Origin of the sequence: Alistipes provencensis (assembly GCF_900083545.1) — a bacterium.
Taxonomy (GTDB): Bacteria; Bacteroidota; Bacteroidia; order Bacteroidales; family Rikenellaceae; genus Alistipes; species Alistipes provencensis.
Map to the genome: position 1 here is coordinate 2191117 of NZ_LT559262.1, position 115343 is coordinate 2306459.

General features: G+C 58.2%; 81 protein-coding genes and 2 pseudogenes (2 of these 83 only partly in view). 35 read left to right on the forward strand and 48 right to left on the reverse strand.

All coding sequences use genetic code 11. From position 1 onward, the window contains the following. From BN5935_RS08605 to BN5935_RS08625, 5 genes and pseudogenes are all read right to left on the reverse strand, one after another. Positions 1 to 705, reverse strand: partial view of a PAS domain-containing sensor histidine kinase gene (locus tag BN5935_RS08605; RefSeq protein ID WP_064975746.1) — the start only. 1167 nt of this gene lie to the left of the window's left edge; 705 of the gene's 1872 nt are visible here — the first part of the coding sequence; its start codon is at positions 703 to 705; the stop codon falls past the left edge of the window. Positions 706 to 710: 5 nt separating this feature from the next. Next, positions 711 to 1258, reverse strand: a pseudogene (locus tag BN5935_RS08610) (sugar O-acetyltransferase). Between the two features lies 1 nt (position 1259). Then, positions 1260 to 3089, reverse strand: coding sequence for an ABC transporter ATP-binding protein (locus BN5935_RS08615; RefSeq protein WP_064975747.1), 1830 nt, complete (start codon positions 3087 to 3089; stop codon positions 1260 to 1262). A gap of 285 nt (positions 3090 to 3374) precedes the next feature. Further along, positions 3375 to 3839 (reverse strand): ribonuclease HI, encoded by a 465-nt coding sequence (gene rnhA, locus BN5935_RS08620; protein ID WP_064975748.1) that lies wholly within the window; start codon positions 3837 to 3839, stop codon positions 3375 to 3377. A gap of 36 nt (positions 3840 to 3875) precedes the next feature. Beyond that, positions 3876 to 6503 carry a valine--tRNA ligase gene (locus BN5935_RS08625; protein WP_064975749.1) on the reverse strand — a complete coding sequence of 876 codons (2628 nt, stop codon included), beginning with the start codon at positions 6501 to 6503 and terminating at the stop codon, positions 3876 to 3878. A 113-nt stretch (positions 6504 to 6616) separates the two neighbouring features. Between BN5935_RS08625 and lon the strand changes: the two genes are divergently transcribed. The 5 genes from lon (at position 6617) to BN5935_RS08650 (ending at position 11963) form a co-directional block, all read left to right on the forward strand. Beyond that, positions 6617 to 9046 carry an endopeptidase La gene (gene lon / locus BN5935_RS08630; protein ID WP_064976895.1) on the forward strand — a complete coding sequence of 810 codons (2430 nt, stop codon included), beginning with the start codon at positions 6617 to 6619 and terminating at the stop codon, positions 9044 to 9046. 158 nt (positions 9047 to 9204) lie between these two features. Then, complete coding sequence (gene kdsB / locus BN5935_RS08635) at positions 9205 to 9951, forward strand: 3-deoxy-manno-octulosonate cytidylyltransferase (RefSeq protein ID WP_064975750.1); 747 nt, start codon at positions 9205 to 9207, stop codon at positions 9949 to 9951. A 1-nt stretch (position 9952) separates the two neighbouring features. Next, a complete protein-coding gene (kdsA, locus tag BN5935_RS08640; protein ID WP_064975751.1) occupies positions 9953 to 10705 on the forward strand; it encodes a 3-deoxy-8-phosphooctulonate synthase in 753 nt (250 codons plus the stop codon). Beyond that, complete coding sequence (locus BN5935_RS08645; RefSeq protein WP_064975752.1) at positions 10706 to 11671, forward strand: KpsF/GutQ family sugar-phosphate isomerase; 966 nt, start codon at positions 10706 to 10708, stop codon at positions 11669 to 11671. Positions 11672 to 11678: 7 nt separating this feature from the next. Next, complete coding sequence (locus BN5935_RS08650) at positions 11679 to 11963, forward strand: YciI family protein (RefSeq protein ID WP_064975753.1); 285 nt, start codon at positions 11679 to 11681, stop codon at positions 11961 to 11963. 32 nt (positions 11964 to 11995) lie between these two features. Here the strand turns inward: BN5935_RS08650 and BN5935_RS08655 are convergent, their stop codons facing one another. Genes BN5935_RS08655 through trpS form a run of 3 tightly spaced genes read right to left on the reverse strand, consistent with a single transcriptional unit; the run spans position 11996 to position 15247 of the window. After that, the gene (locus tag BN5935_RS08655) at positions 11996 to 12334 is read right to left on the reverse strand and encodes a PAS domain-containing protein (protein ID WP_064975754.1); all 339 of its coding nucleotides are present in this window, start codon (positions 12332 to 12334) and stop codon (positions 11996 to 11998) included. 2 nt (positions 12335 to 12336) lie between these two features. Further along, positions 12337 to 14118, reverse strand: a complete 1782-nt coding sequence (locus tag BN5935_RS08660; RefSeq protein WP_064975755.1) for a chloride channel protein — start codon at positions 14116 to 14118, stop codon at positions 12337 to 12339. A 4-nt stretch (positions 14119 to 14122) separates the two neighbouring features. After that, entirely contained in the window at positions 14123 to 15247 is a 1125-nt protein-coding gene (gene trpS, locus BN5935_RS08665) for a tryptophan--tRNA ligase (protein WP_064975756.1), read from the reverse strand. A gap of 207 nt (positions 15248 to 15454) precedes the next feature. Between trpS and BN5935_RS08670 the strand changes: the two genes are divergently transcribed. Beyond that, positions 15455 to 16354 (forward strand): hydrogen peroxide-inducible genes activator, encoded by a 900-nt coding sequence (locus BN5935_RS08670; protein ID WP_064975757.1) that lies wholly within the window; start codon positions 15455 to 15457, stop codon positions 16352 to 16354. 59 nt (positions 16355 to 16413) lie between these two features. Here BN5935_RS08670 and BN5935_RS08675 read toward each other — a convergent pair whose 3' ends face one another. Continuing rightward, positions 16414 to 16779, reverse strand: coding sequence for a hypothetical protein (locus BN5935_RS08675; RefSeq protein ID WP_235821054.1), 366 nt, complete (start codon positions 16777 to 16779; stop codon positions 16414 to 16416). Between the two features lie 330 nt (positions 16780 to 17109). Then, entirely contained in the window at positions 17110 to 17562 is a 453-nt protein-coding gene (locus BN5935_RS08680; protein WP_235821055.1) for a hypothetical protein, read from the reverse strand. 267 nt (positions 17563 to 17829) lie between these two features. Here BN5935_RS08680 and rsfS point away from each other — a divergent pair, with 267 nt between their 5' ends. The 7 genes from rsfS to ahcY are packed head-to-tail and all read left to right on the forward strand — an operon-like array spanning position 17830 to position 24767. Then, positions 17830 to 18180 carry a ribosome silencing factor gene (gene rsfS, locus BN5935_RS08685; protein ID WP_064975758.1) on the forward strand — a complete coding sequence of 117 codons (351 nt, stop codon included), beginning with the start codon at positions 17830 to 17832 and terminating at the stop codon, positions 18178 to 18180. 9 nt (positions 18181 to 18189) lie between these two features. Continuing rightward, on the forward strand, positions 18190 to 20289 hold the full coding sequence (gene ftsH / locus BN5935_RS08690; RefSeq protein WP_064975759.1) for an ATP-dependent zinc metalloprotease FtsH: 2100 nt from the start codon (positions 18190 to 18192) through the stop codon (positions 20287 to 20289). A gap of 48 nt (positions 20290 to 20337) precedes the next feature. Beyond that, positions 20338 to 21174, forward strand: a complete 837-nt coding sequence (locus BN5935_RS08695; protein WP_082944073.1) for a phosphatidate cytidylyltransferase — start codon at positions 20338 to 20340, stop codon at positions 21172 to 21174. Positions 21175 to 21193: 19 nt separating this feature from the next. Beyond that, positions 21194 to 21877 carry a phosphatidylserine decarboxylase family protein gene (locus BN5935_RS08700; RefSeq protein WP_064975761.1) on the forward strand — a complete coding sequence of 228 codons (684 nt, stop codon included), beginning with the start codon at positions 21194 to 21196 and terminating at the stop codon, positions 21875 to 21877. Positions 21878 to 21881: 4 nt separating this feature from the next. Beyond that, positions 21882 to 22988 carry an AI-2E family transporter gene (locus BN5935_RS08705; protein ID WP_064975762.1) on the forward strand — a complete coding sequence of 369 codons (1107 nt, stop codon included), beginning with the start codon at positions 21882 to 21884 and terminating at the stop codon, positions 22986 to 22988. Continuing rightward, the gene (locus BN5935_RS08710; RefSeq protein WP_064975763.1) at positions 22988 to 23353 is read left to right on the forward strand and encodes a riboflavin kinase; all 366 of its coding nucleotides are present in this window, start codon (positions 22988 to 22990) and stop codon (positions 23351 to 23353) included. The genes BN5935_RS08705 and BN5935_RS08710 overlap by 1 nt, the downstream gene beginning before the upstream one ends. 4 nt (positions 23354 to 23357) lie before the next feature. Then, positions 23358 to 24767, forward strand: coding sequence for an adenosylhomocysteinase (ahcY, locus tag BN5935_RS08715; protein ID WP_064975764.1), 1410 nt, complete (start codon positions 23358 to 23360; stop codon positions 24765 to 24767). 56 nt (positions 24768 to 24823) lie between these two features. Here the strand turns inward: ahcY and BN5935_RS08720 are convergent, their stop codons facing one another. The 13 genes and pseudogenes from BN5935_RS08720 to BN5935_RS08780 all read right to left on the reverse strand — a co-directional run bounded on the left by BN5935_RS08720 (position 24824) and on the right by BN5935_RS08780 (position 48967). Next, the gene (locus tag BN5935_RS08720; RefSeq protein WP_064975765.1) at positions 24824 to 25336 is read right to left on the reverse strand and encodes a DUF456 domain-containing protein; all 513 of its coding nucleotides are present in this window, start codon (positions 25334 to 25336) and stop codon (positions 24824 to 24826) included. 95 nt (positions 25337 to 25431) lie between these two features. Beyond that, the gene (gene panD / locus BN5935_RS08725) at positions 25432 to 25791 is read right to left on the reverse strand and encodes an aspartate 1-decarboxylase (RefSeq protein ID WP_064975766.1); all 360 of its coding nucleotides are present in this window, start codon (positions 25789 to 25791) and stop codon (positions 25432 to 25434) included. A 1-nt stretch (position 25792) separates the two neighbouring features. Next, positions 25793 to 26629: a pantoate--beta-alanine ligase gene (gene panC, locus BN5935_RS08730; protein ID WP_064975767.1), complete on the reverse strand. Its 837-nt coding sequence runs from the start codon at positions 26627 to 26629 to the stop codon at positions 25793 to 25795. Positions 26630 to 26773: 144 nt separating this feature from the next. Next, a complete protein-coding gene (locus BN5935_RS08735) occupies positions 26774 to 28597 on the reverse strand; it encodes an exo-alpha-sialidase (RefSeq protein WP_064975768.1) in 1824 nt (607 codons plus the stop codon). A gap of 27 nt (positions 28598 to 28624) precedes the next feature. Then, positions 28625 to 29770, reverse strand: coding sequence for an aldose epimerase family protein (locus BN5935_RS08740; protein ID WP_082944074.1), 1146 nt, complete (start codon positions 29768 to 29770; stop codon positions 28625 to 28627). Next, positions 29767 to 31155, reverse strand: a complete 1389-nt coding sequence (locus BN5935_RS08745) for a sulfatase family protein (protein ID WP_235821056.1) — start codon at positions 31153 to 31155, stop codon at positions 29767 to 29769. The genes BN5935_RS08740 and BN5935_RS08745 overlap by 4 nt, the downstream gene beginning before the upstream one ends. A gap of 13 nt (positions 31156 to 31168) precedes the next feature. Continuing rightward, positions 31169 to 34471, reverse strand: coding sequence for a DUF5107 domain-containing protein (locus BN5935_RS08750; RefSeq protein ID WP_064975771.1), 3303 nt, complete (start codon positions 34469 to 34471; stop codon positions 31169 to 31171). Positions 34472 to 34495: 24 nt separating this feature from the next. Next, entirely contained in the window at positions 34496 to 36262 is a 1767-nt protein-coding gene (locus tag BN5935_RS08755) for a RagB/SusD family nutrient uptake outer membrane protein (protein ID WP_064975772.1), read from the reverse strand. Between the two features lie 15 nt (positions 36263 to 36277). Continuing rightward, positions 36278 to 39538, reverse strand: coding sequence for a SusC/RagA family TonB-linked outer membrane protein (locus BN5935_RS08760; RefSeq protein WP_235821057.1), 3261 nt, complete (start codon positions 39536 to 39538; stop codon positions 36278 to 36280). A 60-nt stretch (positions 39539 to 39598) separates the two neighbouring features. Next, positions 39599 to 41451 (reverse strand): annotated as a pseudogene (locus BN5935_RS08765) (glycoside hydrolase family 2 protein). Between the two features lie 104 nt (positions 41452 to 41555). Next, complete coding sequence (locus BN5935_RS08770) at positions 41556 to 45563, reverse strand: hybrid sensor histidine kinase/response regulator transcription factor (RefSeq protein WP_162272064.1); 4008 nt, start codon at positions 45561 to 45563, stop codon at positions 41556 to 41558. 5 nt (positions 45564 to 45568) lie between these two features. Continuing rightward, the gene (locus BN5935_RS08775; protein WP_064975773.1) at positions 45569 to 47362 is read right to left on the reverse strand and encodes an exo-alpha-sialidase; all 1794 of its coding nucleotides are present in this window, start codon (positions 47360 to 47362) and stop codon (positions 45569 to 45571) included. A 39-nt stretch (positions 47363 to 47401) separates the two neighbouring features. Further along, the gene (locus BN5935_RS08780) at positions 47402 to 48967 is read right to left on the reverse strand and encodes a fimbrillin family protein (protein ID WP_082944076.1); all 1566 of its coding nucleotides are present in this window, start codon (positions 48965 to 48967) and stop codon (positions 47402 to 47404) included. A 234-nt stretch (positions 48968 to 49201) separates the two neighbouring features. Here BN5935_RS08780 and BN5935_RS08785 point away from each other — a divergent pair, with 234 nt between their 5' ends. Continuing rightward, positions 49202 to 51220: a dipeptidyl-peptidase 3 family protein gene (locus BN5935_RS08785; RefSeq protein WP_449353802.1), complete on the forward strand. Its 2019-nt coding sequence runs from the start codon at positions 49202 to 49204 to the stop codon at positions 51218 to 51220. 381 nt (positions 51221 to 51601) lie between these two features. On the opposite strand, the gene BN5935_RS08790 is transcribed toward BN5935_RS08785, so the two are convergent. The 5 genes from BN5935_RS08790 to BN5935_RS08815 all read right to left on the reverse strand — a co-directional run bounded on the left by BN5935_RS08790 (position 51602) and on the right by BN5935_RS08815 (position 55145). Beyond that, entirely contained in the window at positions 51602 to 52141 is a 540-nt protein-coding gene (locus BN5935_RS08790; protein ID WP_235821058.1) for a hypothetical protein, read from the reverse strand. A gap of 198 nt (positions 52142 to 52339) precedes the next feature. Next, positions 52340 to 52504: a rubredoxin gene (gene rd / locus BN5935_RS08800; RefSeq protein ID WP_064975777.1), complete on the reverse strand. Its 165-nt coding sequence runs from the start codon at positions 52502 to 52504 to the stop codon at positions 52340 to 52342. A gap of 53 nt (positions 52505 to 52557) precedes the next feature. After that, positions 52558 to 53100 carry a PH domain-containing protein gene (locus tag BN5935_RS08805; protein WP_064975778.1) on the reverse strand — a complete coding sequence of 181 codons (543 nt, stop codon included), beginning with the start codon at positions 53098 to 53100 and terminating at the stop codon, positions 52558 to 52560. After that, on the reverse strand, positions 53084 to 53845 hold the full coding sequence (locus BN5935_RS08810; protein WP_064975779.1) for an IspD/TarI family cytidylyltransferase: 762 nt from the start codon (positions 53843 to 53845) through the stop codon (positions 53084 to 53086). Before BN5935_RS08810 ends, BN5935_RS08805 begins: the two co-directional genes overlap by 17 nt. A gap of 4 nt (positions 53846 to 53849) precedes the next feature. Beyond that, a complete protein-coding gene (locus BN5935_RS08815; protein WP_064975780.1) occupies positions 53850 to 55145 on the reverse strand; it encodes a M23 family metallopeptidase in 1296 nt (431 codons plus the stop codon). Between the two features lie 160 nt (positions 55146 to 55305). Between BN5935_RS08815 and lpxK the strand changes: the two genes are divergently transcribed. The 3 genes from lpxK to BN5935_RS08830 are packed head-to-tail and all read left to right on the forward strand — an operon-like array spanning position 55306 to position 57628. Beyond that, positions 55306 to 56349 (forward strand): tetraacyldisaccharide 4'-kinase, encoded by a 1044-nt coding sequence (gene lpxK, locus BN5935_RS08820; RefSeq protein WP_064975781.1) that lies wholly within the window; start codon positions 55306 to 55308, stop codon positions 56347 to 56349. After that, positions 56333 to 57142, forward strand: coding sequence for a purine-nucleoside phosphorylase (locus BN5935_RS08825; RefSeq protein WP_064976899.1), 810 nt, complete (start codon positions 56333 to 56335; stop codon positions 57140 to 57142). The genes lpxK and BN5935_RS08825 overlap by 17 nt, the downstream gene beginning before the upstream one ends. Further along, on the forward strand, positions 57143 to 57628 hold the full coding sequence (locus tag BN5935_RS08830) for a single-stranded DNA-binding protein (RefSeq protein WP_064975782.1): 486 nt from the start codon (positions 57143 to 57145) through the stop codon (positions 57626 to 57628). It abuts the gene before it with no gap. Between the two features lie 123 nt (positions 57629 to 57751). On the opposite strand, the gene BN5935_RS08835 is transcribed toward BN5935_RS08830, so the two are convergent. The 15 genes from BN5935_RS08835 to BN5935_RS08905 form a co-directional block, all read right to left on the reverse strand. Beyond that, positions 57752 to 58501 carry a LytR/AlgR family response regulator transcription factor gene (locus BN5935_RS08835; protein ID WP_064975783.1) on the reverse strand — a complete coding sequence of 250 codons (750 nt, stop codon included), beginning with the start codon at positions 58499 to 58501 and terminating at the stop codon, positions 57752 to 57754. An 87-nt stretch (positions 58502 to 58588) separates the two neighbouring features. After that, the gene (locus tag BN5935_RS08840; RefSeq protein ID WP_064975784.1) at positions 58589 to 60016 is read right to left on the reverse strand and encodes a RagB/SusD family nutrient uptake outer membrane protein; all 1428 of its coding nucleotides are present in this window, start codon (positions 60014 to 60016) and stop codon (positions 58589 to 58591) included. A gap of 12 nt (positions 60017 to 60028) precedes the next feature. After that, positions 60029 to 63409, reverse strand: coding sequence for a SusC/RagA family TonB-linked outer membrane protein (locus BN5935_RS08845; RefSeq protein ID WP_064975785.1), 3381 nt, complete (start codon positions 63407 to 63409; stop codon positions 60029 to 60031). A 156-nt stretch (positions 63410 to 63565) separates the two neighbouring features. After that, on the reverse strand, positions 63566 to 66193 hold the full coding sequence (locus BN5935_RS08850) for a zinc-dependent metalloprotease (protein ID WP_235821059.1): 2628 nt from the start codon (positions 66191 to 66193) through the stop codon (positions 63566 to 63568). A gap of 160 nt (positions 66194 to 66353) precedes the next feature. Next, positions 66354 to 67880, reverse strand: coding sequence for a histidine kinase (locus BN5935_RS08855; protein WP_064975787.1), 1527 nt, complete (start codon positions 67878 to 67880; stop codon positions 66354 to 66356). Between the two features lie 74 nt (positions 67881 to 67954). After that, positions 67955 to 68689, reverse strand: coding sequence for an SDR family NAD(P)-dependent oxidoreductase (locus BN5935_RS08860; protein WP_064975788.1), 735 nt, complete (start codon positions 68687 to 68689; stop codon positions 67955 to 67957). Then, positions 68686 to 69114 carry a deoxycytidylate deaminase gene (locus BN5935_RS08865; RefSeq protein ID WP_064975789.1) on the reverse strand — a complete coding sequence of 143 codons (429 nt, stop codon included), beginning with the start codon at positions 69112 to 69114 and terminating at the stop codon, positions 68686 to 68688. The genes BN5935_RS08860 and BN5935_RS08865 overlap by 4 nt, the downstream gene beginning before the upstream one ends. 41 nt (positions 69115 to 69155) lie before the next feature. Further along, entirely contained in the window at positions 69156 to 72449 is a 3294-nt protein-coding gene (gene secA, locus BN5935_RS08870) for a preprotein translocase subunit SecA (RefSeq protein ID WP_064975790.1), read from the reverse strand. A 104-nt stretch (positions 72450 to 72553) separates the two neighbouring features. Continuing rightward, positions 72554 to 73495 carry a hypothetical protein gene (locus tag BN5935_RS08875; RefSeq protein WP_064975791.1) on the reverse strand — a complete coding sequence of 314 codons (942 nt, stop codon included), beginning with the start codon at positions 73493 to 73495 and terminating at the stop codon, positions 72554 to 72556. Positions 73496 to 73502: 7 nt separating this feature from the next. After that, positions 73503 to 74957: an MBOAT family O-acyltransferase gene (locus tag BN5935_RS08880; protein ID WP_064975792.1), complete on the reverse strand. Its 1455-nt coding sequence runs from the start codon at positions 74955 to 74957 to the stop codon at positions 73503 to 73505. A 107-nt stretch (positions 74958 to 75064) separates the two neighbouring features. Then, the gene (locus BN5935_RS08885) at positions 75065 to 76021 is read right to left on the reverse strand and encodes a DUF2851 family protein (RefSeq protein ID WP_064975793.1); all 957 of its coding nucleotides are present in this window, start codon (positions 76019 to 76021) and stop codon (positions 75065 to 75067) included. 1 nt (position 76022) lies between these two features. Further along, positions 76023 to 76343, reverse strand: coding sequence for a metal-sulfur cluster assembly factor (locus BN5935_RS08890; protein ID WP_064975794.1), 321 nt, complete (start codon positions 76341 to 76343; stop codon positions 76023 to 76025). Between the two features lie 7 nt (positions 76344 to 76350). After that, a complete protein-coding gene (locus tag BN5935_RS08895; RefSeq protein WP_064975795.1) occupies positions 76351 to 76767 on the reverse strand; it encodes a SufE family protein in 417 nt (138 codons plus the stop codon). Positions 76768 to 76913: 146 nt separating this feature from the next. After that, the gene (locus tag BN5935_RS08900; RefSeq protein ID WP_064975796.1) at positions 76914 to 78476 is read right to left on the reverse strand and encodes an alkaline phosphatase family protein; all 1563 of its coding nucleotides are present in this window, start codon (positions 78474 to 78476) and stop codon (positions 76914 to 76916) included. A gap of 25 nt (positions 78477 to 78501) precedes the next feature. After that, a complete protein-coding gene (locus BN5935_RS08905) occupies positions 78502 to 79467 on the reverse strand; it encodes a GSCFA domain-containing protein (protein WP_064975797.1) in 966 nt (321 codons plus the stop codon). Positions 79468 to 79500: 33 nt separating this feature from the next. On the opposite strand from BN5935_RS08905, the gene ispE reads away from it, so the two are divergent. Then, entirely contained in the window at positions 79501 to 80313 is an 813-nt protein-coding gene (gene ispE / locus BN5935_RS08910; protein WP_064975798.1) for a 4-(cytidine 5'-diphospho)-2-C-methyl-D-erythritol kinase, read from the forward strand. A 7-nt stretch (positions 80314 to 80320) separates the two neighbouring features. On the opposite strand, the gene rpiB is transcribed toward ispE, so the two are convergent. Further along, entirely contained in the window at positions 80321 to 80764 is a 444-nt protein-coding gene (gene rpiB / locus BN5935_RS08915; RefSeq protein ID WP_064975799.1) for a ribose 5-phosphate isomerase B, read from the reverse strand. A gap of 94 nt (positions 80765 to 80858) precedes the next feature. On the opposite strand from rpiB, the gene BN5935_RS08920 reads away from it, so the two are divergent. After that, a complete protein-coding gene (locus tag BN5935_RS08920) occupies positions 80859 to 81224 on the forward strand; it encodes a YbaN family protein (RefSeq protein WP_064975800.1) in 366 nt (121 codons plus the stop codon). 1335 nt (positions 81225 to 82559) lie between these two features. Further along, entirely contained in the window at positions 82560 to 82712 is a 153-nt protein-coding gene (locus tag BN5935_RS15140; RefSeq protein WP_204244902.1) for a hypothetical protein, read from the forward strand. A gap of 117 nt (positions 82713 to 82829) precedes the next feature. Here BN5935_RS15140 and BN5935_RS08930 read toward each other — a convergent pair whose 3' ends face one another. Both BN5935_RS08930 and BN5935_RS08935 read right to left on the reverse strand, forming a co-directional pair. Beyond that, complete coding sequence (locus BN5935_RS08930; RefSeq protein ID WP_064975802.1) at positions 82830 to 83159, reverse strand: TIGR04076 family protein; 330 nt, start codon at positions 83157 to 83159, stop codon at positions 82830 to 82832. Positions 83160 to 83741: 582 nt separating this feature from the next. Then, a complete protein-coding gene (locus tag BN5935_RS08935; protein WP_064976900.1) occupies positions 83742 to 85010 on the reverse strand; it encodes a site-specific integrase in 1269 nt (422 codons plus the stop codon). 378 nt (positions 85011 to 85388) lie between these two features. Here BN5935_RS08935 and BN5935_RS08940 point away from each other — a divergent pair, with 378 nt between their 5' ends. The 11 genes from BN5935_RS08940 (at position 85389) to BN5935_RS08990 (ending at position 106099) form a co-directional block, all read left to right on the forward strand. Next, positions 85389 to 86684 carry an Omp28-related outer membrane protein gene (locus BN5935_RS08940; protein WP_082944077.1) on the forward strand — a complete coding sequence of 432 codons (1296 nt, stop codon included), beginning with the start codon at positions 85389 to 85391 and terminating at the stop codon, positions 86682 to 86684. Position 86685: 1 nt separating this feature from the next. After that, the gene (locus BN5935_RS08945) at positions 86686 to 88308 is read left to right on the forward strand and encodes a DUF6029 family protein (RefSeq protein ID WP_064975804.1); all 1623 of its coding nucleotides are present in this window, start codon (positions 86686 to 86688) and stop codon (positions 88306 to 88308) included. A 39-nt stretch (positions 88309 to 88347) separates the two neighbouring features. Next, positions 88348 to 90819, forward strand: a complete 2472-nt coding sequence (locus tag BN5935_RS08950) for a BACON domain-containing protein (RefSeq protein WP_064975805.1) — start codon at positions 88348 to 88350, stop codon at positions 90817 to 90819. Positions 90820 to 90912: 93 nt separating this feature from the next. Continuing rightward, a complete protein-coding gene (locus tag BN5935_RS08955) occupies positions 90913 to 94056 on the forward strand; it encodes a SusC/RagA family TonB-linked outer membrane protein (protein ID WP_064975806.1) in 3144 nt (1047 codons plus the stop codon). 10 nt (positions 94057 to 94066) lie between these two features. Beyond that, positions 94067 to 95545, forward strand: coding sequence for a RagB/SusD family nutrient uptake outer membrane protein (locus BN5935_RS08960; protein ID WP_064975807.1), 1479 nt, complete (start codon positions 94067 to 94069; stop codon positions 95543 to 95545). Between the two features lie 6 nt (positions 95546 to 95551). Beyond that, entirely contained in the window at positions 95552 to 96274 is a 723-nt protein-coding gene (locus BN5935_RS08965; RefSeq protein WP_064975808.1) for a hypothetical protein, read from the forward strand. 11 nt (positions 96275 to 96285) lie between these two features. Continuing rightward, a complete protein-coding gene (locus BN5935_RS08970) occupies positions 96286 to 98016 on the forward strand; it encodes a PKD-like family lipoprotein (protein ID WP_082944079.1) in 1731 nt (576 codons plus the stop codon). Then, positions 98003 to 100258, forward strand: coding sequence for a zinc-dependent metalloprotease (locus tag BN5935_RS08975; protein ID WP_162272065.1), 2256 nt, complete (start codon positions 98003 to 98005; stop codon positions 100256 to 100258). Before BN5935_RS08970 ends, BN5935_RS08975 begins: the two co-directional genes overlap by 14 nt. Positions 100259 to 100392: 134 nt before the next feature. Continuing rightward, complete coding sequence (locus BN5935_RS15295) at positions 100393 to 101856, forward strand: hypothetical protein (RefSeq protein WP_162272066.1); 1464 nt, start codon at positions 100393 to 100395, stop codon at positions 101854 to 101856. Positions 101857 to 101879: 23 nt separating this feature from the next. After that, positions 101880 to 102356 carry a TlpA family protein disulfide reductase gene (locus BN5935_RS15300; protein ID WP_064975812.1) on the forward strand — a complete coding sequence of 159 codons (477 nt, stop codon included), beginning with the start codon at positions 101880 to 101882 and terminating at the stop codon, positions 102354 to 102356. Positions 102357 to 102409: 53 nt separating this feature from the next. Further along, positions 102410 to 106099: an insulinase family protein gene (locus BN5935_RS08990; protein ID WP_147625797.1), complete on the forward strand. Its 3690-nt coding sequence runs from the start codon at positions 102410 to 102412 to the stop codon at positions 106097 to 106099. Positions 106100 to 106443: 344 nt separating this feature from the next. Here the strand turns inward: BN5935_RS08990 and BN5935_RS08995 are convergent, their stop codons facing one another. After that, complete coding sequence (locus tag BN5935_RS08995; protein ID WP_064975814.1) at positions 106444 to 111285, reverse strand: RecQ family ATP-dependent DNA helicase; 4842 nt, start codon at positions 111283 to 111285, stop codon at positions 106444 to 106446. Between the two features lie 151 nt (positions 111286 to 111436). On the opposite strand from BN5935_RS08995, the gene BN5935_RS09000 reads away from it, so the two are divergent. The 4 genes from BN5935_RS09000 to hxsC are packed head-to-tail and all read left to right on the forward strand — an operon-like array spanning position 111437 to position 114924. Next, a complete protein-coding gene (locus BN5935_RS09000; protein ID WP_064976901.1) occupies positions 111437 to 112279 on the forward strand; it encodes a peptidoglycan-binding domain-containing protein in 843 nt (280 codons plus the stop codon). Continuing rightward, a complete protein-coding gene (hxsD, locus tag BN5935_RS09005; RefSeq protein WP_064975815.1) occupies positions 112266 to 112610 on the forward strand; it encodes a His-Xaa-Ser system protein HxsD in 345 nt (114 codons plus the stop codon). The genes BN5935_RS09000 and hxsD overlap by 14 nt, the downstream gene beginning before the upstream one ends. A 2-nt stretch (positions 112611 to 112612) precedes the next feature. After that, positions 112613 to 114022: a His-Xaa-Ser system radical SAM maturase HxsB gene (gene hxsB / locus BN5935_RS09010; protein ID WP_064975816.1), complete on the forward strand. Its 1410-nt coding sequence runs from the start codon at positions 112613 to 112615 to the stop codon at positions 114020 to 114022. Beyond that, positions 114022 to 114924 carry a His-Xaa-Ser system radical SAM maturase HxsC gene (gene hxsC, locus BN5935_RS09015; RefSeq protein ID WP_064975817.1) on the forward strand — a complete coding sequence of 301 codons (903 nt, stop codon included), beginning with the start codon at positions 114022 to 114024 and terminating at the stop codon, positions 114922 to 114924. The genes hxsB and hxsC overlap by 1 nt, the downstream gene beginning before the upstream one ends. A 321-nt stretch (positions 114925 to 115245) precedes the next feature. Here hxsC and BN5935_RS14885 read toward each other — a convergent pair whose 3' ends face one another. Beyond that, positions 115246 to 115343, reverse strand: the final stretch of a protein-coding gene (locus BN5935_RS14885) for a hypothetical protein (RefSeq protein ID WP_082944084.1). It continues 121 nt past the right edge of the window; 98 of the gene's 219 nt are visible here — the last part of the coding sequence; its start codon lies beyond the right edge, outside the window; its stop codon occupies positions 115246 to 115248.

Genomic DNA, 115343 nt, shown 5'->3' on the forward strand with positions numbered 1-115343 from the left:
CAGGCTGCGGCAGACGTATCCGGTAGGGCTTTCCCAAGTGTATTCCCCGTAGGCGCGCGAGGGGATGCGCTGGAATACGGGGATATGGTTCCGGGGGTCCACTCCCACCTCGCCGGCTGTTTTGCCCACATAATCCCGCGTGCGGATGCCTAAGATCGTGCCGGCCTGCTGGTTGATGTACGAGAGCAGGAAATCGACGGCCTCGCCCGTCTTGTCGCGCAGGATGTTGACGCGTACATAGCCGATCGGCAGGTGCTCGATCAGTTGTGCGAGGTGGCTGTAATTGCGCTGCGTCGCCTGATAGCTCCGGTTGATGGCGGTGAGTTCCGCGTTTTCGGGATCGTCGTCCGTGATGCAGCGGATGGTCCCGAAAGCCGTCCGGGCGTTCGTCGTCGGATCGGTCCGGACATCCACGGCTTTGATTTGCAGACATTTGTTTCCTTTCGCCGTGACGAACGTTTCGTCAAGCGTGTCGGTGACCTTGAGCGCTGCGCAGCGGGTGTAGATGCGTGCCCTATGTTCCTCTCCGGGCAGCAGGTAGATGTCGTCGAACGGAATGCGGGTGTCGTCGGCGCCGATGAGTTCTGCCGCCAGCCGGGAACAGGTCATTTCGCGCTGTCCGAAGTCGAGCCGCCACCACCCGATGCCCGATGCGTCGAGAAATTGCTGAAGCAGCTCAGCGGAAACAGGATGTTCTGCGTTCATGGAAATTATTCCGTAAGTTTACGAATGAAGCGGGCGGGATTCCCTGCGGCGACCGAGTCGGCCGGGACGTCGCGCGTCACGACGGCTCCGGCGCCGACGACCGCACGGTCGCCGATCGTGACGCCCGGGCAGTCGCCCCGCCGCCGATCCAGCAGTCGTCGCCGACGGTGATCGGGCGCCCGGCCTCGAGCCCCGTCCGGCGTTCGGGGGCCTCCATCGGGTGAATGGCGGTGAGCAACTGCACTTTGGGACCTATGAGCGAGTGGCGGCCGATGCGGATCGGCGCAAGGTCGAGGAACACGCAGTCGAAATTGACGAACGAGCCTTCGCCGATCGAGATGTTGACGCCGTAGTCGCAGTAGAACGGTTCGCGGATGAATCCCTCGCAGTCGGGGCACAGTTCGCGCAGCGTGGCGCGGTAGGCCTCGTCATGGCCGCACAATTCGGCGTTGAGCCGGTGCATGAGACGGGTGGCCCGGTCGCGGAGGGCCGTGAGCTCGGGGTCCTGCGGCGTGAACCACTCCCCGCTGAGCATCTTTTCCCGTTCGGTCATATTAGTCGAAGGACTGCATTTCGATGAGTTTGGCGTAGATGCCGTTGCGCTCCATCAATTCGGCGTGCGTGCCCCGTTCGGCGATGCGGCCGTGGTCCACGACGATGATCTGGTCGGCATTGTGGATGGTCGAGAGGCGGTGGGCGATGACCACCGACGTACGGCCTTTGAGCAGGTTGTTGAGGGCCTCCTGCACGAGTTTCTCGCTCTCGGTGTCGAGCGCCGAGGTGGCCTCGTCGAGGATCAGGATGTCGGGGTTTTTCAGCACCGCGCGGGCGATCGAAAGCCGCTGGCGCTGTCCGCCGGAGAGCTTCACGCCCCGGTCGCCGATGTTCGTTTCGTAACCCTCGGGGCTCTCGCGGATGAAGCAGTCGGCGTTGGCGACCTTAGCCGCTTCGACCACCTCTTCGTGCGTGGCGCCGCGCTTGCCCATGGCGATATTGCCCTCGATGGTGTCGTTGAAAAGCACGGTGTCCTGCGCCACGACGCTCATGTGCCCGCGCACGCTCTCCTGCGTGTAGTCGCGCAGCGAAACGCCGTCGATCAGGATTTCGCCCGACGTGGGGTCGTAGAAGCGGGGCAGCAGTTCGCTCAGGGTCGACTTGCCGCCGCCCGAGGGGCCTACCAGCGCCACGGTCTGCCCGCGGAGTATCTCGAATGAAACGCCGTCGATCACCTCGCGCGAACCGTCGTAGGAGAAGTGCACGTCGCGGAACTCGATCTTCTCCTTCAGCCCCGTCAGTTCCTTGGCGTCGGGGCTGTCCTCGATTTCGGGTTTCGTGTCGATGATCGAGAAGATACGCTCGCCGGCCGCAATGCCTTGGTTGATGTTGGCGAACTGGTCGATAAAGGTGCGCACGGGGCGCGTGATCTGCGAAAAAATAGCCACGAAAGCGATGAATCCGCCGGGATCGAGCGTCCCCTTGGCGACGAGCGAACCGCCGAAGACGAGGATTACGCCCACGGCCGTGATGCCGAGGAATTCGCTCATCGGCGAGGCCAACTGCTGGCGGCGGGCCATCGAGAGGGTCAGCCGTGCGAGGTCGGCGCTGATGGCGTAGTATTTTTGTTTAATGTATTCGACGGCGTTGTAGCTCTTGATGACCTTGATGCCTGCGAGCGATTCGTCGAGCGTGGCGACCATCTCGCCCATGCGCTGCTGGTTGGTGCGGGCCGGGTGGCGGAGTTTCTTGACGATGCTGCCGATGAGCAGCGCCACCACCGGAAGGAACAGCACCGAGAAGACGGCGAGCTCCCACGAGATGGCCACCATCATCACGATGTAACCGACGATGAGGAACGGTTCGCGGAACGACACCTGTAGGGTGTTGGTGATGCAGAACTGCACCACGCCCACGTCGGAGGTGATCTTCGAAATGATGTCGCCCTTGCGCTGGTCCGAAAAGTAGCCCACGTTCATGTCCATCACGCGCGAGAACATCTCGTTGCGCATGCGTTGCAGGGTCCTTGTGCGCATGTTCTCCATGGTCCAAGCGCCCAGATAGCGGAACAGGTTGCTCAGCAGGCTGATGCAGACGGCCACCACGGCCAGCAGCATCAGGACGTTCTGCGTGGAGTATTCTTGGAAAATATGCGAATAGGTGAAGTTGAAAAGCGTGGCCAGATAGTCCTGATTGAACTCCACGGGCGGCAGTTTCTCGACATACTCGAACGAGTAGTTCGCGTCGAACATGGTGTTCAGGATCGGGATGATCAGCATGAACGTCAGCGAGTTGAACAGCGCGTAGAACAGGGAGTAGAAGAAGTAGGGAACCGCGTATTTCTTGATCGGCCGGGCGAAGCCCAACAGCCGCATGTATGTTTTGAACATTCGGGGCGTATGTTTGGTGGTTACGCAATAATCGAAACAAAGATACGAATAAGCCGAGAGAAAAAAGCAAACTCGCTTGCATTTTTTCCGAGGCGGAGTATCTAAGGCAGCGCCAAAGATACGAATAAGCCGAGTGCAATGCAAATTTATTTGCAATTGCCGGGGCGGAGTATCCAAGACGCAGTCAAAGGTAGAAATAATAACCCGAAAAGCGAAACCTGTGTGAAATTTCGGCGAAAGTTCGCGTCCTGCAGACCAAAAAAAACGGAGCGGCGACGTTTCCGTTTACCGCTCCGCAGGTTCATAGCCCGTATCTTCCAGCCAATGCGCCCGGTCGTTGGCCGCCGCGACGGCCAACACGTCGCATCGGTTGTTCTCCACCGTGTCGGCGTGTCCCTTGACCCAGACGAAACGGACGTTGTGACGGTTGTACACGCTGAGGAAGCGCATCCACAGGTCGGGGTTCTTCTTGCCGGCGAACCCCTTGCGCACCCAGCCGAAGACCCAGCCTTTGGTGACGGCGTCGACGACGTATTTCGAGTCGGAGTAGATCACCACGTCCGAACCCTCGAACTTGAGCGTTTCGAGCGCCACGCACACCCCCATCAGCTCCATGCGGTTGTTGGTCGTGAGGCGGAAGCCCTGTGACAGCTCCTTGCGGTGCTGTCCCGAGAGGAGTACCGCGCCGTAACCGCCCGGGCCGGGGTTTCCGAGGGCCGAGCCGTCGGTGTAAATCGTAATTGCCGCCAAATCCGTCGTGAGATAGGTTTGTTCGTGTTTCCCGATTTAACCGAGCGCCGCCAACTGCTCTTTGAGAGCCGCGATCTTGGCTTCGGTGTCGGCCTGCTTGGCACGCTCGTTGGCCACGACCTTCTCGGGCGCCGAGGAGACGAAGCGTTCGTTCGAAAGCTTCTTCATCACCGAGGCGAGGAATCCCTCGTAGTAGGTCAGGTCGTCCGCGAGTTTTTTGCGCTCGGCTTCGGCGTCGATCTTGCCCGCCATCGGCACGAAATACTGTGTCGTCTTGACGATGAACGCCGCGGCCGCCGGGTCCTTCTCCGTCACGGTCTCGATCGCCGCGAGGTTGGCCATCTTGACCAGTATGGGGGCGAACTCCGCAGGGTAGTTCTCGTCGGCGATGACCCGGAGCGTCAGCGCCTCTTTCTGCGGCAGATTCTTCTGGTTGCGGATGTTGCGCACCGAGGTGATAATCTCCTTCGCCAGTTCGAAACGCGCCAGCATCGCGGCGTCCTCGGCCACGGGCTCGGGTTTCTGCGCCACGCAGATCGAGTCGCCCTCGGCGCGGGGCGCGAGGTCCTGCCAGATCTCTTCCGTGACGAACGGCATGAAGGGATGCAGCAGGCGCATCAGGGCGTCGAACCAGCCTTTCGTCGCCTCCATCGTCGGGGCGTCGATCGGCTGCCCGTAGGCGGGTTTCACCATTTCGAGGTAAAGACCGCTGAAATCGTCCCAGAACAGGCGGTAAGCCTCCTTGAACGCCTCCGAAATGCGGTACGACTTGAAATCTTCGGTGATCTGGCGCAGCGAACGGCCCAAAGCCTGCCCGAACCACGCCACGGCCAGCCGGTTGTTCTCTCCCTGCACCGCCGCGGTGTCCACCTGCCAGCCGTTGACGAGGCGGTAGGCGTTCCATATCTTGTTGCCGAAGTTGCGGCCCTGCTCGCACAGCGCCTCGTCGAACATCACGTCGTTGCCGGCCGATGACGAAATGAGCATGGCCATGCGCACGCCGTCGGCGCCGTACTGGGCGATCAGGTCCAGCGGATCGGGCGAATTGCCCAACTGCTTCGACATCTTGCGGCCGATCTTGTCGCGCACGATGCCCGTGAAGTAGACGTTGCCGAAGGGCTTTTCGTGGCGGTATTCGTACCCGGTTATAATCATGCGGGCCACCCAGAAAAAGATGATGTCGGGAGCCGTCACCAAGTCGTTGGTGGGGTAGTAATAGTTGATCTCCTTGTTGTCCGGGAAGCGGATGCCGTCGAAGACCGAAATCGGCCACAGCCACGACGAGAACCATGTGTCCAGCACGTCCTCGTCCTGCCGCAGGTCGGCCATCTGCAACGTCGCGTCGCCCGTCTTCGCGCGGGCTTTCTCCAACGCCTCCTCGGCCGTCAGGGCCACCACGAAGCCGCCTTTGGGGAGGTAGTAGGCCGGGATGCGCTGGCCCCACCACAACTGGCGCGAGATGCACCAGTCCTTGATGTTCTCCATCCAATGGCGGTAGGTGTTCTTGTATTTCTCGGGCACGAAGCGGATCGCGTCCTCCATCACGGCTTTCGTCGCGGGCTCGGCCAGCTCCTGCATCGAGAGGAACCACTGCATCGAGAGCTTGGGCTCGATGGCTACGCCCGTGCGCTCCGAGTAACCCACGTTGTTGGTGTAGTCCTCGGTCTTTTCCAGCAGGCCTGCCGCCGCGAGGTCCTTCTCGATCTGCCGGCGCACGTCGAAACGCTCCTGACCCACATAGAGACCCACCTTGTCGTTCACCGTGCCGTCGTCGTTGAAGATGTCGATGGTCTCCAGTCCGTATTTCTCGCCCAGCATGTAGTCGTTCACGTCGTGCGCCGGAGTCACCTTCAGGGCGCCCGTTCCGAACTCGATGTCGACATACTCGTCGCGGATCACGGGGATCGAACGGCCCACCAGCGGCACGATCACGCGGGCGTCCGCGGCCAGCCACTCATAGCGCGGGTCGTTGGGGTTGACGCACAGCGCCGTGTCGCCCAGTATGGTTTCGGGGCGCGTCGTGGCGACGATGATCGCCTTGTCGGTGCCCTCGACCTTGTAGCGCAGGTAGTAGAGCTTGCCGTGTGACTCCTTGAAGACGACCTCCTCGTCCGACAGGGCCGTCTGCGCCGCGGGGTCCCAGTTGACCATCCGCACGCCGCGGTAGATCTTGCCTTTCTCGTAGAGGTCGCAGAAGACGCGCAGAACGCTCTCCGTGCGGGCCTCGTCCATCGTGAAGCAGGTGCGGTCCCAGTCGCACGAGGCGCCCAGCTTGCGCAACTGCTTGAGGATCACGCCGCCGTATTTCTCCTTCCATTCCCAAGCGTAGCGGAGGAATTCCTCGCGCGTGAGCGACGCCTTTTCGATGCCCTGCTCGTGGAGCATCGCCACCACCTTGGCCTCCGTGGCGATCGACGCGTGGTCCATGCCCGGCACCCAGCAGGCGTTCTTCCCGGACATCCGCGCACGGCGGACGAGTACGTCCTGCAGCGTGTTGTTGAGCATGTGCCCCATGTGGAGCATGCCCGTCACGTTGGGGGGCGGAATGACGATCGTGTAGGGTTCCCGCTGGTCGGGTTCCGAGTGGAAAATCCCCCGGTCGATCCAGTAGTCGTACCACTTGGATTCGATCTGCTGCGGTGCGTATTTGTCGGCGATTTGCATAGCGCGTAGGTTTTACTTTGTTTTCAGGGATGCAAAGTTATTAACATTCTGTCAAAGATAAAATAAAATCCATGAAAAAACGTTACCTTTGCAACATTATATATTTGTATACTATGAGCAAAAAAGATAAGATAGAAACCTTCGAAGTAGACGACGTGAACCTTCTCCCCGAACTGCTCGACGGCAAACACCATGTGATTCCCATCGTGACAGGCGGTGACGAACCCGTGGAGGAGGTCGAGGTTCCGGAGATCATACCCATTCTTACGCTGCGCTCCTCGGTGCTTTTCCCGGGGGCGATAACCCCCATCACGGTAGGCCGCGACAAGAGCATCAACCTCGTCCGCGCGGTGAATGCCGAGGGCGGCATTCTGGGTGCCGTGCTTCAGCGCGAAAGCGACGTCGAGGACCCCGCGCCGGACGACATGTACAAGGTCGGCACCGCGGCGCGCATCATCAAGATTCTGGAGATGCCCAACGGCAACCTGACGGTGATCCTGAACGGTCTGGAAAAGGTCGAGATCACGGAATACATTACCACCGAGCCCTATTTCAAGGCCCGGGTGACGGCCCTGCGCGACTCGACCCCCGACCTGAAGAGCATCGAGTTCGAGGCCCTCGTGGACTCGATCCGCGACGTGGCGCTGAACATCATCAACGTCTCGCCGTCGATGCCCAAGGAGGCGGCCTTCGCCATCAAGAACATCGACTCGAAGCGCGGCATCATCAACTTCATCTGCTCCAATATGGAGCTCACGGACGAAGATCGCCAGTCGCTGCTGGAGGCCCCCGGCCTGCTGGCCCGCGCCCGCAAGCTGCTCGAAATACTCATCCGCGAGCAGCAGTTGGCCGAGCTGAAAAGCCAGATTCAGGAGCGTGTCAAGCAGGAGATCGACAAACAGCAGAGGGACTACTACCTGCAGCAGCAGATGCGCACCATTCAGGACGAGCTGGGCGACGGTGCCGATGCCGACATCGAGAAGATGCGCGAGGCGGCCAAGAAGAAGAACTGGCCCAAGGAGGTCGGCGAAACGTTCGAGAAGGAGTTGCAGAAGGTCGAGCGGCTGAATCCCGCCGTGGCCGAGTACTCGGTGCAGATGACCTACCTGCAACTGTTGCTGGAACTGCCGTGGAACGACACGACGAAGGACAATCTCGACCTGACCTGCGCCCGCGAACAGCTCGACCGCGACCATTTCGGGCTGGACGAGGTGAAGGAGCGCATTCTGGAACATCTGGCCGTCATCAAACTCAAGGGCGACCTCAAGTCGCCGATCCTCTGCCTCTACGGCCCTCCGGGCGTGGGCAAGACCTCGCTGGGTAAGTCGGTCGCCGCGGCGCTCGGCCGCAAGTTCGGCCGCATCTCGCTGGGCGGACTGCACGACGAGTCGGAGATCCGCGGACACCGCCGCACCTACATCGGCGCCATGCCGGGCCGGATCATCCAGACCATCAAGCGGTGCGGATCGTCCAACCCCGTCATCATCCTCGACGAGGTGGACAAGGTGACGGTTTCGAACCACGGCGACCCGTCGAGCGCCCTGCTGGAGGTCCTCGACCCGGAGCAGAACACCACGTTCCACGACAACTACATCGACATGGAGTACGACCTGTCGAAAGTGCTGTTCATCGCCACGGCCAACAACATCGCCAACATCGCCCCGGCGCTGCGCGACCGCATGGAGATGATCAACATCCCCGGCTACCTCGTGGAGGAGAAGGTGCGCATCGCGCTGGACCATCTGCTGCCCAAGCAGCGCGAGGCCCACGGCATCAAGGAGCAGGAGATGACGCTCTCGGCGGAGGTCGTCGAGCAGATCATCTCGGGTTATACGCGCGAATCGGGCGTCCGCTCGCTGGACAAGCTGCTGGCGAAGATCGCCCGTGCCCGCGCCAAGCAGATCGCTTTCGACGAGGCTTTTGCACCCGAAGTTTCGGCCAAGGAGGTCGAGAAGATCCTCGGCATGCCCAAGTTCCTGCGCGAAGAGTACGAGGTGGGCGGCATGACGGGCGTCGTGACGGGTCTGGCATGGACCGAGGTCGGCGGCGACATCCTCTACATCGAGTCGGTGCTGACGCCCGGCAAGGGCAAGGTGAGCCTTACGGGTAATCTGGGCGATGTGATGAAGGAGTCGGCCACGATCGCCCACGAGTGGGTGATGGCCCACCACAAGGAGCTGGGCATCGACCCGGAGATGTTCGAGAAGAACGATATCAACATCCACGTTCCGGAGGGCGCCATTCCGAAGGACGGCCCGTCGGCCGGTATCACGATGGTCACCTCGATCGTCTCGACCTATACGGGCCGCAAGGTCAAGGAGCGCATCGCCATGACGGGCGAGACGACCCTCCGCGGACGGGTGATGCCCGTGGGCGGCGTGAAGGAGAAAATACTGGCCGCCAAGCGCGCCGGCATCACCGAGCTGATCCTCTCGGAGGAGAACCGCAAGGACATCGCCGAGATCAAGGAGGACTACATCGCCGGGCTGACGTTCCACTATGTTCGTACGAACAGTGATGTATTGGCGTTAGCTTTATTGTGATAAACCGCCCCTTGCGGCACATCCCTTATCCGTGGCGAACGGGAAATACGGCTTGTATGTCCCGTCCGCTCCGGATTTCACGATGCCCCACAATCGGCGGCTTCTGACAATAAAGGAGTTCCGTTTGTTTTTGTGCGAAAAAAAGGTATTTTTACACTATGAAATTTATCGCGATAATTCCGGCGCGTTATGCGTCCACCCGTTTCCCCGGGAAGCCGCTGGCCATGCTGGGCGGAAAACCCGTCATAGAGCGGGTTTACGAGCAGGTGGCCGGGGTGTTGGACGATGCCGTGGTGGCTACCGACGACGAGCGTATCTACGACGCCGTGCGGGCCTTCGGGGGGCGGGTCGAAATGACCTCCCCGGAGCACCGGAGCGGCACCGACCGCTGCTGGGAAGCCTATTGCAAGCAGGGTAAGGAGTACGACGTGGTGGTGAACGTGCAGGGCGACGAACCCTTTATCCAACCCTCGCAACTGGAGGCCGTGAAACGGTGCTTCGACGACCCGGCGACCGACATCGCCACGCTCGTGAAACCCTTTACGGAGGCCGACGGACTGGCCGCCCTCGAAAATCCCAACTCCCCCAAGGTGGTCCTCGACGCACAGTCGCGGGCCATCTATTTTTCCCGTTCGGTGATCCCTTACCTGCGGGGCGTGGAGCGTGCGGAGTGGCTTGCGCGGCATACGTTCTACAAGCATATCGGGCTTTACGCCTTCCGCGCCGACGTGCTGCGGGCGGTGACGGCCCTGCCGCAGTCGACGCTCGAAAAGGCCGAGTCGCTGGAACAATTGCGCTGGCTGGAGAACGGCTACAAAATAGGTGTGGGCATTTCGGAGGTCGAGACCATCGGTATCGACACCCCCGAGGATCTGGAGAAAGCGGAAGCCTTTTTAATTAAATAGTATGGCAATGAAATTTATCGCAGGTCCGTGTGTGATCGAATCGGCCGAACTGCTGGACACGGTGGCCGAACGGCTGGTGGCTATCAACCGGGCGCTCGGCACCGACATCATCTTCAAGGCGTCGTTCGACAAGGCCAACCGCACGTCGATTGCGTCGTTCCGCGGCCCGGGGCTCGAAAAAGGTTTGCAGATGCTTGCCGACGTGCGGACGAAATGGGGGCTGAAGCTCCTCACGGACATTCACGAACCGGCGCAGGCCGCGCCCGTGGGCGAGGTGGTCGACGTGATTCAGATTCCGGCTTTCCTCTGCCGCCAGACCGATCTGGTGGTCGCCGCGGCGAAGACCGGCAGGACGGTGAACATCAAGAAGGCCCAGTTCCTGTCGGGTCCCGATATGCAATATCCCTACGAAAAGGCCCGCGAGGCCGGAGCCTCCGACATCTGGCTCACCGAGCGCGGCAACTCGTTCGGCTACAACAATCTGGTCGTCGATTTCCGCAATATTCCCGACATGCTGAAAATCGCCCCTACGGTCGTCATGGACTGCACCCACTCGGTGCAGCGTCCCGGTGCGGCCGGCGGCAAGACGGGCGGCAACCGGGAGTTCGTGCCCGCCATGGCCCGTGCGGCCAAGGCGTTCGGAGCCAACGGCTTCTTCTTCGAGGTGCACCCCGATCCCGACAAGGGACTGAGCGATGCCGCGAACATGTTGGCTCTCAATGATCTGGAAGCGTTAATTAAATCCCTGCTGTAAATGACCGATACAACAAAGGCGCAGATTCTCGCGGTGGCCCGCAAGGCGATCCATACGGAGATGCTGACGCTCAAGCATTTGGAAGAGACTTTGGGCGACGAGTTCGCCACGGCCGTGGAGATGATCCTCGAAAGCCGCGGCAAGTGTATCATCACGGGCATGGGCAAGTCGGGCCTCGTGGGGCGCAAGATCGCCGCGACGCTCGCCTCGACCGGCACCCCGAGCTTTTTCCTCCACCCCGGGGAGGCTTTCCACGGCGATCTGGGCATGATCTCGAAGGAGGATATCGTGGTGGCGCTCTCCTATTCGGGCGAGACGGACGAGATTCTGAAAATCGTCCCCTTCATCCACTCCAACGGCAACAGGATCGTTTCGATGACCGGGAATCCCGAGTCGGCGCTGGCCAAGAATTCCGACGTGCATCTGGATGTCGGGGTCCGCGAAGAGGCCTGCATCCTGCATCTCGCACCCACCTCGTCGACCACGGCCCAGATCGCCATGGGCGATGCGCTGGCTGTGTCGCTGATGCAGATGCGGGGTTTCACGAGCGTCGATTTCGCGCGCCTGCACCCGGGCGGAAGCCTCGGGCGGCGCCTGCTGATGACCGTGGGCAACGTCATGCGCGACCACGACCTGCCGGTCGTGGCACCCGACTGCCCGGCGGCGGAGATGATCCACGCCATTTCGAAGGGCGGGCTGGGGCTGATCGTGATCTGCGACGGCGACCGCATCGAGGGCATCGTCACCGACGGCGACGTGCGCCGCGCGATGGAGCGTCTGCGCGGGGAGTTCTTCAACATCAAGGCCGCCGACATCGCCACGCGCAACCCCAAGACCATCTCACCGGATGAGAAGCTGATCGAAGCCGAGAAGATGATGACCCGCAACAAGGTCACTTCGCTGCTCGTGACGGACGCTGCCGGGAAGTTGTCCGGAGTGATTCAGATTTACGACATCAAACTGTAACATCTTTATGTTCATCGTCCGACTCACCTACAAGAAGCCGCTTGCCGAGGTGGAGCGGCACCTCGCGGCGCATCGTGAATACCTCGACCGGCACTATGCCGACGGGGCGTTCCTCTGCTCGGGGCCGCAGAATCCCCGCTCGGGAGGCATCATCCTCTGCCGTGCTGCGGACCGCGCGGCCGTCGAGGCCCTGACGTGCGACGATCCGTTCCGCATCCACGGCGTCGCCGACTACGAGATCGTCGAATTTTCGCCGACGAAATACCTGCCCGGATTCGAGGCGTTTCTGTAAGACGAAAGGAGGCTTTGAAAAACCTCCTTTTTTTATTTCCGGATGTAGTGCGGCATCTCGGGCGGTATCTCCATCGATATCTCCACCAGCCCGCGGACCTCGCCGTGCTCCTTCCACGCCGTCTGGTAGATCATCTTGCGCTTGCCCTGCTTTTCGATCGTATAGGCGTTCGTGCCGCCCGTCGCAAGCAGTTCGCGGATGATTCCGCACGAACGTTCGCTGTGGCAGCCGAACAGGTTCCGGCCGATCAGGTCGCCGTGTTTGGCGTAGGTGGCCCGCGCCTTTTCGTTCATGTAGAGGATCGTGCCCTCGGTGTCGCACACCGTGACGGCGCAGCCGGTCTCCTCGGCCCAAGGGAAGGTGTTTTCCATTATTATTGCTGGATTTTTACTAATTGTTCGCGGTAGGCGTTCAGTATGCGCGACTTGGAGATGAAGCCGATGTAACGCCCCTGCTTGTCCACGACGGGCAGCATCCATGTGTGCTTGTCGTCGAATTTCTCCATGACGCTCAGGATCGACTCGTGTTCGATGATCTTGTCCGGGGGCGGGATCATGTAGTCCGAGATCGGCCGGCCGTAGCGCTCGTGCTTGAACATGTCTTCGCGCAGGTCGTCGAGCTGCACCACGCCGATCAGGCGTCCGAAGTTGTCGATCACGGGGAAGATGTTGCGGCGCGCCGTCGAGATGATGTGCACGATGTCGCCCAGCGTCATGTTCTCCCGGATGCGCAGGAAATCGGTCTCCATCAGCTCCTCGAGTTTCAGGAAGACGAACACCGACTGGTCCTTGTCATGGGTCAGCAGTTCGCCGTTCAGACGCAGTTGCTTGGTGTAGATCGAATCGGGGTCGAGGTAGTAGCCCACGGCGAACGAGATGCAGGCCGTAATCATCAGCGGGATGAAGAGCCCGTAGCCGTTCGAGAGTTCGGCGATGAGGAAGATCGACGTCAGGGGGGCTTTCATCACCCCCGACATGACGCCCGCCATGCCCACGAGCGTGAACGAGACGATCGAGACCTCCCATCCGAACAGCGTGTTGCAGATGAGCGCCAGCGAAGCGCCCGTGAAGGCCCCGACGAACAGCGACGGGGCGAACGTTCCGCCCACGCCGCCCGCGGCATTGGTCGAGGCCATGGCGATGACCTTGAAGAACATCGTGGCGATGACGAAGAGGATGATGACCCAGTCGATGTCGCGGAAGCGGTAGAAGAGCGAGTTGTTGAACAGCTCCTGCGCGTTGCCGTGCATGAGCGAGGTGAAACCCTCGTAACCCTCGCCGTACAACGGCGGGAAGATGAAGATCAGCACGCCGAGGATCACGCCGCCCCACAGCCACTTTTTGTACTGCTTGTCGATGCCCTTGAAGAAATTCCCCACGCGGGAGTTCATCGAGGTGAAATACCACGACATCAGTCCGCTCAGCACGCCGAGCAGGATGAAGAGCGGTATCTGCCACAGTTCGAACGCATCGGCCGGAGCCAGCGTAATGGCCAGAATCGGGTCGAAGCCGCGCAGCATGAAGGCCATCGTCGTGGCGGTGATCGAGGCGATCAGCAGCGGGATGACCGACCCGGCGGTGATGTCGAGCATCAGGATCTCCAGCACGAAGACCACGCCCGTGATCGGGGCCTTGAAGATCGCCGCGAGGGCGGCTCCCGCGCCGCAGCACAGCAGCAGCGTCGTGTGTTTGTAGTTAAGACGCGCCAGCCGTCCGACGTTCGAGCCGATGGCGGCCCCCGTCAGCACGATCGGGGCCTCGGGGCCCACCGATCCGCCGAATCCGATGGTCGTGGCGCCGCCCACGACCGAGGTCCAGCAGTTGTGGCGGGCGATGCGCGAGTTGCGGCTCGACATGGCGTACAGCACGCGCGTCACGCCTTCGGAGATGTTGTCGCGGACGATGTATTTGACGAACAGCGTCGCCAGAATGATGCCGACGGCGGGGTAGATCAACAGCAGAAAATGGGCGCTGTCCACCGGGAACCAACTGATGAGCCCCTGTTTGATGAAGTGGAGCAGGATTTCGAAGAGGTAGGTCCCCAGACCGGCGAGCACACCGACCACCACGGCCAGCAGCATCATGATCTGCTGGTTCGACAGCCTCCGGGTCAGCCGGAGGAATTCGAGGTAGATGCGGTCGGTGCGGAAGGACATCGTTCTACTGGTTCTGAGCGAAATGCTCGGACTGTCCGGCGATCAGTTCCTTGTCGTCGAAATAGTTGATTTTCATGGCGGCGCGGACCTCTGCGAGGGTCTCGGCAGCCGCGGCGCGGGCCTTCTCCGAGCCTTCGCGCAGGATGTCGTACACCTCGCCGATGCGGGCCTCGTAGTAGTGGCGGCGTTCGCGGATCGGGTCGAGCATCTCGTTGAGGATGGCGATCAGCAGCCGTTTCACCTTCACGTCGCCCAGTCCGCCGCGGCGGTAGTGCGCTTTCAATTCATCGAGCGAAGCGTATTCGGGCAGGTATTTCGCAAAGTGTTCGGGGCGGCTGAAGGCGTCGAGGTAGGTGAAGACCGTGTTGCCCTCGACTTTGCCCGGGTCCTCCACGCGCAGGTGGTCGGGGTCGGTGTACATGCCCATCACCTTCTTTTTCACCTCGTCGGCCGTGTCCGAAAGGTAGATGCAGTTGTTGAGCGACTTGGACATCTTGGCTTTGCCGTCGGTTCCCGGCAGGCGCATGCAGGCGGCGTTGTCGGGCAGCAGGATTTCGGGTTCGACGAGCGTCTGGCCGTAGACCGAGTTGAACTTGTGGACGATCTCGCGCGTCTGCTCGATCATCGGCTCCTGATCCTCACCCACGGGTACGGTCGTGGCCTTGAAGGCCGTGATGTCCGACGCCTGCGAGATGGGGTAGGTGAAGAACCCGACGGGGATGCCCTGACGCTGCGTGGTGTCGCCCTCGGCAGCCCCCTCGGCGAATCCGCGCAGGGCGATCTCGGCCTTCACGGTCGGGTTGCGCTGGAGACGCTGCACGGTGACGAGGTTCATGTAGTAGAACGCCAGCTCGCACAGTTCGGGGACCTGCGACTGGATGAAGAGCGTCGACTGCGCGGGGTCGAGACCTACCGAAAGGTAGTCCAGCGCGACCTCGATGATGTTCTGGCGCACCTTTTCCGGATTGTCGGCGTTGTCGGTGAGCGCCTGTGCATCGGCGATCATGATGAATATCTTGTCGAATTCCCCCGAGTTCTGCAATTCGACGCGGCGGCGCAGCGAACCTACGAAGTGACCCAAGTGGAGACGACCCGTGGGACGGTCGCCTGTGAGGATGATTTTTGCCATATTTTTAGAGAAAGTACATTTCGCGGGCGAAGATACGAAAAAGAACTGACGACGCCAAAACCGAATTGCATCCGGTGCGGCAAAACTTTCCGGCTTCCTAAAAGAGTCGTTACGACCCCGAAGATACGAAAAACTATGCGGCAATGCGAAAAAGTTGTCGGGTATAGATTTTTTTTATATCTTCGCTTTCTCAAATAGACGCCTGCTATGACGATAATCCAACTTGAGTATCTGTTGGCCGTGGCCAACTGCGGCAGTTTCTCGCTGGCCGCCGAACATTGTTTTGTGACGCAACCCTCCCTGAGCATGCAGGTTAAGTCGCTCGAGGAGGAGTTGGGCGTGGTGCTGCTTGACCGTTCGAAAAAGCCCGTCATCCCCACCGAGGCGGGCGAGGTGGTGCTGGAGCAGGCGCGCGAGACGATCAAGGCCTACAACTACATCCGCGAGGCTGTCGCGGAGCTGAAAGGGGAGACGGCGGGCAAACTGCGGCTGGGGGTCATCCCGACCATCGCGCCCTATTTGCTGCACAAGTTCATCCCCGCTTTCGTGCGCGACTACCCGAAGGTGGAGCTGGAGATTTCCGAGATGATTACGTCGGACATTGTCGAGGCGCTCAAGCGCGACCGCATCGACGCGGCGCTGGTGGCCAGCGGCACCTGCGGGGAGGGCATCCTCGAACAGGAGCTCTTCAACGACCGCTTTTACGCTTATGTGTCGCCTGAAAACCCGCTCTACGAACGGCAGAACATCCGCATCGAGGACATCGACCTGAAAGACCTCGTGATTCTGAGCCCCGGCAACTGTATGCGCGACCAGATCATCGAGCTGTGTCAGGCGCGCCGCAACATGCCCTCGCGCTACTCGTTCGAATCGGGGTCGCTCGACACGCTGATGCGTATCGTCGACTGCACGGCCTGCCTGACGATCGTCCCTGAAATGGCTCTCGAATACATCCCCGCAGATCGCCGCGACCGTCTGAAAACCCTCTCCAAAGGGGCCACGTCGCGTAAAATAGCCGTCGCCGTGCGCCGCACCTACGTCAAGAACTCGATCATCCGGGCCCTGACCGAAACCATTCTGGCCAATGTCCCGGGTGCGAAAGCATAGCCTCCGCAATCCTGAAAGAACGCGCCCGGCAGTCTTCCTGCCGGGCGTGCTGTTTTATCTTATTCGGGGATTTCCATTTTCGTCGCCGTTCCTTTCCAGTCGGCGGCGACCGAACTGCCGTCGGAGAGCGTCACGGAGAGTTTGACGGTGAATTTATCACCATCCTTGGTGACGATGAGCGTTCCGCCCGTGACCGTGGGGCCTTGGGTGATGGAGCCGTCGGTCGTGTCTATTTTACCGTCGGCGTATGTGATATGGATTTCGGAATTTTTGGAGATAGCAGAAATCTGAACAACGGAATTTTTGTCGAGGGGTTTGGTCAGGTCGAAGGTCTTGCCGAGGAGCGAATGCTGCATCGTGAAAACAACGGCGAAATCGGGGTCGTCTTCGATGTCTATCACGGTGTCATTAGTCAGGAAGAGCATAAGCGCCCCTTCGCCGAATGCCTCGGCATCTTCGGCATAGAATGCGCCTTTGACGGTTTCGGTCTGACCGTTGACGGTTATCTTACCGGAATACCCCCCCCCTTGTCGTCCTTGTCGTCGCAGGAGGTAGCAGCCAATGCAAGTGCACCGGCCATGCAGAACATGAAGATTTTTTTCATAACATTTGCAATTAAGTGAGTAAGTGTGTTCCCAAATATAGCGATAAAAACGAAATCGGCAACAAAAAGATTGGAAAATCAGCACATTGCCTGTGAAAAAGTTCGCCCGGCGGGAAAACTGCCGGGCGCAATGTTTCGTATCGGACATCCCTTACCCGGGTATCTCCACTTTCGTCGCCGTTCCTTCCCAGTCGGCGGAGATGTATTGTCCGTCGGAAAGCGTCACGGAGAGTTTGACGGCGAACCGGTCGCCGTTTTTGGTGACGGAGAGCGAGCCGTGCGAGATCTTTTCGGAGATCGGGTCTTCGTCGTAGTCGATCGTAATGCGTTCGCCGCCGTTTTTGGCTGTGATGAAAAGATAGGGCCACGGGAGTGTGTTCCGGTCGAGGGGTTCGGAGAGGTCGATGGTCTTGCCCCAGAACGATTCCGACATGTCGATGCCGATGTAAAAATCGGGTTCCTCCTCCGGAGGCGTCGTGAATTCCGTCGGGAAAAGCCCGAGTTCGAATGCCGCCTCGTCTTCGGCGTCGGCAGGCTCTTCCGCATAGATCGCGCTTTTGACCTCGTATATTTGGCCGTTGACGGTGATCGTTTGTACGGTCACTACTTGTTCGTCCTACTTGCAGGACGCTGCCGCCAGTGCGAGTGCGCCGGCCAGACAGAGCATGAAGATTTTTCGCATAAAATGAAAATGGGTTAGTTGGAGTGTTCTCAAAAGTAGTGATAAAAACGAAATCGGCAACAGAAAGGGCGAAATAATGAATCGCCTCCGGAACAATATGCCCGACGGCGTGTGATTTTTGGGCGGTTGCTTTCAAATCTCATTCTCTTTTCGTACCTTTGCAAGGTTATAGACTCCTATTGCATATTTATGGATAAACTGATCGAAACGATCGTCAGCGCGATTGAAGATAAAAAGGGTAAGAATATTGTATCGTTGGACCTCTCGGGATTCGACGGGGCGATCTGTTCGCATTTCATCGTCTGCAACGCAGACTCCACGACGCAGGTGTGCGCCATTGCCGCCGAGGTCGAGGAGCAGGTGTTCCAAAAGTTGGGCGAAAAGGTCTGGCGCATCGAAGGCCAGCAGAACGGCGTGTGGGTGGCCATGGACTATGTGGATGTCGTGGTCCACATCTTCCAGACCGAACTGCGCAGCTTCTACAAGCTCGAGGAGCTGTGGGCCGACGCGCCGATGGTGAAGTACGAATACGAAGAGTAGAACGCAATTATGGCACAGAAACGAAAGAACAACAATAAAATGAACATGAACATGCCGCGGCCTTCGATGCTGTGGATCTACGGGCTGATCGGCGCGTTCATCATCGGCTGGTACGTCTTCGGCGACGTCAACGACACGCCCCTGCCCAGCGACTGGACCACCGTCCAGCAGATGGTCGAGAAGGGCGACGTGGAGAAGATTCAGGTCGTCAACCGGGATCAGGCGCAGGTCTTCCTGAAGAAGGATGCCGCCGAGAAATACCGCAGCGACTCGGTGGACAAGCGGTTCCGCCGCCTGCCCGAAACGGGCGTGCAACTGATCTTCACCATCGGGTCGGTCGATTCGTTCCGCGAGGACCTGAAGGCCGCCGAGGAGACCTCGGGACAGGTCGTTCCGGTGATCTATGAGAACAAGGCCAACGACTGGACCTCGATCCTGCTCAACCTGCTTCCGTGGGTGGTCATCATCGGGGCATGGTTCTTCGTCATGCGCTCCATGTCGCGCGGTGCCGGCGCCGGAGGCGGCGGGGGCATCATGAACGTGGGCAAGGCCAAGGCGCAGGTATTCGACAAGGACAACGCCAAGCGCGTGACTTTCAAGGATGTGGCAGGTCTGGAGGAGGCCAAGGTCGAGATCATGGAGATCGTCGACTTCCTCAAGAAGGCCGACAAATACAAGGAACTGGGCGCCAAAATCCCCAAGGGCGCACTGCTGGTAGGCCCTCCGGGAACCGGCAAGACCCTGCTGGCCAAGGCCGTTGCGGGCGAAGCCAATGTGCCGTTCCTTTCGATTTCGGGTTCGGATTTCGTGGAGATGTTCGTCGGCGTGGGTGCCTCGCGTGTGAGAGACCTCTTCGAGCAGGCCAAGCAGAAGGCCCCGTGCATCGTCTTCATCGACGAGATCGACGCCATCGGCCGCGCCCGCGGCAAGAACGCCGGGTTCTCGGGCAACGACGAGCGCGAAAATACGCTGAACCAGTTGCTGACGGAGATGGACGGCTTCCAGACCAACACGGGCGTGATCGTCCTTGCGGCCACGAACCGCGCCGACATCCTCGACAAGGCGCTGATGCGCGCCGGGCGTTTCGACCGCCAGATCGAGGTGGGGCTGCCCGACGTGAAGGAGCGCGAGGAGATTTTCAACGTCCACCTGCGTCCGCTGAAGCTCGATCCGCAGTTGGACCGTTCGTTCCTTGCGCGCCAGACCCCCGGTTTCTCGGGTGCCGACATCGCCAACGTCTGCAACGAGGCCGCGCTGATCGCCGCCCGTCACAACAAGAAATTCATCTCGAAAGAGGACTTCCTCGCCGCCATCGACCGCATCGTGGGCGGCTTGGAGCGCAAGAATAAGATCATCACCGACGAGGAGAAGCGCGTGATCGCCTTCCACGAGGCCGGGCACGCCACGGTGAGCTGGATTCTGGAGAACGCCAGCCCGCTCATCAAGGTGACGATCATCCCGCGCGGCAAGGCGCTGGGCGCCGCATGGTATCTGCCCGAGGAGCGCCAGATCACCACGCGCGAACAGATGATGGACGAACTGGCCGCCACGCTCGGCGGCCGCGTGTCGGAGCAGTTGACCTTCGGGCAGGTTTCGACGGGCGCCCTGAACGATCTGGAGCGCGTCACCAAGCAGGCTTACGCCATGGTGGCTTACTACGGCATGAGCGAGAACGTCGGAACGCTCTCCTACTACGACTCCACGGGGCAGAGCGACATGGCATTCACCAAGCCCTATTCGGAGCAGACGGCCCAGCAGATCGACTCCGAGGCCAAGCGGGTGATCGAGCAGGCCTACAAGATGGCCGAGCAGGTGCTGCGCGAGCATGCCGACGGCCTGAAGGAGCTGGCCGAGTTGCTGCTCTCCCGCGAGGTGGTCTTCACGGAGGATGTCGAGCGCATCTTCGGCAAGCGCAAGAAGGACATCGAGCGCGAACGCAGGGAGGCCGAGGCGAAAGCCAAGGCCGAGGGCGGCAAACCCGCCGGGGAGGAACCCGGGAGCGGGAAGCAGGCCGCCGCGGTCGCCGATCCTTCGGCCAAACCCGATAAGTCCGAAACGGCCGAACCGGCTCCCGTAGCCCCGGCCGTCGCCTCACCCGAAACCAAATAAATTCCCGTCGAAACCCTACTACACCCTTAAAAATCGATGAGTGAAAAAATGAAAAACCTCTGGGTGCGCACGCTGAGCGGGGTTATCCTCGCCGCGGTGGTGCTCGGGGCCGTTATCTGGTCGCAGTGGAGTTTCGGCCTGCTGCTGGCGGCGTTGCTCGCGGTCGGCATGTCGGAGTTTTACACGCTGGCCGAAAAGCAGGGCAGCAAGCCCCAGCGGGTCGTGGGACTGGTCACCGGACTGGTGCTTTTCGCACTCAACTTCGCCTTTATTTCGGACGATATCGAGATACTCGGAAGCGCCCGGCAGACATTTGCCTGCGGACTGGCTTTCCTGCTTCTGCTGCTGCCCGCGATGTTCATCTGCGAACTCTACCGCCGGCACGGGAATCCCGCCGCCAACATCGGCACGACCCTTATGGGCGTGGTCTATGTGGCGATGCCCCTCTCGGTGATGTGCTATATCCCGATGATTGGAGGCGATAGCTGGAACCCTTGGGTGATGCTCTTCTACATCTTCATCATCTGGGGCAACGACGTCTTCGCCTATCTGGTGGGTATGTCCATCGGCCGTCACCGGCTGTTCGAGCGCCTTTCGCCCAAAAAGTCGTGGGAGGGATTCTTCGGCGGCATCGTCGGGGCCGTCGCTATGGGGCTCGTCGCAGCCCGGGTGCTGGACGGCGGCTATGCGGCATGGGCCGGACTGGCGCTGGTCGCGGCGGTTTCGGGCGTGCTGGGCGATCTGGTGGAGTCGCTGTTCAAGCGCGCCGCGGACGTGAAGGATTCCGGGTCGCTGATCCCCGGCCATGGCGGAGTGCTGGACCGCTTCGACGCCATGCTGCTGTCGGCGCCCTTCGTCTTCGTCTATATGCTTTTTGTGATGTAACTGCAAACTTCAAACATTTATGAGAATCAATAAGGAAGGATATAAGATCATCGGCATTTCGGGAGTTGTCTGCGTACTCCTGTGGTGGCTGTTCTATCACATGCTGGTCCATGACGCGAATGTCTCGCTGCTGTGGTTCAGCGCCGTCGTGCTGCTGCTGTTCTGGTTCTTCATCGTGGCGTTCTTCCGCGAACCCCGCCGGGTGCGCATCCACGACGCCGATCTGGTCTTCGCTCCCTGCGACGGCCGCGTGGTCGTGACGGAGGTCGTCTCCGAGAACGAGTATCTCAAGGAGGAGATGCTGCAGATTTCGATCTTCATGTCCATCACCAACGTCCACATGAACTGGGTTCCCGTGGGCGGCGAGGTGGAGTATTTCAAATACCATCCGGGGCGTTTTCTGGTGGCTTGGCACCCCAAATCCTCGACCGAGAACGAACGCACGACGACTGTGGTGCGGATGCCCTCGGGGCAGAAGGTGCTCTTCCGCCAGATCGCGGGGCTGATCGCCCGGCGCATCATCTCGTACATGACCGTCGGTCATCAGGTCGAGCAGAACAGCGTCTGCGGATTCATCAAGTTCGGCTCGCGTGTCGACGTGCTCGTCCCCAAGGACAGCGAACTGCTGGTGGAGATCGGCGATCCCACGGTGGGTTCGCAGACCCCGATCGCCCGGCTGCGCAAGAACCTCGAAAACGCATAGGACGATGAAGGCGACGCCCCAGACTTTCCTGCGGTTCATCGCGGGCGCGGCGATCGCTGCGGTCGTGCTCTTTCTGGTCTGGTATTTCTCGTCGATCGTCGTCTACATCCTCGTTTCGGCCGTGCTGGCCGTCATGGGTCGCCCGCTGGTCAAGCGTCTCGCGGGGCTGCATGTCAAAGGGTGGCGGGTGCCGCGCTGGCTGGCCGCACTGGTGACCCTCGTGGTGATCTGGGCCGTGGCGGCCACGCTCTGCTCGCTGTTCGTGCCGCTGGTCTTCAACAAGATAAACCAATTCGCGCATGTCGATTTCGCCGCGGTCGTGGGGAGCATCGGCGAACCCATCGCCCGGATGCAGCACGACCTGCAAACGCTCTTTTCCCTGCCCGAAAGCACCTTCTCGCTCTCGGACGAGCTGACGCTGGCGCTCAAACAAATTATCGACATCAATTCGCTCAATACGATCTTCTCGTCGGTCATCAACCTCGTGCTTTCGTCGGTGATCGCCATCTTCTCCATCTCGTTCATCACGTTCTTCTTCCTCAAGGAAGAGGGGCTGTTCTATGCGATGGTCACGGCGGTCTTCCCGGAACACTACCACGACAATATCACCCGGGCGCTGGATTCGGTGACGGTGCTGCTGGCGCGCTATTTCACGGGCATTCTCTCGGAGAGCCTGCTGCTGACGATCGCCGTGTCGCTGGTGATGATGGCCTTCGGGATGAAGGCCGCCGACGCCGCGTTCATCGGTCTCATCATGGGCGTGATGAACGTCGTGCCCTATGCCGGGCCGCTGATCGGCGGCATCGTCTCGGTATTCGTGGGCATCGTCTCGCCGATCGAGGGAATGAGCGTGGGACATACGGCTTTCATCATTATCGGGTCGCTGCTGATTCTGAAGGGCATGGACGATTTCATCCTCCAGCCGACGCTCTATTCGGCGCGCGTGAAGGCCCATCCGCTTGAGATTTTCATCGTGATACTGATCGCCGGGTCGCTGGCCGGGATTCTGGGCATGCTGCTGGCCATTCCGTCCTACACGGTGCTGCGCGTCTTTGCCAAGGAGTTCTTCTCGCAGTTCCGGCTGGTGCGTAAACTGACTGAAAAAATCTGATGGAACGGATTCTGATCGAAGGCGTAGTGGAGCACGGACGCCGGTTGGGACGTGAGCTGGGTTTTCCGACGGCCAATCTGGCCGTTCCGGAGACGGTCACGGCCGCCGACGGGGTCTACCGTTCGCGGGCCGAGGTCGGGGGACGGACTTACGACGCCATGTCGAATCTGGGGAGCAACCCTTCGGTCGGAGGTACCGAACGGCGTCTGGAGACCCATATTTTCGATTTCGAAGGCGTACTGTACGGCCGACTGCTGCGCGTCGAACTGCTCGAAAAAATCCGCGACGAGCGCAAATTCGCTTCGATCGAGGAGCTTCGGGCGCAGATCGAACGGGACAAGGAATATATTTTAAAAAACAGATAGGAATATGTATTTGGATTTGACACTTCCCTACAAGGTCGCCGATATGTCGCTGGCCGAGTGGGGCCGCAAGGAGATCGAGATTTCCGAGCATGAAATGCCGGGCCTGATGGCCGTGCGCCGCAAATACGGCCCCCGGAAACCGCTGAAAGGCGTGCGGGTGATGGGTTCGCTGCACATGACCATCCAGACGGCCGTGCTGATTGAAACCCTCGTGGAGCTGGGCGCCGACGTGCGCTGGTGCTCGTGCAACATCTTCTCGACGCAGGACCACGCGGCAGCGGCCATCGCCGCCACGGGCGTTCCGGTCTTTGCGTGGAAGGGCGAGACACTGCCCGAATACTGGTGGTGTACAGCTATGGCGCTTTCGTTCCCCGGCGGCAAGGGTCCGCAACTGATCGTGGACGACGGCGGCGACGCCACACTGCTGATCCACAAGGGCTATAAGGCCGAGAACGACGCCTCGACGCTCGATTACGAACCCTCGTCCTACGAGGAGGAGGTGATCCTCGACACGCTGAAACGGATTCTCGCCGAGGACCCCGAAAAGTGGCACCGCACGGTAGCCGAGTGGAAGGGCGTGAGCGAGGAGACCACCACGGGCGTACACCGCCTCTACCAGATGATGGAAGCGGGCGAACTGCTCGTTCCGGCCATCAACGTCAACGATTCGTGCACCAAGTCGAAGTTCGACAACCTCTACGGCTGCCGCGAATCGCTGGCCGACGGCATCAAGCGCGCCACGGACGTGATGATCGCCGGCAAGGTGGTGGTCGTGTGCGGTTACGGCGACGTGGGCAAGGGCTGCGCCCGTTCGATGCGCTCCTACGGCGCCCGGGTGATCGTTACGGAGATCGACCCCATCTGCGCCTTGCAGGCCGCGATGGAGGGCTTCGAGGTGAAGACCGTGGAGAGTGCGCTCGCCGAGGGCAACATCTACGTCACCTGCACCGGCAACTGCGACATCATCACGCTGGAGCACATGGAGAAGATGCGCGATCAGGCCATTGTCTGCAACATCGGGCACTTCGACAACGAGATACAGATGGCGCGCCTCGAGAAATCGGCGGCCGTGCGGATGAACATCAAACCGCAGGTCGACAAGTTCACCTTTCCCGACGGACATTCGATCTTCATTCTGGCCGAAGGCCGTCTGGTGAATCTCGGATGCGCCACGGGACACCCCTCGTTCGTGATGTCCAACTCCTTCACCAACCAGTGCCTCGCGCAGATGGAGCTGTGGCAGGAGAATCTCGAAATCGGTGTTTACCGCATTCCGAAGCATCTCGACGAGGAGGTCGCGCGCCTGCATCTGGACAATCTGGGTGTCGAACTGACGCATCTGACCCCCAAGCAGGCCGACTATATCGGGGTTCCCGAGGAGGGGCCCTACAAAGCCGACCACTACCGCTATTGATGCGTTACGGATAGTGAAAAAGGCCCCGGTTCTCGAACCGGGGCCTTTTCGTATTCTTAGAAAGTCGCTGCGAACCAGCCCTTCAGAGCGGGCCATGTGTCGGCCGCGACGTGGATCAGCATGCCCACCGAAGCGGCGATCTTGATCCCCGTGCCGACGATGAACGAGAGGAACGACCCGAATCCTATGAGAAATGCCTTCGGCACGTCGCCGCGGTCGTTGAGCAGTTCGCCCAGCACGGCGCCCAGAAAGGGGCCGAGGAGGATGCCCACCGGCGGGAAAAGGAAGAATCCCGCGAAGACGCCCACCGTGGCGCCGATGGCTCCCGCGCGCGAACCGCCGAACCGCCGGGTCATCCATGCCGGCAGGAAATAGTCGGCGATGCTTACGGCGACGGTCACCCCGAGCCAGAGCCACAGCGCCGAGGCGCTCATCTGGGAGTAGGAGGTGAAATAGGCGCACAGCAGGCCCGCATAGCTCAGCACCACGCCCGGCAGGGCGGGCACGATGCAGCCGATGATGCCCAGTATCGAGAGCACGAAAGCGAACAGGGAGAGCGTAATGTCCATCGAAAGCTGCTTAATAATCGCAAATATAACTTAAATATGAAAAAATCTCCCTTTTTCGGGGAGATTTTGTACTTTGTCGGGCCGGCCTGCGGATGTTACTCGACGAGCCGGTTGGTCGCCGTGTCGGGGAAGATGACCCACGGACGGAACTGCTTGGCGTCCTCGAAATCCATCAGCGCGTAGGAGGCGATGATGATGACGTCGCCCACCTGCACCTTGCGCGCCGCAGCCCCGTTGAGGCAGATCGAGCCGCTGCCGCGCTCGCCCTTGATGATGTAGGTTTCGAAACGCTCTCCGTTGTCGATGTCCATGATCTGGACCTTCTCGCCTTCGATCATGTTGGCGGCTTCCATGAGCGCCTCGTCGATGGTGATGCTCCCCACGTAGTTCAGGTCGGCCTGTGTGACCGTTACGCGGTGAATCTTCGATTTGATGACTTCAATCTGGAATTTCATTTTATCGGATTCGGATGTTGTCGATTAAACGAATGTCTCCCGCCTGTACGGCGATACAGCCCTGAATGCGCTCCGAGGCCTCCCATGCCGGAACCTCCTGCATCGTCAGCGCATCGACCGACTGGTAGTAAATCACATTGAGCAGCGGATCGCTCTCTATTTCAGCCTTGACCCATGCCTTCAGCTCCGCGGGCGTCAGCTCGTGGGACTTCTCCACGGCCCGGCGCAGCACGGCGTAAATGTGCGGCGCGGCGGCACGGTGGGGTGCGTCGAGCAACTGGTTGCGCGAGGAGAGCGCCAGCCCGTCTTCGCCGCGGACGATCGGGCACTCCACGATCTCGACCGGCAGTTTCAACTGGGCCACCATCGCCTTGATGACGGCGATCTGTTGGAAATCCTTCTCCCCGAAGTAGGCGCGCGCCGGGCGCACGATGTCGAACAGGCGGCTTACGACCTGCGCCACGCCGTTGAAATGGCCGGGACGCGTCGCGCCCTCCATCACCTTGTCGATCTGCCCGAAATCGAAAATCCGGGTATCCTCTTCGGGATAGATCTCTTCGACCGACGGCATCAGCACCAAATCCGCTCCGGCCTCCTCCAGCAGTTTCCGGTCTGCCTCGGGGGTGCGGGGGTAGTGGCAGAGGTCGTTCTTGTCGTTGAACTGCGTGGGATTGACGAAAACGCTCACGACGACCGTGGCGTTCTCTTTCCGCGCACGCTCGACGAGCGAACGGTGCCCCGCATGCAGGGCGCCCATCGTGGGGACGAAGCCGATGCCCGACTGCTCCGTCCGGTCCAACTCGGAGCGAAGCTCCTTGACGCTTGTAAATACTTTCATCTCTTTTGAAACGAGTTGCGGGGCAAAGGTAGAAATTCCATCAGACATAACGAAGGAAAATCGTAAAAAATAGTTCGGCGGCGTTTCGAAAAGGCGGTGGCGCGGAACGACAGCCGTTCCGCGCCACCTTTATTGCGACTGTTTTTACAGCCCTGCGATGGGTACCCAGCCTGCGATGCTGCGCGACGATGTGGGGCAGATGGCGTCCTCGCCGCCTTGGCTGTCGAACAGCACGAGGTTGACGAGAATCTCCCCCGATGCGAGGTCCAACTGCGAACGCGGCACGGCGACCTCGACCAGATAGCCGTTGTCCGTGTCGCTGCTGTCCGAGATCGTGCCGTCGTAGGCGGCCTGCACCGTGACGCCCATGTCGGTTTCGCGCCAGCCTCCGGCGTAGACGTCCGTACTTTTCAGGCCGCTGTGCGACACCTTGATGCGGCGGGCGGCAGAGGTGAGCCTGTCGCCCTCGTTGGCGGGCGAGAGCAGGATGTTCACATAGTCGTCGCGCGAGATGGCTTCGTCGAGCACCTCTACGAGGAAATAGACGTTTTTGTCGTCGCACGAGCAGCGGAGCGTGGCCTGTGCCTGCGACTTCTCGCCGACGAACAGCGCGTCGTCGGTCGCCGCCCACTCCGCATTGCTGCCGTCGACGCTGACGCTCCGGCGGGTTGCCGTAATGCGGTGGTTGAGCTCGAAGCGGGCCAGTGCGATCGTGATGTCGCCGGACTTTTCGCTGTTGCGCATCGCCGCGATCACCTCGTGGCCGCCGTTCAGCTCCATGCAGCCCCACGAACCCCTGCCCGGCAGGGCGACGAACGGTTCGCCGAACGTGCGGGCTTCGGCGTCGCCGAGACGCATGTTCATGTGGCTCGAAAGTCCGTATGAAACAAGTGTTTCGCCCGACGGGAATTGCACGAGGAAAGGTGCCGCACCGTCGAAAAGGTTGCTCTGGCGGTCGGCAGGGCCCGTTTCGTCCCCTTCGAGGCGGGGCCACTGCCCCTCGTTGTCGGAATAGGCGAACGAGATGGCGTAGGAGGTGTTCCCGTTGACGCAGCTCACGGACGATTCCACTGCCGCAGCGAGCTTGTCGCTGTTGTTGAGGCGCACGACGACCGGCATCTGGTCGGTGTAGTAGGTGGCGCCCTTGTCGCTGTTGTACCAGTGCTGGCGGATGACCCGGTAAGGGGTTTGGTTGAGCCCCGGGGACCAAGTCACGCCGTTGTCCGTCGATACGACCATGGCTGTGCCGGAGTGTCCGCCGGAAATCCACTGCCGGCTTTCCGAAAAATAACATTGCAGTTCGCCCGAGGGGAGCTGGATCATGTGCGGCTCCCAGTTCAGACCGTGGTAGATCTCCTGCGGGGCGCTCCACGTCCTGCCGTTGTCCGTGCTGCGGAGCATGACGATGCCGTGGTCGTATTGGCACTCCTCGTACTTGACGCTCATGTTGGCCCGGTAGGAGGCGAAGGCCACGAGGTCGCCGTTCGACAGCACGATGGCGTTGGGGTTGGTGAAGACCCGCTTGTCGGGATTGCCGCGTGAATTGGTGATGACATAGCGCTCGAGAAACAGCCCCCGGCCGGTCCAGTTTTCCAGATCGGGACTCGTGGCATAATAGATGTCGAAGCCGTTCGCGTTCCCCTGACCGCCGTAATGGTTGAACAGGATGTAGGAACCGTCGGACAGCTTTTTGATGCGTGCGTAGTTCGGGTTGTCGTTGCCCGTGACGTTCTGTCCGAGGTTGATGTAGCTGCGGTAGTTCATTTTGACCGACGATTGTGCGGTTACGTCGGCGTGGGAGTTGATCTCGTCTGCGCCCCGGTTCAGTTGTCCGATGGGTGTCAGGGTCAGTTCCTGCGGTTCGGAGGCTCCTCCCCGGTTCGGTCCGGGGGCGTCGTCCGAGTCGCTGCAGGCCAGTACGCCGAGACTGAGCACCGTCAGGGCGAGTTTCGTGATGGTTTGTTTCATGATGTTCGGTTCATTGGGGTTCCGGGGCTATTTGGCGTAGAACCGGAACTCGGTGGTTGAATGATAGGTTTCGCCGGGACGGAGCACGGCCGACGGGTATTCGGGGTGGTTCGGCGAGTCGGGATAGTGGAGCGTTTCGAGCAGCATGCCGCCGAATTTCTCCACCGCCCGGCCGCCCTTGCCCACGACCTTCGGGGAGAAGAGCCGTCCGGTGTAGGTCAGCAGTCCGGGTTCCGTGGTCCGGAGTTCGATTCCGCGGCCGCTGCGCGGCTCCCACAGGTCGGCGGCCCGGGCCAGTTCGCCCGTCTGGCTGCGGAGCATCCAGCAGACCGAGAATCCGCGCATCGTGCGCAGGTGCTCGTTGGGGGTGTCGATGGCGTAATCAACGCGGTGAGGCTCCCGGAGGTCGAAGGGGGTGCCCTCCACAGGCTCCGACGGTCCCAGCGGCACGAAGCGCGCGTCGTTGGGCAGGTAGCGGTCCGCCTCGACCTGCATTATGTGATCCATCACATAACCGCCGTCGTCCACGCCCTTGAGGTTGAAGTAGGTGTGGTTCGAGAGGTTGACGACGGTCGGACGGTCGGTCGTGGCCGTGTACTCGGCCCGCCAGACGTTGTCCTTCGTGAACCAGTAGGTGACCGTGCAGGCGAGGTTGCCCGGATAGCCCTCCTCGCCGTCGGGGCTGAGACGCGTGAAGCGTACGCCCGCGCGGTCCGCCTCCACGAGCGGCTCGGCCTGCCACATCACCCGGTCGAAACCCTTGTCGCCGCCGTGCAGGTGGCCGGGGCATCCGGCCAGACGCTCGTTGGCGGTGAGCCGCACGGTGTCGCCGTCGAGCGGGAACGAGGCGTTGGCGATGCGGTTGCCGTAGCGGCCGATCAGGGCGCCGAAGAAGCGTTCGCTTCCGGTCTCGAAGTCGCGGATGTTGTCGTATCCCGGCACGATGTCGGCGATCATGCCGTTGCGGTCGGGAACGCAGATCCGCACCACGCGGCAGCCGTAGTCGATGACATCCATCGAGGCGCCGTTGCCGCTTTGGAGCCGGTAGAGGGTGACCTCTTCGCCGGACGAGAGCTGTCCGAACGGAATGCTCTCCACGGAGGGCGTGCCTGCGGTGCAGGCGGTCAGGACCGCCATTGCACCGCAAACAGCCGCAAGGATGATTTGTTTCATGGCCGGACGGTTTTTTGTGCGGGGCGGTTCGCCGGTTTGTTTTGTTCCGTATCGGCTCCGATGCCCGGATCGCCCTGCTCGTGCATCCATTTCTTCAGCGCCCGGAACAGCCGGGCCTGTATGCGGGCATACTCCTTTTTACCGGCTAAGTTGGTCAGCTCCCATGGGTCGGCCTCCGTGTCGTACAACTCGAACTCCGGACGATGGTACCACCGCCCGACGATGAATTTCGCATGTTCCGTGTCGGTCGCTTTCCACGATTTGAGCCACAGCTCGTTTTCCATGTTTTTGGCGATCATCCTCTGATCGGGGGTCAGGTTCCAGACCAGCCGGTAGCGGCCGTCGCCCGCTGCGCGGATGGGATAGGGAGGTCCCGACGGGTAGTTGTCGTGGAGGTGGAAGGCGTATTTGCGGTGACGGTCGCTGCGCCCTTCGAGGAGCGGCGCGATGCTGCGGCCGTCCATCTCGCGGCCGGGATTACCGCCTGCCAGCGCCACGAGCGTCGGCAGGATGTCTTCGTACTGCACGATGGCGTCGGTCGTGCGGCCCGGGCGGATATGGCCGTCCCAGCGGGCGATCATCGCCGCGTGCACCCCGGCGTTCCAGTTGGTCCACTTGGCGCCCGTGAGCTGCGTCCCCTGTTCCGAGAGGAAGATCACCAGCGTGTCGTCGAGCAGTTCCCGCTCCCGCAGTACCCGCACGACGTCGCCCACCTCCCGGTCGAGCAGGTCGATTTCGGACAGATAGGCCGCATAGCTTTTGCGCGTCTGCGGCGTATCGACGAAATGGGGCGGCAGAACCAGTTTCCCGAGGTCGAATTTCGAAGGATCGCCGCCCGTCCACGGAACGTGCGGGTTGACCGAGGCCACTACCAGACAGAAGGGTTCTTCACGGTCGCGCGAAATGAACTCCTCGACCCCCTTCATCGTGTGCGAAGGGTCTTTCGTCAGGCAGTTGACCGCGAATCCGGGGACCCGTTCGAACGGGAAGGCCTCTTTCGGATGGATATGCCATTTCCCCGCCAGCCCCACCCGGTAGCCGAGCCGCGCAAGACGTACGGGCATGGTCTCGACCCCTTCGCGGATCGCGCTGAGGTTGTAGTGCCCGCCGTTGCGGATCGGATACATGCCCGTATAGAGGCAGTGGCGTGTGGGCACGCTCGTCGATACGGAATTCCATGCGTTCGTGAAGCGCATGCCTGCACGGGCCAGCGAGTCGATGTGCGGCGTGCGGTTGTTGACCGCACCGTAGCAGCCGATGTCGTACCAACTGCAATCGTCGGCGAGGATGACGACCATGTTGGGCCGCTTCTGGGCCGCGGCCTGCTGCCCGGTCAGGGCAGCGGCCGCGAAGCCTCCGAGCATCAGTGTTCGTTGAAGATTCATTTTTGCAGTCCGTTTATTGTTTCAACTCCCGGAGCATCACCGACGACCAGAGGTTGTCGGGCTTCAGCTCCACGGATTTCGCGAAGCATTTCCGGGCTGCGTCCCGGTTGCCGAGTCCCAGCTCGCCGAGCCCCAGCGTGTAGTAGGCCTTGGTGTTGATCGTTGCCACGGTCTTGCCCGTGGTGCCCTCGGCGCCGTAGAAATTCACATAGCTTTCGACGATACCGGCTTTCCCGGCTTCGGTGAGCGCTTCGAAGAGGGCTTTGGCCTCGGCCTTTTTGCCCAGTTTTTCGAGCGCGAGGCCCTGCCAGTAGCGGTAGTCGGTCTTCTTGACGTTCACCGCCGCGGCCTTCTTGTAGTTCAGCATGGCTTTGGACCGGTTGCCCGTCCGCTCGTAAGCGCTGCCGATGAACCAGTAGATCTGGGCGTCGCGGGGCGTGCGCTGGTCTACGAGGAACACCTGATGGTTTTCCGGGTAGTCGAAGGCGCTTTCGAAGAGCTCGAGGGCCTCTTTCCGCTGTCCTGCGGCGAATTTCTCCTCCCCGGCCAGCAACAGGGCGTCGACATAGACGTCGTGGAAGTTGGCGACGCCTTCGCGCGTCGGGAAGTAGCACTCTTTCAGCAGCTTGAGCACATAGTCGTAATCCCCGACGAAGATACCTGCGGAGACCTCTCCGGCCAGCGGGGAGTAACGCTTCGTGCAGACGTCGTGGTGGCTCTTCAACAGGTCGTAGCGCACCTGCACGTCCTCGCCCTTGGCTTCGTAGACCTGATCGATCTCCTCGAGGAAGAGCGCCTCTTCGGGAGCCAGCTCGATGGCCTTGCGGTAGTATTTCACCGCTTGGTCGTAGTTCTTCGTGTGCAGCCAGTGCGCCCATCCGAGGTTGCGCCATGCCATGGCGAACGAGGGCTCTTTGGCGATGCACTGCTCCCATTCGGCCATCGCGCGGTCGGGCTGCTTGTTGTAGTAGAGGTTGCCCGTATAGTAGTAGGGCTTGTAGCTCTGGGGGCAAAGCTCTTTGGCCCGCTCCAGTACGGCGACCGTCTCCAGCCGGAACGGGTTGCAGCGGTCGGTCGGGATCGCCAGCGCCGCCGTGAAGTACTCCTTCTCCGCGGCTTTGTCGCCGGCCTTGCCGGTCAGGTAACCCAGCCACATCTTGACGGTGGGGTAGGCTTTCCGGGCGTCGATCTGTCTGAGCAGTTTCACGGCCGTTTCCGGGAATCCGTTGTGGAGGTAGGCGAGGGCCAGTTCGAGGTACGATTCGGGCTCGTCGCGCATCAGCGTTTCGAAATAGTCGTCTTCGCCCAGCAACTGCTGTTCGCAGGTGGCGTAGGCGTTCACGGGGTCGGCTTCCAATACGCGTTTCACGCAGGCCGAGGCGCCTGCCTTGTCGCCCTGCGAGCGCAGAAGGGTGGCTTTCAGGTTCAGGGCGCTGAAGTTGTTGGCGTTGTAGGTGATGGCTTCGTCCAGCCGCTCGAGCGCCATCGGGATGTCACCCTGCGCCACATAGAGCTGTGCCAGTTGGAAATTGCCTGCCGAGTTGTAGTTGTAGTTCCAGACGGCGCGGTAGAGCGTGTCCATCGCCGCCTCGACCTTGCCCTCCTGCTTGAGGATCAGGCCTAAGTTATACATCGCTTCGCAGTCCTTCGGACGGGTGTAGTCTTTGGTCTGGCGCTTGATCGCCGTGCGCAGGTAGCGGGCGGCCTTTTCGTTGTCGCCGCGCTGACGCCACCAGACGCCCATCTGCGTGTTGGCCCGTGTGTCGCCCGGATCGCGGCGCAGGACCTCCTCGAAATAGTCCGTGGGGTCGATGAACGGGTTGTGGAACTGCAGGTTGCGCATGCCGACAAGGTAGCATTCCTCGGTGTTTTCGATCTGTTCGGGGAGTAGCGGACGGTCCACGATCTCCGGCAGCGGCTTGTTCGGGTCGTGCTCCACGGGCGAGTAGGCCAGCAGCTCCTTGCCTGCGGCGTCGGTGAGCGTGATCCGCAGGTCGGTGGGCTTGATGTTCTTGTCGATGGCGACGGTCTCCACGAACGGTGCGTCGGGTGCGAGATCCGTCTGCCGCGTGAAGAGTGTCCGGCCGCCCGCCGTGAGCGTGACGGTCATCTTCGGCAGTTTCTCCGTGGCGTTGACGCCTATCAATGCCTTGCCCGGGGCCACGAGATCGAGGTTGAGGGCCGCCTGCCGGTTGCCGGTCTTCACGCCGCCGATGTCGCGCAGTCCGTACCAGTAGTGGGTGAACTCCTTCACCTCGTAGGGGGCGCTCCAGTTGTAGTCGGGCTGGTTGTCCGAATAGGCGCCCACCATCAGCTCGCAGTAGTGGCCGTCGTTGTCAGTCAGGATGCGGGTGTCCCACTCCGAGTTGGGGCCCCAGAGCCAGAATTTGCCGCCCTTGACGATGTGGTGGTTGCCCGCCAGCATCGTGCCGGCCTTGCGGCCGTGGTCGTACCCGGCGATGAAGTCCTCCTTGAGATCGTGCACGAACATCGAGTTGGACATGAAGTGGTTCTTCCACCACGAGGCATCGATACCGTTGGCGTATTCGTCGATGCCGTTGAACGGCTCGTGAGTAACGGGCCAGTGCGCGAACCAGTTCTTGCAGTGGAAGGTCACGAACTCGGTGCTTTGGGGGAAGATGATCTGGTAGTTCTCGTCCACGAGCGTCGAGACGTTCGACCAGTAGAGCATCGAGTTGTCGTTCTCGGTCGAGTTGACCAGCCGTCCGGTGATCTCCATGTAGGATTTGCCCGGATGGAGCGTGATGCCGATAGCCCACGACATGCGGTGACGGAGTTCGGTTTCGCCGACCCAGATGGTCTTGCTGCCGTCCTCGTTCTCGACGATGCGGTAGTCGCACGGGATGTTCGACGTGGCGCGGTGGTGGTGGAAAACGTTCCACTCGACGCCGCCCGAGATCCAAGCGCCCGTCATGCCGACGTTCGCCGGCTTGACCACATGCTGGTGGTAGAAGATGTCGTAGCCGTTGGTCTTGTCGATGGCGTAGAACAGCCGTCCGCCGATCTCCGGCAGTACGCACAGTTCGACGTATTCGTTCTCGAGATAGAGGGCCTTGTAGCTCACCGTCTTTTTGTCGCGCGTCATGTTGTCGTCGAGCGGATAGGGGTAGACCGAGCGGCGTGCCCGCTGGTAGGACCAGTCGCGTTCGAAGATGGGCGCCGTTTCGGCGGCGTTGAGCACATAGGTGGGGAGTTCGAGTGTCCCCTCCCGGGCCGTAACTGCGGTTTGCTGAGCCCGGGCGCCGACCGCAATGCCGGCAAGCAGACCGAGTGTCATCAGGATTTTTCGTTTCATCGGATATTCGGTTTATGTGTTTTATTAATGCCAGTTGTCGTTTTGGACGAGGTTGGGATTCTTTTCCCGTTCGGACGAGGGTACGGGCCATTTGAGGTAGGCCGAACCGCCCCATTTGTATTCGTATACGGGGGCTCCCCAGCACTCCAGCAGACCGTTTCCGTCGGCGAATTTGTCCGTCTGCCATGTGCCCCAGCGGAGTTCGTCGCAGTAGAGCTGCTCCTCGCAGGCCAGCTCCCATTTCTTCTCGTTGCGGATGCGCGGGCGCAGTTCGTCGGCACTGGTCACGGCGACATGGGTGTTGCCCGGGGTGTTGAGCTCCGCGACGCCCGCGCGTTTGCGGACTTGGTTCACATAGCCCGCGGCCTCGCCGTAGCGTCCCTGCTCGTTGACAGCCTCTGCGAGGCAGAGCAGCACGTCGGCATAGCGGAAGATCGGCACATCGACCGGATTGTACTGGATGTGTGCAAATTCGTTGCCCGAGGTCACGAATTTGCGGATCGAGTAGAGCATGTAGCTGTTCGAACGGGTTTCGAGGTCGAGCGACGGGGCCGCGCTGGAGCGGAAGGGCCACCGCAGCGTGTAGGTCAGCTCCGCGCCCGAGGCGCCTCCCTTGTAGGTCGAATAGGGGGTGATGACCGTCGCCTCCAGACGCGGGTCGCGGTCGGTGTAGGCTGCCCGGATGCGCGCTTCGTTACCCGTCTCGAGGTATTTCGAGAGGTCGGCTCCGTAGGTCTGCATCGTCGAGCTCTCGGTGGAGGTCATGTTGTCGCGCAGGAAATAGACGCTGCGGGCCTTGGGCTGCATGGCGTCGTAGCCGTCGATCACGTCGTCCCAGTCGAAGGGCCTGCCGTCGGCCCACTCGTAGGAGTCGACGAAGCGGGCGTTCATGAAGAACGACGAGTTGCCGTTGCCCTTGGTGACCATGTTGCCGTAGGTGTAGCTGAAGACGTTGCCGAAACCGTCGACATCCTCCATCTGGGCACTGAAAATCATCTCGTCGCACTTCTCGTTGGCCAGCTTGAACAGGTCGGCATAGTCGCCCTGATAGAGTTCGTAGCCCAGTTTTCCGACCTCGAGGAAGTCCTTCTCAGCCTCCTCCCACTTCTTCTGCCACAGGTAGACCTTCCCGCGCAGCGTGTAGGCCGCTCCCTTGGTCACGCGACCGTAGCCGCTGTCGCTCGATTTGTACTTGCCGGGCAGCTCCTCGCAGGCGATGCAGTCGTTCAGATCGTCGATGATGACGCCCCACACCTGCTCCTCCGACGAGCGGGCGCGGGTGTACTCCCCGGGAGCGAGGTTCTCCAGATAGACCGGAACGCCCCGCCAGAGGCAGTTGAGGCGGTAGTAGTGGAAGGCGCGCAGGAATTTGCACTCGGCGATGCGCTGGCGTTTGAGGGCGTCGCTCATCGTGGGGCACGAAGCGATGTTGTTGATCACGTCGTTGGCGCGGTTGATGCCCTCGTAGAAACGTTTCCAGTAGGTCAGAAACGAGGCGTCGTTGGGTTGAATGGTCCCCGTGAGGTAGGAGTAGTTGAGGTAGACCATGCCCATCGACGGGTCCATGACCGAAGAGAAGGCGTCCCAGTTGAGGCGCGAGCGGGTGCCGTCGATGTAGTCGTAGAGGAGGTTGCTGTAGGCGCCGACGACGACCGATTCGGCCAGCGTGGTGGTCGAGAACGCCGTGCCGGAGCTGACCTCGTCGTAGGACGAGAGGTCCAGAAAGTTGTTGCAACCGGCGAGCGCGAGCGTCAGGGCCGACCCGATGAATGTCTTATGTAAATGCTTCATAGTAGGCTGGAGGATTTAGAATTTGATGTTGAGGCCGATCGAATATTGCTTCAGGCTGGCGTAGTAGTTCATCGTGTCCGAGAATTCGGGGTCCATGCCCGGATAGTCGGTGATGGTCCAGAGGTTCTCGCCGCTGAGGTAGACGCGGACGTCCTGCAGGCGAATCTTCCGCAGCCACTTCTTCGGCAGCGTGTAGCCGACGGTCAGGTTCTTGAGCTTCAGGTAGTCGCCCTTGTAGAGCCAGTGCGACGAGTAGTTGGTGCCGCCGTTCTGTTCCGAGCCGTAGTTCATCGTCAGGCGGCCGTGCTTCGACGTGAGGTTTGTGCGCGGGTCGGCGGGGTTCTCCGGATCGAAGAAGTAGTGGTCGTAGGCGATCTCTTTGGAGATGGTCGTGTCGCCGCGCGTGGAGTAGGAGTTGAACCCGAGGTAGCGCCAGTAGATCGAGAAGCCTCCGGCCCCGGCCCACGTCATCGAGAAGTCGATGCCCTTCCACGCCAGATCGACTTGGAATCCGTAGTAGTATTTCGGGGTCATCGAGACGTTCTGGAACGTGTAGTCGTTCTCGTTGCCGTAGATGCCGTCGCCGTTGGTGTCGGCATAGAGGTAGTCGCCGTACCAGATGCCCTTCTTGCCGATGGTCTGGCTGGGGAGGAACGTGTTGCCGGCGGCGATCATCGCCCGGGCCCACTCCATGTCCTGCTCGGTGCGGATCATGCCGTCGCGCGGACCGCCCTGCGGGTTGACCGAGCCGTCGCCGAAGAAGTAGCTGCCGTTGCCCTTGTAGGTGTCGAGCAGGTAGAATTCGTTGATGGCCTTGCCCTCCATCACGCGGCGCGTGGTGCCTACGGCCGTGGTGACGTCGCCGAGGTTGGTGTCGTAGACACGCGTGCCGTCCTCGCCGGTCACCCAGCCCGCCTTGAGGCGTCCCTTGTACTTGGTCACCTCGTTGAAGTTGCGCGTGAAGTTGGCCGAGATGCCGTAGGAGAACTCCTTGACCCGGTCGCGCCAGCCGAGTGTCAGCTCCAGACCGTTGTTGGTCACTTCGCAGAGATTCTGGTTGGGGGCGCTCTTCTGGCCGATGGTGGCGAAGATCGGGGCCTGATAGAGAATGCCGTCGGTTACCTTGTTATAGTAGTCCATTTCGAAGGTGAGGCGGTTGTGCAGTACGCCCAGCTCCAGTCCGACGTTGGTCGACGTGGTGGTCTCCCACTCCAGCAGGTTGTTCGAAAGCGAAGCCACGATGCCCGGCGACTGCTTGCCGCCGAACGAGTAGAGGTAGCCCGAGGCGTAGGTCGCCTGATACTCGTAGTTGCCGATCGAGTGGTTGCCCAGCTTGCCCCACGAGGCGCGCAGCTTGAGGTTGTCGATGCCCGAATCCTGCATGAAAGCCTCCTGCGAGATGCGCCATCCGGCCGATACCGAGGGGAACAGGCCCCAGCGCGACTTGCGGGCGAAGCGCGACGAACCGTCGTAGCGGAGGTTCGTTTCGAGGAGATAGCGGTTGTCGTAGGCGTAGGTCAGACGGCCGAAGAACGAGGCCGTAGCAAAATCGCTCTGCGTACCGTCGATGCTCGTCACGGTGGTCGCCGTGTCGAATTCCACGAGTTTGTCCTGCGCGAAGCCGGTCTTTTTGGCTTTCAGGTTCGACGTGTTGCTGTACATGGCTTCGAATCCCACGAGGGCCGTGAGGTCGTGCTTTTCGGCGAAGGTGTAGTCCCACGAGAAATTGTTCTGGAAGGTCCACCGGTAGGTACCCTTGTCGGTCTGCGTCAGGGCCAGTTTGGATAGGTCTTCGTAGCGGTAGGCCCAGTCGTTCTTCGAGAACGAGAAGGCGTTGCAGGTCTTGCCGTAGTACTTGTGTTCGGAGCTCGACCGCGCATAGTTGAACGAGACGTTGTACCTGATGCGGTAGGGGAGCTTGACGTTGGCGAAGATCGCGGCGTTGACGTAGTGACTCTTCTCCTCGCCGCCGAAGCGGTTGATGAAGTAGAGGTTGTTGCGCGATGAGGAGCTCTGCTCGGAGTTCTCCATCCAGCCGTATTTCCCGTCGTAGTAGGGGTAGATGCCCGGCGTGGCGCGCGACATGTAGCCCGAGGCTCCCGAGAAATCGCTCAGTTCGCGCGTGCCCTCGTAACCCCACAGCTTGGTGCCGATCTCCAGCCACTTGGTGACCTGCGACGAGACGTTGGTGCGCAGTTGGAACCGCTCGGTGCCGGTCCGCGCCACGACGCCCGGGTTGTTGACGTAGGAGAACGACATGAGGTATTTCGTGTTGCCCGACGAGCCGCTGGCCGAGAGGTTGTGCTTGTGGTAGACGTTGTTTTCGAACATCGCCTCCATCCAGTCGGTGTTGGGGTAGGCGACGTAGTTGGGGTAGCCCGAGTCGGCGATGCCGTTGGGGTCCTTCTCCTTTTCGCGCCAGAGGTCGATCATCGCCTGCGAGAAGGGCAGCGTGCCGTCGATGTTCTCGGCCGACTCGTTTATCAACTCCATGTAGTCGGCATAGTTCGACACCACTCCGAAGTGGTTCGCCGGGCGGTTGAAGGCCACCATGCCGTTGTACGAGATGTTGAATTTACCCGTGCCGCCCGTCTTGGTGGTGATGAGCACCACGCCGTTGGCGCCCCGGTTGCCGTAGATGGCGCACGAAGCGGCGTCCTTGAGCACCGACACCGATTCGATGTCGTCGGGGTTGACGTTGCCGATCGAGCCTTCGAAGCCGTCGACGATGACCAGCGGCGCCGAGTCGTTGAGCGTCCCGATGCCGCGGATGCGCATCAGCATCCCCTCCTGTCCGGGCTGTCCCGAGGTCTGCGAGACCATCAGGCCGGCGTTCATGCCCTGCAAGAGCTGGGCGGTCGAGGTCACGGGCCGCGACTCGGCTTCCTTGGCGTAGTTGACCGACGACACGGCGCCGGTGACGTTCACGCGCTTCTGTACGCCGTATCCGACCACCACGAGATCTTCGATGAGATTCGCCTGCGGTTCCAAGGTTACTTCGATGTGGGTGCGGGAGCCTACGCGGATTTCCTGCGTGGCATATCCGAGATAACTTATCACGAGGGTTTCGTTCGGCGAAGCGACGATCTCGAACTTGCCGTCCGAGGAGGTGCTCGCGCCGCGGGTTGTATTGGCGACAGTCACGGAGGCCCCGACGAGGGGCTTCCGGGCATCATCAAAGACAGTTCCCGTAATCCTGCCGGACTGCTGCGCGAAGGCGAAAGGCGCCACGAGCAGGAGCACGGTCAGGACGAATCGTTGTTTTGATGTAATCATAAGGCCATTGGTTGATGGTTAGTAAATTCGGTTATGCGGTTGTTGCGAAAGTTTTGCAGTCTATTGCCCGAGGCTGCGGCAGAGCCGCCGGTTCACCTCGCGCAGGCGTCGTTCGTCGACCTTCATCCGTTTGCGGTCGTAGGTCATCAGGCCGTTCACCTCGATCTCGACATCGGTGGTCTGGGTGTAGACGGCGCCCGAACACCCCGTCGGGATCAGCCGTTCGAGCATTTCGGCGTAGCGGATGTATTCGTCGGTCACCTCGCCGGCATTCTTGAAACGGACGTAGCCCCAATTCCGGTCGGGCTGCCAGAGGTGCCCTTCGAGCGGCAGGCCGATGCCGCCGTACTCGCCGATGACGTTCACCCGTCCGATGTCGAAGAGGTAGAACCGCGGGTGGGGATAGCTGTGGATGTCCAGTACCTCGCCGGCATCGGGGTAGAAGTTGCCGCCGCTGGCTGCGTTGACGATGCGCGTGGGGTCGTAGTCCTTGGTCCACCGGGCGATCTCCGCGGTCTTGAACTGCCCCCACGCCTCGTTGAACGGCACCCACATCACCACCGAAGGGTGGTTGTAGAGCTGGTCGATGATCTCCTTCCATTCGCGGCGGAACTGCTCCTCCGACCGGGCTGTGCGCTCCGCCTCCGCGCCGTTGAAATAGCGGTTGTTCTGCCACTCGGGCGAGGGGCCTCCGTTGGGCATGTCCTGCCAGACGAGGATGCCCAGCCGGTCGCAGTGCCAGTACCAGCGTTCGGGTTCGACCTTCACATGCTTGCGGATCATGTTGAATCCCAGCTCCTTGGTTTTTACGATGTCGTACACGAGCGCCTCGTCGGTCGGGGCCGTGTAGAGCCCGTCGGGCCACCAGCCCTGATCGAGCGGTCCGAACTGGAAACACTCCCGGTCGTTGAGCTGCAGGCGCAGAAATCCCTCCTTGCCGCGGACGGTGGAGTTCTTGCGCATCGCGGCGTAGCTGCCGACCCGGTCGACCGGCTTTCCGCCGCGGAGGAGCGTCGCTTCGAGGTCGTAGAGTACGGGTGTGTCGGGGGTCCAGAGCTTCATGTCGGAGAGCGTCAGCCGCAGCGGTTCCCCGGCCGCAGCGCGGGCTTCGGCGACCGTGCGCCCGTTGTCGCGGAGCGTGACCCCGACGATGTCGCCGGGCCGGGCGCCGGCGTGACCCCGACGATGTCGCCGGGCCGGGCGCCGACGGTCACGGCTTCGACGGTCAGGCTCTTCGTGTCGATGTCGGGGGTGGTGCGCAGCGCGGCGATGCGGCTTTCGGGCACGGGTTCCAGCCACACCGTCTGCCAGATGCCGGTGACGGGGGTGTACCAGATCGTCCGGGCTTCGGTCACCTGCTTGCCGCGGGGTTGCGTTCCGCGGTCCGTGGGGTCCGTGACCCGCACGGCGAGCGTCTGCTCCCCGCGTGTAAGATAAGGTGCGATGTCGATGGAAAATGCCGTGTACCCGCCTTTGTGCCCGCCGACGCGGATGCCGTTCAGGTAGATGTCGGCCTCCCAGTCCACGGCTCCGAAGTGCAGCAGCAGGGCTTCCTGCCGCCAGCCGGCCGGGACGGTGAAGCGGCGTTCGTACCACAGCACCTCGTTTTCGGTCAGGCGGCGCTGTACGCCCGAGAGCGACGACTCCACGGGATAGGGGACGAGTATCTTTCCGTCGAAGCGCTCCGGCTGCGGGGCGTCGGCCGGAAGGATGGCGTAATCCCAGAGCCCGTTGAGGTTCCGCCACTCGGGACGCACCAGCGTGGGGCGCGGGTATTCGGGTAGCGGGCAGGCGGGGTTGACTTCGTCGGCCCATGCGGTTTTGAGCTTATCGCCTGCGGGGCGCCACGCCTGCGCCGGGGCGTTCAGAATGCTCCCGGCAGCGAGCAGAAAGGTAAGGATGGTTCGGTTCATAGTAGTTTCATGTGCGGCCGGGGTTGGCGGGCCGTATCACAAATTTGGCGATTAAAGGTGAATCGGAATAGAACAAAAAATGCAATTCAGGGAACAACGCCCCGTTAATCGGCATTATGCTCCTTCATGTACTCTGCGGGGAGGATGCCATAAAACTTTTTGAAACATTTGGCGAAGTAGGAGGGGGTGTTGAATCCCACCGAATAGCACACTTCGTTGATACGACAGTGGTTTTCGGTCAGCATCTGCGCGGCCACGATGAGCCGCTTGGTGCGGATATAGTCGTTGGGCGTGGTGTCGAGCAGGCCTTTGATCTTGCGGTTGAGCGTCGACTTGCTCAGGAAAAAAGCCTCGGCCAATTGTTCGTTCGAGAAGCTGGGGTCGCTGATGTTGGCCAGAATGATCGCGTCAAGCCGCGAGAGAAACTCCTCGTCGCTGTGCGGCAGGTTGTAGAGATGTGCCGCGAGGGGCATGACCTTACTCCTGAAGGCGTTCTTCATGGCGCTCCGCTTGTCGAGGATGTTCCGGATGCAGGCCTGCAGATACTCCATGTTGAAAGGCTTTTCGATATAGAGGCTCGCGCCGCACTCCATGCCCACGACCTTCGACCGCGTCGAGGAGAGCGCCGAGAGGAGGATCACCGGGATATGCGAGGTTTCGAAATCCGCGCAGACCCGCTTGCAGAGTTCCAGCCCGCTCATGCCGTTCAGGGCGATGTCCGAGAGAATGAGGTCCGCCTCCTGCTGCCGGAGCAGTTCCAGCGCCCGCTCGGCGGTCGCGGCGGTGAATATCCGGTATTCGCCCTGTAACTTGCGTTTCAGGTAGGCCGAGAGGTCGGTGTTGTCCTCCACGATGAGCAGTGTCGGAAGTTCCGGCTTCTCCTGCTCGCCTTCGGATGCCGTCGTCGGCTCCTCTCCGTCGGCGGGCTCCGTTGCGGCGCGGCGCAGGGGCAGCGTGAGGATGAAATCGGTGCAGGTCGTGTTGTCGTCGAGCACGAGTTGTCCGCCGTGCAGTTCGGCGAGGGTGCGGGCCAGCGAGAGTCCGATGCCGACGCCCTTGGCATCGTTGCCGTACTGCACGAAAGGTTCGAATATCCGGCTGCGGTGCTCTCCGGGGATGATCGGGCCGTCGTTGCGGATCGAGACCACGGCATTGTCGCCGACTCTTTTGGCCTCGACCTCGATGTACGACTCGGCGTATTTCAGGGCGTTGTGCAGCAGGTTGTTGAGTATCTTGTTCAGTCCCGGTTCGTCGGCGAGGATGAAGAGCTGTTCATCCTCGTGGCTGAATGTCAGCCGGAGGTTGCTGTCCTTGGCCGTCTCCGCGAAGTTGAAGCAGAGGAAGCCGATCTTCTCGATCAGGTCGAGATTGCCGCAGTTGAGCATGTAGCCGTGGCACTCGATCTTCACGAAATCGAGCAGTTCCTTCACCAGTTGCGAGAGGTATTCGGTGTTGTTGTTGATGACCATCAGGTCTTCGCGGACCTCTCCGCCGCACTCCCCGGAAGCGAGGATGTTTTGCAGCGGCGTGCGGATGAGCGTGAGCGGGGTTTTGATTTCATGGACGATGTTCGAGAAGAACGACATTTTCTCGTTGAACAGCTCGATCTCGCGGGTCCGCTTGTATTCGTCCTGCCGCCGCCGCTCGCGTTTCATGGCCCTGCGGTAGAAGTAGTGCGACACGAGGATGCTCGCAACGATCAGCAGCAGGACGTAGAGCAGGATCGCCGGCGTCGATTTGTAGAAACGCTGGGCCACCGTGATCTCCACGGCGGGATGTCGGTCGTTCCAGATGCCGTTGCTGTTGACGCCCTTGACCTGCAGGCGGTAACTGCCTGCGGGGATGTTCGAATAGAAGATCCGGTTGCTTTCCGGGACCTTCCGCCAGCGGGTGTCGTAACCTTCGAGCCGGCAGAGGATGGTGTTGCTCGCCGGCGAGGCGAACCCGAGCAGTGCGAATCCGAACCCGAAGGAGTTCTGACGCGCGTTGAGGGCGATGTGCTGCGTCCGGTCGATGTTGCACGTCAGGGGCGACCCCTCTTCGCCCGCCTTCACGATCCGTTCGCCGATGCGCAGGTCCGTGATGACGATCTCCGGGACGCGCGTGTCGGTGTGGAACGTGCGGGGATTGAAGCGGATGAATCCGTCGGACGATCCGAAATAGAGCGTGCCGTCCGAAGTCTTGAATCCGGCGTTGTAATTGAATTCGTTGTTGAGCAGTCCGTCGGTGGTGGTGTAGGCCTTGGTCTCCAGCGTGGCGGGCGTGAAGCAGATCAGTCCTTTGTTGGTGGAGATCCAAAGATTGCCGCTGTCGTCCTCGATGATCCGGTAGTTGATGTCGCTCGGAAGATTCCCCCCCCCGAGCAGGGCTTGGTCGTAAACGACGAAATCGTCGTTTTGTTCGTCGTAGAGACAGAATCCCGCGCTGAAGGTCGTCGCCCAGATACGTCCGATGCTGTCCCGGAATACCGAGAGCACCTTGTTGCTCGGCAGCGAACGCGGATTGCCTGCCGCGTAAGTGTAGCTGCGCACGATCGTCCCCGCCGCAGGGTCGTAGCGGATGAGCCCGTTGGCATAGGTGGCCACCCACAGGTCGCCGGAGATATCTTCGGTGATGTCGGTGACGAACATGCCCTCGAAAACGGGAATGGACGAGAAAGTGTCGCCTGCCCGGTCGTAGCGCAGCATGCCGAGCGTCGTGCCCACGAGCAGGTCGCCCTCCGTGGTCTTGTAAATGCTGTATATCTTGTTGTCGTGCAGGCTCGACGACTCGTCCCGGCGGCTGTAAACCTTCACCGCCCCGGTCTTCAGGTCCAGTCGGTAGAGTCCTTGGAATGAGCCCAGCCACAACTTTCCGTCGTCGCAGTCGATGCCGAAAAGGGTTTCGGGAAGCTGTTTGTTCCGGTATTTCCGTAGTTCTTTGGTCTTGAGCGAGTAGGTCATCAGCCCCGATTTCTCGGTGGTGATCCAGAGCCGTCCCTCGCCGTCGTCGGCGAATCCACGCACGAGACAGTTGGCGAGCGGTTCGCCCCCGACGATGTAATATTTGTCGAAATTCTGGTGAAAAGCCCCCGAGTAGTTCACCCCGCCGGCGTTGGTGCCGATCCAGATGCCGTCGGAATCGTCGACCAGCACCGAAAGCGTGTGGCTGTCCGAGAGTGAGAACTTGTCCTGCCGGTCGGCCGTCAGGTGGAGGGTCTCGCCGCTGCCGGGGCGGTAGACGTAGGTGCCCTTGGTAGTGGCCGCCCACAGCTCGCCGTCGCGTCCCGAAAAGAGCGATTCGGGGACATAGCGGTTCTCGGCGTTGGGGATCAGCGTCCGGATTTTGTTGCTCCGGGGCGCGATTTCGCAGACGCCCTTGTCGACGCTGGCCACATAGAGCGTGTTGTAGGGGCTTTCGATGATCTCGATGATGTTGTCGTTGCGGAAGAGCTGCCCGCGGTCGCCGAACTCCACGGGAGTCGCCTCGGTCAGCGTCTTGTCGGCGTGGTAGAGGTTCGAGAAGTAGAGCGAGAGCCAGCACTCGTTGTTCACGTCGAAGCAGAATGAGGTGATATTCGCCGGAAGCGTCTGCCTCCCCGCTTCCACGAAGTAGTTTTTCAATGTGCCGCTTTCGGGGTCGCAGGAGAAGAGCCCTTGGTTGTTGACAGCCATCCAGATCATGCCCTGCCGGTCTTTTTTGATGGTGGTCACCTTGTTGTGGATTACCGTGCCCCGGTCGCTGGGCGTGTCGAGCGCCCTGAAACGGTCGGTCGCGGCGTCGTAGAGCACCACGCCGCTGTCGGTGCCGATCCAGATATTGCCCCGGTCGTCTTCGCAGAGCGAGACGATGAACCCGGAATTTCCGCCGAGTTCGTTCTTGTGGAAGGTCCGGAACCGCATGCCGTCGTAGCGGTTGAGCCCGTCCGAGGTCCCCAGCCAGATGAATCCCCGCGAATCCTGAATGATGGCGTGTACGCAGTTGTAGGAGAGTCCGCTGTCGGTGGTTTTCAGGTGGGTGAAATAGCGCGAACCGGGGTTGACCGCCCCTGCCTGCGGAACAGCCGCGAAAAGGGCCAGCAGGCATAGGAATATGCCTGCCGCCCTTGTCGCTGTCTGTCTGTTCGGTCTCACGTCGTCTATTTCAGGGTTATGCGCAGCCACTCTCCGGGGTAGTCGCTGTTCTCGCCCTCGGCCTCCTCGACGAGTGCGAATACGGGACCCTCCTTCACCTCCTCCTTGTAGTGGTGGCGGAGGTGTGCGCGGAACTCCTCGCCCGGCGCGGGCTTGCCGCCCAGCAGTTCCCAGCCGATGCACAGCCGGGCCCCGAACCCGAGGTCGGTGTCGCCGGCGTCGTTGACCGTGCCCCGGAGGTCGACCCCGGTCCGGCCTTTGCCGACGAGCCGCCACGAGTAGTTCTCCTCGCGGTAGACCAGCCAGCGCCCCTCGGCGTTGATGAGGATTTTATAGGTGTCCCAGCCTCCGTCGGCCGCCCGACGCGCCAGCAGCAGGGCCGAGGCGTCGGAGTTCTCGGGGGTGAAGGCCACGAGATTATCGTCGAAGAGGTAAGTCGCCACAATGAAGCAGTCGTCGGTGTACCCGAAATCGGTGAAGACGGACGATGCGGTCTCTTTGCCGAGGAACCAGTACGCGTTGTTTTCCCGGTCGAACTCTCCGACGGGGACCATCCTGACGTCGCCTTTGGCGACGGTCTTGGAGCGGTTCAGCCGTCCGACCATCAGCCGCACGCCGCCGCGCGAACGCTCCCCGTCCTGATGGCGGAAAGTCCCGGTCCCGAGCACGCGGTCGTTGCCGATGTAGTCGATCGACCCCCAGTGGCCGACGAACGGCGAGGTGGCGAAGCGGAAGTTGTCGGCCCGTTTGTCGCCGATGAAGACCCACATGCCCTGAACGTTCTTGTAGACGCCGTTCGTGAGCACGACCATTTCACCCGTCGGCAACTTGGTCGAATAGGGCCCGAATCCCACGAAATCCTTGTTCAACTGTTTCTTCCATGGGTATTCGGGACCTCCCTCGCTGCGGATCGACTGGTCCGAATGCCAGTTCGTCGCGGCGTCGGTGCGCACCACTACCGGGGTCTGGTCCATCTTGTACTTGCCGCTCCAGACCTCCAGCGGCACGGCGATTCCGTAATCATCGTCGAGCCATACGCCCGAGGGCATGCCGTCGGCCGTGCAGCGTTCGTCGAACGTCCGGGAGATGATCTCGCCGTCGCGGTACGAGCAGCTCTCCTTGCCCTGCCACGTCCGGCCGCCGTCGAATGAGCGGATGAGGATGGTGCAGGGCTGCGAAACGCCGTTGAGGGTCTCGTTGCTGTCGGTGATGTACATTTGTATCTCGCCCGAGGGGAGTTGCAGCATCGCCGGCTCCCAGCAGCGGCCCGTGTAGATGTTCCGCGGCTCGGAGAAGGTGCGGCCTTTGTCGTCGCTGAACATGATTTCGACGCCGCAGTTCTCGTTGGTGTGGGCGATGTCGTTGTAGCCCTTCTTGTAACGCCACTGGTAGGCGAGCAGAATGCGCCCGTCCTGCAGCTCGATGAAGTCCGGGTTCACGAAGACCATCTGGTCGGCTCCCGCCGAGGAGCGGGCGTCGAAGCGCTGGCGCACCATCTGCGCGTCGCTCCATGTGCGTCCGCCGTCCTCGCTGTGCCGCACGAAGGCGTCCCAGCCGAAGTGGTCGTTCATGAAGGTCATCAGCAGCGTCCCGTCCGAGAGCGCCTTGATACGGGGGTAGTGGAGCTCCTGTTCGGTGTAGCCCTTGTTCTCCACCGGTACGGAGGTCATCTCCTGAAATGTGCCGCGGTCCCATGCTATGCGGACGTCGCACTCCGCCGCCGGGGGGCCGCCCGGCCCCGAACAGCCTCCCGCGCAGAGTGCTGTGATAAAAATTGTCTTGAGTTTCGTAGTTTTCATCGGGTTCTATACAAATTTACGTTTTTTTATTCACATATTTCAGTTTGTCGAGAATGTTACGCTCTTTATGTCCGATCCCTCCAGATAGAGGTAGAACGGGGCGGCATAAGCCGAACTGCTGACCCATGGAGTCGTGCGTACGGCGACTTTGGTATCGGTGTCCGCCTGAATGCTTCCGTCGGCGCATTTGATCCGGAATTTGAGCTCGCCGCTCTTGACCTCGTTTGCGAAGGTCATGGTGTGCTCGATGACCTTGCCGCCGCGGATCAGCGAATAGGTACACTCCATGCTGTAATTGGGGTCGTAGCAGGTGACCATCTCCCTGTTGCATTTCCACTCCTCGCCGTCGAGGTATTCGATATCCCAGAATACCGGGCCTTGACGGGTGTACATCGGGAAGGTGAGCGTGACGGAGGTTCCCGCCGCGAATTTCTTGACCGGCAGCGTGAATTCGAAATAATCGCCCGTCCAGACGCCCTTGATGCCCGGGGACCCGATCTTGCTGGCGCTGTTCACATATTCGATTTTCTGCGTGTAGCTCTCGCTCGGGTCGGATGCCTTGATCCACTTCGCATAGGCTTGGGTCTGCGAGGGACATATCCAGAGACCGTCGGTCAGCCACTGGGGCTGTGTCGTTGCCGAGAAGACATAATTTCCGTTTTCGTATCCCAGCGGGAAGACCACGGGGAACGTCACGGGGATGATGCCGTCGTCGCTGGCGCTGAGGTACTGCTTTGACACCTCGCCGGCGGCCAGCACGGTGCCCGCATCCTCGGCTTTGGCGAGGATCGTCAGCGAACTCTGCCGGTCGTCCCTGTCGGTGAACGTCACCTCGAATCCGCCCTCCGGGACCGTGAAAGGAGCCACGACGAGCGGCACTTTCGTGTAGGCTTCGCTCAGCGTGAGGCCTTGGGCGCCGAAGTCCACGGCAATCTGCTGCGACCGCGATGCGGGGTTTTCGGTGAAGGCTCCCGTCGTGAGGTCGTAGGTTCCGCTCACGGCCAGTGCCCCGCTGAAATTCTCCGCCACGGCAGGTTTCAGCGTCAGCGTCTTCACCACCGAGTTGCCGTCCTCGTCCAGCAGGTCGTTGGGCAGGTAGAGCTCCATCGTGGCGAAAATGTTGCGGAACTCCAGCTCCACGGTAGGTACTACGGTCGTCACGGACTTCGAAGCCGTGTAAAGACCGCCGTTCGCCCGTCCGGTGTAGGGCTGTTCGGTCGGGGCCGCCGCTGCGATGGCTTTTCGGTCGGCTGCCGCACCCGAATAGGGGTAGTAGGCGTAGAAGCGGAAGTTGTGGTCCGAGGCGTCGGCGACGATGTCGTCCGCTTCCGTGGTGCTGCTGAGCGACGCCGACTCACCGGCTGCCGCCGCCGTATATTTGGCGTTGGCGTTCGTGCTCATCGGAGTATCCTGTGCATCGTTGCGTGTGCAGGAGGCGAAAATGCCGACTTCGGCGCCCGTTTCCCAGGCCCCGTTCGTCATGCTCCCCTTGAAGTTGACACGGAGCGTGTCATACTCCAGCCCCCGGTTGTCGTCGTCGGAATTCTGGCATCCGGCAACCAGCAGGGCAAGCACACACATGGTCGAAAAACTTGGTTTTCTCATGGGTTTTTAGGTTTTTTAATTTTAGGTTCGTGTTTTTGTAAATGAATGACTTTCGCATAACAACCGTTAACGCAAAAATAGAAGATTACGGCCGTTTACGATAGAACAATAGTTGCAACAGGTGCAACAACCGCGATAAAAGGTTCAGCCGGGGCTGTCTTTGGTTTGGCGGCAAAAAAATTTGGCATTGCACTCGGCTTGCACTATCTTTGTTCTATGAAAAACCCGAACGACATGAAAAAAATCGTATCTATGTCTTTTACCGCTATTGCGCTTGCTGCGTGCAGCCAGTCGCCGAAGGGCGAGGCACCGTGGATCGTCGACCGTTTCGACGACATCAAGGTCATCCGTTACGAAGTCCCCGGCTTCGACTCCCTGCCGCTTGAGGAGAAGGAGCTCGTCTATTATCTGGCCGAGGCGGCCAAGTGCGGGCGCGACATCTTCTTCGACCAGAACTGCCCCGTCAATCTCCCCGTGCGCCGCACGCTGGAGGTGGTCTATGAGAATTACGCCGGAGACCGCACGACCCCCGAATGGAAGGCGCTGGAGAAGTATCTGAAAAAGGTGTGGTTCGCCAACGGCATCCATCACCACTATTCGAACGACAAGTTCGTGCCCGAATTCACCGAGCAGTATTTCCTCGATGCCTGCGAGTCGATCCCCGTGGAGCGTTTCGGCGAGCTGAGCGACATGATCGGCGTGGTCTGCAACGCGATCTTCAACCCCGAGATGTACAAGACGCGGCTGAACCAGCGGGCCGGCGACGATCTGCTGTGGACCTCGTCGAGCAACTATTACAGCAACGTGCGTCAGGCCGAGGCCGAAAAATTCTACGCCGACATGGCCGCCGCCGATGCGAACAACCCCGAACCGATCTCCTATGGGCTCAATTCGCAGTTGGTGAAGGAGGAGAAGACCGGCCGCATCTACGAGCGAGTCTGGAAGGTGGGCGGCATGTACTCGCCGGCCATCGAGCGGATCGTCTACTGGCTCGAAAAGGCGCAGGCCGTGGCCAAAGAGCCGCAGAAGAGCAACATCGCGGCGCTCATCAGCTATTATAAGACGGGCGACCTGAAGGAGTTCGACCGTTACAACATCGGCTGGGTGAAGGACACCGTGTCGAACGTCGACTTCATCAACGGCTTCATCGAGGACTACGGCGATCCGCTGGGCCGCAAGGCGGCGTGGGAAGGCAACGTCAACTTCATGGACAAGGAGGCCTGCCACCGCACGGAGGTCATTTCCGAGAACGCCCAGTGGTTCGAGGACCATTCGCCCGTGGCCGAGGCTTACCGCAAGCCGGTCGTCAAGGGCGTTTCGGCCAAGGTCATCACCGTGGCGATGCTGGGCGGCGACTGCTATCCCTCGACGCCCATCGGCATCAACCTGCCCAACGCCGACTGGATTCGCAAGGAGTACGGTTCGAAGTCGGTCACCATCGACAACATCACCTATGCTTATGATATGGCCGCCCACGGCAACGGTTTCAACGAGGAGTTCGTGCTCCGCGCCGAGGACCGTGAGCGGATGGACAAATACGGCAAACTGGCCGACGACCTCCACACCGACCTCCACGAGTGTCTGGGCCACGGTTCGGGCCAGTTGGCGCCGGGTGTGAAGGGCGGTGAGCTGAAGAGTTACAACTCGACGCTCGAAGAGACCCGCGCCGACCTCTTCGGCCTCTACTATCTGGGCGACCCCAAGCTGGTCGAGCTGGGGCTGGTGCCGTCGTTCGACGTGGCCAAGGCCGGTTATGCGAAATACATTCTGAACGGCATGATGACCCAGTTGGCGCGTGTCGAGCTGGGCAAGAACGTCGAGGAGTCGCACATGCGCAACCGCAAGCTGATTGCCGAGTGGTGCTACGAGCGCGGCAAGGCCGACAACGTGATCGAGGTGGTGAAGGAGAACGGCAAGACCTATGTGGTGGTCAACGATTTCGAGAAACTGCGCCAGCTCTTCGGCGAGATGCTCCGCGAGGTGCAGCGCATCAAGTCCGAGGGTGATTACGAGGCCGGTCGCAAGCTGGTCGAGCAATATGCCGTCGTGGTCGATCCCGAACTGCACAAGGAGGTCCGCGACCGCTACTATGCGCTCAACATCGAGCCTTACGGCGGCTTCGTGAATCCCGAATTCGAACTGGTGGAGAAGGACGGCAGGATCGTCGACGTGAAGATCTCCTACCCGGCCAATTATGTGGAGCAGATGCTCGGCTATTCGAAGGAGTATTCGTTCCTGCCCAACATCAATTAGGTTTCGATGATTGCGGCGCACCTGCCGCACATCCCTCGAATCCCCGAATGGGACGTCCGCCGAGGACTACCCATCCGGGGATTCTTCACGATGCACGACATCTGCACCGCACTGACCGAAAACGTTTCGATTCTCACGGGCATCTTTCACCTTGCCTTGTCTGGCCCGAACGGGAAATACGCCGTGTATGTCCCGTCCGGGCCGGACTGCGTTAAGGCAAAACCTGCTCCGCGATAATCAAAAACGAGCGCAGATAGACTCGGCACCGCACTGACCGAAAACGTTTCGATTCTCACGGGCATCTTTACCTGCTCCGCGATAATTAAAAACGGTGCAGAGTCTCTCTGCACCGTTACTGTTCGGAACTGTGCGGTTCCGGTCTTACTCTTTCGCCCCGGCTCCGCCGTCGATGGCGAATGCCGAGACGATCACCATCTTCTCGTCCACGTTGTTGGGGTTCGAGACGATGATGCCGTATTCGCCCGCGGGACGTTCGTCGAAGGTCAGGCGATAGGAGCTTTCGCCGTATTTCTCGGCCGAGAATTGCAGATAATCCATCGTATTGGAACTTACCGAGAACGACCCGACGGCCGAAATCACCGCCGAACGGTTTTTCTTGGAGCTTTTCATGCGGAAGACGCGCACGATGGACATAGGGTCGGCCTTGTTGTCCTTGGCGCGGACGATGAGCGCGAACGGCTGCATGCCGTCGAACCGCACGCCGGCCGAACCTCCCTCTACGAGTACTTTTGTTTTGGATTTGCTGGCTGCGAATCCGGCGATGTAGACGCCGGCGCCCGTTCGCATCCGCACGTTGTGTTTTTCGAGCTTCTTGGACGAGCCGTCGGGGAATACGCCGACGACCTCTCCCTCGAATTCGGGTTCGAGGGTCTGTGCCGTTACTGCATTACCCCCCCCCACATCATGGCCGCTGCGGCCATCAGGAATAGGATTTTTTTCATCATTGTATTGATTTGAATTTGTTGCGCACCGTGCGCGACAGCAAAAATAACAATTTCCCCGTAAAATCGGATGGCCGCGTTCCGATTTTTTATGAACGTCCCGAAATGCACAGGGCGCATCCTTTCGGATGCGCCCTGATGTCCGGAAGGTCGCGGTCTACTCCTCGACCTCTTCGAAATTGCTCTTGTCGACGCCGCAGACGGGGCATGCCCAGTCGTCGGGAATCTCTTCGAAAGGCGTTCCGGGGGCGATACCTCCGTCGGGATCGCCGACTGCGGGGTCGTAAACCCATTCGCAGACTACACAACGATACTTTTTCATCTTTTGCTGTTTTTTATTAGGGTGAGTACTGTTTATACAAATTGGCTGCCGCTTTATGCCTCTTCATTTGGGTTGTCCTCATCCTCCTCGTCGGGACGGTTGCCGCCGGGCGGGGTGAGTTCGGCCACGAGGCGGTCGGCCTCGGCGCACGAGACGTAGAGCCGGTCCTCGTAGATGTCGACGATCTCGACGAAATTGCGCCACTCCGAAGCGTAGAGCCGCACGCGTTCCAGCCGGCGCAGGTCGATGAAATGGCCGTAGTAGCCGAAGAACCCGCAGCCGCCGAAGATCGGCACGAACCACTGCATCCGCCGGGCGTCCACACGGCGCACCGAGGCGATTTCGTCGCGGCGGATTTCGGTGATGTCCAGCAGACAGCGGACCTCGACCGTCTTGTCCGACACGACGATCCGGCGGGGTATCGACAGCGACATCAGGGCGATGAGCGCCACGATGAACGACGTGAACCACGCCGAAAGGTAACCCCCTTCGTACAAATGGTAGAGCAGTCCGCCCAGAAGGATGAAAACCACTAGGTAGATCAGCGTCCAGTAGATCGTGTGACGGTCGAAACGGTATTTATAGATGCTCTGCATCGGTCGTCGTAGGTTCTTCCTCAGCCTCTTCGCGGGCGGCGATCAGGGCCTCGGCGATGATGAAATCTTCCGGGGTCGTCAGTTTCAGGTTGCCGCGCTCGCCCTCGGCGAGACATACCGGGTGCCCGGCGGCCTCGACCACCGAAGCGTCGTCGGTGAACTCCGCGCGGTAGTCCGCCCCGTAAGCGCGGCGCAGTACGTCGGCGCGGAAGAACTGCGGGGTCTGCACGATGCGCAGCCGGCGGCGGTCGACGATCCGCGAGGGGACGATGCCCTTCGAGTCGGGTTCCCCCTCCGTTTCGCGGAACGAATCGACGGCCTCCACGACCGGTACGGCGGCCCCGTGCCGGGCTGCGGCTGCGGCTACGCGCCGGGCTGCGGCTGCGGCTACGCGGCGGATCATGGCGGCCGTTCCCAGCGGCCGCACGCCGTCCTGCACGGCGATCAGTTCGGGGTCGGTCGTCAGCGCCGCGAGCCCGTTCTTGACCGAGTCGAAACGCTCCGCGCCGCCCGCGACGACGCGGTGCGCCGCCACGTCGAAACGGGCGGCGAGGTTGTTCCAGAATTCGATGTGCTGCTCCGGCAGTACGGCCACGATCTCCGCCCCGGGCATCGCCGCGGCGAAATTGTTGATCGTGCGCGCCAGTACGGGCATGCCCGCCAGAAATGCGAACTGCTTGGGACGCGCACCTCCTGCGCGGCGTCCGCTGCCTCCGGCTACGATGATGATTCCCGTGCGTTCCATGCGTTTACTGCTGGGGTTGTGCGACGGCCGCGGGCAGGACGAGCGAATCCAGTTGCGTGATCTGCTCCTCGGGCTTCACGTCGCCGCAAAGCTCGGCCGTGATGCGGTCGCGGACATATTCGAACAGCGCACGGTTCTCCTTTGAGATCGGCTCGGCGGGTTCCTGCGGGATTTTCAGCGGGTCGATCGGCGTGCCGTTCTTCCAGACGCGGTAGTCGAGGTGGGGACCCGTCGAGGCGCCCGTCGAACCGACGTAGCCGATCAGTTGGCCCTGCGACACGCGCGACCCTTTCGTGATGCCCTTGGCGTAGCCGCTCAGGTGCAGATAACCCGTTTGCAGACCGCCCGGGTGTTTGATCTTGAGCGTGTTGCCGCCACCGCCGCCCCAGCCTTTGAAGATCACCGTGCCGTCGGCCACGGCGTGTACGGGCGTGCCTTTCGGCGCGGCGTAGTCGACGCCCGTGTGCGGGCGGTAGACCTTATAAATAGGGTGCTTGCGGGCGTAGGTGAATTTCGAGCTGATGCGTGAGTATTTCAGCGGCGCCTTGAGCATCTGCTTGCGAAGACTTGCGCCGTCGGCCTCCCAGTATTGGATCTTGTTGCCCTGACGGAACGGAATGGCGTAATACTCCTTGCCGCCCTGCGAGAATTTCGCACCCCAGACACGTCCGATGCCCACCGACACCGAATCGTCGATGAAGCGTTCGTCGTAGATCACCGTGAAGCCGTCGCCCTTCTGGATGCCGAAGAAATCGACCGTCCACTGGTAGATGTCCTCCAACTCGGCGGCCAGCGCATAGGGCAGGTCCTGCTCCATGATGGCGCCCCACAGCGAGGAGTTGATGACGGCGCTTTTCTTCGTGCGGCGCAGCGTGTAGTCCTTGCAGTCGCGGCGCACCGACACCGAATCGTTGTCGTGGAACCCGAAGACCACATAGTCCGTCACCGAGAGTTCGTAGGCCAGATAATCGAGGTGCGGGGCGTAGAGCGAGTCCTCGTGGATGAAGGCGGTGTACTTGTGCCCCGCGCGGATGTTGCGCAGCGGGAAGACCGCTTTCGACGCCTTGTCCAGCCGGTCGATCGTGTAGGCCGAGACGCCGAATCCGTTGAGTATTTTGCCCATCGTCTCCCCGGACCCCACCTCGCCCGTTTCGGTGCGGTAGTTGTCGGCATCGATGCCGTAGAGCAGATTCCGGGCCTCCTCCGTCCCTTCCGTTTCGGCCGCCGGACCCTGCGTCCGGTTGCAGGCGCCTGCGGTCAGCAGCAGCAGGGCGCATATGGTAACTTTCAGACTTTTCATAGGTGAGAGCAAAGATAGTAAAAAAACGCTTCGCCCGTTGCATTTAGTATGCTATTTGCGGGGAATGGCCGAGATTTGCCGGTTTGGGTTTGGCGGTCCCGGGAAAAATAATTATCTTTGAAAGTTATCTGTTCGAAGCGGTAGAAAAGAAAGAAGAAAGATGTTGAAATTCCTGCTCGCACCTGCGGCTGTCCTCTATAAAGCGGGGGTGACGTTCCGTCACCGTCTCTTCGACTGGGGTATCCTCAAAAGCGAGAAATTCGACATTCCGATCGTCTGCATCGGCAACATCACCGTCGGCGGCACGGGCAAGACCCCGATGGCCGAGATGGTGATCGCTTACATGGCGCAGATGCACAACGTGGCGCTGCTCTCGCGCGGCTACGGGCGGCGTACGAAAGGGTACCGGGAGGTACGCTGCGATTCGCATTACCGCGACGTGGGGGACGAACCGCTGCAGATCAAGCTCAAATTCCCCGACACGGTGGTCGCCGTCTGCGAGAAGCGTTCCGAGGGCATCCGCCGCATCCGCGCCGAGCATCCCGAGGTCGACCTGATCGTGATGGACGACGGCTTCCAGCACCGCTATGTGGAGCCGAAGATCAACATCGTGATGATCGACGCCACGCGTCCCGTCCAGCACGACCGGATGCTGCCGCTGGGTACGCTGCGCGACCTGCCCGAGGAGCTGCACCGCGCCCACTATTTCGTGGTCACGAAGTGCCCCGAGCGGATGGCGCCCATCGACCGGCGCATCCTGCGCAAGGTGCTGATTCAGGTGGCCTACCAGCGGGTCTATTTCACCCGTTTCGAGAGTTTCATGCCCCAGCCGCTCTTTGCCGGCGAGGCCCCCGGCGAGCCGCTGGTTCAGGGGCGCCCGGTGATCGCCCTTTCGGGCATCGGCAACCCCAAACCCTTCCTGCAAACCCTCCGCGAACGCTATACGGTCGTCGCCGAGATGACGCTCGACGACCACCATGTCTACAAGGTCCGCGACATGAACGCTTTGAAAGCCCTGCTGGCGGAGCATCCCGGCGCGGTGATTGTAACGACGGAGAAGGATGCGGTGAAGATGACCAACCGGGACAAGATTCCCGAAGCGATCCGCCGCAGCTTATATTATCTACCGATAAATATTTCATTCATAGAGGATTCGGCAACGGATTTTCTGCAAAAACTGGAAGAAGATGTTAGAGGAAATTAAGAAAACAGCCGCTTTCATTCAGGCCGAGACCCGGGATTTCGCTCCCGAAGTCGGCATCGTTCTCGGTACGGGACTGGGCGATTTCGCCGACCGGATCGACACGCAATTCGCCATCGAATATAAGAACATCCCCGGTTTCCCCGTCTCGACGGTCGAGGGCCACAAGGGCCGGATGATCTTCGGGACGATCGAGGGCCGCAGGGTCGTCGCCATGCAGGGCCGCTTCCACTACTACGAGGGTTATACGATGCAGCAGGTGACCTTCCCCGTGCGCGTGATGCAGCAGTTGGGTATCCGATACCTCTTCGTGTCGAACGCCTCGGGGGGTATCAACACCTCGTTCCGCGTGGGCGACCTGATGGTCATTACCGACCATATCAACCTGATGCCCAACCCGCTGATCGGTCCCAACATCGCCGAGCTGGGGCCTCGCTTCCCGGACATGCACAATTGCTACGACAAGTCGCTGATCGCCGCGGCCACGAAGATCGCCGAGGAGGAGAATATCAAACTCCAGTACGGCGTCTATGTTGGCGGCACGGGCCCGACGTTCGAGACGCAGGCCGAATACCGCTATTTCAAAGCCATCGGCGGCGATGCCGCAGGCATGTCGACGGTTCCCGAGGTGATCGTGGCGCGGCACATGTCGGTTCCGGTCTTCGGCGTGTCGGTTATCACCAACTGCGGTCTTTCGGACGAGGTGGGCGACCACGAGGACGTGCAGCGGCAGGGCAAAAAGGCTGGTGTGCGCATGGAGGTTCTTTTCCGCAAAATGATTAAAAATCTTAAATAAATGGTAAACAAGGTAATACTGATCGGCAACGTGGGCATGGACCCCGAAGTGCGCACGCTCGAGGGCGGCGCAAAGGTCGCCCGCGTCCGTCTGGCTACGACCGAACGGCTGTTCGACCGTCAGGCCAACGAAACGAAGGAACACACCGAATGGCATACGATCACGCTGTGGCGGGGTCTGGCCGACGTCGTGGACCGCTATGTGAAGAAGGGTTCGCAAATCTACATCGAGGGGCGCCTGCGCACCCGCGAGTGGATGGACAAGGACAACAACAAACGTTATACGACCGAGATTCTGGCCGACACGATGAACCTGCTGGGCCGTCGTTCGGACAATCCGGCTTCGGAGGGCGCTCCCGCCTACGGCGGTCAGCAGCAGGGCGGATACCAGCAAAGCGGCTATCAGCAGCCTGCGGCGGCTCCGCAGCCCCAGCCCGCAGCGTCTCCCTCCGTTCCGGCGGACGATCCCGACGACCTGCCGTTCTGATTCGTAAGCGGCTGTTTCCGCACATCCCTTGAGCGGGGCGAATGGAATACTCAGGTACTATCCATCCGCCCCGTTCTTCACGATGCACGAAACTCGCTCGCTTAAAATCAAAAAGTTTTTTGGCTACCGGTTCAGCCACTGCCGGAAATCCTGCACGCGGTCGGTGCTGACGAACGCCTCTTCGCCTTCGGCGAGGGGCGGGTTGAGCAGGACCTTGATGCGGCTTCCCGAGTAGCGAATCATCTCCCGGATGGCGTCGAACGAGACGATGAAACGGCGGTTGATGCGGAAAAAGAGGTTCGGCGGCAGCTTCTCGCCAACGTCGGTCAGCGAACGGTCGAGGATGTAGTCTTTCCCGTCGTGCGTCATCAGGTGGAGGTATTTGCCGTCAGCCATGAAATAGGCGATCTCCGCCGTGGTGACCGATTTCATCCGGGCGCCCATGTGTACGAGGAATCGTTCCTGATACGTCGGAGGCGTCTGCGTCGGGGCGCTGTGCTCCGCAGACGCAATTCCCCCCCCCGACAACAGTCCGAGCTTATCTATGGCCCGCCTGAGGTCGTCGCGGCCGAAGGGTTTCAGCAGGTAGTCGATGCCTTTGTTCTCGAAGGCTTTCAGCGCATAGGAGTCGTAGGCCGTGATGAAAATGACCGGCACGGAGATGTCCGCGCGTTCGAAAATATCGAATCCGCTGCCGTCTTCGAGATGAATGTCCATGAAGATCAGGTCGTGATCGACACGAGCTATCGTCTCGACCGCTTCTGCGACCGACGATGCCGTGGCTACGACCTCGATGTGGGGTGCCACCTCGGCCAGCGACGTGCGCAGCTCGGCAGCCGACAACGGCTCGTCTTCGATGATAATGGCTTTCATGACGCGTAAAATTACAAAAAAAACAGTCCGGTGCAAAAACCGGACTGTTTTTTCAGTCGTGGACCCGAGATAAGGGCCTTTTTCCGTTTAGTTGTTCAGTTCGGGGTTGTCGTTGACGGCCGACTGCGGGAACGGCAGTGTGTAACGGGAATCGTTCTGACTGAGCGTGTAGGTTTGCCCGTCGTAGGTCTTGGTGATGGCGGGTTGGGCCGTGCGCCGCAGGTCGAACCAGCGGTGGCCTTCCAGCGGGAATTCGCGGGCGCGGTCGTCGGCCACCTCGGTGCGCAGTTGTTCGGCGGTCATGGCCCGTACGGCCGTCTCCTTGGCGGCGTATCCGACTGCCGTGAACCGCGTCTTTTGCAGGCCGAGCAGGTAATTCTTGGCATTATCCAATTCTCCGTTCAGGTACGATCCGGCTTCGGCGGCGATCAGGTACATTTCGGCAATGCGGAGCGAGGTCCGGTCCGATGATACCCGGGCTGCGATGAAGCCGGAACTTCTCGATTTGATATAGTTGTATCGGAGGTCTTCGGAGTAGAGAACGGTTTTTTCGGAGACTTGTTTCTCTTTGATGTCGAACAGCCCGAGGAGCCGGTCTGAAAGATGGCAGGCGTTCATGTAGTCGCCTCCTCCTCCGCTGAACGGGCGCTCCCAAGCCAGAATGGCCTCTTCGGAGGTCGGTTTCCAAGGCAAGGCCGTGTCGTAGTTGTCGCCTTTTCCGGTCGATTCCGTGACGCTCAGGTTGTTGAAATCGACCAGTTTGTATTTCGTCAGCAGACCGGTTGCCGTGTCGTAGGCTCCCTGCCAGTCGCGCATGTGGAGCAGTACGCGGGCTTTGAAAGCCTGCACGGCATCGAGGGTGAAACGGTAGTTGAGTTTAGCCCGTTCGGATGTCTCCAAGGTCAGGTAGTTTTCGACAGTCAGCAGTTTCTCGGCCTGCTCGATGTCGTCGAGAATCTGCTTGTAGACGGCCGCGACGTTCGTCGGGCGGTATTTCTGCTCGATGTCGGTGTAGGTCGACAGCACGATGCCGCGGTCCGTCGCCGCCGTGGCGGGATCGTAGGGCTTGCCGTAGATATTCACCAGCTCGAAATGGACATAGGCGCGGATTGCGTAAGCTTCGCCGAGAAGCTGCTCCTTGGTTTCTCCGGAACTATCGTTGTCGGCCTCCGGAACGCTGTCTATCAGTGAGTTGGCATAGAAGATACTGCGGTAACACTCCCGGTAGGCGAGTTCCTGCATCTGGCTGTTGTATTGCCATGTGTAGTTGTACGGGAGCGATACGGCGTAACCGGTGTCGTAAAATTCGCTGGTGTCGAACGTTCCGACCTCGTCGGAGAGTAGACCTACATAAAGCCTGATGTTGTTCAGTCCATAATTGTAGTATCCGTCCGTAATCAGAGCACGGAACTCCGATAACTTATGGGGGATGACTTTGCCGACAGGTTCGATTTCTAGGTAGTTGCATGCCGAGAACCCGAGTGCGGCGAGCAGTATAGATATTGTTTTTTTCATGTTCGGAACGTATTAGAAAGTGATGTTGAGACCGACCGAATAGGTGCGTGCCATCGGTTGCGAATAGATGCTGCCGTAGGTTTCCGGATCGAAATATCCGTCGTAGTTCGAGGCGATGACGAACGGGTTGCGGGCTTCGAAATGGATGCGCAGACCGGCCATGTGGAGTTTACGGGTGATTCGTTCCGGGAAAGCGTATCCCAGACGGATGCTGTTCACGCGGAAGTAGTTGATCTTCTTGTACCAGATGTCGAGGTTGTCGAACAGACTGGCGCCGCTGATCGAATTGTATTGTTCCAGAATCCAGTTGTAGAGATAGTACGGATCGGGATTGGCTTCCCATTCGTCCCATCCTTCCCATGTTGTCCCGTCCGGTTTGCGACTGCCGGTCAGGGCGGGGTAGATGCCCGACGTGTTCTCCGGGGACCAGATCTGTCTGATTTCGGTCGTGTTGTTCTCGCCGGGACTGGTCTGGGTCGGACTGTAGAACGGCGTGCGTTTCACAAGCTGGCCGAAGACGAAGTTGCACGATACGGACAGGTCGAAGTTCTTGTAGTAGAACCGGTTGTTGAAACCTCCGGTAATGTTCGGATTCTGTGAACCGATGTAGGAGAGATTGTTGCGGATGGCGCTCTGCGAAGTGGAAACCCGGGGATCGTACAGGACGAAAAATCCGTAATCGGTCTTGTCGAGCCGGAAATCGGTGAACTCCCGAAGCGACACCTTCTGTCCGTCTTTCCAGAACATGGGAATACCGTACTCGTCGAGCCCTGCGGTCTTGTAGGCGAATACGGCGCTCGACGAATAGCCCTCCTTCGAAGGGGTGTAGCTGTTTTCGTCGATGTGCACCTTGTCCACCCGGTCGGTATTGTGGGCGATGTTGATCGAGGTCTCCCAGCGGAAGTTGCGCGTGCGCACGTTTACCGTATTGAGGGTGAACTCGATACCTTTACTCGATATTTCGCCGAAGTTGCTCGACGTGGAGGTGAATCCGGTCTCCTGCGGAACCGAGCGTGTCGTGATGAGGTTTTCGCTGCGACGGCCGTAAATCTCGAATGTGAAACCGATCCGGTTGTCGAGTGCTGCGAAGTCGAGAGCTGTGTTCCATGTGTAGGTGGTCTCCCAGCGCAGGTTCTGGTTGGGCGGCGAGGATACGAAAATGGCATCCTCGAAACTGCCTCCGACGTTTCGGGTGGTCCATGTTCCGAGAATGTAGGGCGACGTCGAGCGGTCGATATTTCCCTGAGCGCCGTAGGAAGCCCTCAGACGCAGGTTGTCGAGCCATTTGGCGTTGCGCAGGAACTTTTCGCGGTTGACGCTCCACGCACCCGAGATCGACCACATGGGGTTGAACTTGTACTTGGGATCGACGCCGAAGAGGTTCGTACCGTCGTAGCGCATCGAGCCGAAGATCGTGTAGCGGTTGTCGTAGGTGTACGATCCGGTGAAGAAGTACGAGAGATAGCGGTTTTCGTAGAACGATTTCTGGTATTGCTTGAAATAGGAACTGTTGGCGAGGCGTTCTCCGGCGTCACCCGACGGAATGGGCATCGGTTCGGTGACCATCGTCTTGTGGTCGTAGCCGAAGCCTTTGGTATGGATGCTGGTGTTGGTCGTTCCGCGCATCTCCAGACCGGCCATCAGGTCGAGTTCGTGCTTTTGGGCGAAGGTCCCCGAATACTCGGCCTGCGCTTTCCAGTTGTACTGCGACATATCGCTGTTCCAGTTCTGGATCACGCCGCCTTCGGGCATGTAGCGTATGCCATCGACAACGGAGTTGCGGGCGTATTTACGGGTGAAATAGGAGTTCTCCTGAGCCATCTTCTCGGTCATCGAGTTATCGACCTGCAATCCGAACTGGGTGTAGAGGCGCAGCCCCTTCACCGGCTGGTAGTCGAGGTCGAAGATCGTCTTGATCGACCGTGTCTTGAGCGTGTACTCCGTGTTGTTCAGCTCCTCGAAGTAGTTGTAGTCCAGCACGTCGCTGTCCCGCTGCCGGGCCGTCATGTCGGGATCGTAGAGATAGCTGCCGTCGGGGTTGTAGGCCGACAGGTAGGGGTTCACCACGCGGGTGTAGCGCGAGGGGTTGGTAAAGACGTCCGTGTCCGAAACGTAGGAGTCGTTCTTGTTCTGTCCCACGAATACCGATGCGCCGAAGCGGAGGTTTTTCAGCAGGTCGTAATCGGTCTTCAGCGTGAGGTTCAGACGCTCGAAGCCCGTGCCGACAGTCGTTCCCTGCTCATTGTAGTAGCCGCCCGAGAAGTAGTAGCTGGCCTTGTTGCCGCCGCCCGAGATGCTGAAACTGTACTGCTGGTTGAGCGCCACCTGATAAATTTCCTTGCCCCAGTCGGTCCCGTCCTTACGCAGGGCGTTGATTGCTGCTTGCGTTTCGGGCGAAAGTGACGAAAAGCCGCCTGCGATGAGCGCTGCGCGTTCGCCTGCCTGATCCAGTGCGCGGGCTACGCCGCCCATGCCCGAAAGGTAGTTGAGCCGTCCGTTGGAAGCCAGCCCCAATTCGAAATCGACCTTCTGCGAGGCGTTCATCAGGTTGAGTTTGTCCAGATTGGGACGGTCGGTCACGAAGAGCGACGCCGAAAGGTTGACGCGCGTAGCTTGGTTGCGGCGGCCCTTCTTGGTGGTGATGATGATGACGCCGTTGGCTGCGCGGGCGCCGTAGATGGCCGTTGCCGCGGCATCCTTCAGGACGGTGATGTCCTCGATGTCGGCCGGGTTGAGACCGGCGATCGACATGTTGTAGAGGTTGTCGACGTTCTCCTTCGACGACCAGTCCGAGGGAATGTCGTTACCCTCGAGCGGCATGCCGTCCAGCACCCACAGCGGGTCGGTGTTGCCGTTCAGCGTCACCGTACTGCGGATTTTGACCTTGCTGGCTCCGCCCGGCGCACCCGTCGTGGGGGTCGACGTAAGACCGGCGATCGAGCCCGAAAGCATCTCGTCGACGCTCGCCACGCCGTCGCGTGCGATGTCCGACATCTTGACGTTGGAGATCGACGAGGTCAGCTTGCGCTTCTCGATGCGCTGGTAACCGGTCACCACCACGGCGTCCAGCTTGCTTTCCGAGGCCGAGAGGTAGATCGTGAAGTTGCTTTTTCCCGAGATATCGAGGGTCTGCGCCTCGTAACCGAGGTAGCTGACCACGACTTTCTTGACGCTTACGGGCAGCTTGAAGGCAAAACGCCCCTGCTCGTAGGCGATGGTTCCCTGCGGGTTGTAATCCTTGGCCTGAGTCTCTTCGGGCGCAATGAAGACGGTGGCGCCTACCAGCGGCGCACCGTCGGCGCGGTCGAGGACCTGGCCGGTGATCTGCCGGGTCTGCTGCGCCAGTGCGAGCAGCGGACAGATCAGAACGAATAGCGTAAAGAGTTTTTTCATGCTGTGAAAGTAAATGTGTTTGAGTTATTTTTTGTGTCAAATCGGAGTTATATATTGCAAATATGTTTTAATCTGTAACCTGTTTCGGTTTCCCTTTAGGAGCCGCAAAGCCGTCTTTCCGGGAGGAAGACGGCTTTGCAGCTCGGGGATTTTGCCTTATAACATGCGCAGGGCTTCTTTCAGCCTCAGTTCGAGGTCCCGGTAATGGTTCCGGGTCGCTTGGTCGCCGCTTCCGCTGCGGCTCTGCACAAGGGTCAGCAGCCTGCGCATCTCGGCCCGCTTGGCCGAGGTCGTCTCGCTGACGCGCTTCATCAGGTCGTAGTTGCGCGTCGTGCGGAACTCGATGTCCTCGGGCCTCGGCAGCGGTTCGAGCTTCAGCTCCGGAGCCTCGTGCATCAGCGAACAGCATCCGCGTCCGTCGTGGTCGTGGAGCGTCGAACCCAGTTTGGTGGTCTTGACCATCGTGATGTTCGACGAGACGATCAGCGCGTCGAGGTAGTTCTTCTGGCTCATGCGCTCCCAGATCGAGAGGGTGCGGTTTCCGGGGCGGATGAAGACGGCGCGGGTGATGTCGTCCAGCATCTGCTCGGGAGTGTAGGTCTTTGCCCCGCGTCCCTGCCGTGCCTCGACCTCGTACATGCGCACCAGCCGTTCGTCGGCCAGCAGTCCGTAATAGACCGTGTACTGTAGTTCGCGCGCTAAGTTGTAGGGAGCGTACTCCATCATCCCCACGGGCGACAGCCGCTGGGCGTAAGCCTTGTTCCATGCCTTGGCGTTGAACAGCCATTCGGGAGTGGTGAACACCTGATCGATCAGGTATTTGACGCTCTTGCGCTGGTAGTCGGCCGGAACCGGGACGTAACGGTCGATGTCATGTCCCGCCACGACGTTGTTGAGGTAGAATCCGCCGACGTTGGTCTTCACATGGTCGGCATAGGCCATCCACTGGAAGACGATCGAGAGCAGGAACCGTCCGCTTTCATATTGGAGTTCGCCCTCCTCCGAGGCCCAGTCCGTGACGTGGGGGATGATGCGCTGGAGGTTCTTCAGTCCGTAGAGGCTGGCCGCCACGGCGTCGTCGCTCAGGTCCTCCGACTGCGAACGGGGGTCTTCGTTGTTCTGGAACCGCTGCTCGCCGTACCAGTATTCCGGATCGTTCTCATGCTCGCGCAGCCAAGCGTTGAGCGTCGGCAGCTCCTCGTGGGGGTCTTTGGCGCCGAGCCAGCGGTAACCCCAGTTGATGGCGTGTTTGTCATAGGTCCCGATCTTGGGCGTCAGTTGTGTGATGCCGTCTTCGGGCTGGGCCACATAGTTGAATCGGGCGTAGTCCATGATCGAGCTGGCCGTGCCGTGCGATGCCGTGTAGGTCTTCGAGCGGAGCGAATCCACCGGTACCGAATACGAGGCGCCGAAGTTGTGCTTCAGCCCGAGGCTGTGCCCCAGTTCGTGCGACGAAACGAAGCGCACGGCGTTGCCCATCAGCTCCGTGGGCAGCTCGTTGCCGCGGGCCTGAGGGTCTACGGCGCCGGTCTGCAGGCGGATCCACGCCTGAAGGATGCTCATTACGTTGTGCCACCAGATGATGTCGGCTTCGATGATCTCGCCGCTGCGGGGGTCGATCACCGAGGGCCCCATGGCGTTGGCCGTTTCCGAGGCGGCATAGGTCACCACCGAGTAGCGCACGTCGTCGATGTCGAACTCCTTGTCGTCGGGATCGACCTCTTTGGCGATGATGGCGTTCTTGAATCCGGCGGCTTCGAAAGCCTCCTGCCACTCGACGATGCCCTTCTTGATGTAGGGTACCCATACGGGCGGCGTCGCCGGGTCGATGTAAAGCACGATCGGCTTTTGGGGCTCCACGAGTTCGCCGCGCTTGTAACGCTCCACGTCCTCGGGCTTGGGCTCCAGCCGCCAGCGGTTGATGAACGCCCGCTCCTCGGCTTTCTGCTGCTTGTCGTTGAAATAGAGGTGCCCGATTTCGAAGTAGCCCACGCGCTCGTCGGAGAAACGGGCCACCATCGGCTCCTTGGCCAGCAGCACGAGATTCGAGGTGATGTCCACGGTGACGGCTGTCGAGCCGCCCTCGCCGGAGTGCGAACCCGAGAGGGTCGATTTGACGATGATGTTTTCGGGGAACGACTTCACGGACTCGATCTTCGAGAGCTCCTTTTTCGGGGAGCCGCTGATGCGGAGTGCCCCGAAGACGTTGTTGAAACTCTTTTCGCTGCCGTCGAAGACCTTGTTGACCTTGATGACCACCGTCGTGGAGTCTTGGTTGTAGGCCTCGATCGGGAACTGCTCGATCGCCGTCTCGCGGTAGTTGTCCTTCACCGAACGGGTGATGCGGTCGCCCTCGGGCGAGGTGATGCGCGGGTCGTAGGTCATGACCCAGACCTTTTTATAAAGGGTGTCCTTGCGGAAACGGACGATCTTTTCGCCGTAGCCCATGCCCTTGTTGATGCCGTTGTCGTTCAGGGCGTAGGGTACGCCCGATATCTTGTTGACGATCAGGATGTCGCGGCCCATCAGCGAGTCGGGAATCTCGAACAGGAAATCCGTACCCTTGCGGTGGACGTCGAACAGTCCCTTGTCGGTCACGGCGCCTTTGAGCAGCTCCTCGTAACCTTTCTTCTTGTCTTTCTTGAGCGAGTCGGCCTTGGGGGCTGCGGCTTCGGTTTTCTTCGATTTGCGGCCCGGCTTCTTCTTGGCCTCCGCAGGAGCGGCTGCCAGCAGGAAGAGCGTTGCCAGGGCTGCTGCCATCAGGGTAAATCGTCGTGTGTTCATGTTTTATTATTGCTCGGTTTCTTTCGGATACTTGATCCGCACGATGCAATAATAAAATTTAAATTTTTTAAAGAAAAGCGAATCGGGACGAATGCCCGGTTTGGGGGAGTGAATGCCGCAATTAGACGGGTCGGCCCGACCCGAAAATCGGAGTTTCGGACTAATTCTGCTTTTCCGGCGGCAGCAGCGGCAGCCGGCAGCGGAACGACTCGGCGTCGGACGAGATGGAGATGTTCTCCTCGGTGTAGAACCGGTATACCGAGCGGATGCGCTCCAGCCCCACGCCCAGCGACTCCGTGTTGCCTTCGCTGCGCGGGGTGAAGTTATTCTCGATCAGGAGGCTCTCGTCCTCGGTGCGGATGCGGATATGCAGCGGGTTGCGGCCCGTGATGCGGTTGTGCTTGAGGGCGTTCTCGACGAGCGTCTGGAGACTCATCGCCGGGATGCGCCAGTTGCGCAGCGCGGGGTCGATGGCCGTGGTGAGTTCGATGCGGTCGCCGAAGCGGATTTTCTGCAGCGAGTAGTACTGCCATGTGAAGTCGATCTCGTCCGAGAGAGTCGAGAGTATCTGCTTGCGGCGTTCGAGCACATGGCGGTAGACCTTCGAGAGCGTGAGGGTGAACTCCCGGGCCTGTTCGGGGTTGCAGCGGATCAGGGCGTAGAGCGAATTGAGCGAGTTGAACAGGAAATGGGGGTCGATCTGTTCGAGCACCTGTTGCAGATGCAACTGCGCCGACTCCTGCTCCGAAAGGCGCCGCAGGTCGTATTCGCGCCGCCAGCGGCGCTGCGCCACGATGAGCAGCGTTGCGAAGAACAGCACCGAAATGACGGCCGTGAAAATCGTGTAGAAGTGGAAATCGTCGATGTCCTGCTCGATGGCCAGCCGGGGAATGCCGATGCCCGCCACCCAGCGGCGGCCTCCGAGCTGGAGGGGATAGTAGATGCGCTCCTCCTCGACGCCGAGATACTCCGAAACGGAGTAGGTAATGGTCTGCTGCCCCGTGGCCAACACCTCCCGGAATGCTTCGGATGCGGTCGATTCGCTCGCCGGATGTCCCAGTATCTGCGGGTTGGGGTGGTAGACGGTCATCCCCTCGGGGTCCAGCAGGATGGCGTAACTGCGGCTGTGGGGATTCTGCTCGGCCATGTGGTCGTATATCGCCTGCAACGGCAGGTCGATGCCGCAAATGTGTCCCTTGCCCCGGCTGTCCCGAACCCGGCAGGACATGCTCCACACCTGCTCGTTCACGCGGCTCCGGACCGAATCGTCCTGCATCCGGGCCGCCTGCCGCCGCAATTCTTCACCGGCCGCCGAGACCTGCAATTCCCCGCCGCGGGCGTAGCTGCGGAGGATATGCCGGCTCTCCTCCATGAACCAGATGCGGCCGACCTTGGGGTCCATCTCCGTCAGCGTCGAGGCCAGCACCTGCAGTTCGGTCTCCGAGGCCGCGGGATGCGTGCGCATGAACTGCGCCGCCACCGTGAGCACCTCCTCCGAACGTCCGAATTCGGCCTGCAGGAGCCGGTAGTGATACTGGCTGATCTGCGTGATGACCCGTTCGCTCATCTGCACGGCCATTCCGTTGATGATGCGGCCGGTGACGAGCACACCCGCCACCAACAGGATCAACAGAATCGTTCCCGTCATCAGAAGCCGCCCTTTGGGTGTGTGCCGCTGTCGTGCCATTCGGGGCAAATGTAGTGAATTTTTTCGGCCCTGCGACGAAAAACCCTGCGGAAATCGTCCCGCAGGGTTCTCCCTTATCCTTTTGTCCGCACCTTCAGCCGTTCCCAGAGCCACTGGGGGATCAGCCGCCAGCAAAAGACCATCACGGCATAGCGGCGGTCGATCACCACCCGGCGGCGGGGCCGGCGGAGGATGCGCATGATCCGCGCCGCGACCTTTCCGGCCGGCATCAGCATCGGGTAATTCCCGTCCCCGGCCAGCAGCGGGGTAGCCACGAATCCCGGGCGGATGTCCGTGAACCGGATGCCATACCCCTCCATCCGGGAGAGCTGGGCCAGTGCGTCGATGTAGGTGTTCTGCATCCGCTTGGTCGCAGAATAGGCGGGCGCCGATCCGAGGCCCCGGGTGCCGGCGATCGAGCTGATGACGGCCAGATGCCCGCCGCCGTGGGCGCGAAAGTAACCGAAAGCCGCCGTCACCATCCTTACGAATCCTTCGCCGTTGGTGCGCAGGGTAGCGATCTCGATGTCGGGACGCAGGTCGGTGTTGCGGCTGCCGATCCCCGACGAGTGGAGGTAGGTGTCCATGCCGCCGAGCCGTTCGATCAGCCGTGCGAGGCGCTCCGGAGCGTCGTCGCGGTTGACATCCAGCGCTTCGACCTCGACCTGCGCGGGGGCCTCGGCCCGGAGGGCGTCGAGGGCTTCCTGACGGCGTCCCGCCGCTCCGACGCGCCATCCCGCGCGGATGCAGAGCCGTGCAACTTCGAGCCCGATGCCCGATGTGGCGCCCACGATGACGATACGTTTCATAGCTGGCACTGCACGCACTCGATGCCGACGCGGCGCAGCAGGTCCAATCCCTCCTCCGAACGGTAATCCTCCGCATAGACCACCCGCCTGATGCCCGCCTGAATAATCAGCTTCGAGCACTCGATGCAGGGCGCGGCGGTGATGTAGAGCGTCGACCCGTCGCAGTTGTTGGCTGACTTGGCGACCTTGGTGATGGCGTTGGCCTCGGCGTGGAGCACATAGGGCTTCGTGCGGCCGTTCTCGTCTTCGCAGATGTTCTCGAAGCCCGAGGGGGTGCCGTTGTAGCCGTCGGAGATGATCATCTTGTCCTTGACGATCAGCGCCCCGACCTTGCGGCGTACGCAGTATGAATTTTCGGCCCAGATGCTCGCCATGCGCAGGTAACGCAGGTCCAGTTGGCGCTGTTTCTCCTCCTGATAAGCCATATCTCTATATTGTTACGCAGATTCCCTCTCAAAGGCATGTCTTACATGCCCTTGCCGTGGCAGTTCTTGTACTTCTTGCCCGAACCGCAGGGACACGGGTCGTTGCGTCCGGCCTTTTTCTCGACGTGCATCGGCATCGGCTTCTGACGCTCCCCCTGCCCGGCCTGCGCCGCAGCCTGCATGCGCGAAGCCTGCAGCTTGTTGACGTCGACCTTGGCGCGCTCCTGCTGCTGACGCTGCACCGCCTCGGCGTTCTGGTCGCGCACGGGGATGTAGGCTTTGTTGAGAATGGCCAGCACGTCGCGGTTGACCTTGACGATCATCTTCGAGAACAGCCCGAACGACTCGAACTTGTAGATCAGCAGCGGGTCCTTCTGCTCGTAAGTGGCGTTCTGCACGCTCTGGCGCAGGTCGTCCATCTCGCGCAGGTGCTCGCGCCATGCGTCGTCGATGGTGGTGAACATCACCACTTTCGAGAATACCTTGTAAATCTCCGCGCCGTCCGTGTTCTTGCATTTCTGCAGGTTCACCGGCACGTTGTAACCCAGATGCCCGTCCGTCAGCGGGAAGTAGATGTTCGAATCCAACTGGTCTTTTTTGTCCTCGTAGATGCGCTCCATCACCGGGCGCACCGTGTCGGCCACGGCCTTCGCGCGGCGGGCGTAAGCCTCCTTCAGCGCCTTGACGATCACTTCGACCAGCTCCGCGGGCTTGGCGTCCTCATAGGTCTTTTCGTCGATCTGGGGCTCCACGGCCACCTCGCGGATCAGCTCCATGCGGAAATCCTCGAGGTCGATGCCGCGGTTCTCCTCCACGAAGTTGTCGGCGTAGTCGTACATGATGTTATTCAGGTCGATCTCGATGCGCTCTCCGTAGAGGGCGTGGCGGCGGCGGGTGTAGATCACCTCGCGCTGCGAGTTCATCACGTCGTCGTACTCCAGCAGCCGCTTGCGGATGCCGAAGTTGTTCTCCTCGACCTTCTTCTGGGCGCGTTCGATGGCCTTGGTCATCATCCCGGCCTGAATCACCTCGCCCTCCTTCAGACCCATGCGGTCCATCATCGCGGCGATGCGGCCCGATCCGAACAGGCGCATCAGGTCGTCCTCGAGCGACACGAAGAACTGCGACGATCCGGGGTCTCCCTGACGTCCGGCACGTCCGCGCAACTGGCGGTCGACGCGGCGGCTTTCATGGCGCTCCGTACCGATGATCGCCAGACCGCCGGCTTCCTTCACCTCGGGCGCCAGCTTGATGTCGGTACCGCGGCCCGCCATGTTGGTGGCGATGGTCACCTGCCCCGAACGTCCGGCCTCGGCCACGACCTGTGCCTCCAGCGCATGCTGTTTGGCATTCAGGACGTTGTGCTTGATGCCGCGGAGCTTGAGCATGCGGCTCAGCAGCTCCGAAATCTCGACCGACGTGGTGCCGACCAGTACCGGGCGGCCCGCCTCGACGAGCTTGACGATCTCCTCGATCACGGCGTTGTATTTCTCGCGTTTGGTCTTGTAGATCAGGTCCTGACGGTCGTCGCGGACGACCTTGCGGTTGGTCGGGATCACCACGACGTCCAGTTTGTAGATGCTCCAGAATTCCGAAGCCTCCGTCTCGGCCGTACCGGTCATACCGCCCAGCTTGTGATACATGCGGAAGTAGTTCTGCAGCGTGATGGTGGCGAACGTCTGCGTCGCGGCCTCGACCTTCACATGCTCCTTGGCTTCGATGGCCTGATGGAGTCCGTCCGAGTAGCGGCGGCCTTCGAGGATACGGCCCGTCTGCTCGTCGACGATCTTCACCTTGTTGTCCATCACCACATATTCGATGTCCTTCTCGAACATGGCGAAGGCCTTCAGCAACTGGATCACCGTGTGTACGCGCTCCGACTTGATCGAGTAGTCGTTGATCACCTCGTCGCGCTTCTGCGCCTTCTCCTCGGGCGTCAGTCCGGCTTTCTCCAGCTCGGCGACTTCGGCGCCGATGTCGGGCATGACGAAGAATCCGTCCTCGTTGAAGTATTTCGACAGCACCTCGTGGCCCTTGTCCGTGAGCTCCACCGAGTTGAGTTTCTCATCGATGACGAAGAACAGGTCGTCGGTGATCTCGGGCATGCGGCGGTTGTTGTCCTGCATGTAGGTGTTCTCGGTCTTCTGCATCAGCGCCTTCACGCCCTGCTCCGAGAGGTATTTGATCAGCGGCTTGTATTTCGGCAGACCCTTGTGGGCGCGGTAGAGCTTCACACCGCCCTCTTCGGTCTTGCCGGCCGTGATGAGCTGGCGCGCCTCGGCCAGCAGGGCCGTCACGAGGTTCTTCTGCAGGTTGTAGAGATTCTCGATCGCTGGGCGGTACTGCTCGAACATCTGGTCGTCGCCCTTGGGCACGGGACCCGAGATGATGAGCGGCGTCCGGGCGTCGTCGATCAGCACCGAGTCGACCTCGTCGACGATGGCGTAGTGGTGCTTGCGCTGCACGAGGTCCTTGGGCGACGAAGCCATGTTGTCGCGCAGGTAGTCGAAGCCGTATTCGTTGTTGGTTCCGAACGTGATGTCGGCCATGTAGGCCGCGCGGCGCTCGTCGGAGTTGGGCTGCGTGTCGTCGATGCAGGCTACCGAAAGGCCGTGGAACTGGTACATCGGACCCATCCACTCGGAGTCACGCTTGGCGAGGTAGTTGTTCACCGTCACCATGTGCACGCCCTTCTTGGCCAGTGCGTTGAGGAATACGGGGAGCGTCGCCACGAGGGTCTTTCCCTCACCCGTCGCCATCTCGGCGATCTTGCCCTGATGGAGCACCACGCCGCCGAACAACTGTACGTCGTAGTGGATCATGTCCCACTTCATGTCGTTGCCGCCGGCCAGCCAGTGGGTGGCGTAGACGGCCTTGTCGCCCTCGATGGTGACGAAATCCTTCGTCGCGGCGAGGTTGCGGTCGAAATCGTTGGCCGTCACCACGACCGTGTCGTTCTGGGCGAAGCGGCGCGCCGTGTCCTTCATGATGGCGAACGCCTCGGGGAGGATTTTGTCGAGTACCTCCTCGATCTTCTCGTCGATGCGCTTGGTCGTCTCGTCGATCTCCTTCGAGACCTTCTCCTTCTCTTCTAACTGCGTCTCGGGCTTCTCGAGGATGGTTTTCAGTTCGACGATGTGCGCCTCGTCCGCGGCGATGAAGTCGGCGATCTGCTTCTTCAGCGCCTCGCTGCGGGCGCGCAGTTCGTCGTTCGAGAGCTTCTCGATCGAGGGATAGACGGCCTTGATCTTCTCCAGATAAGGCTCGATCTGTTTGCGGTCCTTGTCGGCTTTCGAACCGAAAAGGACTTTGATTATACTTGCAAGAATATCCATAATGTTGTTGTTGTTTTCGGAGTTACGGTTCTAAATCCTACAAAAATAAGAATAATTTTTCGAAATCCATCCGGGCAGCCGCCTCAGAATGGGTTTTCTGCGAATTATTTTGCCGGGAAAGGGTCCTCGGCGATCTCGTCGTCGAGGATGCGGATGAGCTTCGGGCCTCCGTGGTCGTAGTTGAGGTGCGAGGCGTCGAAGAAATCGTCGGCCGTGAACCGCCTGTCTTTCAGCAGGTCCACATAGCGGACGTTGGGGAATTCCCGGGCCAGCGACGTGCCGATCTGCCGCGTGAGGGCCACGACTTCGTCCGAAAGGTGTTCGTAGTAGGTGGGCCATGTCGGTGGGGTGTAGAGCACCATCCGGACGCCGCGCGCCGCACAGTCGGCGGCGATGCGGCGCAGCACCTCGCGGTTGTGGGCCACGTCTTCGGGATCGAACGCCGAATGGTTCCGGGCGACGCCTTCGGCCGTGCGCTGGTCCCAGTCGGGGCGCCGGTTGTCGCGCAGGACCATGTAGGAGCCGAATTCGTCCTGCGGGGTGTTGCCTTCGGCGCGGATGTCGCCGGGCGACAGCGCATGTTTCAGGTAGCGGAACGCCGGCGAGGGGTAGGCGATGATGTAACGCTCCTTGAAGGCGTACCACGGTCCCGGCAGGTCGTAATTGATCGTGTAGAACGGGACGCGCCACTGTTCGCCGTCCTTGCGGAGCCGGTGGTGGATGCTCCAGCACGAGAGCGAGATCACCACGCCGCGCAGCGACGTGAGCCGGCCGGCATACTTTTCCCACAGCTCCAGATCGCGGTCGAGCGGCTGTCCGTGATAGGCGAGGTTGAATCCCCGGAATTTCGAGGCGTGGAAATCGAGCCCGTAGAAGGCGTGCGAGAGCCCCAGCGAGAGTACCTCTATCTGCGGGGCGTGCCGTTCCATGTAGGCGGCCTTGTATCCGAGCTGGTGGGGAATGCTGCGCAGTCCCCATTCCGCGCCGGCGGCCGCGGCGGCTACGGGCAGTACGAACCAGAATATGCGTCGCAGGAATCGGTTCATGGCAGGATCAGAATTGGAAATAGATGAACGTCTGCTGCTGGGCGTGCATGATGTAGATGCCCAGTATCAGCAGGTAATAAACGGCATAGCGCACGCTCTGGCGGCGGATGCGGGCCCGTCCGGTCAGTTGCAGCCCGTGCTGGCGGGTCCGCTGGCTCCATTCGACCGCGATCAGGATCACCACGCCGATGATGGCGTTGATGCCGGGCGATTCGTAGCTGCCGCCGAGCGCCACGCGGTCGAAGAGCGCCGGGGAAAAGATGCGCCGGATGTAGTGCCATGCGTCGCCGATGCTTTCGGCGCGGAAGATGATCCAGCCCACGGCCGCCAGCGCAAAGGTCGATGCGATTTGCAGGGCCTCCCGTGCCGTCGGCAGGGTGCGTCCTGCGGCGACGTCCCCGGTGTATTTGCGGTTGCGTCCCGAGAGGATCAGCGGCAGGAAAAGCAGTGCGTGGTAACCGCCCCATGCGATGAAGGTCCAGTTGGCGCCGTGCCAGAATCCGCTGACGAGGAAGATGACCAGCGTGTTGCGGAATACCGTCCATTTCGAACCCCGGCTGCCGCCCAGCGGGATGTAGACGTAGTCGCGGAACCATGTGGTGAGCGAGATGTGCCAGCGGCGCCAGAATTCGGCGATGTCGCGCGAGAAGTAGGGGTAGTTGAAATTGCGCATGAGGCTGAATCCGAACAGCCGCGAGATGCCGATGGCGATGTCCGAGTAGCCCGAGAAATCGCCGTATATCTGGAACGAGAAGGCCACGGCCCCGATGACGAGCGCCCCTCCCGAGAGGGTCTCGTAGTTGTCGAAGATGCCGTTGGCCAGAATGGCGCAGTTGTCCGCCACGACGATCTTCTTGAAGAATCCCCACAGCGCCTGCCGCAGTCCGTCCACGGCCTGCGCCGTGTCGAACGCCCGCGGCCGCAGGAACTGCGGCAGCAGGTTGGTGGCCCGCTCGATGGGTCCGGCCACCAGTTGTGGAAAAAAGGAGATGAAGGCGAAGAAGGCGACGACGTCGCGCGTCGGAGCGAGTTTCCCGCGATGCACGTCGATCGAGTAGCTCAGGGCCTGAAAGGTATAGAACGAGATGCCGACCGGCAGGATGATCTGCAGCAGGAGGTTGTCGTAGGCGGCGATGTGGAAGAGTTCGGCGAACGAGGCGACGAAGAAGTCGTAGTATTTGAAGATGCCGAGGATGCCGAGGTTGAGCAGGATGTTCCCCACGCTGACGATGCTGCCCAGCGGCTTTCCGCGGAAGCGTTCGATCAGGAGCCCGCTGGCGTAGCTGCACAGCGACGTGAAGGCGATCAGTATCAGAAACCGCCAGTCCCACCAGCCGTAGAAGAGGTAGCTGGCCCCTACGACGAAGAGGTTCTGCGCCCGCAGGCTGCGGTTGAACACGAACCAGTAGAGCAGGAAGACGACCGGAAGAAACAGTGCGAACTCGAATGAATTGAAAAGCATGGGTGTAAACACGATTTACGGCAGATGCCGGACTTCGGGTCTGCCGTCGGGAGCGTGAAACTGCACAAAAGTAATTATTTTTCCGGAAAAGCCCAAATGTCCGCCGTTCAGTCTTCTGCCATGGTCGTTTGCCGCACGATCCGTCGTCCGACGGGACACGCCGCACAGCGTTTTCCGGCGCAGTACTCGGTGGCCAGTTGCAGCAGGGCCTGCGATTCGAAGGCGTTGCGGGGCCGGACGCCTGCCGACATCCAGTCGCGCATGTAGCGGTTGTCCTCGGCCGGCAGCCGCTCCATGAGCGTCAGGGCGCTGTCGCGCAGCCGCTCGTTGGCCGTGTAACTGCCGTAGGCGAATTGCAGCACCGCGACCAGATTGATGCCGATGATGTTGGCCTTGAACGCCCCGATGCGCTTGGGACTTTCGTCGCTCTCGGCGCCGGGGATGTGGTGCGTGCGCCAGTAGGGCGACGCCTCGATGCAGAACAGCTCCCGAATATCCTCCTCCGTGCGGCAGGACATGGCGCGCTCCATCACGAACTCGTCCTGCGAGAAGAACTCCGCGGCCTGCGCCAGCCGCAGCACCGGGTGGTTGGCCGGGCGTATCTCGGTCAGCGTCCATGCCGAAGCCTCCATCGGCTCGATGCCGTATTTGGCTGCGAGGTATTCGAAACTGCGTTTCAGATCGAGCGTGTAGGTGTCGTTGCGGTAGAGCTCCAGCAACCCCGAAGCGCCGAACAGCATCGCCTCGACGGCATGCGGGGCCAGCCGTTCGCGCAGCACGGTCTTGTAGGGCACGCGCCGCGCCAGTTCGAGGTAAGCCTCCTGATTGCGGCGGTCGCCCAGCGTGCGGAAATAGAGCAGGTAGAAGGTCTGGTTCCAGTTGTCGGCGGCCTCGCTGCGGAGCTCCCCGACCATGCGCATCTTGCGGCTGAGGCGGTCGAAAATCAGCGCCGTGCAGATCTCGGTGCGCTGGAGCGTGCCGAGCCCGCCGAGGTAACCGCCGCAGGCGTACTCTCTGGCTCCGGCCTGCAGCCGTTCCACCGTGCGTTCCGCCGTGCCCGCCATCTCAGAACATATTGAGTTCCAGCAGCGCTTCTTCAGTCATCATGCTCTTGTCCCACACGGGGTCGAACGTGAGAATGACGTTCACCGATTTCACGCCTTTGACCTTTCCGACCTGAATGTTCACGTCCTCGACGAGCATGTCAGCCATCGGGCAGTTGGGGGCGGTGAGGGTCATGCGTATCGTAGCCACGCCGTCAGGCGTGTAGTCGATCTCGTAGATCAGCCCCAGATCGTAGATGTTGACCGGGATTTCGGGGTCGTATATGTTCTTGAGGGTGGCGACTATGTCTTTTTCCACCTGCAGGATCTCTTCGGGTGTCATTGCCTTTTTACTTGTTTTTGCTTGCGTATGCCAGTGCGTACAGCCGCATCTGCTTGACCATCGACACCAGCCCGTTGGCCCGCGTGGGCGAGAGGTTGGCCGAAAGCCCGATGGCGTCGATGAAGTAGAGCTCCGTGTCGAGTATCTCCTGCGGCGTGCGGCCGTTCAGTACGCGGATCAATAACGCGATAATGCCCTTGGTTATTATGGCGTCGCTGTCCGCCGTGTAGTAAACCTTGCCGTCTTCGAGCCGTGCGTCGACCCATACCCGCGACTGGCACCCCTCGATGAGGTACTGCCCCGTGCGGTGTTCGGGAGAGATCGGGGGGAGCGTTTCGCTCAGTCCGATCAGGTAGTCGTATTTGTCCAGCCAGTCGTCGAAGACGGAAAATTCCTCGATGATGTCCTCTTGTATGCTATCCATGGTATAACGTTTTTTATGGTCGTTTCTCTTCCGTTCGTCGTTGTCGCCGCCCGTGGCGTCGTTTGCAAGTCTGACCCCACCCCAAACCCCTCCCTCGGGAGGGGCTTATCGCATGCGACCGGGTTTCGGTCGAAATTACTCCTCCTTTATTCTGCAATTTCCTCTAAAACCCCGCCTTCCGAGGCCGCCGGTTCGCGGATGCCCGCCAGCCGCGCCAGCGTCGGGGCCACGGCGGTCATGTCCACGCGGCGGTTCACCCGCTGCATGCCGGCACCCTTGCCGTAGAAGACCAGCGGCACCTCGGTGTCGTAGCCGTACATCGAGCCCGACATCGACCAGCAGCGCTCCTGCTCCTCGATCCATCCGGGCATCAGGTTCAGGATCACGTCGCCCGAACGCCGGGGGTAGAAACTGTTCTGCATCCGCCGGGCATACCCGCTGCCGAAATAGCTCGTGCGCATGGCCGTGGCGGCCAGCGCGTGGGAGATGCCGCTGAACTGCATGGCGAAGATGGCCACCTCGTTCTGCACTTCGGCGAGGTTCAACCCCCGCTCGTAGATGAGGTTGTGGTTGAGCCATACGCTCCGGTCGCTGTACTCCACCACCCAGTCGCCCACGCCGTAGCGGACGTTGAGGAATCCGTTGACGATCACCTCGAACTGCCGTGGGTTGAAGCGGTCGGCCTCGTCCGGTCCCGCGTCGTAGGAGGGGCTCGTTCCGTGGTCGGAGGTGAGCACCACCATCGCGTTGCCGTCCTTGACCTGCGCGAATACGAAGGTCAGGAAATCCGCCAGATCGCGGTCCAGCCGGTAGTACATGTCCTCGACCTCGATTGACTCGGGGCCGTAGGCTTCGCTGATGCGGCGCGGCGTGTCGAGACAGATGTTCAGCAGGTCGGGGATCTTGTCGTCGCCGAGCTTGTATTGCGCGATGGCCTGCTTGGCCAGTCCCAGCACCGCGGTGTTGCCCGCGGGGGTGTAGAGCAGGCGCTCGTAGTCGTCGGTCAGTTTCAGGCGTCCCGAGCCGTTCAGGTCTTTCTCTTTCCGGCTCTTGCCCGCCAGCGCGATGTCGTAGTTGCGGGTGTTGAGGTAACGGCCGCGTTCGAGCAGCGTGCGCCACTCGGTCGAGATGTACGAAAGGTTGTACCGCTCGCGGTTGCTGCGGTCGATCCACTCGGGAACCGCGGACGCATAGTAGGGCGAGGTCACCCAGTCGCAGCGCGCCGAGTCGAGCCAGAAGACCTCTCCGGCGCGTCCGGCCATCACCACGGCCGACACGGCTTCGGCGGCGACGGTCACCGAGCGGCTGCTGGGAGCGTGTTGCAGCAACGTCTCCGAGAGCGTCGGGGCGATCAGGTTGTAGGCCCCGGGGCCGCGGCGTCCGGCGGTCAGTTCGACGACCCGGTTGGTCGTGTAGTCCACCCAGCGCGATCCGATCACGCCGTGGGTCGAGGGCATGGCTCCCGTGGTGAGCGTGGCCAGCGATACGGGCGTGGTGGTCTGCAGGTAGTCGTAGCGGCTGTCGGCATAGACCGTGCCGCCCTCGGTGAGACGGCGGAAGCCCCCTTCGCCGAAGTTTTCGGCATAACGGTCGAGGTCCTCGCCGCGCATCGAGCCGACGACGATCTGGACGATCAGCCGGGGCTGCGCCGCGACGCTCTGGAGAGCCGCCGCAGCGGCTATGGCGTATAGGAAGAGTTTTTTTGTCATCTGCGTAATGGAATTGGCCGCAAATTTACGAATTTATTTCGATACATCGGCGGAAACAGGCCGCTTCCGACTGAAAATCGATCTCCGGAAGTGCGGCGATGCGTTCCAGTTGACGGCGGCAGAAAGCCCGGTGCGCCTCGCCCTGCGGATTGCGGGGGCGGTGGGCCGCCGCGGCGACGATGGCTTCGGCCTCCGGAAGCAGGCTCCGGGCGCGGTCCGAGAGGGCCGCGGCGGTGAATTTCTCCCAGACATACGCGATGGCCTGCGGCGCAGGGTGTACGAGGTCGTCGGCATAGAACCGGTAGTCGCGCAGGTCATCGGTAACGATTTCATAGGCAGGGAAATACGCCGTACACTTGAACCTTTGCGTCAGCTCCTCCGCGGCCAGCCGCAGTGTGGCCTTGCTCACGGCATTGCCCGCCAGTCCGTCGTTCAGATGCCGCACCGGGCTGACGGTCAGGATGATCTGCTTCCCGGCAAGCGGCCCCTCGATCAGCTCCGCGAACGTTTTCACGATCTCCTCCACCGACAGCCGCCGTCTGGAGAACTCCGCGGCAGGACGCCGGTGGCAGTTGGCAACGACCTCACCGTCACGTTCATATACCCACGCGGTGCCGAACGTGAGGATCACCCGGTCGGCCGTGCGGAGCGCTTCGGCCCCGGCCCGCCGCGCGGCGTTCATCCGCGCGAGGGCCTCTTCGGCCGTCGGGGCCGAGAAGTCGCCGTGGAATCCGAAGTGGTACCACACGTCGCCGTCGAACCCCAGTTCGTCGCGCGTCACGGCGGCTGGGGAGGCGTAACTGCGGATCGCCGCGGCGATCGACAGCGGGTTGAAAAGGATGCCCGAGGGGTTTTCCGTGACACGGAATTTGGCGGCGGCGAGCTTCCGGGCGATATGTGCGGCGAAGCACGACCCGAGCGTCAGCACACGGCTGTCGTAGCCGATCTGCACCCCGAGAGGTGATATTTCGATTTCGGTGCGGAATTTCATACGGCAAAAATAGAAAATTCTTACCTTTGTTGCATGATCCTGCGAGCAAACTGCAAAATAAATCTGGGCCTCGACATCCTGCGCCGCCGCGCGGACGGCTATCACGACCTCGAAACCGTGATGTTTCCCGTCGTGGGGCTTTACGACGAAGTGGAGGTGGTGTGCACCGATGCGCCCGGGGTGACGTTCCGCGCCGAAGGGCTGGCCGTGGACTGCGCCTCCGAAGACAACATCTGTGTGAAGGCATTCCGCCTGATGCAGCGGCGTTACGGCGTGGACGGGGTCGCTATTCGTCTCGACAAGCGCGTGCCGTTCGGCGCCGGGCTGGGAGGCGGTTCGTCGGACGGCACGGCGGTGCTGCTGGCTGTCGATGAGCTGTTTGCGCTCGGGCTGTCCGAAGCGGAGCTGATCGCGTGCGCCGCCGAGCTGGGCAGCGACACGGCCTTTTTCGTGCGCAACACCCCGCAGTTATGTAAAGGAAGAGGTGAGGTGATGGAGCCTTACCCGCTGGACCTGAGCGGAATGACGCTCGTCGTCGTCAAGCCCGGCGAGGGCGTCTCGACCCGCGAGGCTTATGCCGGGGTGCGGCCCCGGCTGCCGGAGGTGCCGTTGGCGGAGCGTCTTGCACGGCCCGTCGCGGAGTGGCAGGGATTGGTGACCAACGATTTCGAACGGCATATCCTCGCGGCCCGTCCGGCCATCCGTGCGGCCAAGGAGCGTCTGCTGGAAGCCGGGGCCGTTTACGCCTCGATGTCGGGCAGCGGCTCGGCGGTCTTCGGGCTTTTCGCGGGGCACGAAAAAGGCGAGCGGCTGAAAGCCCTCTCGCCCTTTGTTTTCGAATTGTGAATCCCGCTTATTTGCAGCCTGCGACGGGCATCTTGGCCAGACGGGCCTCGTGGCGTCCGCCCTCGAACTCGGCGGCGAAGTAGGCGTCGAGCATCTTGACGGCCTCGTCGTTGGTGATGAAACGCGCCGGGAAGACGATAATGTTGGCGTTGTTGTGGCGGCGGATCAGCGAGGCGATCTCGGGCTCCCAGCAGAGACCTGCGCGGATGCCCTGATGTTTGTTGAGCGTCATGGCCATGCCTTCGCCCGAGCCGCAGAGCGCGATGCCGCGTTCCAGTTCACCCTTCTCGATAGCCTCGGCCAGCGGGTGTGCGAAGTCGGCGTAGTCGACGCTTTCGGGCGAGTGCGTACCGAAATCGAGCACTTCGTAGCCCATGGCGTCGAGGTAACCCACCAGAAATTCTTTCATTTCGTAGCCGGCATGGTCGCTGGCGATACCTATTTTTTTCATCGTATATCGGTTTATTTGTGTTCTATCGTACAAATATATATAAATTTGGCGTTACACGGCATTCCCGACCCCGGATTTATGCTATTTTTGCATCGTGAAAATCTTCCTCGCCATACTCGGGGGCATCGCCCTTGCGCTGGGCATCGTCGGCATCTTCCTGCCGCTGCTGCCCACCACGCCGTTCCTGCTGCTGGCGGCGGCCCTCTGGGTGCGTTCGTCGCCGCGGCTTTACGCGTGGCTCCTGTCGCACCGCTGTTTCGGCGAGTACATCCGCAACTTCCGCGAAAACCGCGCCATACCCCTGCGCGCCAAGGTCTTTTCCATCTCCCTGATGTGGGCGGCGATGCTCTACTGCATCTTCGGGATACTGGGCGAATGGTGGTGGGCGCAGTTGGCGCTGCTGGCCGTGGCCGTCGGCGTCACATGGCACATCCTTTCGTTCGCAACGCTCCATAAGTGATTTCTTGTACTTTTGGATGCAAAAGTACTAATCAAATCTAACTATATGATAGACAGTATATGACAAAAGTCGAGGTAATGATTTGTCAATTCTGAGGGCTGTATCCTTTGCATTCCATTCTAACTTGTCAAAGACTCCGATACAAAGATAGGAAATATGCAGAAAATAGGCAAAAATCTTTTAGTATTGGAGTGATTTACTCCCGGCATAATTTCTGAACGCCAGAGTTGATTTTACAACTTACCCTTGCTTTCATTACTCCGACTGTTTCCGGATAGCCTGTCCTATTCGTTTATAATAGGGGCAGTCTAACAAGTTTTAGAGCGCCTCTTTTTCATGCGAATTCGGGTCATTCGAATATTTCAGAAGATTTTTTGTAAATTTTTCGGATAAAAGTTGTCAGATCAAATAAAATATACTATATTCGATAAACGAAAGATACGCAGTCTAAACTGTTTATCTTAGCGAGGGACCTTCAAAAGCAATAATCATCGATAAGCAGTCAAGGCTATGTGCACATGGTGCGCGGACCTTGGCCAAGATGGTTATTGCAAATTAGTACAAGAATGGTGTCCCTTGCTAATCGCATTAAGATCCGCGCATTTTTTTGAAAATGTATTATTCAAAATAAATGCCGGATTATGAAACGACAATTAAGAGTACTGCCCATCACCAAATATAAGCAACCTTTCTCGAACACTCGATTAGAGCCGGAATGCCGGTTTCGATTCGGAGAGTTATATCTATTCCATCGTACAAATTATCGTTGTCCCGCTATTTCTTCTTTGTGGGGAATTTTCAATGACTATAAAGAAGGTCGATTGTTTTTGGAATCGAGCAGTCGGGATCTTCGCACTTTCCGCCACTGGCATATTGTACCGGAAGAGTATCGTTATTGCCGACGTGCCAGTCAGCATGAGTTACGCGATTATATATCGGGATTGATTTATAATGAGTGTCATACCCGGTTATCCACCTTACATCCGCCTAACCTGCATTTTGCCATGAAGAATCCTCCTTTGTCAAGGGAGGGGCAGTGACGCGACTCATTGCAGGAGGAAGGGGCAGTCGTCGGCCCCTTCCGTTTTTTTGCGAGGGAGGGGGAGAAACGGAAGGTTTTTATGCTGAAAAGCAAGATGAAAATTTTTGTTAAGCCACAGCCGAGGGGTTGGCGTCCGTAGTTCATTTTCCGGTCAAGAAGGAGCTGGAACAGATAAAGGAACTTCTTCAGGTTCCCGACGGCTACGTGCTGCCCGCCTTGGTGATGCTCGGTTATGCCAAAGAGGGTGCATCGGTTCCCCGTCAGGTTCCTGCCGCCGTAGAAAACAGGGTCAGATGGAACAAATGGTAACCATTCGCGACATCGATGTCGAAAGCGTGTTCGCCAAGTCGAACCTGCCGGTCTGCGACTATTCGGTCAACCCCCGTATGCGGGTTGTACCCATGCCTGCAAATACCGACCGAGAAGTAATAAAACTCGAACAGTGAAGCATCATATCTGCGAACGCATCATTTTCGTCTTGGATTGAACGCAAACGAAGAAGGCAAGTTTGATTTCCGGTTATCCGAAAACTGCTTGCCTTCTCTTTTCGCCTATAATATCGTTTACTCTTCCTCGTCTATTCTTTCCAACTTGAAGATGACAGGACGCGTGCCGTCATTGCAACACGTTATCATCATTTTCTCGTCATTCGTCCATCCGCGCATAATGGAACCACCCTGCAAGGCCGTATAGACATAGCGGCTGATGCAGTCCCATGCCTCGGAACAGAACTTTCCGTCGAGCATGTGAAAGAAATTATCGCCGTCCACCATGATCTCCTGTCCCTCATGGAAAAACGGACAGGGGCCCGATTTCGGATCTGCCAGATACTTTTCCTGCAAATCCCCGTAACACTCCCGTTTCAGGACTGTAATCTTACATTTGTGTTTCATAACCGAATTGTTTTCAGTCTCGATTTATCTATCATAAAACGAATGAAATATCAAAACATGAACATCGAAATAGTACTTCGATGTGAGATAGGGACACGCCTTTTCTAGCATTCTTTAATCCGATGCCGCAAAGATAACGGATTCCGGATAAAATACCTTGATCGGGACATGTGTTGTAATATCAGAGAACCGGAATATTCCGGTTTTAAAAGATCTGTCATGTTATAACATAAATTATTTAAACAACCAGATCGGCACAAAATTGTTTCCCAAAAAGACAGAATAATAAAATAAATAGACTACATTCGCAGGACGGAACTTTTCAGCATTTCATTATAACATGAAAATACGATAAAATCCAATAGCCTTGTTATATAGAAATATTGCTTGAGAATTTTTCGATCGTCTTTTTATTCCAAAAAGACTTCACGCAAAAATAACTATTTCCTAATAAGTCCCAAAAAATAGCGGAGATTTTTTTATCGTCCGACTTTTTTGTTAGAAAATCCCCGCTTATTATTAATGATTGATAGCAAATCCAGCTATTTTGCTTGCGATTTCAATATCTATTCGACAAAAGGATTACAAGCTATTGCGGCATTTTTTCGTTCCGGAATGCTGTGTCGAAAGCCATGCTTTATCGCTGCACAGCGTATCGATACGTTTGGATAAATGCTCCATTTCAGAATCGAGTCTGGGACGGGTGACCGTAGCATAGATTTGTGTCGTACGGATATTGGTATGCCCCAGCAAACGGCTGATCGTCTCCATGGCAGCCCCTTGCGATAAAGTGATCGTCGTGGCGAAAGTATGGCGTGCGGTGTGGAATGATACCCGTTTGTCGATACCCGCAAGCAACATGATCTTATTCAGGCACTTGTTGCACCAACAGTTCGTCGGCAGTTCGAATATTTGTATCCGTGCGGAGACCGTCGCATAACGTGTCAGAATGGCTTCCGGCAATGCAAAAAGTCGGATGAGGACTATAGCCCCCGTCTTTCGGCGTTTGGTGCGAATCCATGTCCGGTTCGTTTCTTTCAGTACATTATCCGCCGTAAGGCCGCATATGTCGATATAGGACAGTCCCGTCAGGCAACTGAACAGAAAAGCATCCCGCACGATTTGCATGGTTCTGTTCCGGGGCTGGAATCGTATCAGCCGATTCAACTCTTCGATGGTGAGATAATTCCGAAACACACTTTCGCTTTTCAACCGGTAGCCGGCAAAGAGATCCTTGGCCATGTAGCCCCGGCTTCGGGCCAATGACAAAATATGCTTTAACGCAATCATATAGACCCATCCGGTATTGTTTTTCCGACACTGCTCCTGCAAAATGAAAGTGTGGAATCCCGGAACAAACTTTTCGTCGAGCTTCCGGAACGGCAAATCCCGGCATCCGTATCGGTGCATAATATAGGATTCGAGGTGTCGGCAAACGCACTGATATTTATACAGGGTGCTTTTGCTGCGGCTGATTCCGATCATCTGTTCGAATTCCTCGTTATGGCGTTTGAAAAATGCCACGACCATTTCTTGGTCGAAATTCAACCCGCGGTATGCCTCTTTGACCATTACCGGAGTAATGGCTCCGTGTTCGAACGAAAGCCGATTATAACATAGTTCGATCCGCAGCCGAATTCGTGTGAGTTGTTCGTTGATGCGCGTTGCAAGGGCGCTGCGCCCCATAACGCAGCTGAATGATACATTCCATAATTCAGGCTGCACGGAAAGTTGTGTAGCGAACTGCGTGCACTGCCCGTTGATTGTAATCCGCCCCATGATCGGAACATTCCCGTTTCGCAACGGAGCCGTTTTCTTGATGTAAAACAATACCTTGAATGTGTTTCTCATACCCATCATAACCTTTTACGACATTTCGATACAAATGAATAGATTGACCTTACGGTAACGATTAAGTAATGGTCAAAAACATGCTAATCCAGCCAAGTATCATGGCATTAAATGATTAGCACCATAATCAAGGTTATGACTTGGAAACGTGCGATTGGCGGTCACAAGTCTATTTGCATGCACTATGCACTTGGAATCAATGAAATAGGAGTTTTTATGTGCATAATCCCTCTTATTTCTTCCATTCGTTGATAATAAATTGTTTATCCGTTTTTCACCATTTAAATTCTTTTTGGAATAAAAAGAATTCAAAGACTGTTCCGATCGTTTCGGAATTCTTGTGCAAGGAAAAATACTATTAATTAAAACGCTTATGGTATGAAAAGCATCTACTCTGTTTTTCTGTTCGGCTGTGCCGTCTTGTTTGCAGCGTCGTGTTCATCGGGTGGTGGTGACGACACTCCTCCTTCCACGGGAAAGACAATTACGTTGTCTGCCGACAGAAGTTCGATTCTCGCCGACGGTCAGGATGCCGCTGTCTTGACTCTTATCGATAATGTCACCCATGAAGATATTACGTCGAAGGCCTCGTTCTATGCCGGCGAGCAGTTGTTGAACGGCACGTCGTTCACGACCGAGGTTCCGGGAACCTATACGCTCAAGGCCGTCTTCGGAGATATTACGTCCAATACGGTGGAAATCAAAGCCGTATCGGGTGACATCGATGCCGAAGGAATCACGCTTTCCGTATCGAAAGAGATGGTCTTCCCCGACGGAGGCGATTTCGCCGTGCTCACGCTGACGGACGCCGACGGTGCGGACGTTTCGGATCTAGGCGAGTTCTATGCCGACGGAAAGGCGCTCGAAGGACGACGCTTTTCGACTACGAGCGGTTCGGCGGTACCGATTACGATCTCGGCCACGATCGGTGGTCACGACGTGGAAAATACGGCGGAAATCATCGCTACGAGCAATATCAATTTCACCAGCCGGTTGTTGTTCGAAAACATTACCATGACAGGGTGCCAGTACTGTCCTTTCGTCAAGACGATCATCCGAGATGTCGAAAAAGACGATCCTGCACAAGTGATCTGCTATTGCATCCATAACAGTGTCAGCACCCTCTACCAATCGTCCCAGCTCTCCCAGACCACGCTGGATTATGCCAACGTCTATTGCGACTTCATGTTGCCCGGCGAGTCCGACCGCCGGAGGGCTGCGCCCAAGTCGTTCGTGAGCCGAAACAAAGAGAATCATTCGTATGATAGCAAATACATCCAACCCGACAATCTGCGCACTTTGGCTCGCCAGCAACCCAAGAACGTGGGTATCGCCATCGAAAGCGCATATACGGCTTCCGAAGTGACGGTACATGCCAGTATCGGCACCAAGCAGAGTTTTTCGGGTCGGGCCGTCGCGGTTCTCACGAAACGGATGTCTTGGGAAAGCGATTCCTACAAATATCGCGTGATGCTTGCCTATGCTCCTTCGGTCGAGGGACAGGAGCTCTCGTTCGAAGCCGGGAAAGCCGCCTCGTTCAATGTTACGTTCGACCTGACGAAGCTCGGTTCAGTCAATCCCGACGAATGCGAGATCATCGTTTTCGTACTGAATGCCGAGGGTATTTGCCAAAGCGTGCAATACGCCGGAGTCGGAGAGGCAAAAAGCTATTGATATGTTGCGGTATCCGGTATCCTCATTTCTTTCCGTCCTGCTGCTGTGCGCGGTACTGCCTGTCGTCGCACAACAGCAGGACGACAAACCCAAACGCGATTGGGGGAAACTCAGCGGCAGTGTCGAGTCGTCGTGGGGCGTCTACATGAAGGACAAAGTCCTGGGAATCGACGAGGTGGAACAAAGCTACGGCACCAATACTTATATCAATCTGAATTACGCCATCAAGGGCTTCCGCTTCGGCCTTCAGTACGACATCTATGAAAAGCCGATGTTGGGTTTCGATGCCAATCTCGAGGGCAACGGTCTGCGCGGCGGCTTCGCCGCATGGTCGAACTCCCGGTGGGATATTACGCTGGGAACATTCTACGACCAGTTCGGCAGCGGCCTCATCTTCCGCGCTTACGAGGAGCGCGAAATGGGCATCAACACCTCGCTGGCAGGAGCCAATATCCATTGGCAACCTACGGACTGGCTCTCGACCAAAATATTGGCCGGCATGCCGCGCCGGTTCATGACCTTTGCCGACAGCTGGGTCTACGGCGTCGATGTCGAACTCGCGTTGCTTCAGGCACTGGTGCCGTCGAGCGATGCTGCGTTGCAGATCGGGGGTTCGTGGGTGCTGCGCGACGACCGCAGCGACAACCGCAAAACGGATGCTCCGGCTGCCGTCAGTGCGTTCAGCGGACGTCTGGACTTCACCAAAGGGGCCTTTTCGCTCGGCGGCGAATGGGTGAGCAAGGGCGAATCGATGCGCCTTGACCCCGAGGCGGGGATCGTCGACACGGGTACGGGACGCGCCCTGCTGCTCAATGCCGGTCTCGACCTGCCGGGCTTCGGCATCTCCGCGACATGGCGCTCTATCGAGAATATGTCGTGGCGTCAGGACGACTCCTCGGATCCGTCCATGAACCTGAACTACATTCCGGCGCTCACCAAGCAGCACAAATACGCCCTCTGTTCGCTCTTTCCCCACGAGGTTCACGATTTCGGCGGCGAGACGGGCGGCCAGATCGACGTATTCGGAGAAATTCCCGTCGGCGGCAGCCCGCGGCGGCCTCTGCGTTTCGCCGTCAACGCCTCGATGTACCGCAACATGGAGCGCAACGGCGACACCTACCGGTTCATGGGTTTCGGCGGAGATCTCCTTTTCGCCGAAGCGGGACTCGAACTGGAAAAGAAGTGGGGCCCGGACTGGAAAACGATCGTCGCAGGGACGTGGCAGCGACACCCCGAGACCAGCCGTTACGGATTCGGCACGATGGAGATGAACACGCAGATCGTCGTCGGAGATGTCCTTTGGCAGATGACGCCCAAGACTTCGCTGCGCGTGGAGCTGCAGCACGCCTGGAGCGATTCGAAAGACGACCAGCGCTGGGCAATGGGTCTCGTGGAGCTGGGATTCGCCCCCTCGTGGATGGTCTACATAAGCGACATGTGCAACTACAAGAGCTACGGCGACAACATCCATTACTACGATGCCGGCGTAAGCTATGCCCGCAAGTTCCTGCGGGCGCAGCTTTCCTACGGCCGCCACCGTGCCGGTGAAACCTGCTCGGGCGGCATCTGTCGCTACGTTCCCGAATACACGGGATTCAACATCGAGGTATCCATCATTCTCTAAATATTGATACCCATTTTTATTAACTAAAAAACAATCGCTATGAAGAGTATCTTTACCCCAACTTGGCGATGGCTCGCGGCCGTCGCACTGATAGCCGGACTGGGCGCATGTTCGTCGGACGATACCGAGCCGTCGCTTGCAGTCAAGGCTCCCGACGGCGGCCTGACGTTCGGCACTTTTTCGCTGACGCCGCAGACGATCACCGTCGATGCGAGTACGGACTGGACTTTCGAAGTGTCCCCCGAAGGCATTTTCGAGGTGACGCGCTCCGATGACAATAAAACGTTGTCGGTAAGTCCCGTGGCTCCCAACTACGACAATACCGAGGCCACGGCTACGGTGGCCGTGAAGGCCGGTTCTCAGACGGCCTACATCGCGCTCAAACAGTCCGCCAACGCCGCCACGTTCCTGCGGCTCAACGATGCGGAACTGACCGGCGACCATCCGATTCTGATCGTGGAAACCGGCGTGAGCGACGACGAGGGCACCTACGAAATTCCGCTCCTGACCAACCACACGATCTCGATCCGTAAATCGACGGATCAGACCCTGCCCGCGACCGATGCGCAACAGGCGGCATCGACCCGTACGAATGCGATCGAGGGCGTCGACTGGCTGACCTACGATCTGAATCAGGAGATCACCGAGGAGGGACCCGTGACGACGCTCGTGCTCCGTTACAATTATTATGACAACCAATCCGAACAGCGCCATGTCAACATCGACATCGTCGCCAACGCTTCCGGCGAGGGCAACTCCACCGCAACGGTAAGTCTGAGCGTCGTCCAGATGGCCGACACCCCGACGATCATCATCAATCCTACGGACGGATTGCAATACGATTTCGATCCTGCACAGCCCCAGACGGTTTCGGTAGCCGCCAATGTGGATTATAGCATCGCGATTTACCCGGAAACGAGCAGAGAGTGGATTACGGTCGACACCGAGAACGTCGAAACCTCGGCCAACGGCAAGGTGAAGACCTACAAGGTGACCGTAGCCCCCAACTACGACACGCGTTCCCGCGCGGGCGGCTTCTATGCGATCCAACAGAACGCTTCGGGCGAACCGCTTCGAGCGAATGTGCAGATCACTCAGGCCGCCGCTCCGAACGCACAGGTTTCCATCGCGCAGAAGAACATTATTTTCGCAGCTGAGGACAAGGAGAAACTCGTGGAGGTCACCTCTACCTTCGGTGCCTCCACCGAGTGCGAGGTAGTCGGTGAGGACGGCCAGCCCGTAGATTGGATGACGGCCGAATACAACGCCGACGCACAGTTCGTGACGCTCAAACCCGTGGGCGCACTTCCGTCCCAGAACCGTACGGCCACGCTGAAGGTTTCTTGCGGCGCAGGCGACAATACCGCCACGGCTACGGCTACCGTCACCCAACTGGGTACGGAACCGACGCTGGTACTCGATCCCGCAAACCTCGGAATCGACCAGAACGGTACGGCACAGGTAGTGACGGTGCTGACCAACCAGGATTCGTGGTCGATCGAGCAGAGCACGGTTCCCTCGTGGGCTACCGTAACGACCGATGCTGTGAAGAATACCATCACCGTATCGGCACAGCCCTTCGACGAGACGGGTTCGCGGGACTTTAAGCTGACGGTCAAGGCCGGCGATCTGACGGCAGAGCTGACGGTCGTTCAGGCTCTCACCTACAAAGTGGGTGACATCTACATGAAGGACGGCAAGGCTCTGGGCGTCGTCTACGCGGTGAGCGATGGTGGTATGCACGGTAAGGTGTTCAGCTTCAAGGTCTATAACAAAACCGATAAGGTCATAAAGACCTACAAGTCGGCCGCATTCAACCCCGCTCCCACCAGCACGACCGACGGTCTGGCCAACCAGCAGGCCATTCGCAGCAACACTGATTGGGAAACGATCTGCACTGCCGAGAAGTATATCTACGACATCTCGACAGAGGACGGCGTGAACTGGTATATCCCCGCCATCGAGGAGTTGAAAGAGCTCATGAGTTACATGTGCGGCGGCTATCCGTTCGTCACCGACGACGAATTCGCCAACTCGATCTGGTGGTACTTCTGGCGTGAGAGTTCGACGGGCATAGGCTTCGAAGAGGGCGAGAAAACATGGACGAAGAACCCCAACCCCGCTGTGGACGAGGCGACCGTTACGGCCCAACAGCAGAAGATCCGCGACCTCTATAAGCAGTACACTGACGACAAGTACTATTGCATGTTCTTCCTCTCCCAATATGCGATGGTTGAAGGTGTGGGCGAGACTGAAGAGATCATTCAGGGCGACGAGCGTGAAAATTGTCAATGGAACGATGATTTCCCGCCGGTTCTTCTCTCCCATGGCGACGACTTCGGCACCACATGGTACTCGTCCACCTTCACGAGCGACGGACGAGAGACAACAATGCTTCAATCCTACATCAACAGTGTCTCTATCGTAGACACATGGTCGCTCAGCAGCGACTGGGAGGATGAGTGGTATTACTCGGCCTTCGGCAGCATCCATCCGATCATGCAATTCTAAATGACTCTCAATCCCTTGTTCAGGTACGGTCTCGTGCCTGAACAAGGGATTTTTCTAACTCAAATTTATTTAATAGTAAGGTATAACTTTTATATGAACACGGCATTTTTTTGCCAGAATAACGGGAAGATCTGCAAAGGATTTTTCCTGTTGTGTCTGCTGGTCGGCCTGTGCGCTGCTCCCTTCGCGGCGAAGGCCCAGCAAAGCAAACCGCGTGTAACAGTTACGGGAACCGTCACCGATACGGGCGGGCTGCCCGTTCCGGGCGCCTCGGTCGTCCTTCATGGAACCACGATCGGCATCTCGACCGATGCGAACGGAAAATTCAGGCTCGAATTCGAAGAACGTCCCAACATCATCATCGACGTGTCGTTCATCGGCATGAAGAAACAGGAAATCCCCGTCAAACTTCGCGGCGGCAAAGCTGACATCAAGGTCATTCTCGAAAGCGACACCAACATCGAAGAGGTCGTCGTGACGGGTATCTTCACCCGGAAAAAGGAAGGATATACGGGTTCCGTATCGACGATCAAAGGCGAGGACATCAAGAAATACTCCACGACGAATATCGCCAAGGCGATCAGTGCCGTGGAACCGAGTTTCCGTATCATGGACAATTTCGAGATGGGTTCGAACCCCAATGCGCTGCCCGACATGCGCATGCGCGGCACGTCGACGCTTCCCGGAGGCGCCGCCTCGGGCGACGGGCTGATCTCGTTGCAGGGCGAGTACGACACCTATCCCAACCAGCCGCTGCTGCTTTTGGACGGCTTCGAGATCGACGTGCAGACGATGGCCGACCTCGATCCCGACCGCGTGGCATCTATCACCATTCTGAAGGACGCCTCGGCAACGGCGATCTATGGCTCGAAAGCCTCGAACGGCGTCATCGTGATCGAAACGCTGGCCCCGAAGCCCGGTACGATCAATGTCACATACAGCGGCAACGTGCGCGTCGAAATGCCCGATCTCTCGTCGTACAATCTGATGAACTCCGCGGAGAAGATCTATGTGGAAAAACTCGCAGGGCTCTATGCCGAGAACGACCTCGACGCCCAGCGCGACTATCAGTCGCGTCTGCGCGAGGTGAAACGGGGTGTGGATACCTACTGGCTTTCGAAGCCGTTGCGTACTTCGGTGCAGCATCGTCACGCACTGACGCTCGAAGGCGGCTCGAACGAACTGCGCTACAAGCTCTATGCGGGTCTGAACGAAACGCCCGGCGTAATGAAAGGCTCGAAGCGCAGCACGCAGACCGTATCGCTCGATCTGAGTTACCGGTTCAAAAAATTCCTGCTCAAGAACAGCGTCACGGCCGACAATGCCGTAGGTACCGAGAGCCCCTACGGTTCATTCAGCGATTATGCTTCGCTGAATCCCTACCTGCGGCCTTACGACGAAAACGGCAACATCAACAAGATCATGCAAACATGGAACATGTCCTACAGCGGTGGTGCCGGAAACCGATATGAAGTGGCCAATCCGCTCTACAATACGACATTTCATAGTCTCGATCGCGATACGGACTTTACCGTGCGCAACCTTTTCAAACTCGAATACCGTCCCTCGGAGGCGTGGATTCTTCAGGGGAACGTTTCCATCAGCAAAAACACGGGCAAAGCCGAGGTTTTCCGTCCGGGCTATCACACGGCTTTCAACAACGTGACCGACCCGTCGCTCAAAGGCGACTTCACGCGCACGCAGTCCGAAGCGTTCAACTATGCCGTGGATTTCACGGTGATGTACAACAAGGCGATCCGCAATACGCATTTCATCACGGCGAATCTCCGCTATTCGGTCGACCAGACCCGGAATGAAGCCTACGGGGCCAAAGTCACCGGATTCCCCAACGATGCCATGGACCACATCCTTTTCGGTCAGAAATACAGCGAGAACATGTCCGGCTCGGAGAACACGTCGCGCAGTATCGGCGGTGTGCTGGCCGTAGGTTACTCCTACAAATACCGTTATTCGTTCGACGCCAATATCCGCGTCGACGGTTCGTCGCAGTTCGGCAAGGACAACCGGTTCGCGCCTTTCTGGTCGGCGGGCGTCAAATGGAATATCATGAACGAGGAGTTCATGAAAGGTCAGAAAACCTGGCTCGACGATCTGGTGCTTTCGGTCACTTACGGCATTACTGGTACGCAAGGTTTCGCTCCGTACCAGTCGCGGCATGTATATTCCTATTCGAACCTGATGCGTTACTACCTCTCGTCCGACGCCACGGGCGTCGAGCTGGTAGCCTTGGGCAACGACCACCTGAAATGGCAGCAGACCGCGACGTGGAACACGCGCCTCGAAGCTTCGTTGTTCAAAGGCCGGCTGACCGCACGCGCCGAGTACTATATCAAAAACACGAAAAACTCCGTGACGCAGATCACGCTGGCTCCGTCGCTGGGCTTCTCCTCGTTCCCGGAGAACATGGGCACGCTCGAAAACCGGGGTGTCGAACTGAACCTTGCGGTGATTCCCTACCGCAACGATGCTGCACAATCCTATTGGGTCGTCTCGGTCAACGGTTCGCATAATACGAACAAACTGACGAAAATCTCCGATGCGCTGCGCCGTCAGAACGAACTGAATGCCTCGGCGGAGTCGATCTCTCCGTTGCCGCGCTACGTCGAAGGCATGTCCACGACAGCGATCTGGGCCGTAAAATCATTGGGTATCGACCCTGCGACAGGCGATGAGATATTGCTTAAACGCAACGGAGCCATCACCTCCGAATACGATGTCGTCGATGCCGTGGTATGCGGCGACACGGAACCTAAATGGCAGGGAACGATCAACACGGCTTTCCAGTACAAAGGTTTCGGCGCTAATCTCTCGTTCACCTACCGTTTCGGCGGCCAGATGTATAACGAAACGCTCGTGTCGAAGGTCGAGAACGCCGATTTGCGTTACAATGCCGATCGCCGCGTACTGACCGAACGTTGGCAGAAACCCGGCGACCGTGCGCAGTACAAACGCCTGACGAACTCCGCGGACGGAGCCAATACACAGCAGACATCACGCTTCGTGATGGATGAAAACACGCTTCAGATGGGTTCGCTGTCGCTGACCTACCGTATGGACAGTAACAATGCTCCCTGGCTCAAGAAACTCCGTATTTCGTCTATGAAGTGGGGCTTTACCATGGAGGATGTCTTCTACGCTTCGACCATTAAACGTGAGCGCGGTACGATCTATCCTTTCTCGCGCCAGTTCGCTCTTTCGCTCAATCTCGTCTTCTGACAAATACCGTATGAAAAAGATATTTTACCGCACCATATTGTTTCTGGGGCTTGCAGGCACACTTTCTTCCTGCGGAGAGTGGCTCGATGTGCAGCCCAAAACCTCAATCGAGCAGGACGACCTCTTCTCCCAGGAATACGGCTTCAAGGACGCATTGACGGGTTTCTATATCAAAATGGGGGAAACGGGTCTTTATGCCCAGAATCTCACCTACGGCTACCTCGATTTGCTGGCCGGCCTTTACACCAGAGCCTCGATTCTGGGGATTTACGACATGTCGACGCTCTATGCTTTCGACGGCGCCTACCAAAGCACCGTGAACCAGATCTACGCCGAGATGTACAACATCATCGCCAACATCAACAACTTCCTCCACTTCATCGATGTCAAGCGCGATGTCATCACGACCCCTGACTATTATGAAACGATGAAGGGCGAAGCGCTGGGGTTGAGAGCGTTTCTCCATTTCGACCTGTTGCGCATGTTCGGACCCGTCTATGCCGTACATCCCGAAAGCAAAGCCGTTCCTTACCGCACGCAGTTCAACCATGAAGCCACTCCGATTCTTTCGGCGCGTGAGGTGCTCGATCTCTGCATCGCCGACCTGCTCGAGGCCGAAGAGCTGCTCGAAGAGCACGACAGCCAGATTTTCAACTACGACGATACGGCCGATCCGTTCACCGAGATGCGGCAGATGCGCATGAACATCTGGGCCGTGAAAGCAATGCTCGCCCGCACATATCTCTACAAGGGAGATGCCGGCAGCAAGGAACTGGCGCTCGACTACGCTTTGCAGGTTATCGAAAGCGGCAAGTTCACATTGGCCGACCGAAGCATGATCGGAGCCTACCCGAACATGCCTTCGGAGCATATTTTCGCGCTCTCGATCTTCGATTATTATTCCATCGTCGACCCGATCTTCGTCGACCCGGATGTTTCGACCATCCTTTCCGCAACGAAAACCCAGGTCGAGACATGGTACGAAGGGAGCGTCGACAGTCGCCGTCAGGTCATGGCTCCGAGGCTCGATCAGGGAGGACAGGATATGGTGGTGCTGACGAAATACGATCAAGGCAAATACAGTTCCGCACGCGACAACTATTCCGGTTACGATGCGCAGCCGCTGATCCGGCTGTCGGAAATGTACTATATCGCCGCCGAGTGCGAATCCGATCCGGAAACTGCCGCCGACTATTTGGACGAGGTGATCTCCCTGCGCACGGGAAGGTACGATGTGACACTGACTCAAGGATTCGACCAGCGGGATACCCGTCAGATCTACGGCATCACTACCGGTCAGACCGTACGCACGAACGAATTGATGAAAGAGTATCTCAAAGAGTTCTACGGCGAAGGACAACTCTTCTATTTCTACAAGCGCCATAATTTTACAACATTCTCGAACTGTCCACTGACCAACACCGACATGACATCGCATTATCAGATGCCGCTGCCGGACGATGAATACACATTCGGAAACAATAACTAAACGACCATGAACAAAACGATCATAACGGCACTGTGTATCGGCACGATCCTCATCTCCGGTTGCAAGGAAAACGACATCGCATACTACGGTGAAGAATCCCGTCTGGAGTTCTCGACCTACATTTCGTGCGCGTTCAACGACCAAAATTATTTCGATGCCTTCATTGCGGACGAGAAGATTACAAACGTCGATTTTCCGGTCAAGGTCAACCTCATCGGGCAGCTGTTGACCGGGGAGCGTACTTTTTGCCTGCAATGGAGCCAGGACGAAAAAACGGATTACGACATAGCGATTGCATTGGAGAATCCCTATACGTTTCCTGTGAGTACAGAAACGACGTCAGCAAAAATTAGTGTCGCATGTCCTGACAGAAATTGCATCTCGACGGCCAAATCTCCGCGCCAAGGGCGTGCTTCGATAACTTTCGATGCGGAAAATTCCGCACACCAGTTCGGTCTGGGCCGTGAGGAGAACCTCACGGGGGAGGTTCATGCGACCCTAAGTATCCAGCCCTCGACATGGAGCAACGAATGGTGGGGTTCGTACAGCAATTCGAAATACATCCTGATGATGGAGTGTTTCAAGACCACGCACGACGCCATTGCGAAAACACAGGCAAACCAAGTCAAAATCAGGACCTATTATACACAGTACAAGCGAGAACACGGCCCGCTCTACGGCGATGATGACGAGAGCAGTACCGAAATTTCATTCCCGCTGAACAGTTAATGTGAGAAGACATGAAACAGTTATTTAAATTTTTGTGTGTCACGAGTTCATTGTGGTTAGCGTCCTGTTACGAAGACAAAAGCAACTACGACTACCACGAGATCAACGACATCGAGATCGTAAGTTCCTCGTATGTATATACCACGCCTCCGGAAGGTATGACGCGCGAGATCTTGATCGAGCCGACCATCACACAGACGATGACCTCCGGGAGTGAAAATCTCGCTTACGAGTGGAAACGCCGTGTAGACGGTCTCTCCTGGAGTGTCGTGGGACACGAGGCGACCTACAGACTGGTCGTCACATCGAATGATACGCAGGATATCTACCTGCGCTTTGCTGTGACGGATACCGATCAGGACATCATCACCTACGAAGAGATCGTCGTACGGCCGATATTCGCATTCAATCAATGCTGGTTCGTCTTGCAGAACGAGAACGATCAAGCCGTATTGGGAAGCGTCGATGGCGAAGGTGCCGTCCGTGTCGTCACGCACGATATCTATAAGCAGGAAACCGGACGATCGTTCTCGGGAAAGCCGACCGGACTGGAGCTCCATCCGTTCATGCGACTGAACGATTTCCTTACAGATCCGGGCACTCCGACCTATGCGGTCTTACTCGGGGTATTCACGGACACAGAGCCCTACATACTCAACGGCTCGACGCTTGAGAATTTCAAGTGGAACTACCAGCGTCTGCTCTATGAAAAACGGATCAAAGGAGATGCGACTTTCGCCCCTTGGTCGATGATCGGCTGTCGGAACAATCTTTCTATCGTCGATGATGGAAAACTGTGGATGGCGTTCTGCGATTCGTTCGGCCTCTGCTATACGGCCAAACTCGATCCTGCGCTGGGCGGCGAATTCGATTATCAGGCAGCATTACTGGGATACGGGGTCTTAACATTAGGCCCCTCGAATGTCATCTACGATAGCAGGGGCAACCGTTTCCTCTTTCACCAAATGACCGATGCTTTCTCGATGGGAATTCACGACCGTCAAGCCATCGCCAACGGCAACGGAGATCGGGACAACCTCTATACGGAAGACCGGTATAATGCCGGTGGAACGCTCGTATCGCTGGCCACCATGTCGGAAGAGGCCAAAGTAAGCTCCGCATTCGACCCGGATCATCTGCCGGGCGATATCCGAATGGATTATATGGGGCTGATGAACAGTCAGCTCACCTACAACGCGACGCTGGCCGTGGGGCACAACTCCTCGAACGAGCTCCACGTTTACGAGTTCAATCAGGACGTACTATCGGGTTCCATGAGCGATCTTCCTTTCTGCAATGCTTACTGGAACATCCGGGCCGAGGGCGATGTCTCCGCCCTCCAAGCAGGAGAGCTGCCCGTGGCGAGCTCTCTCTTCTTCAACCGGATATTTTTCTATGCCGCCGGCAACAAGGTATATCGCGTGGATATGTCATTCTCGGAGCAGATACCGACCGTGTCGCTGGTCTATGAATATCCCGATGCCGATTCGAAAATCACCCATATGAAATTCAAATCCGATTGCTATGACATCATAGAAAACGGCACTAACAAGGAGATTCAACGTCACTTGGGCCTTATCGTCGAGGATGCCGGGGGAAATGCCTGCCTGGTGGAGCTTCTTCTGACCGTCGCCGGAGAGATCGAACGCGACAGACAGACGGATCAACCCATCGTCTATACGTTCGACGGGGATTTCAAGCATGTCGTGGATTTCACCTTCTCGTTCCGTGAAACGATTTGAGGTCATACTTTTTGCCGCGGTTTTGCTGCTGTCGCTGAAAGAAACGGCGACAGCGGCAGAGTCCGGGGTGAATCTGTCCGGGGTGCCGAACGGGATGATCTCGGTGCATACGGACGGGGACCGGATTCTGTGGACTCTGCCCGATACACTCTCCGGCCGTGAAATGGGCCTTTTCGTCACGCTGCTGGATGCTCCCCTGCAAACCGACCGGGAGAACAAATACGGCTATCGGGGCGACCGCTACGGTCCGATGATCCTGCGGTTCGTCCGCAGCGGGCAGGACGTGCATCTGGAGAGCGCCGTCGGGCATCGGTTGGCGGACGATGACGCGGATTTTGCGTCTTTGCACAACGAACGGGAGGGTTGGAGCATCGTGCGGGATTTTCCCGTCGTCGGAAACGAAGCCGAACGCGGCCGCTTTACGATCGACGTCACGGAATGGCTCGGTGACAGCCGGTTCTTCGGACTGGATCCCGTTTCATTCCTGTTTCGGCTGGTCGGCGTCGAGAGCCGTTCGTGTCTGTCCGAAATCCGAACGCTGAAGGATCAAGTGATCGTCCGTTCGGAAATTACCTGTATGCCGTCGCCGTTTCCCATTCCGGGAGCGCGACGCGACACTACGCGCTGGAAAGTCGGTACAACGCTGGCTCTGTTGCCTGTCGAGCCCCGGCGTCCCCGCTACGACGACCCGCACGTCGGATTTTATTCCATTCCCGCAGTCCGTGCCGATTCCGGGGGAACGACGGCGCTTCCGGCCCGGGTTATCAAACGCTGGCGGCTGGAGGTCGCACCCGAAGATTCGGCCCGTTATCTGCGCGGCGAGGCCGTCGAGCCTGTCCGGCCGATCCGATTCCGTCTCGATACGGCGTTCCCCGAACGCTGGAAGGTCCCGATGATCCGCGCCGTACATAACTGGCTGCCTGTTTTCGAAGCGTGCGGATTCCGCAACGCCCTCGAAATCCGCGATGCGGAAAACGATCCCGACTGTACGCTCGACAATGTCCGTTACACATGGATTTGCTACAAGGAATCCCCGATGGAAAACGCCTACGGAAGTCCGCTTGCGGACTTGCGAAGCGGAGAGATCGTAAGCGCCCACATTTCCGTATTCAGTTCGGTTTTCAACCTGTTGCAGGAATGGTATATATCCCAGACAGGAAATACGAACCCCATTCCCGACGACATGACGGAGGCGCTGTTCGAAACGGTACTGACCCACGAAATCGGACATGTGCTGGGATTGGAACACAATTATTACGGCAGTTCGCTCTACGACACGGCGCAACTGCGCGATGCGGAATCGATGCGGTGTACGGGAGCCGGCACGTCGATCATGGACTATATGCGTCTGAACTATGCGGCGCAACCCGAAGACGGATTCGCACCGGCCGACCTCGTGCCGCATATCGGTGCTTACGATTATGCCGCCATCGACTGGGCCTACCATGAGTATCCCGGACTGGATTTCCGGACGGAATGCGACTCGGTCTTCCGGAAGGCCCGGGCAATGGCCTCCCGCCGGGAAACCCGGTTCATGACGCTTTCGAACGTCGATCCCCAGGCTCAGCGCGAAGACATCGGCCGCGAACCGCTGGAAAGCGCCCTTTTGGGAATGAATCACCTGAAAAGAGTATGTGAAAGAATTGCGGCACCGAACGCCGCCGGCACGGATACGGAGCAGTTGCAACGGGCCGTTGCCACGCAACTGGGATATTATACGGAACATGCCATGACCTATGTCGGGGGAATCTGCCATGACTTCGACGGTTCCATGCCGTCTGTCCGGGCGATCGGGGCGGACGAACAGCGCCGGGCGCTGGAGTTCCTGCGATGCTACGTCGTGGAGCCTCCCGCATGGCTCGCGGATGCGCTTCTCCGCCGAAACGGAACCCGGATTGCCGAACGGATGACGGAACGGCTCCCGTTCGTCCATGCGGCCGAATTGCGCGGCGGAAGCGATTATTCCGTAGAAGCGTATCTTGACGACATGCAGCGGATTTTCCTCGGCGATACGACAGATTCTTGTCCTTCGCCGGAGCGTCGGAAGCTGATCGACAGCTACACCGGGGCGCTCGTGCGGCGGATGCACGACGACGAACCGGGAACGGTCGGTATCCGGATCGCCGTTCGCTTGCGGCTCGAAGCGCTCTATCATGCCGTTGCGGAATACGACGACGAATACTGGGTCCGCTGGCGGGAACGGATGAACGAAACGCTCGGAATCAAAAACGGAACAAAATGAAAAGATCCATTCCAACAGGATACATGGGGGTTTTGACTGCACTGTTGCCCGTTTTCTTTGCATGCACAGCCGTGCGGGCAGCTGCGGAAGCAGACACCCGATGTGTCCGGCAGACGGTACACGGAGATTCATTGGTGTTACGCGCCGAAGGCCGGCTCCCGGTTTACGAATGCAACGGCCGGATCTATCTGGAACTGCCCCGAGAGGGTGTCGAGGTTACGGCGCAGATCGACCGCGGACAGGGGATTCGAAACCGCGCATTGCCGGTGGATTCGACTCTCTCGTGTTTTACCGAACCGGACAAAATGCGGACGATACATGCCGGAACATCCGACCGTCCGCTGGTCGATATTACCGACCCTCTGCTCTCTGTTGACGGCTGGGCAAACCCTGCGGGTGAAGTAGGGACTCCCGATACCGGACGGAACGAGCTGCTCGGCGTCGAACCTTTCGGGGAAGGAGTGTTGTTCCGGCTTCGCAACCGTTACAAATATACGAACGGCGAAACCATGGTGACGATGGCATTGCCGTCGGGGGTGCAGCCGGTGGAATTCTCCGTGGCCCTGACCTTGCGCGGCAAAGTTCGCCCCCGAATACTGATTGCGGGTTCGACACTTCCCGAAACGTATGCCCGGCTGCTGAATCTCGCCGTGAAACGCTACAACCGGGCGCATCGCAAGAATCGCGTCCGTCTGGCGCAAGGCAAGGAAATCGTGGATGCCCGTCACCCTTACGCCGCCTCCTACGATCTCTGCGACAAATTGCTGCGGACAGAGATTTCCGGCAGCGAAAACGGCGGGAAAACATCGTTTGCGCGCATCGGGTTCGGAGCATGCGACGACGCACAGGACGTGTTGCGGCATGCGCTGCGTACGGCCACCTCGGCATCCGGGCTGTGGGAGCTTCTGTCCGACGAAATCGGATGCCGGGAAGCATACCTCGGCGAACGGCTCGACCGGACTTTGCAGGAGATATTCGACGGAGTGCGGCAACCGGATCCGGCCGTCGGTTCCGGAGTGCAGATCACGACCGCCATGCAGGAAGCCGATCGGCAAATGGCTCTTTGGGCGGAGTTCGTGCAGCAGGGCGCCACCAAGGAGAGACGGGAAAAGCTGGCCCGAACCAGCCCCCTGATCTACTCGCTCGCAGAGGAATATTACGCGGAGATTCTGGACAGAGCGGTCGGCGTATCCGGGAAACGGGAGGTCTTGCAATGGATCGCCGCCAACCTGACCGCCGACGCTTCAGGACGCTTCGATACCGGTTATCCGCAACGGACACAAGTCGCAACGGCGGAAAGCCATGTCCGGAAGATCTGGCGCAGGCTCTTCGAAACCGTACCGCCCGCAGCATTTACCGCCGTGACGGAAACATTCGCAGGCATGACGGAGGCGCACTCGGCATCCGAGGCGGCGTTTGCAGTACAGGATGCCTGCGTCCATGCACTGAACGGAATTATAGGGGAGCGGCCCGAATTCGCGGAATTCGCCGCGGCACTCGCCGATTTCTATGTCCGGGAAACGGAGAGTCCCGATTTGCGGAGAAAGACATTCGCGAAACTCCAAATACAACGACTGAACGAAATACGAAACCGATAAAACCAAAAACAATTCGACCGATTATGAAAAAATTGCTTCTTGTCTGCGCAGCCTTGCTGTTCGCCGGTCAGACTTTTAGTCAGAACATTCCCGAAAATACCGTACTCAAGCGCCTCGACGGTTCCGAAGTGAAGATGAAAGACGTACTGAAGGACGACGTGGTGATCATCTCTTTCTGGGCCACATGGTGCAAGCCGTGCCATGCCGAGCTGGACGCCTTGTACGACATCGAAGAGATGTGGCGCGACAAAGTGCGTATCGTCGCCATATCGACCGACGATGCCCGCACCACGGCCAAGGTACGCTCGTTGGTAACGGGGAAACGCTGGCCTTACGAGGTGCTGCTCGACACGAACAAAACGCTGTTCAAGGCCCTCAATCTGGCGTCCATTCCTTTCGTGATGATCGTCAAAAACGGCGAAACGCTCTATTCCCATACGGGATATACGCCCGGCAACGAACGGCTCGTCGTTCAGAAAGCGCTGGAGTACATCAAATAACCGGCTCACCGAAAGAAAATCCGAACACTTGTTTATCCAAACCGACTGCTGTCATGAAAAGGAATCTCTTGTTTTTCTGCCTGCTTCTGACGATATTGCCGGTCTCGGCCCGGCAGAACCGGCCCCAGCCCGACTTTACGAATCCGGAAACCCGAATCCCCGTCGATCCGGATGTCCGCACGGGACGGCTGGATAACGGGCTGACCTATTATATCCGCCATAACGAAAATCCCAAAGGACAAGCCGATTTCTACATCATACACAATGTCGGAGCCATTCAGGAAAACGACTTCCAGCAGGGGCTGGCGCATTTTCTGGAGCATATGGCTTTCAACGGCACGAAGAACCTTCCCGACAAGACGCTCATCGAGTATCTGGAGAAAATCGGCGTGAAGTTCGGTGCCAACCTCAATGCGGCGACGAGCTGGGATCAGACGGTCTATAACATCGCCGAAGTGCCCACATCCCGTGAAGGAATCATCGATTCGTGCCTTCTGATCCTGCACGACTGGTCGCATTTCATCGCATTGGAGTCCGAGGAGATCGATTCCGAACGGGGCGTCATCATGGAGGAGCTGCGCTCGCGCGACGGTGCCGCATGGCGTTCGTCGCTCGAAATGCTCAAGGCCGTCGGACGCGGAACCCGCTACGAGCACCGCAATCTGATCGGCTACCTCGATTTTCTCGGGAGTTTCGATCATCAGGCCTTACGGGATTTCTATCATACATGGTATCGTCCCGATTATCAGGCTGTAGTGGTCGTCGGAGATCTGGACACGGACATCGTGGAAGCCAAAATCCGCAAGCTGATGAGCGACATTCCGGGACCGGCGGCCGACGCTCCGAAAAAGGATGTCATCGTCGTTCCCGACAACGAAGAGCCGATCATCAGTATTTTCACCGACAGGGAGATGCAAGGGTCCCGCATCCAATTATTCATCAAGCATCCGAGACTCCCCAGAGAGCAGAATGAACGCGTAAAAGCCGAAATGAAGTCGATTATCGAATATTATGTCACTGCAATGGAGAATGCCCGTCTGCAGGAAATAGCCATGCACCCCGCCGCACCGTTTCTGGCAGCCGACGTGGGCACCGGCGGCATCGGGCTCATCCCGACGCTCGATGCCGTGGCGTTCAGCGCAGCGACCCGTGACGGGGAACTGGCCGGAGGGTTCGAAGCGCTACTCACCGAAATGGAACGGATGCGCCGCTACGGGTTTACACAGGGTGAATTCGAGCGTGCGAAACAGGAACTCATGCGCTCCTGTGAGCGCAGGTACGCCACCCGCGGGGAGCGCTACAACTCGGAATTCGTCCAGGCTTGTCTGGCACACTATCAGCATAACCGCATGATGCCCGATGCCGAAACGGAATGGAAAATGGACAGCACGTTGTTGCAGCACATCGACCTGAAAGCGGTCAACGAATACGCAGCGCGTTGCATTACGCCCGCTAATCAGGTGATCGTCGTGGCTGCGCCCGAAAAGGGGGGTGTTCCCGTCCCGACTGCCGGGGAACTGCTTGCGATTCGCAACCGGGTCGCCGAGGCTGAAATCGCTCCGTTCGAGGATACGGCGATCGACCGGCCGTTGATCCCCGAAGGAACCGACCTGAAAGGCGCACCCGTTCGGAAGAGCTCGTTCGACAAGACATACGGCACGACGGAATGGACGCTTGCCAACGGAGCCCGCATCGTCGCGAAGCCCACGACGTTCAAGACCGATGAGATTCAGATGGCAGTGGTGTCCGACGGCGGCCTCTCCCTGCTCTCCGACGAAGAGTATTGGACCGGGCAGCTGCTCGAATCCGTCGTTTCATTCTCCGGAGCAGGCGACTTTTCGGCTACGGAACTGCAGAAAGTTCTCACCGGGAAAGTCGCCTCGGTGGGCGTTTCCATCGGCGATTATTCGAACGGCGTGGGCGGCTTCTGCTCGCCGCAGGATTTGGAAACGATGCTGCAACTCGTCTATCTGAATTTCACGCAGCCGCGTTTCGACGAGGAGGATTTCGATACCCTGATGTCGATGCTGCGAACCCGTCTGGAAAATGCACAGTCCGACCCCGGATCCGAATACCAAAAACGCATGCTGAAGCTTGTTTACGGCAATCATCCCCGGCGGCAGACGCTCTCGCCCGAGGTTCTCGAAAAGGTGAGCTTCGCGGCGCTCCCGGCCTCTTACCATAAGCTTTATCCGGGAGCCCGCGGGTTCACCTTCATTTTCGTCGGCAATATCGACCTCGCGGTGTTGCGCCCATTGGCCGAGAAATATATCGGATCGATTCCCGATCAGAAAAAGGCGTTGAAATATGCCGACGACAAAGTCCGTCCCGTGTCGGGCATGCACACGGAAGAGTTCGGGATGCCCATGCAGCAGCCGAAAGTCTCCGTAGCCTGTCGCTTCTCCGGCAAGATTGCCAATACGCTCGAAAACCGGCTGACCTTATCGTTTCTTTCGCAGGCACTCACCGCCCGCTACCGGGAGTCGATTCGTGAGGAGAAGGGCGGAACCTACGGTGTAAGCGTTTCCGGTTCGGTTTCGCATACTCCGGTCGACAGATACGGTCTGCAAATCAGTTTCGACACCAACGAGGAGATGGTCGAAGAACTGCGGGACATAGTCCGGCAGGAAATACGGGAGATGGCCGACAAGGGGCCCGACGGCGAAACGATGGAGAAAATCCGCGGCTACTTGCGGAAGAACTGGGAAAGCGGACTGGAACAGAACGGCAACTGGCTCTCTTTCATCAGCGACTGGAAATTCGAGAATCTCGACTATGTGAGCGATTATCTGCCGGCACTCGAAGCCGTTTCTTCGTCCGACGTGCAGCGTCTGGCAAAGAAGATCCTCGCCGACGGCAACCTCGTGAACCTCGTCATGCGTCCCGAAACGCCCGAAGTCCCGGATACGAAGGCGGAGCAACCTGCGGAAACCGCATCGGACGAGCCGTTCGACATCGAAGAGTGCCGCAAGGCGGCCGGCGAGGGCGACGTCGCTGCATGCAGGACTCTGGGAGAATATTACGAAAACCCGAAAGATGAATCCATCCAGCCGCGGAATCTTTACGCCGCACAGAACTGGTACCGCAAGGCGGCAGATTCGGGGGATTCCGAAGCAGAATATCTGCTCGCATGCAGCTACCTGAACCTATGCGAGGATTTGGAGGAACCGCGGCCGGATGATCTTCGGAACGCCCTGCATTGGTTCCGCAGGGCGGCCGGACAAGGACATGCCGGAGCGCAGGAGAGACTTGCGGCATGGAGCGGCGAAGTTGCGGCTGTCACGGCGCAGCCGGACGCACCCTTATCGTGCGGTCGGGGCAAAGATCGGTCCGTAATCGACGACTATGCGAAACTGCTCAATACGTTCGACGCGGCGATGTCTCACGGTACCCGGCTGGTGACCTCTCCTAAAGACAAAGGCGTGATTGTCGGCCGTACCCGGTACGAGGAGCTCCGTAAGGAGCTGTTGACGGGCGATCGTTACGGGGCGGCGACTTATCGTGCCGCGCTGGACTCGTTGCAGGCGCACCATACGATTCGGTCGTTTCAGGATATGGCTCGGGATTATATGTTCACGATGCTGCGAAAGTTCTACGACGAGCGGCCGATCGAATGGAGCCAGCCCCGAAAGACCGGAAAAGGATGCTACGAAATGACCGACATGAAAACCCTGTTTATATATGTGATAGAGGAACGTGAAGAGGGTATCCGAATCTGCCGCAAAGAATCCGGCGAAGAATGAAACCTGTAAAAAGGAGATTTTTCGATATGAGAAACGATATGCTGCAACCCGGATACACTATATGTCGGATCCGAAGATCGGGGTAAAACCGCGACTCTTTTTATAGTATGTCTGCAATTTATCGTGACTGTTGGATGTCGCATGTTCTTCCGACTGCCGGTTACCGGGTGGGATGCATATTTCATCATTACATTAACAACAAAGGGACAATGATAAATATTCTTACCACAAGCAAATAAAAAGTTCAAATCAAATTTTTCGGGAATATTTATCGAAGGGGGGGGCTCTTTTGGGCAATGGTTTATTTTCAGTTTCGGCCACTAAAATACCGCATTTTTGTACAATCATTCACTTATTTTCTTCCTCTCAAAGAAGAGTTCGGGCAATATGATCTTTATCTCTTTTGCAGCTTTCTCGCTCTGCCAATAGACAATGAAATTTACCATTGCACGTTTTAATTCGTAGCCTTGTCTGTGCAGCCTTTCATAATGTTCTGACATGAAATTTCGAGAAAATTTCAACACGGATTGTCCGTTTCCATCCAAGCATTCGTCTCCCCTGACATACAAAGTATCACCGCTTCTGAGTCGAGCGATCTGCGGCTGTCGATCAATGAAATAATCCAGCCATATATTACGGTGAGTCAAGTGTATTGCCAATTCTTCCGGCGGCAGATAGTCATTTATATCTTCAATATGCTCGACATCTTCTGAGGATAGGCCGTCGAGGAAATCAGAATTCAGGTGAATTGTCAGTTCCCGTCGTGCCCTTGTCATGGCAACATACAGTTGTCGGGTTCTTTCGTCAGAAGACAAATTGAAGTTGTTCAGCATCAAAAAAACATGATCGAACTCTTTGCCTTTTACCTTGTGGATCGTCGAAACGAATATTGTCTCTCCGCTTTCACCAAAGAAATCATTCAGTTTAGACTCTCTGATAAAAAGCTCCAAATCGGACTTGTATCTTCTTTTAGGATTAATCGTTTCAAAATCCCGAATTAAGTTTAAACAACTTTCTATGTTACTACTGTTTTGAAATACGGACTGCAACTCCCTCTTCGCCTGATCCCATACATCATCGTCAATCAGGAAAATATCTTCCACTGAATGCAACCGAGAAAGAAAAAAATTGATTTCATCAAGTTTCAACAAGCAGAATTCGCTGTTATTCTGAATCAACCGTGCCGGCATCCCGTTTTTAAGCAGAAGCCCTGACACCTGCAAAGCCTCGTCATTCGTATGTGTAAGCACACAAACGCTTCCGCGAAGTTCGGTGGATAGAATATCTTTCACCAACGGCTCAATAAGATTTTCACTCTTATAACGAACCACTTTAATTTTTCCGTTATCAGTCTGTTTGGCGATAATCGAATTTTCTTTCAGTCGATGACGAATGCGTGTAACGAATTGATTCGTAAAATCGACGAGATTGCTTTTGCTACGAAAATTCTCAACCAGTTCGTATTTCGTGGCTCCGTATTCCCGAATAAGCCTTTTGAAATATTGGGCGCTCGCATGCCGGAATTCATAGATACTTTGGTCATCATCCCCGACTGCAATAATCCGCATATCGTCGTTATGCTTTATAAGAGCCTCAATCAGCGAGAACTCGTCTTCATTCATGTCCTGCGCTTCGTCGATGACCAATACATTTTTTGTAATGCGACTCAATTCCACATCCCCTTTTCCGATGCGTTCGACGGCACATTTCAAAACATTGTCTACTTTTTCCAGACTGCCGATCTGCCCCAGCAGATCGAAGCAATAGGAATGGAAGGTCTTTATCTCGATGAAATTGGCGGCGTTGCCGATCAGTTTGAGCAACCGTTTCTTGAATTCGGTGGCCGCTGCCCGTGAAAAAGTAAGCATAAGCAACTGCTCGTGCTTGACATCCTCCATGAGCATCAGGGATGCCAATTTATGTACCAAAACCCGGGTCTTACCGCTTCCGGGGCCGGCTGCAACTACGATATATTTCGATTCCTGATCCCGAATAATTTGTAATTGCGCGGGAGAGAGTTCGCCGAAAAGTTGCCTGTATTTGGCAGGAGTGATATTCCGTTTTATCTCAGATTGCCGACTGCCTTTGAAATACAAATTGAGAAACGATGCATAATTCAATGCGAAATAATCGTCCACAAATTTAAGCGCATCCTCCGAACCGGCAATCATCTTTTGGGCATATTCCCCGACGATATGAATTTGCTGAATTTTGTTTTCATAGAACCGCAGGAGCTTCTGGTAATCTTCGAGTTTGTAGCGTTTCTTGTTGTCTTTTTCAAGCCGTTCGATCGTCAGTCTGTTGTAGACGACCAAGAAGCCGCCCTCGATTTTGAGCGCTTCGATTCGGGAAAGATAGAATAACGCGTCTTCGACCTCTTCCAGAGAGATTTTTCGCCCGAAAGCTTCGATCGATCTTTCGAAAGCCTCTTTGAGTTCGAGAACAGAAAATTCTATGAGAGCCTCCTCCTTGTCTGCCCCTGTATTTTCAGTGCTTCTGTCATAAAGAAATCCGACGATGAATTTCGCCAAATCATGGCGCAACTTCATTTTGTCCCGGAAAGTCTCTTTCGGCTGCATCCATGTAATCAGTACTTGATCCTTGGAAAACGCCGGACTTTTACGCTTGATCCAGTTCTTTATCGCCCAAAAATTGAGTATGACTTTTATCTTGTTCAGGGTGATATTTATCTCTTTCAGAGCCGCATCGTGTATCGCAGCCACGGCTTTTTCGTTGATTTCTTTCAGGTAAAAGACTTTCTCCGGATTGTCGAACATGTCGAGCAGGAAACTCTCGATCCAACAAGCCTCCTTTACGATCAGAAGAGACCGATTGCGGGACTCGCTTCTTTTGATGAATGCCGTCAGGTCTTTTGCATCGGCCAAAATCTCCTCTTCACGCATCAGATTCACTGCGCTTATCACCTCTTCTTTCTTAATTCCCAGATGGTCGCTGATATAATCGATCCGCGATTCCGCTACCTCGTCATCGGATTGCTTGCGGCTTCTGCTCGAAAAGAGCTTTTTGATAATCCGCACAGCATATTCCTGCCGTTTCCCGTCGAAACGTGCGGATGCCCGTATTTTCTCAATCGCCTCCTGCGCTGTTTTCGAGCGAATGCTGTTGGCAAAAACTCGCGGCATGTTCTGGCCGCGTTTCAGATAGCCGGCATCTTCCAAGGCCGAGATTGCGGTGGTTACCCGAGTTTCGATTTCCGGAACGCTGTCATCCCACCCCGCTTTGCGTGCAATCTCCAATGCCGAATTCGATACCGTGGAACGGAATCGGGCGAGCTCCTTAATCGCTTTCCAAACCTGCTGAATCTCTTTGAAAGAGAGTTTGGTCTGATTGAGAAGAACAAAGTGTTTATTCAAATCGTCTTCGTTGAACAGGACATAACATTCCGCCTCGATGCGTTCATTACGTCCGGCCCGGCCTGCTTCCTGAATGTAATTTTCCAAAGAGTCGGATATGTCGTAATGAATGACCATACCGACATCCTTTTTATCGACGCCCATTCCGAAAGCCGAAGTCGCGACCATAATCTGAAATTCACCGGCTATAAAGGCATTTTGATTCGCCGTTTTCTCCCGGGTGTCCATCCTGCCATGATAGGCCCGGGCCGGGAATCCGTCCCGGGTCAAACATCTCGCCAACTCCGTCGCCCGATGCGTCCGCGATACATAGACGATCGTCGGGCAACTCTTAGCTTCGAGCAAGCACCTCAAAGTCTGATATTTCTGCGCCGCATCCGTCTGGGCCAATACTTTGAAGTGCAGATTCGTCCGGGAGGCTTTCGAAGCGAACACTTCGAATTCGAGCGAAAGTTTCTCCCGAAAATAACTTCGGATGTCCTCGATGACCTTTTGTTTCGCCGTAGCTGTAAAACAGGAAACGGGAATCGGCTCGGCCATATTCTTCTTTTCTTGAATCGATCGGATAAAATCGCCGATATATAGATAATCGACGCGGAAATCTTGTCCCCACGCAGAAAAACAGTGCGCCTCGTCGATCACGAATCGCACGACATTCCGCCCCAGAATCAACCGTTCGATCGTTCGCGAACGCAGCGATTCGGGAGAAATGTAAAGAATGGATGCCGATCCGTCTTCCACCCGTTCGAATGACTTCGCCCTTTCGATCGGATCGAGCAACCCGTTGATAGTAACAGCATCGGTAATCTCGACTTTTTCCAAGTTATCGACCTGATCTTTCATAAGCGATTGTAACGGCGATATTACGATCGTCAAACCCTTGGCGTTTTCTCCGCTCATCAGGGCCGGGAGTTGAAACGTAATCGACTTTCCGCCGCCGGTCGGAAAAACAGCCAGCAGGGATTTGTTATCCACAGCAGCTCGAACCGCATTCTCCTGCAAAGGTTCGCCGGCATAACATCGGAAAGAATCGAATCCGAACCAGTGTTTCAGTCCTTTATGAATATCCAGTGCGCTATTGCAGTACGGGCAACCTTCGACACAAGGAGTATTGCGCAGCCGGAACATGATGCGCTCGACATGCGGATAATTTTTCAAGACCCAAGGCGGAGTAATGGAATGCGTTTTCCGATGACGCACCAGAGAATCAATCAATGACAGGCAATAAGCCAATTCAATCGGATGTTTTGCGATCATTCCTGCCAAGTCGGCATGTATGCAGATTTCCGCTTCGAATTTCTGACGGATCAAATTTTCGAGATCTTTTTTTTCAGAGGCATAAGAAATAAAACGGAAAAAAGCCTGAAACTCCGGTGTATCCCCCAGCAATCCGAAAAATATCTGTTTAAGAAGATCGTCTTTCCGCTGAAAAGCCGCAATTTCGTCGTGGAATAAATACCGGGCTTTGGCTGAATCGTTCAACGGGTTATTCACCTCGTCCGTTTGCAGTTTGTCGTCTTTCAGGAGTGCATGGTAAGGTTTCGTCGGAAAAAGCAACGGGGAGAGAGGCAAGGTGTCGATGACATCGGCCGGATTTATTCCTGCGTCCTGTAAAGCGCTGCCGATATATTTTATATCATGATTGAGGATATTATGCCCACAAACGAATTGGGTGCCGCTGAGAAACGCTACGAACTCCGAAAAAGATTTTTTGTGGAATTCGCATCCGTCGCTTCTAACACCGCCGATATCGAGTATTTGTCGGCTCTTCGGCTCGATCTCGGTATCGATAAATGCAATCGGGTATTTCATTTTATGAATTTTGTGATATCCTGCCCGTCCTACGAAAAGTAAAAACGCAAGTTTATCCAAATATAGTGAAAATGATTCATTTTACAAGACGTAAACGGCCTATAATAAATAATTTATTGTACATTTGCAGTATAACTACTATTTTTACTCCATGAAATCGCGCCTCAAAAAACTCCTTAAAGGAGTTATTGTTTCGTCCATGGCGACTTTGGCGAACACTTACGGAGCCGAAGCAATGCCGACCTACCAGTTTTCGGACAATCCGTCCGATGATGCCACGGATGAATACGGAGAATCGTCTAAAAACGGAAGCATCAAGATGTTGCTGCATCTGAATTCGGACGATACCTATGCGTTGTCAGGACACCGAAGCCACAGTTCACATCGCAGTCATAGTTCGCACAGATCACACAGTTCTCATCGGTCGGGATCGTCCCATTATTCCCATTATTCGTCCGCTACTACATCCGGAAATACGTCATCCTCCTCCGTATCGCCAGCCAATTATACCCTCGGATCGAGAACCCTCTCAATGAACACCTACGGGGCGGATGTCAAAGCACTGACCGATTTATTGGTTAAGCACAAATATATTGCACGATCGGCTGTCGGTACGAATTATCTAGGTTATGTAGTCTATGATGCGGATGTCAGAAATGCCGTTAGGGCTTTTCAGAAAGATGCGGGTTTGTCGCAGGACGGTATTGCCGGAAATGCCACGATTGCTAAATTGCAAACGTGGGTTCCCAAGGTTTACAATCTGGGAGACCGGGTATTGAAAAAAGAGATGCGGGGCGCAGATGTAACCCAACTGAAAAATATCTTGATCGACAAGGGATTCCTCGAAAAACCGTTTGTCAAGGGTGAAACACTGTTCGACACAGCGATTGAAACGGCGTTGAAGAGATTTCAGGATAGTATCGGTATCGATACGACGGGAAAAGTCGATGCACAAACGTTTTATTTTCTGAAAAAGCAAAATGATCGACATTGAATTGAATCCACAAGGCGACGTTATACTTAACGTCGACAAGTCGATTTACGACGAATCCGTCATCGATAAAGTCCTGTATTGGTGGGCGGGCGATTATGTAATCACCCGGCGAAACACCCCGGGGACGAGCGTACAGACGATTATCGTCTCGGCTTCGAATCCGATCACACAGGAGGCATTCGATAGGATGCGAAAGAAACTGAGCGCAGATTTTGTCGATTATAAAAACAGGGCGCTCATCGCTTCGGAAACCCGAGACCTGCGGAACATTCTTTATGCCAAGGCTTTCGCCAACAGCGACGATTTTGTCGAGTTCGAATTCAAAGATTGACGATGTATTACCTGCTGCCGTTCCGGTTTCATGTTTTCCGCAATCAGGAGTTGCTGACCAATGACCTTGGGGACTACCTGCTGTTGCCCCGTGGCAGCGTACAACGCATCGTCGATCGGAAAGTGCTCCCGGAAGAGGAATTGTACAAGAATCTGACAGCTTCATTCTTTATTTGCGAAAAACCGTTGCCCCGGCTGATTGACACGATGGCGATCCGTTTGGCTACCCGCAAGGCATTTCTCGATCATTTTACTGCGCTGCATATCTTTGTGCTGACACTTCGCTGCAACCAGAACTGTATTTATTGTCAGGCATCCAGTCAGGAAAGTTGCCGGGATGAATATGATATGAGCGAACAGACGCTCCTGCATGCCGTCGATCTGATGTTTCGTTCTCCGTCCCCTTGCCTGACAATGGAGTTTCAGGGAGGCGAGCCTACGTTGGTCCCGCATCTCATCCGCCGGGCCATTGAATATGCCGAAGAGAAGAATCTGACCGAAAACCGCAAACTTACCTATGTAATTTGTACCAATAGCGTCAATCTGACGGACGAATTGCTCAATTTGTGCAGACAATATGGCGCGGTTATCTCGACTTCGCTTGATGGCCCGCTGTACCTGCACAACCACAACCGGGGAAAAACGGACAGCTATCAGCGCGTTGTTGCCGGAATTGCGAAGGCTCGCGAAGAATTGGGCGAAGGCCGGGTTTCCGCATTGATGACGACCTCGGAGTATTCGCTCGGCTTTCCGCGGGAGATTATCGATGCTTATCGGGAAAACGGATTTCACAGTATCTTCATCCGGGCGCTCAATCCTTACGGACTGGCGAAAGACAATGCCGATTGGACTGCTTATTACGATCGCTTCGTTGAGTTTTACAAGCAGGCACTGGATTATATCATCGAACTCAATAAATCGGAAGAGGTGTTCGTCGAAGAGTTTGCGACACTTATTTTGCGCAAAATTCTGACACCTTTTCCGATCGGGTTCGTCGACCTGCAATCTCCGGCAGGAATTATCAACGGTGTAATCGTCTATAACTATGACGGATATGTCTATGCTTCCGACGAATCCCGAATGCTGGCCGAATTCCGGGATTATACATTCCGGTTGGGATCGGTAACGGATCGGTACGAAGATTTGTTCTACGGCCGCAAAGCGCAGGAGATTTCCCGCCTGTGGGCGACAGAGTACATTGCCGGTTGTGCCGATTGCGCTTTTCAGTCGATTTGCGGGGCCGATCCCGTGCGGAACTACTCCACGCAGGGCGATATGTACGGATTCCGGCCGACCTCGACCTTCTGCCGGAAACACAAGGCGATTATCGAACACATCTTCGGCCTGCTGGCGGATCGTAGGGAAGAGGTGCTGCCGATTTTCAAAAGTTGGATCACGGGAACACGGGGATAATGAGAGATACGATCGACATAAATTCCAACGACAACGCGCTGTTCATCACTTCACAGTGCAACAACCGCTGCGTCATGTGCTGCCAGCCGCCTTTGCTGCGAAACGATCTCGACGGCTATTTTCAGAAAAACATGGCTCTGATCGACTCCGCTCCGCGGGAACTGCGTTCGATCGGAATTACGGGAGGCGAACCGACCCTGCTCGGCGACCGGCTGTTCGAGCTGCTTCGCCATATTCGTACGAAACTGCCGGAAACCGAAATTCACCTGCTGACGAACGGACGCGCATTCGCCGACAAAGAGTATGCCCGAAAACTCGCCGAATGCGGCGAGGAAAAGATACTTCTCGGCATTCCACTTCATGCCGATTATGCGGGCGGCCACGATGCTATCACGCAGGTCAAAGGCTCTTTCGAGGAAACAATGCTCGGCTTGTATAACCTCGGACGCTATGATATCGGAATCGAATTGCGGGTAGTCATTACCAAGATGAACTATCTCCGGTTACCGAAGTTGCCGGATTTTATCTACCGCAATCTGCCGTTCGTCGAATTCATATCGCTGATGGGACTGGAATACACGGGATATACGATCAAAAACCGTGAAGCAGTCTGGATCGATCCGATGGATTATCAGGCAGAACTCACGCAGGCGGTTTTGGAGTTGCGGGACTGGCGTATGGACGTTTCAATCTTCAACCTGCCGCGGTGCATTCTCCCAGAAGCGCTATGGCCCTTTGCCCGCAAATCCATATCCGATTGGAAAACCCAATACCTCGATATTTGCCGGAAATGTGTCGAGCAAGCGGAATGTTGCGGATTATTCGCAACCTCTCGAGTGCAAAGTCGAGGAATAAAAGTAATCAAAAACGAATTAAATAAAGACTGTACGAAGTCTATGTGAATAGAACGGTATTGGATATTTCTTTATTACGAGATAAAGAAAACAACTCGTATTTTTGTATCATTAACGACTTCACAAAAATAAAAAATTCCTGCAAAATTCACCAAAAAATCGAATCGGATAATAGACTTTTCGTCGAATTTTCAGAACGGCGTAACGATGCTGTCGGCTTTGTCAATGCGGCGGACTTTTGGCTCGTCCTGGCAGATGTGCGTAGTTTTTTCGGAGACATAGCCCAATTCCTCTCTGATAACCGACATAGGAATGTCTTTGCGACGCGCACGGCTTGCCCACATATGCCGCGCCATGTTGAACGTAAAGTTACGCTCCAGATCTAACTGCCGGAGAGACGGTACAGGTGGTGCAGGTACTCCGCATGAAACTCTCCATGCAGGCATCGACATCCACACGTCCGTATC

Excerpts from the sequence above, each read along its gene's own strand:
- BN5935_RS15140 (WP_204244902.1), top strand. The coding sequence starts at position 82,560 with ATGGAACAAATGGTAACCATTCGCGACATCGATGTCGAAAGCGTGTTC.
- BN5935_RS09000 (WP_064976901.1), top strand. The coding sequence starts at position 111,437 with ATGAAATCGCGCCTCAAAAAACTCCTTAAAGGAGTTATTGTTTCGTCC.
- BN5935_RS08880 (WP_064975792.1), bottom strand. The coding sequence starts at position 74,957 with ATGCTTTTCAATTCATTCGAGTTCGCACTGTTTCTTCCGGTCGTCTTC.
- BN5935_RS08700 (WP_064975761.1), top strand. The coding sequence starts at position 21,194 with ATGAGAATCAATAAGGAAGGATATAAGATCATCGGCATTTCGGGAGTT.
- BN5935_RS08850 (WP_235821059.1), bottom strand. The coding sequence starts at position 66,193 with ATGAACACACGACGATTTACCCTGATGGCAGCAGCCCTGGCAACGCTC.
- ispE (WP_064975798.1), top strand. The coding sequence starts at position 79,501 with ATGATCCTGCGAGCAAACTGCAAAATAAATCTGGGCCTCGACATCCTG.
- BN5935_RS08890 (WP_064975794.1), bottom strand. The coding sequence starts at position 76,343 with ATGACACCCGAAGAGATCCTGCAGGTGGAAAAAGACATAGTCGCCACC.
- BN5935_RS08655 (WP_064975754.1), bottom strand. The coding sequence starts at position 12,334 with ATGGAAAACACCTTCCCTTGGGCCGAGGAGACCGGCTGCGCCGTCACG.
- BN5935_RS08845 (WP_064975785.1), bottom strand. The coding sequence starts at position 63,409 with ATGAAAAAACTCTTTACGCTATTCGTTCTGATCTGTCCGCTGCTCGCA.
- BN5935_RS08945 (WP_064975804.1), top strand. The coding sequence starts at position 86,686 with ATGTTGCGGTATCCGGTATCCTCATTTCTTTCCGTCCTGCTGCTGTGC.
- BN5935_RS08940 (WP_082944077.1), top strand. The coding sequence starts at position 85,389 with ATGAAAAGCATCTACTCTGTTTTTCTGTTCGGCTGTGCCGTCTTGTTT.
- ftsH (WP_064975759.1), top strand. The coding sequence starts at position 18,190 with ATGGCACAGAAACGAAAGAACAACAATAAAATGAACATGAACATGCCG.
- BN5935_RS08995 (WP_064975814.1), bottom strand. The coding sequence starts at position 111,285 with ATGAAATACCCGATTGCATTTATCGATACCGAGATCGAGCCGAAGAGC.
- hxsB (WP_064975816.1), top strand. The coding sequence starts at position 112,613 with ATGTATTACCTGCTGCCGTTCCGGTTTCATGTTTTCCGCAATCAGGAG.
- BN5935_RS08835 (WP_064975783.1), bottom strand. The coding sequence starts at position 58,501 with ATGAAAGCCATTATCATCGAAGACGAGCCGTTGTCGGCTGCCGAGCTG.
- BN5935_RS08865 (WP_064975789.1), bottom strand. The coding sequence starts at position 69,114 with ATGGCTTATCAGGAGGAGAAACAGCGCCAACTGGACCTGCGTTACCTG.
- BN5935_RS08695 (WP_082944073.1), top strand. The coding sequence starts at position 20,338 with ATGAAAAACCTCTGGGTGCGCACGCTGAGCGGGGTTATCCTCGCCGCG.
- BN5935_RS08650 (WP_064975753.1), top strand. The coding sequence starts at position 11,679 with ATGTTCATCGTCCGACTCACCTACAAGAAGCCGCTTGCCGAGGTGGAG.
- kdsB (WP_064975750.1), top strand. The coding sequence starts at position 9,205 with ATGAAATTTATCGCGATAATTCCGGCGCGTTATGCGTCCACCCGTTTC.
- BN5935_RS08735 (WP_064975768.1), bottom strand. The coding sequence starts at position 28,597 with ATGAAACAAACCATCACGAAACTCGCCCTGACGGTGCTCAGTCTCGGC.
- BN5935_RS08705 (WP_064975762.1), top strand. The coding sequence starts at position 21,882 with ATGAAGGCGACGCCCCAGACTTTCCTGCGGTTCATCGCGGGCGCGGCG.
- lpxK (WP_064975781.1), top strand. The coding sequence starts at position 55,306 with ATGTTGAAATTCCTGCTCGCACCTGCGGCTGTCCTCTATAAAGCGGGG.
- rpiB (WP_064975799.1), bottom strand. The coding sequence starts at position 80,764 with ATGAAAAAAATAGGTATCGCCAGCGACCATGCCGGCTACGAAATGAAA.
- BN5935_RS08815 (WP_064975780.1), bottom strand. The coding sequence starts at position 55,145 with ATGAAAAGTCTGAAAGTTACCATATGCGCCCTGCTGCTGCTGACCGCA.
- rsfS (WP_064975758.1), top strand. The coding sequence starts at position 17,830 with ATGGATAAACTGATCGAAACGATCGTCAGCGCGATTGAAGATAAAAAG.
- BN5935_RS08950 (WP_064975805.1), top strand. The coding sequence starts at position 88,348 with ATGAAGAGTATCTTTACCCCAACTTGGCGATGGCTCGCGGCCGTCGCA.
- BN5935_RS08760 (WP_235821057.1), bottom strand. The coding sequence starts at position 39,538 with ATGATTACATCAAAACAACGATTCGTCCTGACCGTGCTCCTGCTCGTG.
- BN5935_RS08960 (WP_064975807.1), top strand. The coding sequence starts at position 94,067 with ATGAAAAAGATATTTTACCGCACCATATTGTTTCTGGGGCTTGCAGGC.
- kdsA (WP_064975751.1), top strand. The coding sequence starts at position 9,953 with ATGGCAATGAAATTTATCGCAGGTCCGTGTGTGATCGAATCGGCCGAA.
- BN5935_RS08930 (WP_064975802.1), bottom strand. The coding sequence starts at position 83,159 with ATGAAACACAAATGTAAGATTACAGTCCTGAAACGGGAGTGTTACGGG.
- BN5935_RS08875 (WP_064975791.1), bottom strand. The coding sequence starts at position 73,495 with ATGAACCGATTCCTGCGACGCATATTCTGGTTCGTACTGCCCGTAGCC.
- panD (WP_064975766.1), bottom strand. The coding sequence starts at position 25,791 with ATGAAATTCCAGATTGAAGTCATCAAATCGAAGATTCACCGCGTAACG.
- BN5935_RS08755 (WP_064975772.1), bottom strand. The coding sequence starts at position 36,262 with ATGAAGCATTTACATAAGACATTCATCGGGTCGGCCCTGACGCTCGCG.
- BN5935_RS08855 (WP_064975787.1), bottom strand. The coding sequence starts at position 67,880 with ATGGCACGACAGCGGCACACACCCAAAGGGCGGCTTCTGATGACGGGA.
- BN5935_RS08825 (WP_064976899.1), top strand. The coding sequence starts at position 56,333 with ATGTTAGAGGAAATTAAGAAAACAGCCGCTTTCATTCAGGCCGAGACC.
- BN5935_RS08750 (WP_064975771.1), bottom strand. The coding sequence starts at position 34,471 with ATGAAACGAAAAATCCTGATGACACTCGGTCTGCTTGCCGGCATTGCG.
- BN5935_RS08935 (WP_064976900.1), bottom strand. The coding sequence starts at position 85,010 with ATGAGAAACACATTCAAGGTATTGTTTTACATCAAGAAAACGGCTCCG.
- panC (WP_064975767.1), bottom strand. The coding sequence starts at position 26,629 with ATGAAAGTATTTACAAGCGTCAAGGAGCTTCGCTCCGAGTTGGACCGG.
- BN5935_RS08625 (WP_064975749.1), bottom strand. The coding sequence starts at position 6,503 with ATGCAAATCGCCGACAAATACGCACCGCAGCAGATCGAATCCAAGTGG.
- BN5935_RS08675 (WP_235821054.1), bottom strand. The coding sequence starts at position 16,779 with ATGCTCTTCCTGACTAATGACACCGTGATAGACATCGAAGACGACCCC.
- BN5935_RS08780 (WP_082944076.1), bottom strand. The coding sequence starts at position 48,967 with ATGAGAAAACCAAGTTTTTCGACCATGTGTGTGCTTGCCCTGCTGGTT.
- rd (WP_064975777.1), bottom strand. The coding sequence starts at position 52,504 with ATGAAAAAGTATCGTTGTGTAGTCTGCGAATGGGTTTACGACCCCGCA.
- trpS (WP_064975756.1), bottom strand. The coding sequence starts at position 15,247 with ATGGCAAAAATCATCCTCACAGGCGACCGTCCCACGGGTCGTCTCCAC.
- BN5935_RS08810 (WP_064975779.1), bottom strand. The coding sequence starts at position 53,845 with ATGGAACGCACGGGAATCATCATCGTAGCCGGAGGCAGCGGACGCCGC.
- BN5935_RS08720 (WP_064975765.1), bottom strand. The coding sequence starts at position 25,336 with ATGGACATTACGCTCTCCCTGTTCGCTTTCGTGCTCTCGATACTGGGC.
- BN5935_RS08805 (WP_064975778.1), bottom strand. The coding sequence starts at position 53,100 with ATGCAGAGCATCTATAAATACCGTTTCGACCGTCACACGATCTACTGG.
- BN5935_RS08775 (WP_064975773.1), bottom strand. The coding sequence starts at position 47,362 with ATGAAAACTACGAAACTCAAGACAATTTTTATCACAGCACTCTGCGCG.
- lon (WP_064976895.1), top strand. The coding sequence starts at position 6,617 with ATGAGCAAAAAAGATAAGATAGAAACCTTCGAAGTAGACGACGTGAAC.
- BN5935_RS08860 (WP_064975788.1), bottom strand. The coding sequence starts at position 68,689 with ATGAAACGTATCGTCATCGTGGGCGCCACATCGGGCATCGGGCTCGAA.
- BN5935_RS08615 (WP_064975747.1), bottom strand. The coding sequence starts at position 3,089 with ATGTTCAAAACATACATGCGGCTGTTGGGCTTCGCCCGGCCGATCAAG.
- BN5935_RS08785 (WP_449353802.1), top strand. The coding sequence starts at position 49,202 with ATGAAAAAAATCGTATCTATGTCTTTTACCGCTATTGCGCTTGCTGCG.
- BN5935_RS08955 (WP_064975806.1), top strand. The coding sequence starts at position 90,913 with ATGAACACGGCATTTTTTTGCCAGAATAACGGGAAGATCTGCAAAGGA.
- BN5935_RS08645 (WP_064975752.1), top strand. The coding sequence starts at position 10,706 with ATGACCGATACAACAAAGGCGCAGATTCTCGCGGTGGCCCGCAAGGCG.
- BN5935_RS08840 (WP_064975784.1), bottom strand. The coding sequence starts at position 60,016 with ATGAAAAAAACAATATCTATACTGCTCGCCGCACTCGGGTTCTCGGCA.
- BN5935_RS08740 (WP_082944074.1), bottom strand. The coding sequence starts at position 29,770 with ATGAAACAAATCATCCTTGCGGCTGTTTGCGGTGCAATGGCGGTCCTG.
- BN5935_RS15300 (WP_064975812.1), top strand. The coding sequence starts at position 101,880 with ATGAAAAAATTGCTTCTTGTCTGCGCAGCCTTGCTGTTCGCCGGTCAG.
- BN5935_RS08965 (WP_064975808.1), top strand. The coding sequence starts at position 95,552 with ATGAACAAAACGATCATAACGGCACTGTGTATCGGCACGATCCTCATC.
- BN5935_RS08900 (WP_064975796.1), bottom strand. The coding sequence starts at position 78,476 with ATGACAAAAAAACTCTTCCTATACGCCATAGCCGCTGCGGCGGCTCTC.
- BN5935_RS08905 (WP_064975797.1), bottom strand. The coding sequence starts at position 79,467 with ATGAAATTCCGCACCGAAATCGAAATATCACCTCTCGGGGTGCAGATC.
- BN5935_RS08710 (WP_064975763.1), top strand. The coding sequence starts at position 22,988 with ATGGAACGGATTCTGATCGAAGGCGTAGTGGAGCACGGACGCCGGTTG.
- BN5935_RS08885 (WP_064975793.1), bottom strand. The coding sequence starts at position 76,021 with ATGGCGGGCACGGCGGAACGCACGGTGGAACGGCTGCAGGCCGGAGCC.
- BN5935_RS08670 (WP_064975757.1), top strand. The coding sequence starts at position 15,455 with ATGACGATAATCCAACTTGAGTATCTGTTGGCCGTGGCCAACTGCGGC.
- BN5935_RS08660 (WP_064975755.1), bottom strand. The coding sequence starts at position 14,118 with ATGTCCTTCCGCACCGACCGCATCTACCTCGAATTCCTCCGGCTGACC.
- hxsC (WP_064975817.1), top strand. The coding sequence starts at position 114,022 with ATGAGAGATACGATCGACATAAATTCCAACGACAACGCGCTGTTCATC.
- BN5935_RS08745 (WP_235821056.1), bottom strand. The coding sequence starts at position 31,155 with ATGAATCTTCAACGAACACTGATGCTCGGAGGCTTCGCGGCCGCTGCC.
- BN5935_RS08895 (WP_064975795.1), bottom strand. The coding sequence starts at position 76,767 with ATGGATAGCATACAAGAGGACATCATCGAGGAATTTTCCGTCTTCGAC.
- BN5935_RS08830 (WP_064975782.1), top strand. The coding sequence starts at position 57,143 with ATGGTAAACAAGGTAATACTGATCGGCAACGTGGGCATGGACCCCGAA.
- BN5935_RS08990 (WP_147625797.1), top strand. The coding sequence starts at position 102,410 with ATGAAAAGGAATCTCTTGTTTTTCTGCCTGCTTCTGACGATATTGCCG.
- ahcY (WP_064975764.1), top strand. The coding sequence starts at position 23,358 with ATGTATTTGGATTTGACACTTCCCTACAAGGTCGCCGATATGTCGCTG.
- BN5935_RS08970 (WP_082944079.1), top strand. The coding sequence starts at position 96,286 with ATGAAACAGTTATTTAAATTTTTGTGTGTCACGAGTTCATTGTGGTTA.
- secA (WP_064975790.1), bottom strand. The coding sequence starts at position 72,449 with ATGGATATTCTTGCAAGTATAATCAAAGTCCTTTTCGGTTCGAAAGCC.
- hxsD (WP_064975815.1), top strand. The coding sequence starts at position 112,266 with ATGATCGACATTGAATTGAATCCACAAGGCGACGTTATACTTAACGTC.